The 115,343-nt window shown below is 69.2% G+C and carries 54 protein-coding genes (1 of these 54 running past the window's edge); 30 read left to right on the forward strand and 24 right to left on the reverse strand.

Going from position 1 to position 115,343, the window contains the following annotated elements:
- Positions 1-101: 101 nt before the first annotated feature.
- Positions 102-1,745, forward strand: coding sequence for a glucose-6-phosphate isomerase (pgi, locus tag ACFWUR_RS04155; protein ID WP_378901605.1), 1,644 nt, complete (start codon positions 102-104; stop codon positions 1,743-1,745).
- Here pgi and ACFWUR_RS04160 read toward each other — a convergent pair.
- The 4 genes from ACFWUR_RS04160 to ACFWUR_RS04175 are packed head-to-tail and all read right to left on the reverse strand — an operon-like array spanning position 1,714 to position 5,272.
- Positions 1,714-2,280 carry a potassium channel family protein gene (locus ACFWUR_RS04160; protein ID WP_378901608.1) on the reverse strand — a complete coding sequence of 189 codons (567 nt, stop codon included), beginning with the start codon at positions 2,278-2,280 and terminating at the stop codon, positions 1,714-1,716. The genes pgi and ACFWUR_RS04160 overlap by 32 nt on opposite strands.
- Entirely contained in the window at positions 2,280-2,999 is a 720-nt protein-coding gene (locus ACFWUR_RS04165) for a nucleoside triphosphate hydrolase (RefSeq protein WP_378901611.1), read from the reverse strand. Before ACFWUR_RS04165 ends, ACFWUR_RS04160 begins: the two co-directional genes overlap by 1 nt.
- 20 nt (positions 3,000-3,019) lie before the next feature.
- Positions 3,020-4,648, reverse strand: a complete 1,629-nt coding sequence (locus ACFWUR_RS04170; RefSeq protein ID WP_378901614.1) for an acyl-CoA dehydrogenase family protein — start codon at positions 4,646-4,648, stop codon at positions 3,020-3,022.
- A gap of 18 nt (positions 4,649-4,666) precedes the next feature.
- Positions 4,667-5,272 (reverse strand): TetR/AcrR family transcriptional regulator, encoded by a 606-nt coding sequence (locus ACFWUR_RS04175; RefSeq protein ID WP_378901617.1) that lies wholly within the window; start codon positions 5,270-5,272, stop codon positions 4,667-4,669.
- Positions 5,273-5,335: 63 nt separating this feature from the next.
- On the opposite strand from ACFWUR_RS04175, the gene ACFWUR_RS04180 reads away from it, so the two are divergent.
- Both ACFWUR_RS04180 and ACFWUR_RS04185 read left to right on the forward strand, forming a co-directional pair.
- A complete protein-coding gene (locus tag ACFWUR_RS04180) occupies positions 5,336-6,130 on the forward strand; it encodes a crotonase/enoyl-CoA hydratase family protein (RefSeq protein ID WP_378901620.1) in 795 nt (264 codons plus the stop codon).
- Entirely contained in the window at positions 6,130-7,461 is a 1,332-nt protein-coding gene (locus tag ACFWUR_RS04185) for a hypothetical protein (protein ID WP_378901623.1), read from the forward strand. The genes ACFWUR_RS04180 and ACFWUR_RS04185 overlap by 1 nt, the downstream gene beginning before the upstream one ends.
- Positions 7,462-7,465: 4 nt before the next feature.
- On the opposite strand, the gene ACFWUR_RS04190 is transcribed toward ACFWUR_RS04185, so the two are convergent.
- Entirely contained in the window at positions 7,466-8,167 is a 702-nt protein-coding gene (locus ACFWUR_RS04190; protein WP_378901626.1) for a TetR/AcrR family transcriptional regulator C-terminal domain-containing protein, read from the reverse strand.
- Between the two features lie 44 nt (positions 8,168-8,211).
- Positions 8,212-9,510 carry an alpha/beta hydrolase gene (locus tag ACFWUR_RS04195; RefSeq protein WP_378901629.1) on the reverse strand — a complete coding sequence of 433 codons (1,299 nt, stop codon included), beginning with the start codon at positions 9,508-9,510 and terminating at the stop codon, positions 8,212-8,214.
- 132 nt (positions 9,511-9,642) lie between these two features.
- Between ACFWUR_RS04195 and ACFWUR_RS04200 the strand changes: the two genes are divergently transcribed.
- Positions 9,643-11,745, forward strand: coding sequence for a bifunctional lysylphosphatidylglycerol flippase/synthetase MprF (locus tag ACFWUR_RS04200; protein ID WP_378901632.1), 2,103 nt, complete (start codon positions 9,643-9,645; stop codon positions 11,743-11,745).
- A 28-nt stretch (positions 11,746-11,773) separates the two neighbouring features.
- Here ACFWUR_RS04200 and ACFWUR_RS04205 read toward each other — a convergent pair whose 3' ends face one another.
- The gene (locus ACFWUR_RS04205) at positions 11,774-12,466 is read right to left on the reverse strand and encodes a pyridoxamine 5'-phosphate oxidase family protein (RefSeq protein ID WP_378901635.1); all 693 of its coding nucleotides are present in this window, start codon (positions 12,464-12,466) and stop codon (positions 11,774-11,776) included.
- A gap of 79 nt (positions 12,467-12,545) precedes the next feature.
- On the opposite strand from ACFWUR_RS04205, the gene ACFWUR_RS04210 reads away from it, so the two are divergent.
- The 3 genes from ACFWUR_RS04210 (at position 12,546) to ACFWUR_RS04220 (ending at position 15,749) form a co-directional block, all read left to right on the forward strand.
- The gene (locus tag ACFWUR_RS04210) at positions 12,546-13,925 is read left to right on the forward strand and encodes a PLP-dependent aminotransferase family protein (RefSeq protein WP_378901638.1); all 1,380 of its coding nucleotides are present in this window, start codon (positions 12,546-12,548) and stop codon (positions 13,923-13,925) included.
- Between the two features lie 136 nt (positions 13,926-14,061).
- Entirely contained in the window at positions 14,062-14,307 is a 246-nt protein-coding gene (locus ACFWUR_RS04215) for a DUF2630 family protein (protein WP_378901641.1), read from the forward strand.
- The gene (locus ACFWUR_RS04220; RefSeq protein WP_378901644.1) at positions 14,304-15,749 is read left to right on the forward strand and encodes a dihydrolipoyl dehydrogenase family protein; all 1,446 of its coding nucleotides are present in this window, start codon (positions 14,304-14,306) and stop codon (positions 15,747-15,749) included. Before ACFWUR_RS04215 ends, ACFWUR_RS04220 begins: the two co-directional genes overlap by 4 nt.
- On the opposite strand, the gene ACFWUR_RS04225 is transcribed toward ACFWUR_RS04220, so the two are convergent.
- Complete coding sequence (locus ACFWUR_RS04225; protein ID WP_378901647.1) at positions 15,742-16,611, reverse strand: Fpg/Nei family DNA glycosylase; 870 nt, start codon at positions 16,609-16,611, stop codon at positions 15,742-15,744. The genes ACFWUR_RS04220 and ACFWUR_RS04225 overlap by 8 nt on opposite strands.
- A 43-nt stretch (positions 16,612-16,654) precedes the next feature.
- On the reverse strand, positions 16,655-17,395 hold the full coding sequence (cobF, locus tag ACFWUR_RS04230; RefSeq protein WP_378901650.1) for a precorrin-6A synthase (deacetylating): 741 nt from the start codon (positions 17,393-17,395) through the stop codon (positions 16,655-16,657).
- A gap of 58 nt (positions 17,396-17,453) precedes the next feature.
- Here cobF and ACFWUR_RS04235 point away from each other — a divergent pair, with 58 nt between their 5' ends.
- The 6 genes from ACFWUR_RS04235 (at position 17,454) to ACFWUR_RS04260 (ending at position 21,677) form a co-directional block, all read left to right on the forward strand.
- Positions 17,454-18,257, forward strand: a complete 804-nt coding sequence (locus ACFWUR_RS04235; protein WP_378901653.1) for a thymidylate synthase — start codon at positions 17,454-17,456, stop codon at positions 18,255-18,257.
- Positions 18,254-18,742, forward strand: a complete 489-nt coding sequence (locus ACFWUR_RS04240) for a dihydrofolate reductase (RefSeq protein WP_378901656.1) — start codon at positions 18,254-18,256, stop codon at positions 18,740-18,742. The genes ACFWUR_RS04235 and ACFWUR_RS04240 overlap by 4 nt, the downstream gene beginning before the upstream one ends.
- A 106-nt stretch (positions 18,743-18,848) precedes the next feature.
- Positions 18,849-19,175, forward strand: coding sequence for a cupin domain-containing protein (locus tag ACFWUR_RS04245; RefSeq protein ID WP_378901659.1), 327 nt, complete (start codon positions 18,849-18,851; stop codon positions 19,173-19,175).
- Between the two features lie 77 nt (positions 19,176-19,252).
- Positions 19,253-20,305 (forward strand): Dyp-type peroxidase, encoded by a 1,053-nt coding sequence (locus tag ACFWUR_RS04250; RefSeq protein WP_378901662.1) that lies wholly within the window; start codon positions 19,253-19,255, stop codon positions 20,303-20,305.
- A complete protein-coding gene (locus tag ACFWUR_RS04255) occupies positions 20,306-21,103 on the forward strand; it encodes a family 1 encapsulin nanocompartment shell protein (protein ID WP_378901664.1) in 798 nt (265 codons plus the stop codon).
- Positions 21,104-21,149: 46 nt separating this feature from the next.
- Complete coding sequence (locus tag ACFWUR_RS04260; protein WP_378901667.1) at positions 21,150-21,677, forward strand: hypothetical protein; 528 nt, start codon at positions 21,150-21,152, stop codon at positions 21,675-21,677.
- 23 nt (positions 21,678-21,700) lie between these two features.
- Here the strand turns inward: ACFWUR_RS04260 and ACFWUR_RS04265 are convergent, their stop codons facing one another.
- Entirely contained in the window at positions 21,701-22,381 is a 681-nt protein-coding gene (locus ACFWUR_RS04265) for a TetR/AcrR family transcriptional regulator (RefSeq protein ID WP_378901670.1), read from the reverse strand.
- Between the two features lie 216 nt (positions 22,382-22,597).
- Between ACFWUR_RS04265 and ACFWUR_RS04270 the strand changes: the two genes are divergently transcribed.
- From ACFWUR_RS04270 to ACFWUR_RS04285, 4 genes are all read left to right on the forward strand, one after another.
- On the forward strand, positions 22,598-24,133 hold the full coding sequence (locus tag ACFWUR_RS04270) for an amino acid permease (protein ID WP_378901673.1): 1,536 nt from the start codon (positions 22,598-22,600) through the stop codon (positions 24,131-24,133).
- A 103-nt stretch (positions 24,134-24,236) separates the two neighbouring features.
- Positions 24,237-24,983 (forward strand): DUF1989 domain-containing protein, encoded by a 747-nt coding sequence (locus tag ACFWUR_RS04275; protein WP_378901676.1) that lies wholly within the window; start codon positions 24,237-24,239, stop codon positions 24,981-24,983.
- Positions 24,980-25,594, forward strand: a complete 615-nt coding sequence (locus ACFWUR_RS04280) for an urea amidolyase associated protein UAAP2 (protein WP_378901679.1) — start codon at positions 24,980-24,982, stop codon at positions 25,592-25,594. Before ACFWUR_RS04275 ends, ACFWUR_RS04280 begins: the two co-directional genes overlap by 4 nt.
- Positions 25,591-27,726, forward strand: coding sequence for a 5-oxoprolinase/urea amidolyase family protein (locus ACFWUR_RS04285; protein WP_378901682.1), 2,136 nt, complete (start codon positions 25,591-25,593; stop codon positions 27,724-27,726). Before ACFWUR_RS04280 ends, ACFWUR_RS04285 begins: the two co-directional genes overlap by 4 nt.
- Here the strand turns inward: ACFWUR_RS04285 and ACFWUR_RS04290 are convergent, their stop codons facing one another.
- Together ACFWUR_RS04290 and ACFWUR_RS04295 are read right to left on the reverse strand one after the other, a co-directional pair.
- The gene (locus ACFWUR_RS04290; protein ID WP_378901685.1) at positions 27,727-28,878 is read right to left on the reverse strand and encodes an epoxide hydrolase family protein; all 1,152 of its coding nucleotides are present in this window, start codon (positions 28,876-28,878) and stop codon (positions 27,727-27,729) included. It abuts the gene before it with no gap.
- Positions 28,879-28,952: 74 nt separating this feature from the next.
- A complete protein-coding gene (locus tag ACFWUR_RS04295; protein ID WP_378901687.1) occupies positions 28,953-29,948 on the reverse strand; it encodes an NAD(P)-dependent alcohol dehydrogenase in 996 nt (331 codons plus the stop codon).
- 96 nt (positions 29,949-30,044) lie between these two features.
- Here ACFWUR_RS04295 and ACFWUR_RS04300 point away from each other — a divergent pair, with 96 nt between their 5' ends.
- Positions 30,045-30,686 carry a TetR/AcrR family transcriptional regulator C-terminal domain-containing protein gene (locus tag ACFWUR_RS04300; protein ID WP_378901689.1) on the forward strand — a complete coding sequence of 214 codons (642 nt, stop codon included), beginning with the start codon at positions 30,045-30,047 and terminating at the stop codon, positions 30,684-30,686.
- 33 nt (positions 30,687-30,719) lie between these two features.
- Here ACFWUR_RS04300 and ACFWUR_RS04305 read toward each other — a convergent pair whose 3' ends face one another.
- From ACFWUR_RS04305 to cobM, 4 genes are all read right to left on the reverse strand, one after another.
- A complete protein-coding gene (locus ACFWUR_RS04305) occupies positions 30,720-30,887 on the reverse strand; it encodes a hypothetical protein (protein ID WP_378901692.1) in 168 nt (55 codons plus the stop codon).
- Between the two features lie 81 nt (positions 30,888-30,968).
- Positions 30,969-31,187 (reverse strand): hypothetical protein, encoded by a 219-nt coding sequence (locus ACFWUR_RS04310; protein WP_378901695.1) that lies wholly within the window; start codon positions 31,185-31,187, stop codon positions 30,969-30,971.
- Between the two features lie 235 nt (positions 31,188-31,422).
- The gene (locus tag ACFWUR_RS04315; protein ID WP_378901698.1) at positions 31,423-75,867 is read right to left on the reverse strand and encodes a non-ribosomal peptide synthase/polyketide synthase; all 44,445 of its coding nucleotides are present in this window, start codon (positions 75,865-75,867) and stop codon (positions 31,423-31,425) included.
- Between the two features lie 421 nt (positions 75,868-76,288).
- Positions 76,289-77,032 carry a precorrin-4 C(11)-methyltransferase gene (cobM, locus tag ACFWUR_RS04320; protein WP_378901701.1) on the reverse strand — a complete coding sequence of 248 codons (744 nt, stop codon included), beginning with the start codon at positions 77,030-77,032 and terminating at the stop codon, positions 76,289-76,291.
- 74 nt (positions 77,033-77,106) lie between these two features.
- Here cobM and ACFWUR_RS04325 point away from each other — a divergent pair, with 74 nt between their 5' ends.
- A complete protein-coding gene (locus tag ACFWUR_RS04325) occupies positions 77,107-77,811 on the forward strand; it encodes a DUF3105 domain-containing protein (protein ID WP_378901704.1) in 705 nt (234 codons plus the stop codon).
- Between the two features lie 24 nt (positions 77,812-77,835).
- Complete coding sequence (locus tag ACFWUR_RS04330) at positions 77,836-78,981, forward strand: TerD family protein (RefSeq protein ID WP_378901707.1); 1,146 nt, start codon at positions 77,836-77,838, stop codon at positions 78,979-78,981.
- Positions 78,982-78,988: 7 nt separating this feature from the next.
- On the opposite strand, the gene ACFWUR_RS04335 is transcribed toward ACFWUR_RS04330, so the two are convergent.
- The gene (locus ACFWUR_RS04335) at positions 78,989-79,414 is read right to left on the reverse strand and encodes a PPOX class F420-dependent oxidoreductase (RefSeq protein WP_378901710.1); all 426 of its coding nucleotides are present in this window, start codon (positions 79,412-79,414) and stop codon (positions 78,989-78,991) included.
- A gap of 235 nt (positions 79,415-79,649) precedes the next feature.
- On the opposite strand from ACFWUR_RS04335, the gene ACFWUR_RS04340 reads away from it, so the two are divergent.
- Positions 79,650-80,060, forward strand: a complete 411-nt coding sequence (locus ACFWUR_RS04340) for an NYN domain-containing protein (protein ID WP_378901713.1) — start codon at positions 79,650-79,652, stop codon at positions 80,058-80,060.
- On the opposite strand, the gene ACFWUR_RS04345 is transcribed toward ACFWUR_RS04340, so the two are convergent.
- On the reverse strand, positions 80,057-80,656 hold the full coding sequence (locus ACFWUR_RS04345) for a TetR/AcrR family transcriptional regulator (RefSeq protein WP_378901716.1): 600 nt from the start codon (positions 80,654-80,656) through the stop codon (positions 80,057-80,059). The two genes, ACFWUR_RS04340 and ACFWUR_RS04345, sit on opposite strands and share 4 nt — an antisense overlap.
- An 88-nt stretch (positions 80,657-80,744) precedes the next feature.
- On the opposite strand from ACFWUR_RS04345, the gene ACFWUR_RS04350 reads away from it, so the two are divergent.
- From ACFWUR_RS04350 to ACFWUR_RS04385, 8 genes are all read left to right on the forward strand, one after another.
- Positions 80,745-82,352 (forward strand): carboxyl transferase domain-containing protein, encoded by a 1,608-nt coding sequence (locus ACFWUR_RS04350; protein WP_378901720.1) that lies wholly within the window; start codon positions 80,745-80,747, stop codon positions 82,350-82,352.
- Positions 82,353-82,437: 85 nt separating this feature from the next.
- Positions 82,438-84,576 carry an acetyl/propionyl/methylcrotonyl-CoA carboxylase subunit alpha gene (locus tag ACFWUR_RS04355; protein WP_378901723.1) on the forward strand — a complete coding sequence of 713 codons (2,139 nt, stop codon included), beginning with the start codon at positions 82,438-82,440 and terminating at the stop codon, positions 84,574-84,576.
- Positions 84,573-85,733, forward strand: a complete 1,161-nt coding sequence (locus ACFWUR_RS04360; RefSeq protein WP_378901726.1) for an acyl-CoA dehydrogenase family protein — start codon at positions 84,573-84,575, stop codon at positions 85,731-85,733. The genes ACFWUR_RS04355 and ACFWUR_RS04360 overlap by 4 nt, the downstream gene beginning before the upstream one ends.
- Positions 85,734-85,807: 74 nt before the next feature.
- Positions 85,808-86,272, forward strand: a complete 465-nt coding sequence (locus tag ACFWUR_RS04365) for a MaoC family dehydratase (protein ID WP_378902482.1) — start codon at positions 85,808-85,810, stop codon at positions 86,270-86,272.
- Positions 86,273-86,306: 34 nt separating this feature from the next.
- Positions 86,307-87,122: an HpcH/HpaI aldolase/citrate lyase family protein gene (locus tag ACFWUR_RS04370; RefSeq protein ID WP_378901729.1), complete on the forward strand. Its 816-nt coding sequence runs from the start codon at positions 86,307-86,309 to the stop codon at positions 87,120-87,122.
- Positions 87,123-87,179: 57 nt separating this feature from the next.
- A complete protein-coding gene (locus ACFWUR_RS04375) occupies positions 87,180-89,123 on the forward strand; it encodes an acetoacetate--CoA ligase (protein ID WP_378901731.1) in 1,944 nt (647 codons plus the stop codon).
- A 12-nt stretch (positions 89,124-89,135) separates the two neighbouring features.
- Positions 89,136-90,350, forward strand: coding sequence for a TetR/AcrR family transcriptional regulator (locus ACFWUR_RS04380; protein WP_378901733.1), 1,215 nt, complete (start codon positions 89,136-89,138; stop codon positions 90,348-90,350).
- A gap of 80 nt (positions 90,351-90,430) precedes the next feature.
- A complete protein-coding gene (locus ACFWUR_RS04385; protein ID WP_378901734.1) occupies positions 90,431-91,846 on the forward strand; it encodes a DUF1254 domain-containing protein in 1,416 nt (471 codons plus the stop codon).
- Between the two features lie 140 nt (positions 91,847-91,986).
- Here the strand turns inward: ACFWUR_RS04385 and ACFWUR_RS04390 are convergent, their stop codons facing one another.
- A complete protein-coding gene (locus ACFWUR_RS04390) occupies positions 91,987-92,379 on the reverse strand; it encodes a hypothetical protein (protein WP_378901736.1) in 393 nt (130 codons plus the stop codon).
- 27 nt (positions 92,380-92,406) lie between these two features.
- Entirely contained in the window at positions 92,407-92,928 is a 522-nt protein-coding gene (locus ACFWUR_RS04395) for a DUF3558 domain-containing protein (RefSeq protein ID WP_378901739.1), read from the reverse strand.
- A 191-nt stretch (positions 92,929-93,119) separates the two neighbouring features.
- Between ACFWUR_RS04395 and ACFWUR_RS04400 the strand changes: the two genes are divergently transcribed.
- Positions 93,120-93,512 (forward strand): DUF6188 family protein, encoded by a 393-nt coding sequence (locus ACFWUR_RS04400; protein WP_378901742.1) that lies wholly within the window; start codon positions 93,120-93,122, stop codon positions 93,510-93,512.
- Between the two features lie 58 nt (positions 93,513-93,570).
- Here ACFWUR_RS04400 and ACFWUR_RS04405 read toward each other — a convergent pair whose 3' ends face one another.
- From ACFWUR_RS04405 to ACFWUR_RS04420, 4 genes are all read right to left on the reverse strand, one after another.
- Positions 93,571-93,786, reverse strand: a complete 216-nt coding sequence (locus ACFWUR_RS04405) for an MbtH family protein (RefSeq protein ID WP_266293539.1) — start codon at positions 93,784-93,786, stop codon at positions 93,571-93,573.
- Positions 93,783-95,909 (reverse strand): AMP-binding protein, encoded by a 2,127-nt coding sequence (locus tag ACFWUR_RS04410; RefSeq protein WP_378901746.1) that lies wholly within the window; start codon positions 95,907-95,909, stop codon positions 93,783-93,785. The genes ACFWUR_RS04405 and ACFWUR_RS04410 overlap by 4 nt, the downstream gene beginning before the upstream one ends.
- Positions 95,909-113,995 (reverse strand): non-ribosomal peptide synthase/polyketide synthase, encoded by an 18,087-nt coding sequence (locus tag ACFWUR_RS04415; RefSeq protein ID WP_378901750.1) that lies wholly within the window; start codon positions 113,993-113,995, stop codon positions 95,909-95,911. The genes ACFWUR_RS04410 and ACFWUR_RS04415 overlap by 1 nt, the downstream gene beginning before the upstream one ends.
- 422 nt (positions 113,996-114,417) lie before the next feature.
- Positions 114,418-115,343, reverse strand: the 3' portion of a protein-coding gene (locus ACFWUR_RS04420) for a GAF domain-containing protein (protein ID WP_378901753.1). Its footprint extends 439 nt past the window's final position; the window shows 926 of its 1,365 coding nt (coding positions 440-1,365); the start codon falls outside the window, past its right edge; its stop codon occupies positions 114,418-114,420.

Consider the following 115,343-nt stretch of genomic DNA (forward strand, 5'->3'; position numbering starts at 1 on the left):
GCGTAGGCGACGAAGGAGCAAGCAACGGCGCCTGACCGGTGGCCCCTCGGGGCCGCGGACACGCGCGCGCCAGCGCGCCAACAAAGCTGTACCCTCGGGGCGTGAGCAGCAGCGACATCACCGCGTCGGCGGCCTGGCAGGCACTGCGCAGCAACCATCGCACCGTTGCGCCGATGCATCTACGGCAGCTGTTCGCCGATGACCCGGCCCGCGGCCGCGAGCTGACGCTGCGGGTAGCGGACCTGCACATCGACTACAGCAAACATCGCGTAACTCGCGAAACCCTGCGCCTACTCATCGATCTCGCGCACACCGCGGGCGTGCCGCAGCGCCGCGACGCGATGTATTCGGGCCAGCACATCAACACCTCCGAGGACCGCGCGGTCGGCCATATCGCGCTGCGCCTGCCGGTCGGCGATCAGCTCTGTATCGATGGCACCGACGCCGACGCCGAGGTGCACGACGTCCTGCGACGGATGGGCGAGTTCGCCGATTCCGTGCGCTCGGGTGTGTGGCGCGGCGCGACCGGCGAACGTATCGAGACCATCGTCAATATCGGCATCGGCGGCTCGGATCTGGGCCCCGACATGGTGTATCGCGCGCTGCGCCACTATGTCGACGCGGGCATCGATGCCCGGTTCGTCTCGAATGTGGATCCCGCCGACCTGGTCGCCAAGCTCGCCGGCCTCGACCCGGCGACGACGCTGTTCATCGTTGCCTCCAAGACGTTCTCGACCCTGGAAACACTCACCAACGCGACCGCCGCCCGCCGCTGGCTGGTCGACGCGCTGGGCGAGGAGGCAGTCGCCAAGCATTTCGTCGCGGTGTCGACGAACGCGGAACGGGTGGCCGCCTTCGGCATCGACACCGCGCACATGTTCGGCTTCTGGGATTGGGTCGGCGGCCGCTACTCGGTGGATTCGGCCATCGGCCTCTCGGTGATGGTGACCATCGGCAAGGAGAAGTTCGCGGAGTTCCTCAGCGGAATGCACGCCATCGACAGGCATTTCGCGACCGCGCCGCTCGCGGAGAACGCGCCGGTGCTGCTGGCGATGCTCGGCGTCTGGTATTCGAATTTCTTCGGCGCGGAATCGCGTGTGGTGCTGCCCTATTCGAACGATATGGCCCGTTTCCCGGCGTATCTGCAGCAGTTGACGATGGAGTCCAACGGCAAGTCGGTGCGCGCCGACGGCACCCCGGTCACCTCGTCGACCGGCGAGATCTTCTGGGGCGAGCCGGGTACCAATGGTCAGCACGCTTTCTACCAACTTCTCCATCAGGGCACCCGGCTGATCCCCGCCGATTTCCTCGGCTTCGCCAGGTCCACCGACGACCTGCCGACCCGCGACGGCACCGGCAGCATGCAGGACATCCTGATCAGCAATCTGTTCGCGCAGTCGAAGGTGCTGGCATTCGGCAAGACCGCCGAGGAGATCCGGGCCGAGGGCACCGATCCGGAACTGGTGCCGCACAAGGTGATGCCGGGAAACCGCCCGAGCACCACCATTTTGGCCGAGGAGCTCACACCGTCGGCGCTGGGTCAGCTGATCGCGCTCTACGAGCACCAGGTGTTCGTCGAGGGCATCATCTGGGGCGTCGACAGTTTCGACCAGTGGGGTGTGGAGCTGGGCAAGCAGCAGGCCCTGGCCCTGATGCCGTTGTTGAGCGGCCCGGAAAAGCCGGTGTCGGTGGGTGATTCGTCGACCGACGAGCTCATCGAGTGGTATCGGGCGCGTCGGCGCTGACCTCGCGCGCGGCCAGGGTCGCCGCGTGGATCCGGCCGGTCACGCTCGAGGTGATGATGGTGAGCAGGGTGCCGAGCACCACCAGGTCGAACACGATCTGCACCATCGTCACCACGCGCGCCGCCTGGCCGACCGCGTGTACATCGCCGAAGCCGACGGTGCCGAGGGTGACCAGCGTGTAATACAGCGCGTCGGTGCGGGTCTCGAGTCCCACGAACTGATCCGGATGCAGGTGCTGCAACCGGTAGTAGAACAACGCGAACACCGTGCCGACGACACACACGATCAGTAGCAGCCCGTCGACCTGTCCGCCCGCGGCCGTGGGTTCGCGCAGGTAGCTCTGCACGCGCCGCCACACCAGCCAACCCAGTCCTACGACGCCGGCGAAGAATCCGACCACGCCGGCCACCCGCCCCGGCCACGCGTTGAGCTCGAACACCCAGCCCACCGGCACGCTGTAGTAGAACAGCAGTGCGCACAGAGCCGCCGCACCGTTGCGCATCACATGTCCGGGGACTCGCCGAGATCGCTTCATCACTCCATGATTGCCCCGGGTTCGCCGAATTCCGCGCCGTACGCGCCGGTGGATCGGTGCACGCGGTAGCCCTCGCGTGTCGCGGTCAGCACGTGGTCGGCGCGGATTCTGCTCGCGGCGACGAGGTCGGCGTTGCGCAGATCGCTGTCGGTGACCTTCTCCCGCGCCTGCTCCGGTGTCCGGCCACCGGTGGTGTGCCGGTCGAGCAATCGTCGGGTGAGCACCGGCCGCGGCGCGTCCAGGTACCAGCAGGCGTCGAGCAGTCCGCGTACCCGCGCCCAGCCGGGCGCCTCGGCGTCGGTCAACAGCAGGTAGTTGCCCTCGACGAGGACTACGCGCTCGTGGCACACGAGCACGCCGCCGACGGTGGGCTCGTCGATCGCCCGGTCGAACAGCGGCCACGGCACCGGGGTCCCCACCGGAGTTTCCCGCAGCAACCGCAGGTCGGCGACGAACGCGGCCGCGTCGAAGGTGTCCGGCTCGCCCTTGCGCGCCAGGGCATTGCGCGCGCGCAGCACCTCGTTGCGCAGGTGATAGCCGTCCATCGGCGCGACGACTGCGGGCCGCCCGGTACCGATCAGCTCGACGCGGAGCCGCTGTGCCAGTGTCGATTTGCCCGCACCAGGCGGACCGGCGATCCCGAGCAGGAACCGATCTTCGCGCACCGGCACCCGGTGCGCCAGTTCGCCAATCGACAGCACCTCGTCGGCCCAGGTCACGGCCCCACCCTACCGACGCGCTAGCGCACGTCGACGAATCCGCGTTCGAGGATCGCACCGGTGTCCACGCCGACGGGCAGGGTACCGAACGCGATTCCCCAGTCACCGCCAAGGCGCGTCGCGCAGAAGGCGTCCGCGACCGCGGGATGTCCGTGCCGCACCAACTGCGCGCCCTGCAGGACCAGTGCCATCAGCTCGACCACGCGGCGGGCGCGGTATTCGATATCGGACAGGTCGGTGAGTTCCTTGCCGACGCGATCGATCGCGTCGTCGAGACGCGTATCGGCACCGCGAGCGAGCCCGACCTCGGCGAAGTACGCCTCCACCGTCTCCGGCTGACGTCCCATGGCGCGCAACGCATCCAGGGCCGCGACGTTGCCCGAACCTTCCCAGATCGACATGAGCGGGGCTTCGCGGTACAGCCGCGGCATGCCCGATTCCTCGGCGTAACCGTTGCCGCCCAGGCATTCCAGCGCTTCGGCGGCATGAGCGGGAGCGCGTTTGCACACCCAGTACTTGGTGATGGCGAGGGCGATCCGGCGCAGGGCCGCCTCCGCGGGATCGCTGCCCGCGCGATCGGTGGCGCCGGCCAGTCGCATCATCACCGTGGTCGCCGCATCCGATTCGACCACCAGGTCGGCGAGCACATTGCGCATGGCGGGCTGGTCGATCAACTTGGCGCCGAACGCTTCTCGGTGCCTGGCGTGGTGGATCGCGGTGACCGCGCCGAGCCGCATGCCGGTGGCCGAACCGATCACACAGTCGAGGCGGGTCATGTTGACCATCTCGATGATCGTCTTGACGCCTGCCCCCTCTGCGCCGACGAGCCAGCCGGTGGCGTTCTCGTATTCGATTTCCGAGGACGCGTTGGACTTGTTGCCCAGCTTGTCTTTCAGTCGCTGGATGCGAAGGGGGTTGCGGGTGCCGTCGGGCAGCACGCGCGGCAGCAGGAAGCACGACAAGCCACCAGGGGCCTGGGCGAGGGTGAGGAACATGTCCGACATGGGCGCCGAGGTGAACCACTTGTGCCCGACGATGCGGTACGACCCGTCGGTGTGCGGGGTGGCGGTGGTGGTGTTGGCCCGTACGTCCGAGCCGCCCTGCTTCTCCGTCATCGACATGCCCGCGATGAGACCGGCCTTGCTCGACGGCTCGCGCAAGCCGAAATCGTAGGTGCGCGAGCCGAGCAACGGCTCGAATCGGGCGGCCAGTTCGGGATTGTGGCGCAGCGCGGGCACCACCGCGTAGGTCATCGAAATCGGGCACATGTGCCCGGCGTCGGCGACGCCCCAGGTGTAGAACTTGGCGGCGCGCGCGGTGTGCGCGCCGGGCCGCTCGTCCAGCCACGGCGAACCGTGCAGACCGTGTGTCACGGCGACATTCATCAGGTCGTGCCAGTGCGGGTGGAATTCCACCTCGTCGACACGGTTACCCCACCGGTCGTGGGTGCGCAGCACCGGCGGGTACTCGTTGGCCAGCCTGCCCCACTCCTGTGCCTCGGAACCGCCTGCCAGCGCACCGAGTTCGCGCACTTCCGCTTCGGCCCACCCCGCGCCTTCGCGGTGCAGGCCCTCGATCAGCGCGGGATTGCGCGCGCCGTCGAAGGGGATCAGTGGTGGCGCCTGGTTGAACACCTCGTGGGTCGGCATGTCCTGTAACTCCTTCGACTACGACGATTCCGGGCGCGCGCCCAGCGCGCGCACGGCGAAAGCGACCAATTCGGGGATGACGGTCTCGGCAGGGGGCGCGGCGACCAGCGGGCCGACCAGCACCTCACCGATCGCACCGACCAGGGCGGCCGCGCTGACGCTCGAATCCTGCGCGGGCAAGCGACCGTCGGCGACACCGTGGGCGATAGCGGTCTCGAACGAGGCGGCGAACGCGCGCCGGAACTCGAGCCGTTGCGCGTCGACGGCGGCATCGACGGGCTCGGCGAGCAGCACATAGGCGAGTTTCGGATTCTTGAGGGCGCGTCCCGCGAAGGTCTCCACCGCGGCGGTGACCCGCTGGAGCACATCGCCATCGGCTACCGCGGCTCGTACCGCGTCGACCTCGCGGGCGACCACCGTCTCGAACACCGCCGCGACCAGCTCGGCCTTGTTCTCGAACTGCTTGTACACGGTGCCGGTCGCGATACCCGCCTCGGCGGCGACCGCGGCCATCGACAACCCGGCGAAACCGGAACGCGAGAGCACACTGGTGGCGCCCTGCACGATCAGCGCCCGCTGCGCGTCGAGCCGGGCCTGTACGGCCGGGGTTCTCCGGTACACCATATGAAGAAGTGAACCACTGATTCACCTCTTCACACAAGGGCACCGTGGCCGTAAGGTCGAGGAATGCAACCGACCGGGCAGCCCACTTCCCACCCCGTGCGTGTCGAGCACGAAGGCCCGGTCACGACCGTGATCCTGAACCGCCCGCACGCCCGCAACGCCGTCGACGGCCCGACCGCTCGCGCGCTGGCGGAGGCCTTCCGCGCGTTCGACGCCGACCCCACCTCCTCGGTGGCCGTGCTGTGGGGCGAACACGGCACCTTCTGCTCCGGCGCCGACCTCAAAGCCCTCGGCACCGAGAACAGCAATCACGCCACCGAAGACGGTGACGGTCCGATGGGCCCGACCCGGCTGCGCCTGTCCAAGCCGGTGATCGCGGCGGTCTCCGGGTACGCCGTGGCGGGCGGGCTCGAACTGGCCCTGTGGTGCGATCTGCGAATCGCCGAGCAGGACGCCACGTTCGGGGTGTTCTGCCGACGCTGGGGTGTGCCGTTGATCGACGGGGGCACGGTGCGCCTGCCCCGCGTCGTCGGCGAAGGCCGCGCGCTCGACATGATCCTCACCGGCCGCCCGGTGAGCGCACCCGAGGCGCTGCAGATGGGCCTGGTCACCCGGGTCGTGCCCACCGGCGAGGCCCGCCGTGCCGCCGAGGAGCTGGCCCTCCAGCTGGCCGCGCTCCCCCAGACGTGTCTGCGCACCGACCGCGCCGCCCTGTACGACCAGTACGGCCACACCGAAGAGGAGGCGCTGCGCCTCGAATTCCGGCACGGCATGACAGCCCTGTCCGACGGCGCGCTCGACGGAGCCGCCCGCTTCGCCGCGGGCGCGGGCAGGCACGGTAGCGCCGGCCAGCACTGATGGACCACCTCACCGTCGTCGACGAGATCTTCCTGCGCACCCACCGCGGCATGGGAACCCCCATCGCCCTGCAGGGCCTGTGGCGCACCCGCGAGGCCATGGAACCCGCGCTGCTACGCGCGATTCACGACCGGCTGCGCCACGGCGACCTCGGCCGCAGAGTGGTCGACCCGAGGGTCCCCGGCGCTCGCCGCAGCTGGCACCCCACCACCAGAGCCCATCGCCTGGACCTGCTCCCGAACACCACCGGCGCCGACTGGCCGACGACTCCGCTCCGCCCCGCCACCCACGGCGATTCCGGGGCCGCCGTCGGCCCACTGTCCGAGAACGCGATCCTGGTGTGGGCCGACGCGCTCGGCACCGATCTGGACCCGGAGTTCGCGCCCGGCTGGCGTCTTTCCGCTGCCCGCCTCCAAGACGGCGGAACCGTTGTCGCCATCACCTGTTCGCATGCACTGGCCGACGCCCGTGGGCTGATCCACGCCGTCACCGCCGCCCTCCGATCCCTCGAACCCACCGATTCGGCGCCCGCCGGCGACATGCGCGCCCGGACGGCGTCGTCGGAGTGGGCAGACGCCGCGTCCCAATGGGTCACCATCTTCGGCGGCACGGCGCGTGCGCTGCGCCAACGGCTCGCACGACCGCTCGTCCGCCCCGCCGCGCGGCCCTGCGCCGACAAGCCCGAGCCGGTGTCGAACAGCGGCCGGCACCTGCGGCCGGTGCTGCTCACCTTCGACGCCACCCACTGGGACGCCACCGCGAGCGCGCTCGGCGCGACCCCGAACAGCCTGTTCATCCACCTGATCGCCACTGTCCTGTGGCAGAACGGCTTTCCGAATCCGACCATCACCGCGAGCCTGCCCGTGGACACTCGCGACGAACCCCGCGTCGACAACGACCTCGCGATGACCGAGATCGCCATCCAACGCACCGACACGCCCGCCACCATTCGCGACAGCGCCAAGGCGGCCTATCAGCGCCGAATCTCGAGCCCCGCGGGCCTTCCCGAGGAAATCCTGCAGGTACTCCCCGACCCCTTGGCCTACGCCCTCAGCAAGGGCGCGGGCGAGCGGGACATCCTGTGCTCCAACATCGGTGCGTTACCCGACGCTGTGCGAAATGTCGGCCCACACCAGTGCACCCGGGTGGCGGCCCGCGCGATCCACCCCGACATCACCACGTTCCCCCGCACCCAACTCGCGGGCTATTTCTCCCAGCTCGACAACACCTACACACTCGCCGTCGTCAGCCTCGCCGCCCACAACGATTCGCTGTCCACAGCCATCGACAACGCGTGCGCGTCGGCCGGATTGCGCCCCGCCCCCTGGTAAGCCGTCAGGTCGCCGTCATCCCGGTCAACAGCACGCGAAGCCCCCAGACGAACTGATCCACGGAAGTCCAGGCGGCGATCTCGGCCAGATGCGCGGCGGTGCGCGGCCACCGGGACGAATCCAGGCCTCGCAGGGCCGTACGGCGGGCCGCGATCCGCTCGGATTCCGCGGGGAGCGGCGGCTTTCCCTCGGTTTCGGCCACGTCGAGGGCGATCGATCCGAGCACGTACACCAGCACCGCGTACACCCCGTGCGCTCGAACGGGCGCCGGCAAGCCGCCGCGGGCCAGGCAGACGAACAGTGACTCGGTGATCTCGCGTGCCACCGGTCCGTCGGCCGACGGACTGTCCATGGGCCCCGACATGATCAACTCCGCGACCGCGGGATGGGCGAACAGCAGACCGCGCACGCGGAGCGCGAACTGGATCACGGCCGCGGTCCACTCCACGCCGCCGTCGGCGAGCGGCCCGAGCGCCACCGATGACAGCACGCGTTCGATCGCGACGCGTTCGAGGCCCGCCACGCTCCCGACGCGGGCCCGCACCGCGGCCGCGTCGACCCCGAGCCGCTGCGCCACCGCCTCGAAGGACAAGCTCCGCGCGCCGCCTGCGTCGAGGACGGCGAGCGCGGCGTCGGCAATCTGCTTCCCGGAGAGCGACGCCGACGCGCCATCGACGTCTGGACCTGGGGTTTCCGCCTCGGGCATGGGCCGAACTGTACTCCGCGAACCCTCGCGGAATCCGGTACCGATCAGGGTGTCAGCCCCAACCGGGTGGCCAGCCACGGCAGTTGGTCGCGCAACCCGGACGCCCACAGCTCGAAGTTGTGCCCGCCCGGCAGAATCCGCAACCGCACATCCATTCCCGCGTCTTTCGCCGCCTGATACATCCGCTCCACCTGCGGCCGATACATCTGGTCATCGGCGCCGACGACGAACGCGCCCGCGGAGTCCGGGTACACCCGCGTCCGCAACAGATCGAGCGGATTGACCCGCACCAGCGCCGCGGTATCGCCGCCGAACGCCGCGTCCACCGTGCGCTGCCGATCACCCAGCGTCGGTTCGTCCTGACCCGATATGTCGAGGAAGGTGGGATAGACCTCGGGATGGTTGGTGGCCAGTTGGAGTGCGCAGGTGCCGCCGTACGAGAGTCCACCCACCGCCCAGGAGCGCGGATCCGGATCGATCTGCAGATTCGCCCGTGTCCAGGCGGGCACGTCGACGGCCAGGTAGGTGGCGACCTTGCCGAGGTCGGAGTCCAGGCACAGCGGGTTCGCCAACTGGGAACCGGTCCCGTCGGCCACCACGACCACCGGCGCGAGCCCCTCGTGCGCGCGGGCGAAGGAGTCGGCGGTCTCGGCCAACTGCCCGCCGACGAACCAGTCCTGTGGCGCGCCCGGCTCACCGGCGAGCAACACCAGCACGGGCAGCAGCGGGCGGGGATCGGCGAAATAGGCAGGTGGCAAATAGATCTGGGCATCGCGAGCGGCGAAACCGGACGCCGTCGGCGGCACCGACGCGGTGAGTACGCGACCTCCCTCGGGCATTCCACCGGGCGGGTGCCAGGCGGGCTCGAGCGGACGCGCGCTGACCACCCGCTCGCGCCGGGTCAGCTCACCGGCTTCGATTCGCTGCACCTGCTCGACCCCGAGCGCCGCGCCCACCGTCGGATACGACGCGTACACCAGGTTGATCCTGACGCCCACCGCGATCAGCACGACCGTCGCCGCGAGCACTGTCGTCACCCCGGCTCCCACCGTCCGGCGCACCAGAATTCGCGGCACCACCAACAGCATCGCGGCTGTCGCGATGCCGATCAGCGCGTACACCGACACCGCGATCGGGTCGGGAAACGGCCGCCACACCTCCTCGACGAACAGGTACAGCGCCATGGTGAGCACCGTGGCGGTCAGCACCACGATCGGCATGGTCGTCGTGACGTAGCGCCGTACGCGGGGTAACAGCAACCACACGGCACCCACCGCGCCGAGCACGGCCGCCACCACCGGAAGCCATCCGGTGAGCAAAGACAGATCGGTGATTCGCGTCATCGCTGACCTCCACAGATGCCACCTCGACCGCCCTGGCACGCGCATCACGGTCCCGGTACGGCCGCGATGACATACGGTACACAGACGACGTCGCTGCGCCGGTGCGGCGCACTCGCAGCAAAGGGCGGTTCTATGGACGACAGCGCGGTTGCCACCGAACCGACTCCCTCGCGCGGCGTCACCCTGGCGCACACCGTGATCCGCCGGTTGCCGTTCACCGCCGGCTTCCTCGTCGTGGTCGCGCTTCTCGGCCTCGTCACGGGCGGCCTCTGGCGCAGGCTCGACGAGCGCTCCTGGTTCCCCGATATCGCCTACGGCTGGCTCGCGCTGACCGAGGGCAAGTGGTGGACGCCGCTGTCCGGTTGGTTCTTCGGGCTCACACCCTTCCAATACCTGTGCATGGCAGTGCTTTTCGCGGCCGGTGTCGGCTGGACGGAATGGCGTCTCGGCACCGTGCGCACCGCGCTGGTCTGCCTGTCGGGGCAGCTGATCGGCGTGCTCGGCGCGTCGGTGACGGTGGGACTGCTGGCCCACACCCATCTCGGTTGGGCGGACCGGCTTTCCGAGGTGCGCGATGTCGGGTTCACCACGGCGGCGTTCGCGGCGCTGGCCGCCGTCTCGGCGACGCTGCGTTCGCCCTGGCGCCTGCGGGTGCGCGCCGCGCTGATGGCGCACGTGGCGATCACGTTCCTGTTCGAATCGACTTTCGCCGATCTCATGCATCTCATCGCGCTCGCGGTGTGGCTGCCCGCGGGCGAGAAGCTGTTCAGCCGCACCGAACACGGCTTCTGGCCACGCACCCGACGTGAGGTGCGCATGCTCGCCTTCGTCGGCCTGCTGGTGATCGCGGCGGCCTCGGTGGCGGTGTACTTCTTCCCCGGCAACAGCCTGCTCGGCCCCACCGAGAACGAACGCGGCTCACTGTGGAGCACGATCCTGACGGTGGTGGTGATCACGGTGGTCGCCGATCAGCTGCGCACAGGCAGGCGCTGGGCGTGGTGGGCCGCCCTGGCCTACGGCCTGCTGCACGTGGTGTTCACGCTGGTGCTGCTCGGGGTCGCCATCGGCACCGACTACGAGACCACCGGCGCGGTGACCGCCGGAACCGGCCTGCTCTGGGCAGTCGAGGTGGCCTTGCTCTACGGCGGCCGCGGCGCGTTCCGGGTGCCCGCCCGGCGCAAGATCACCGACGGCGCGCTCACCGGCACCGAGCCCGGCGAGGCGGTGCGCGCGCTGCTCGCCCGCTACGGCGGCAGCACCATGTCGTGGATGACCACCTGGCCGGAGAACAAATACTGGTTCTCCGACGACGGCGAACGCTGCGTCGCCTACCAGCGCCACGCGGGCACCGTCATCGTGCTCACCGACCCGATCGGCCCGGCCGATCTCCTCGGCGACACCATCGCGGGATTCACCGATCGCTGCGAAGCCGACGGCCTGATCCCGTGCCTGTTCTCCACGACCGAGGCCGCCGCGCGCGTCGCGGGTGAACTCGGTTGGCGCAGTGTGCAGATCGCCGAGGACACCATCGTCGACCTGCCGGGCCTGGAGTTCAAAGGTAAAGCCTGGCAGGACATCCGGTCGGCCATCAACCGGGCGACCAAGGAGGGCATCGAGTTCCGCCTCGTCGAACTGGCCGACCAGCCGTTCGCGGTGATCGCCCAGGTGCGCTCGATCTCCGAGGAGTGGGTGGGCGAAAAGGGCCTGCCGGAAATGGGTTTCACGCTCGGCGGGGTGGAAGAAGCCCTGGATCCGGCCGTGCGGGTCGGGCTGGCGATCGACGAGAAGGGCGACGTGCACGGTGTCACGTCCTGGCTGCCCGTCTACGGCCCCGGCGACGATATCCGCGGCTGGACGCTGGACGTGATGCGCAGACGCCCCGGCGGTTTCCGGCCGGTCGTGGAGTTCCTCATCGCCTCGGCGTGTCGAGAGTTCGAAGCCGAAGGCGCCGAGATCGTTTCACTGTCGGGCGCTCCGCTGGCGCGCAGTACCGACACCGACGGCGGCGAACCGATCGATCGCCTGCTCGAAGGGCTCGGCGCCGCGATGGAACCGTATTACGGTTTCCGGTCCCTGCATTCGTTCAAAGCCAAGTTCCAGCCCCGGCACGAGCCGGTGTACCTGTGCTACCGCGACGAGGCGGACCTGCCCCGCATCGGCATCGCCCTGACGAAGGCCTATCTGCCCGAAGTCTCGGCCAAGGACCTGATGGCGCTCGGCGCCGCCGGGCGTTAGCACCCGGCGCGCACCGCCCTGGCCGGATTCACCTCTCCGGCAGCGCGCTCGGCGTCACCCGCACGGCGACGTCGACGGGTAGGTCGATGCCCGGTTCGAGGTTGTCGGCCGGGATCGGCTCCCCCCAGACCTGCCGCAGCGGCAGCACGCCGGCCCACACACCGCCGGCCGCGATGTCGCCCTCGTCATCGCTGGGCCCACCCGAGCGCACCTTCACCGATGCCTCGGTGAGGTCGAGCGCGAGCACCATCGTCGCGGCCATCTCCTTGCGGCTGGGTGAGCGCACCCGGTCCCACGCCCCGGGCGCGGAATGCTCCACGATCACCCGCAGGGCGTTGTCGCGCTCGGCCTCGTCGGTGACCAACACCGCCTTGCCCCGAATCACCGCGCAGCGGTAGTTCATCGAGAAGTGCATGGCCGAGCGGGCGTACACCAGCCCGTCGACGTGGGTCACGGTGAGCGAGATCTCGCTGTCGATCGCGGCGCGTAGATTGCCCGAACCGGTGGATCCGTGCAGGTAGACGGTGTCGCCGACGCGGCCGTAGATGGTCGGCAGCACCACCGGCGACCCGCCGAGCAGCACGCCGAGATGGCAGACGAGGCCGGCGTCGAGCACCGCGTCGAGTGCGGCGCGATCGGTGACGCCACGTTCCTTGGCCCGGGTCAGCGTGGTGCGCGGGGTCGGCGACAGGGGGTTGCGGTGGACATCGTACGTGCTCATAAGATGAGCTTCGCCGAAGAAGTGGACCGAGAATAGATCCAATTCGACCGAATTTCAACATGCCAATTCGAGGTGGACGATGCTCGACGACCTTCCGATACCGCTCGACCGAACCGCCCCCGAACCGCTTTCTGTGCAGGTGGCCGACGCCCTGCGCACCGCCGCGACCGCCCGAGTGCTGCGCGTCGGCGACCGTTTACCGTCCTCGCGCGCCCTGGCACAGCGACTCGGGGTGAGCCGGGCCGTGGTGGCGAGCGCCTACGACCAACTGCACGCGGAAGGCTGGCTGACCGGCCGACACGGCTCCGGCACCTATCTGAGCACCGCGCCCGCCACCGCGCCCCCGACCACCGGCGCGGGTCGCGGCGTCGATCCCGACGCGGGCCTGCTCGATCTCGGCCCCGGCGCACCGTGCGCCGAAGCGGTCGACTCCGCGGCGTGGCGCCGCGCCTGGCGCGCGGCGGGCGACCAGGCACCCGAGGCCCGCAAGAACCGCGCGGGCGAACCGGACTTCCGGGCGGCGGTCGCCGATCACCTCCTGCGCCACCGCGGCCTGGCCGCCGGGGCGGGGTCGATGGTCCTGGCCACCGCGGGCACCAGCGCGGCGGTCGGCGAACTGGCCACCGCACTGCTTCGTCCCGGCGATACCGTCGCCATCGAGGATCCCGGTTATCTGCGCGCCGCCGGCGCCTTCCGGGCCGCGGGCGTCGAGGTTGTCCCGGTTGCCGTCGATACCGACGGTGTGCGCGTCGACCGGATCCCGGCCGGTGTCCGCGCTGTCTATTGCACCCCGGCACACCAGTTTCCGCTCGGTGCGATGATGCCGGCGCCGCGACGGGTGGAGCTGATCGAATTCGCGCGAAGGACAGGCGCCTTGGTGATCGAGGACGACTACGACGGCGAATTGCGTTACGACACAGCACCGCTGCCGCTGCTGGCGGCGATGGCACCCGACGTCGTCGTCCATCTCGGCACCACCAGCAAGATCATCGCCACCACCCTCGGCGTCGGCTGGCTCGTCGCCCACCCCGACATCACCGACGCGGTACTCGCCCATCGAGCCCACATCGGCAGCTCCCCGAGCCCCGCCGGGCAGCGGATCCTCAGCGAATTCGCCCGCCACGGCGACCTGTCCCGGCACCTACGTCGGCTCCGCAGAGTCGTCCCGCCGCGACGTGCCCTGGTCGTCGACGAGCTCGCCCGCCGCGGCCTGCCCGTCGTCGGTGACGACGCGGGCTCCCACGTCGTGGTCGAACTCCCCGACCCCACCGCCGAACGCCACGCCGTCGACACCGCCCGCGCCCGCGGTGTCCTCCTCGACGGGCTGGCCCGCCACCACCTCGCCGAACCCCACCGTTTCGGCGTCGCCATCGGCTACACCGCCCTGACCGGTGCCGACCTCGCCCGCGCCGTGCCCATCGCGGCCGACTGCCTCGCCGACGCGTGCGCGCGAAGCTGACCAGCACCGATTGCTGCCGACAGCCGACCCGAAGCACGCCACAGCCCGCACCACGCAGAGCATGCCCCGCGATCGCCGACGGTCGTAGCATGGACCAGGACCCGGCACTACCTCCGACTATCGAAGTGGTGAGCACATGACCGATCAGGACATTCTGGCGCGGATCAAAGAGCTGGTCGACGACGAGCACGCCCTGCGAGCCAAGGCCACCGCGGGCGAGATCGACCCGGTAGCCGAACGCAAGCAGCTGGCCGAGCTGGAAGTGATGCTCGATCAGGCGTGGGATCTGCTGCGGCAGCGGCGCGCGCGCAGCGGCTCCGGCGAATCTCCCGAGGACGCCGGTATGCGTTCACCTCGTGAGGTCGAGGGCTATCTGCAGTGACCGAGCTCGAGTACGACGTCATCGTCATCGGCGCGGGCCCGGCCGGTGAGAACGCCGCCGCCTACGCCATCGCGGGCAGCGACCGCACCGCCGCGCTCGTCGAGCGAGAGCTGTTCGGCGGCGAGTGCAGCTACTGGGCGTGCATCCCCAGCAAGGCCCTGCTGCGCCCCGGCGCCGTGCTCGGACTCGGCGAGGCGATGCCGGGGGTGAGCGCGAGCGGTCCGCAGGTGGCCGACGTGCTGGCCCGTCGCGACAGCTTCGTGCACAACCTCGACGACAGTTCCCAGGCCGAGTGGGCCAAATCGGCCGATATCGATCCGATCCGCGACACCGGACGCCTGATCGGCGAACGGCTCGTGGAGGTCGACACCGAAGACGGCGTCAAGGTCTTGCGTGCCCGGCACGCGGTGGTGCTGGCCACCGGCACCACCGCCACCATCCCCGACATCCCCGGCGTGCGCGAGGCCCTGCCGTGGACCTCCCGAGACGCCACGAACCTGAAGGTCGTCCCGCGCCGGGTGGCCATCATCGGCGGCGGTGTCGTCGCCTGTGAGACGGCGACCTGGTTGGCCGAACTCGGCGCCGAGGAGGTGACGCTGCTGGTCCGGGGCGACCGCCTGCTCCCGCGCAGCGAGCCGTTCGCTTCGGAACTGGTCCTGCGGGGCCTGCGCGACACCCCAACTGTCACGGTGCGCTTCCACACCGAGCCGTTGCTGGCCTCGCGCCGCGATCCCGAGGACACCGGCGTCGGCCACCTCCACGGCGGTCCGGTCACGCTGGTACTCGACGACGGCGAGTTGGAGGTCGACGAACTCGTCGTCGCCACCGGACGCGCCCCCGCCACCTCGAATCTCGGCCTCGACGCCGTCGGACTGCCCTCGGGCTATCTCGCGGTCGACGACCAGCTGACCGTGCGCGACGTGCCGGGAAACTGGCTCTATGCCGTCGGCGACGTAAATCACCGTGCGGCACTGACGCACATGGGCAAATATCAGGCCAGGGTGTGCGGCGACGTGATCGCCGCCCGCGCCGAGGGTAGACCACTCGACGGCAGGCGATACACCGCGAGCGCCGACCACCAGCAGGTGCCCCAGGTCGTCTACACCGCCCCGGAACTCGCGTCGGTGGGCCTCACCGAACACGAGGCGCGCACCGCCGGACACGCGGTGGACACGGTGGAACTCGATATCGCCGTCGCGGGTTCCGCGCTCTCGCGCGACGACTTCCACGGCCGCGCGAAACTCGTCGTCGACACCGCCGCCGACCACCTTCTCGGGGCCACGTTCGTCGGCCCCGACATGGGCGAACAGTTGCACGCGGCCACCATCGCGGTGGTCGGACGAGTGTCCATGGACGCCCTGTGGAACGCGGTGCCCGCTTTCCCGACCGTCAGCGAATTCTGGCTCCGGCTGCTGGAAGCCTGGCGCGAGAAGACTATTTGAGCAGCCGCGACATCCGCCGGTCGGCGAGCACCTTGCCGCCGGTCTGGCAGGTGGCGCAGTACTGGAACGACCGCTCCGCGTAGGACACCTCGCGCACGGTGTCCCCGCACACCGGGCACGGCTGCCCGGTTCTGGCGTGCACCCGCATGCCCGAACGCTTCTCGCCCTTCAACCGGGCCGCGTTCTGTCCCACCGAACGATCGACCGCGTCGAGCAGAACGGTGCGCATCGCGGTGTAGAGCTGCGAAACCCTGTCCGCCGACATCGTTGCGGTGTTGGCGAACGGGGAGATCTTCGCGGTGTGCAAGATCTCGTCGGAGTAGGCGTTGCCGATTCCGGCGAGCAGGGTCTGATCCACGATCGCGGTCTTGATCCGCTGCGAGGTGCTTTTCAGCAGCGCGGCGAATTCGTCCTCGGTCAACCCGAGCGCGTCCGGCCCCAAGCGCGCGATTCCCGGCACCGTTGTCGGGTCCTCGACGATATAGACCGCCAACCGCTTCTTCGTCCCCGCCTCGGTCAGGTCGATCGCGGGCGTCGCGCCTTCGGGTGTGAAGAAATGCACGCGCAGCGCCAGCGGACTCTTCCCACCGGGTTTGGGCGGCAACGGATTCGGTTCATCGACCCAGCGCAGCCACCCACCGCGCGACAGATGGGTGATCAACCACAATCCGCCACAGTCCATTCCGAGGAATTTCCCCCACCGCCCGGCACCGGTGACATCACGACCCGACAACGCGGTGACCGGCGGATCGAAGGTCTTCACCGCGCTCAGGGCCGCCACGTCCACACGACCGACCACAGCGCCGACGGCATGATCCCGAAGGAACTGCGCCAACGCCTCTATTTCCGGCAGCTCGGGCACGGTGGCCAGTTTAGCGATCTATCGCCTACCGGTGCGGGATCCATCAGCCCGCGCGGAGCAGATAAACGTCCATGATCCAGCCCTTTTTCGCGCGTAATTCGGCTCGGCGGGCCAGAATCTCGCGTTCGACCTCGCGCAGGTTGCCTTCGATCAATATTTCGTCGGGCATGCCGAGATAAGCACCCCACCAGATATGGATGTCGTCGCCGCGAACTTCGGTGAACGAGCATTCGCCGTCGAGCATCACCACGGTCGACCCGGCACCGAGCCCTTCCTCGCGCAGTCGGCGTCCGGTCGTGACGTGGACGGGTTCGCCGATCCGGTGCAGCACCATGCGGTGCCGGGCGGCCAGCGCGGCGATGCTGGTCACCCCCGGAATCACCTCGTACTCGAAGCCGACGCGGCCCCGCGCCAGCACGTGCTCGACCATCCGCAGAGTGCTGTCGTAGAGCGCCGGATCACCCCACACGAGGATCGCGCCGACGCCGGCCACCTGGTCGAACGCGGCTTCGAGGAGTTCGGAGCGCCGTTCGTGCCAGTCGAGGACGACCCCGGCGTAGTCCGCGGGGGTGCGCTCGCGCGGCGGATCGGTGATCTCGATGACCCGGTACGGCGTGTCCACGTGCTCGGCCAGGATCGTGGTCCGCACGTCGACCAGTTCCTGTTTCTCGGCGCCCTTGCCGATCACGAAGAACGCCTCGGCCGTTCGCATGGCCTTGACCGCCTGCATCGTCACCTGGTCGGGGTCGCCCGCGCCGATGCCGATCACGTAGAGCTTGCGCATAGCCGAAGAGCTTGCCAGGTGCCGATCCGCACAGCCGACCCCCGTAGAATCGGCAAGCGTGGCCACCCCTGATACGCAGTACGAGGATCTGCTCCGGCACGTCCTGGAGCAAGGCACGCCCAAAGCCGATCGCACCGGCACCGGAACCCGCAGCATCTTCGGTCACCAGCTGCGCTACGACCTGGCCGAGTCCTTCCCGCTGATCACCACCAAGCGGGTCCACATGAAATCCATCGCCTATGAACTGCTGTGGTTCCTGCGCGGCGATTCCAATGTCTCCTGGCTGCGCGAACACGGCGTGACCATCTGGGACGAATGGGCCGACGCCAAGGGCGAGCTCGGCCCGGTCTACGGGGTGCAGTGGCGTTCGTGGCCCACCCCCGACGGCACCCACATCGACCAGATCGCCCAGGTATTGCACACCCTGCGCACCGACCCGGATTCGCGCCGGATGATCGTCTCGGCCTGGAACGTGGCCGACCTGGACAAGATGGCGCTGGCACCTTGCCATGCCTTCTTCCAGTTCTATGTCGCCGACGGCAAGCTGTCCTGCCAGCTGTACCAGCGCAGCGCCGACCTGTTCCTCGGCGTGCCGTTCAACATCGCCAGCTATGCCCTGCTCACCCTGATGGTCGCCCAGCAGACCGAGCTCGAGCCGGGCGAGTTCATCTGGACCGGCGGCGACGTGCACATCTACGACAACCATGTCGACCAGGTTCGCGAGCAGCTCACCCGCACGCCCTACCCCTTCCCGACGCTGCACCTTCGACCCGCGACGAGCCTGTTCGACTACGCCTACGCCGACATCGAACTGTCCGGCTACGAACATCACCCGGCCATCAAGGCGCCGGTGGCGGTGTGAGCCGCTTGATCGGCCTCATCTGGGCGCAGGCGAACAACGGGGTGATCGGTGTCGACAACACCATCCCGTGGCGGGTGCCCGAGGATATGGCCAGTTTCCGCGACACCACCATGGGTCATCCGGTGATCATGGGCAGGCGTACCTGGGACTCGCTGCCCGCGAGTTTCCGGCCGCTGTCCGGCCGCCGCAACATCGTGGTCTCCCGGCAGACTGATTGGGCCGGTGACGGCGCCGAGCGTGCCGCCTCGGTACCCGACGCGCTGACCATGACCGCCCCGGCCGATACCTGGGTCGCCGGTGGCGGCGAGATCTACCGCGCCGCGCTGCCGTTCGCGACGACACTGCTGGTCACCGAGGTCGACACCACCGTGGCGGGCGATGCCTTCGCCCCGGCCGTCGGCCCGGAATGGCAGGCCGACGACGCGCCGTGGCTGACCTCGAAAACCGGCCTGCGCTACCGCATTCGCCACTACACCCGAGGTTGAGGAACACCTCGGTGACGGTCGTGGCAAAACGCCCGAACGCGTGGGCGCCGTCGGGCATACTCCTTCCCAAGACCTGCCCGCGAGAAGCCTGCGAAAGGCCCGATCCATGGACAAGAAATCGCTGACAGCGGTGGCCCGCCAACAATTGAAGCTGGCGGCTACCTCGACGAGCGGCCGGAGCTCGCAAACCCTCATCGGTGGCCACACCCACGTGCTGCGCCAGACCGTTGTCGCCCTCGCGGAGGGCCAGAGCCTGGCCGAGCACGACAACGCCGGCGATGCCACCATCCAGGTGCTCACCGGCACCCTGGTGCTGATCGCGGGCACCGACGAGTGGAAGGGCTCGGCGGGCGACCTGATCGTCGTGCCACGCGCGCGCCACAGCGTGAAAGCGGTCGACGACGTCACATTTTTGCTGACCGTCGCGAAGTAGCAGGTCGATCGCCCGAAACGCGCTGACACCTCCAGGTGTCGGCGAACCTGTCGGTGCGGCGCCGTACTGTGGACGCCATGGGTGAGCCACAGCCGATCCTCGATCCACTCACGCCGTCCGCGATTTTCCTTGTCTTCACCATCGACTCCGGGGGCGAAGCCGCGGTCCGTGACCTCTTGGCGGATATCTCCGGGTTGCGCCGTTCGATCGGGTTCCGGGTGCCCGGCGAGGGTTTGACCTGCGTCACCTCGATCGGTTCGCTGGCCTGGGACCGTCTGTTCGTCGGCCCGAAACCGGCTGAGCTGCACGAGTTCTCCGGCTACAACGGCCCGATCCACAGCGCACCGGCCACCGCGGGTGACCTGTTCTTCCACATCAGGGGCGAAACCCAGGGCCCGTGCTTCGAACTGGCCATGGTGATCGGCGCCCGCCTCAAAGGCGCGGCGACCGTCGTCGACGAGACGGTCGGATTCCGCTATTTCGAACAGCGCGACCTGCTCGGCTTCGTCGACGGCACCGAGAACCCCGAGGGCCTCGGCGCGGCCTCGGCGGCGCTGATCGGCGACGAGGACCCCGAGTTCACCGGCGGTAGCTACGTGATCGTGCAGAAGTACACCCACCCCCTCGACCAGTGGAACGCGCTGTCGATCGAGGAACAGGAGCGGGTGATCGGGCGCACCAAGCTCGCCGACTACGAACTGCCCGACGACGTGAAACCCGCCGACTCGCACGTCGCGGTGAACACCATCATCGACGCCGACGGCACCGAACGTCAGATCGTGCGCGCCAACATGCCGTTCGGCACCATCGGCACCGGCGAGTTCGGCACCTACTACGTGGCCTACGCCGCCACCCCGAGCGTCACCGAGCGCATGCTCGAGCGGATGTTCCTCGGCACCGACGAGGCCGCCTACGACCGCATCCTCGATTTCTCCTTCGCGGTCACCGGCACGCTCTTCTTCACCCCCACCGTGGATTTCCTCGACGACCTGCCCGACGCACCCGACACGGCGGGCGCCGAGATCGAGCCGGCGACACTGCCGGAAGCAGCCCCGGTCGAACGGGCGAACGCGGCAGCGGATCGCTCGGACGGCTCCCTCGCAATCGGCACGATGAAAAGGAGTATCTGAATGAACAACCTGCATCGCGAACTCGCGCCGATCACCGGCGAAGCCTGGTCGCAGATCGAGGAGGAGGCGACCCGCACGTTCAAGCGCAATATCGCGGGCCGCCGAGTGGTCGACGTGTCGGGACCGCACGGTTTCGACTTCTCGGCCCGCAACCTCGGCCGGGTCACCTCGATCGCCTCGCCCGACGACGGTGTGCAGGCCCATCAGCGCGTGATCCAACCGGTCATCGAGTTGCGGGTGCCGTTCACCCTGCAACGCTCCGAACTCGACGACATCGAGCGCGGAGCGGGCGACGCCGACTTGGACAACCTCAAGGACGCGGCGCAGAAGATCGCCTTCGCCGAAGACCGCGCGATCTTCGAGAGCTACGCCGCCGCGGGCATCACCGGCATCCGCGATGCCGCCTCGAACTCCCCCGTCGCGCTGCCGGGCAATGTCGTCGACATCCCCGACGCCATCTCGCACGCCCTCACCGGCCTGCGCCTGGCAGGCGTGCAGGGCCCGTACTCGGTGGTGCTCAGCGCCGAGCTGTACACCCAGGTCAGCGAGACCTCCGACCACGGTCACCCGATCCGCACCCACATCGAGCGGCTGATCGACGGCGAGATCATCTGGGCGCCGGCGATCTCCGGCGGTTTCGCGCTCACCACCCGCGGCGGCGACTTCGAGCTGGCGCTCGGTCAGGATCTGTCGATCGGGTACCTCAGCCACGACGCCCAGACTGTGCAGCTGTACTTCCAGGAGACGTTCACCTTCCTCGTCGAGACCTCCGAAGCGGCGGTTTCGCTCGGTTCGTGAGCGCGCCCGCTAGGGTGGGCCACGAATCACGGAGAGGGAGGTCCGCATGGCGGTCGTGCGTGCCGGTGTCGTGTCCACCAGGCGGAGCCTGTTCTATTGCTTGATCGCGGTCCTGGTCACCACGGGCGTCGTCGGGTTGTTCCTGGCGATGTTCGGGGTGAACCGGGTGATCACCGGGTTGCTGGTCGGGGCGGTCGGCGGGTTCGCGGTGGGTGTGGCACTGTTCGTCCGTGACGTCATCGAACTGCACGAGCACGCGATCTACGTGCGCACCCCGTTCCGTTCGTCCACCGTGCCGTGGGATCGCGTGATCGCGGGCCGCTTCACGCTCGACGAGCACGCCCGCTGGGCACTGGCCCTCGACCTCGACGGCGAGTCCGCCGACGAGGTCGTGCTGCTGTCCATCCCGCCGGTGGTCCGTCCGGTCGCGGGTGCCTACGACATGCGCAAACGCGAGCAGGTGAGCGAGATCCGGGAGATGTTGCGCGCCAAGCAGATCCCGATCACCGTGCTGCCCGAGATCGCGGGCGCGCTCAACCAGCACTGGCAGATCGCCCCGCCGACCGCCCGCTGATCCCCTGCCGTGCGGCGGCGGGCTCAGGCGGGTGCGCTGGTGTCGATCTCGCCGAGCCTGGCCAGTAGGGCGGTGGCCGCCGCACGCACCTCGTCGACGTCACCGCGACAGCCGACGATCCGCACCACCCCGTCGGGGATGACCCGCTCGGCGTCCACACCCACGGCGCCCTCGTCGTACCTGATCGCGATCACCGTCTCGACCAGCCGGAAGGGCAGAATTCGCGCATCGTCGGGTTCACCGGCGGCCGTAGCCGATGCGGTGGCAAGCCGTTCGTAGTGGCCGCGCAGTTCATCGCGACGACGCCGGAACGCCACGAATCGTTCGGTACGCAACTCGGGCAGCAGATACAGCGCCCCGAGATTCCACCGCGCCGTGCGCAATTGGCGTACATCGAACAGTGCCAGCGCGTACAGCTGGGTCACCGCGTCGTCGGGTTCGACCATCATCCGCAGCGCCAATTCGACCGGCCCCGCCACTGTTTCGGCCAGTAGCGCGTCGAGGATGTCGTCCTTGGCGGCGAAGTGGTGATACAGCGAAGCCTGCCGGATGCCGACGGCGTCGGCCACCGCCCGCGTCGAGGTGTTGGCATATCCCTTGGTGGTGAACAGCTCCGCCGCCGCGTCGAGGATCTCCGCGCGTGGGGTAGTTCCCTGCCTGCGCCGCTGTTCCAGCCGGGGACGCCCGGGACCGAGGTTCGCCACGGGTCGATTCTGTCATCGGCCTCCCACCTGGGCCGCAGCGGGCTGCTCACCAGCGGCGATGCCGGTCGGTCAAATTCCTGTCATCCGACAGAAACCTGGGCAACGCAGAAGTTACCGCGGTACCCGCAGTCGATACACGCACGACACCGTTCGAGCGATCGCGCACGCAAAACTATCGACTGATAGATATTGGCCGAACCGCTGAAGGACACCGACATGGCCACGACCCTCGAATCCCCCGCCGCCCCACCCGAACTCGGCCGCGACAGCGCCGATCTGGCGGCTTTCGGATATCAGCCGGTCCTGCATCGCAAACTGGGGCGCTACGCGTCCTTCGCGGCAGGTTTCTCGTTCGTCTCCATCCTCACCACGATCTTCCAGTTCTTCGGCTTCGGCTATTCGTTCGGCGGCGCCGCCTTCTTCTGGACCTGGCCGCTGGTGTTCGCCGGCCAGTTCCTGGTCGCGCTGAACTTCGCCGAGCTCGCCGCCCGGTACCCGATCTCCGGCTGTATCTATCAGTGGTCGCGCCGCCTGGCGGGCGGGCTGATCGGCTGGTTCGCCGGCTGGATGATGGTGCTGGCCCAGGTTGTCACCGCCGCCGCGGCCGCTATCGCACTGCAGGTGGTGCTGCCCTCGATCTGGGGCGGATTCCAGCTCATCGGCACCGACACCGCCCTCACCTCCCGCGACGGCGCGATGAACGCCGTGCTGCTGGGCAGCGTATTGCTCGTGGTCACCACCACCATCAATGTGATCGGCATCGACCTGATGGCGAAGATCAATTCGATCGGTGTCACGGTCGAGATCGTGGGCGTGCTGGCGATCATCGCGCTGTTCTTCGCCGACACCGAGCGCGGCCCCGACGTGGTGTTGCGGACCGACCACGCCTCCCCCGGCCCCTACTGGGCCGCGTTCCTGGTCTCGGGCCTGATGGCCGCGTACGTGATGGTCGGATTCGATTCCGCCGGTGAGCTTTCCGAGGAAACCAAGAATCCGCGCAAGGTCGCCCCCCGCACCATCCTGCTCGCCCTGTCGGTATCGGCACTGGGCGGCGGTCTCATGCTGCTCGGCGCCCTGATGGCGGCGCCGAGCCTGTCCGACGGCGAATTGTCGGCGGGCGGAATGGCTTACGTCATCACCTCCAAGCTGAACAGCCCCGCCGGATCGGTACTTCTCAGCTGTGTAGCGGTCGCGGTCATCGTCTGCACCCTCGCCATCCAGACCGCGGGCTCGCGCCTGCTGTTCTCGATGGCCCGCGACGGCAAACTGCCGTTCGCGAAGGCTCTCTCGACCGTGCACCCGCGCTTCGGCACCCCCGTGTGGCCCGCCGTCGTGATCGGCGCCCTCGGCATCGGCCTGCTGGTACTGAACCTGGGTAACCCCGCGATCTTCGCCACCCTGGCCAGCGTCTGCATCGTCAGCCTGTACCTGGCCTATCTGCTGGTCACCGTGCCGCTGCTGGTCCGCAGGATCAAGGGCCTGCCCGCCCCCGACGACAAGACCCTGTTCCATCTGGGCCGCTGGGGCATCCCCGTCAACGCCCTCGCCGTGGTCTGGGGCATCGCCATGGTCATCAACCTCGCCTGGCCCCGCCCCGAGGTCTACACCCCGGCAGGCGGCAGCTGGTGGCAGCTCTGGGCGGGCCCGCTGTCGGTGGCGGTGATCCTCACCGTCGGCGCGATCGTCTACCGCGTCGTGGTCGCGACGGCTGCCAAGGGTGCCGAAACCGAAATGGCGCCTGCGACAGCGTGATCCGGCTTTGCGGTGGGTGCGCCGAGTACGCATCCACCGCGGGCCTCGCCACGCCGGCTCGCCGATCATCCCGTTCGTCCACCCACTCGCCGAGGAGTCACCGATGACGAGTACCCAGTCCACCGACGGTGCCCGCGCCCATGCGCGCGCCCAGGCCTCCACAGCCACGATCACCCGTCCCGAACCACCGCACGGCATCGACCCCGCCGCGGTCGTTGTCGCACAACGCATCCCCTCCGGCGGCTACGCCAACGTCGTGCTCGGCCGCGGCGTCCGAGTCCGGCTCGCCGACCCGTCCGGCACCACGTGCGCCCACCTGTTCCTCCTGCGCGCCGAGTCACCGTGGGAGCGGTTGAATGTCGCCGACACGGTGAAGGTGCCGTGGCAGGCATACCTGAGCGCGGGTCACCCGCTGCTCTCCGACCAGGGCAGGGTGCTGGCCACGGTGGTGGCCGACACCTCCGGCCACCACGACACCCTGTGCGGCCCCACCACCGACGGCCGCCACCAGCTCCACGTGGCCGCCGCCAAGCAGGGGCTGGAGCCCCGCGACATCGGCGCCTCGATCGGCTTGTTCCGTGAGGTCCGCGTGGAATCCGACGGTGCGCTGACACCCACCGGCAACGGCCCTGCCGACGCCGTCATCGACCTGATCATCCACCTTCCGGTAACGCTGCTGGTCGCCAACGCGCCCCACCCACTGGACGACCGCCCCACCGGCGACCTCGACCTCCTCGCCTGGTCCGCCCCCGCCGATCGCGCCACCAACGACGACCCCGAATATCGACGGGCCGTGGACAACACCGAAGCCGCCTGGACGGCCGCACTGAGCACGGAGGTTCCGGCATGACCACCACCCGCACCGTCGTCCTCGACGACACCGTTCCCGCCCGGGCGCCGTGGTCTGCCATCGTCCGCGCGGGTGATCACCTCGACATCATCGACCTGCACGGCAACCAGGCCGTCGACTGCCTGCTCTACTCCGCCGCCGACCGCACCGACCGCTACAGCGCCCAGGCCACCATCGCCGCCCAGCGCAACATCTTCCTCACCACCGGCAGCGTCCTGCTGACCGAAGGTGGGACCCCGTTGATGACGGTCGTCGCCGACGAGGTCGGCAACCACGACACCATCGCGGGCGCCTGTTCCCAGGAATCCAACACCCTGCGCTACGGCCACCACACCCGCCATCAGCACGCCTGCGTGGAGAACTTCCTCACCGCCGCCCTCGAATGGGGGCTGGGCAAACGCGACCTGGTCTCCAATATCAACTGGTTCATGAACGTCCCCGTCGAACCCGACGGAACACTGGGCATCGTCGACGGTCTCTCCGCCCCCGGCAAGAAGCTCACCCTCCGCGCCGAGATCGACACCCTCGTGCTGGTCTCCAACTGTCCCCAGATCAACAACCCTTGCAACGGTTTCGACCCCACCCCCGTCCGCATGGTGGTGACCCGATGAACCTCACCGACACCCGTGTCGAACCCGCTGCCGACCTCGCCTCGACGAGCATGGTCGAGGCGGAAGGCGCCGGCCTGGATGACACGACCGAGCCGACTTCGGACGCCCCGCCGGAGCCATCGCCGACTCAGCGACGCATCGATGTCGTCCGACCCGGTATGCAAACCACCGTGCAGGACTGGCCTGGCCGAATCGGATACTGGCACATCGGAGTTCCGCCGTCCGGGCCGATGGACGACCTTTCGCTCCGCCTCGGCAACCGAGTGCTCGGAAACCCCGAGGGTGCAGCAGGGTTGGAGTGCACGCTGGGCGGACCGGCGTTGCGGTTCTCCGAACCGACGTGGGTGTGCGTGACCGGCGCGGTCGCCGATGTTCGAGTGGACGGCATCCCGGTCGAGCAATGGCGAACCGTCGAAGTCGCGGCGGGCGGCGTGCTCGATGTCGGCGCGATTCGGGGGCCAGGCATGCGCACCTACATCATGATCTCGGGCGGCATCGACGTGGACGAATTCCTCGGCAGCGCTGCGACATTCACCCTCGGAAAATTCGGCGGCGGTACGGGCGCCGCATTGCGCGCCGACGAATCACTCGCACTGGGCGTCCCGTCGACCCGCCTCGCCCCCGCCGTTCCGATGGCCGACCAGCCGGCCTTCGCGCACCGCTGGGAACTCGCCGTCACCGAAGGCCCACACGGCGCACCGGAGTTCTTCACCCGCGACGACTTCGACACCATCCTCGGCACCGACTACGAGGTGCACTTCAATTCCGACCGCACCGGCGTGCGGCTCATCGGCCCGAAGCCGGAGTGGGCTCGCACCGACGGCGGCGAGGCGGGCCTGCATCCGTCGAACATCCACGACAACGCCTACACCGTCGGCGCCCTCGACTTCACCGGCGACACCCCGATCCTGCTCGGACCGGACGGCCCGAGCCTCGGCGGATTCGTCTGCCCGGTCACCGTAGTCGCCGCCGATCGCTGGAAACTCGGCCAACTCGCCCCCGGCGACAAGGTTCGCTTCGTTCCCATCCGCTCCGAACAAGCTGCTCCCGCAGCAGAACTCGGCGCTCGCCGACGCGCGTGCTTCGGTACCGTTCTCTCCGCGGGCCGTGACGGCGACGACGGCGTGCTCCGCCGCACCGAGGTCGACGACGAAACCGGCGTGACCTACCGCAGACAGGGCGACGACGGCGTTCTCGTCGAATACGGCACCCTCACCTTGGACCTGGGCCTCCGCGCCCGCGTCCACGCCCTGCACCAGCACCTCATCGCGGTCGGGTTGCGCGGTGTCATCGAGCTCACCCCCGGGATCCGCTCACTCCAGATCAGGGTCGACCCCACCGTCCTGCCGATCCCCCGCCTGCTCGACCTCCTCGCCGAAGCCGAAGCACAACTACCGAATTCCGATCAGCTTGTCGTCCCGAGTCGCACGGTCCACCTGCCGCTGTCCTGGGACGACCCCGCCACCAGGGAAGCGATCACCCGCTACATGCACGGCGTTCGCGCCGACGCCCCCTGGTGCCCGTGGAACATCGAATTCATCCGCCGCATGAACGGCCTGCCCTCCGTCGACGATGTCTATAAGACGGTCTTCGACGCCGAGTATCTGGTCCTCGGCCTGGGCGATGTCTACCTCGGCGCTCCCGTGGCCACCCCCACCGACCCCCGCCACCGTCTGGTCACCACCAAGTACAACCCGGCGCGCACGTGGACCCCCGAGAACGCCGTCGGCATCGGCGGCGCCTACCTCTGCATCTACGGCATGGAGGGTCCGGGCGGCTACCAGTTCGTCGGGCGCACGACCCAGGTGTGGAACCACCGCGCCCGACCTGCGGGGACGGCAGGACCCGGTGTCGACCGGTTCGCCACCGACGCCGAAACCCCGTGGCTGCTGCGCTATTTCGACCGGATCAAGTGGCATCCCGTCGAGGCCGACGAACTCCTCGATCTGCGTGCGGATTTCGCCGCGGGCAAGGTGGACATCACCGCCACCGACAGCGAGTTCCGGCTCGCGGACTACCGCGCGTTCCTCACCGACAACGCGCGTTCCATCGAGGAATTCCGCGCTGTCCAAGCCGAAGCGTTCGCCGCCGAACGCCAATCCTGGCGCTCGGCGGGCGAACTCGCGGACTGATCAGCGCAACGTACGGAAGAACTCGCGCACATCGATGGTGAGCAGTTCCGGTTCCTCCAGTGCCGCGAAGTGCCCGCCCCGGTCCACATCGGTCCAGCGCACGATCGTGTTCTCGGCCTCGTCGAAGCGCCGGATCGCCACATCGTGGGCCAGGACGAGCACACCGGTCGGCACACCCGAATTCGTCGGCACCGCACCCCATTGCACCGGCTGCGCGTAGCCGATGTAGGCCGCCGACCCCGCGGTGGCGGTGAGCCAGTAGATCATCACGTTGGTCAGCAGCCGATCGCGATCGATGATCTTGTCGGGCAAGGTCTCTCGTGGGTGCGTCCACTCCCGGAACTTGTCCAGGATCCACGCCAGCTGCCCGATCGGAGAGTCGACCAGCCCATAGGCCAGGGCCTGCGGACGGGTGGACTGCACGGCGATGTAGCCGAACTCCTCGTTCATGAACGCCTCGATCCGCGCGATGCGGTCTCGCTCGAGTTCGGTCAGGCTCGCCATGTCCGCCTCCGACAGCGGCAGCTGCGGGAACGAGCCCGCACCACCGTTGACGTGCACGCCGATCACCCGATCCGGCGCCACTCGCCCGACTTCCGGGCTCACCGCCGCCCCGAGGTCACCGCCCTGCACCCCGAACCGCTCGTACCCGAGCCTGGTCATCAGTTCGACCCAGGCCTGCGCGATCCGACGCACCGACCACCCCTCGGTGACCGGTCCCGAGAACCCGAACCCGGGCAGCGACGGGATCACCACGTGGAAGGCATCGGCCGGGTCGCCGCCGTGCGCGCGGGGGTCGGTCAGCGGACCGATCAGGTCGAGGAATTCCGCGATCGAGCCCGGCCAGCCGTGCGTCAGCAGCAGCGGCACCGCATCGGGTTCGGCCGAGCGGACGTGCAGGAAGTGGATGTTCTGCCCGTCGATCACGGTCGTGAACTGCTCGTGCGCATTGAGTTTCGCTTCCTCGGCCCGCCAGTCGTAGCCGGTGCGCCAGTGGTCGACGAGTTCGCGCAGGTACCCGGTCGGCACGCCGGTGTCCCAGTCGTCACCCGGCAGCGCGGCGGGCCAGCGCGCATTGTCGAGCCGGTTACGCAGGTCATCGAGCTGCTGCTGGGAGATGTCGATGCGGTAGGGCTGGATCTCGTTGCTCATGGGATCCACGGTATGAGCCACCTAGGACAGCTTCGGCCCTAGCTGCACGAGAGACCCGACATTCTTTCGGCGACTCACGCGATCAGGACGGTCTTCCCCGACGCGTGTCCTCGCTCGAACGCGGCGACGGCCAGTGCCGCGTCGGACAGCGGGAACCGCCGCTCGATCACCGGCCGCAGTTTCCCGTCGACGGCCAGTCCGGCCAGATGTTCCAGGTCGGCGGCTGCGGGCCGCATCAGCAGAGCCTTCAAAGTCTGGCGCGAGAACAGGTCGGCGAGTGCCACCTGAGCCAACCACCGGATCGGGCCGAACCAGTTGTCGCCGGGCGCGGCGGCGGAGGAGACGAAGACGCCGTTCGCGGCCAGGACGCGACGGATCTCCCGCAGTGTGCGGTTGCCTGCCAGGTCGAAGATCACGTCGTACGGCACCTGCGTGCGGGTGAAGTCGTCGACGGTGTAGTCGATGACGACATCCGCGCCGATGCTTCGCACCATCTCGACATGCCGGGAGCTGCACACGGCTGTCACGTGCGCGCCGAGCACCTTCGCGATCTGCACCGCGAAACTGCCGACCCCGCCGGACGCGCCGTTGATCAGCACTCGCTGCCCCGGCCCGACCTTGCCGATATCACGCAGCCCCTGCAACGCGGTCATTCCCGAATCCGGAATCGCCGCGGCATCTTCCATGCTCAACGCGGCAGGCACGAGGGCGAACGAGCCGACGCCGGCGCGGACGAATTCAGCGAACGCCCCACTGGGCACCTCACCGAAAACCCGGTCACCAGAGCGGAATTCGGTGACCTGCTCGCCGACCGCGACCACCTCGCCCGCCAGATTCTGCCCGATCGCTCGGTGCTTGGGCCTGCGCAACCCGAACCCGAGCCGCAGCAGATACGGCGTCCCGGTGAGCAGATGCAGATCTCCACTGCACAGCGATGCCGCCCGCACCCGGACCACCACATCCCGCCCTCCCGGCGTCGGCCGCGGCACGACCTCGCTCCGCAACACCTCACCCCCGCCGTATCGGGGCGCAATCCAGGCGGTCATCGAAGCCGTATCCACATCGGTCATGAGAACTGTCCCTCATCTCGCACTTACAGCGTAAGTCTGTACGGTGAAACGGTACGCTTACACCGTAAGTAGGTCAAGGAAACAGTCAGGAGCCCCATGTCGCCGCGCACCCCCCTCACCCGAGAACGAGTTCTGCGCGCGGCCATCGACCTCGCCGACCAGCAGGGCCTGGCCGCGCTGTCGATGCGCAACCTCGCCAAGACCGTCGGCGTGGAGGCGATGTCGCTCTACAACCACGTCGCGAACAAGGACGACCTCTACGACGGCATCGTCGACCTGGTGGTCGCCGAGATCCATGTCCCCCTCGCCGGCGGCGACTGGCGTGCGGAACTGCGCCACCGCGCCGTCTCGGCCCACGAGGTCCTGCTGAACCACCGCTGGGCGACCGGCCTACTCGGCTCCCGGGTCAACGTCGGACCCGCCATGCTGCGCTACGTGGACGCCACCCTGGGCTGCCTGATCACCGCGGGCTTCACCTACGAGCAGGCCGACCGCGCCTGGAACGCCCTCGACAGCCACATCTACGGCTTCACCCTCCAGGCCATCAATTTCCCCCTCGACCCGTCCGAATATGCCTCGGCCGCAGAACAGTTCCTCCCACTCATCCCCGCCGATACCCATCCGCACATGCACGCGCTGGCCGATCTCGTCATCACCGGAACGCACTCCGGCGCAGCCGATTTCACCTTCGGTCTCGACCTTCTCCTGGAAGGGCTGGCCAGGCTCCTTCCCCGCTGAACACGCGCCGTGTCCACCGATCGGTGGACCGCGTCAGAGTCCGTATTTGCGCACGAAATCCTCGGTGACATCGACCGCGGGCACGCCCTGCTCCGTCGCTCTGGTGTCGGTGGCGACTTCCTCGATCAGTTCCGTCGGCTCCGCGGGCAAGTGGCGCCACTGGGCCCGTGGATCGGATTCTTCATTGTGCTGACCGGTCATGATTTCCTCCCCAGTTCCACTGTCCAGAATAGCCTCGCCCTGACAGGTGGGCGCCCCGAAACAGCAGCTGGACGGGCCCGCCTAGCGCGGAAGCAATGCCCCGGGGTCGAAGGTGACCTCATAGGGCGAACGTAAAGTCACCGGATCACCCGCCGGCGCGCGGTGTGTCTGCTCGTACTCACCATCGGTGACGAGGGCGTAGGCGAACAGCACAGGCAACTCTTCGCCGGCGAGACAGCCTTTGAACGGGTTTATTTCGAATCGCCAATACGTCGGAATTCCGGCCTGCGCGTACAGCACCGGCTTTACCAGTCATCGGGCAGTTGATCCAGATCCGCGGCGGTCCACTCAGCCGAATGCGGCACCGGCATTGCCACGGAAACCACCTCCTGAACCCGTCACGTCAACGCATCAGCAATGCCGAGCCTAGCCCAATCGTCGTGTTGACCCAGCTCATCGCGTTAGTCCCGGCAACCACTGGCCCGGCTGGCAACAGAGCGCCCGCTGACCGCGTCCGCGGGCGCTCGGTCGCGGCTCACTCCGCGACGATCACCGTGACCTCGCCGTCGGCCGCATCGGTCGGATCGCCTGCCACTACGAACCAGTGGGTGACCTCGCCGTCGGCCAGGTCGTCTTCGACCGAGCCGGCCGGCAACACCGACAACGCACCCGCGGTGGACGAGGCCAGGAATTCCCTGATGGCGGCCGGGCCGGAGGCGTGGGTGGTGTAGGTGGTGCATTCGTAGTCGATGCCGTGCTCGTCGCGCAGGCTCTCGGCGAGGGTCACCGCGGCGCTCTGGGTGAGTGTCGAGGTGGTTTCCCCGGAGACCGAGACGAAGGCGGGGTGGTCTTCGGACAGCGGGCGGATTCGGTCGGCGTAGGAGACGGGGTGCGCCGCTGCTGCGGCGATCTCGTCTTCGACGTCGGCCAGGACCAACCATTGACCTGCCACGCCCGCGACCGGGTCAGCGCTGACACCGAAAGTAGCTCCGGCGGCGGCGATTTCGACACCGGCGAGTTCACCCGCGAACAGCACCGCAGCACCTGCCTTGTGCACAGCCCAGGCGGCCAGGACCGAATCCACGCTGCGCGGCAGCGAGATCGCGACCACGTCGCCGGGGCCCGCACCGCGGGCGATGAGCACCCGAGCCAGCTGCGAGGACTTGCGATCCAGTGCGCTGTAGGCGATTTCGCTGTCGCCACGCAGCAGAGCGGGGGCCTGCGGATCGGCTTCCACGACCTCGGCGAGCACCTTGGCCACCGTCTGCGCGCCGACACCGGAAGCAACCGGAGCCGAGACAGCGGCTGTCACACCGGAATCGGCGAGGAGCTGGGCCCGCTCGCTCGCGTCGAGGATGTCGATGTCGCCGACCAGACCGGCCGGGTTGTCGAGCAACTCGTCGAGCACGCGCAGCAGCCGCTGTGACAGGGTGTGCACCTCGTCGGCGGTGAAGGTGCTGGTCAGGTACTTCATCGTGATCTCGATGGTCGACTCGGCCATCACCACCAGCGTGAGCGGGTAGTGGGTGGCGTCGTCGAGGCCGACACCGGTGACCTGCATGCCGTCGATCGAACTCGCCGCGGTGACGGCGTCCTTGTCCATCGGGTAGGACTCGAACACCACCAGGGTGTCGAACTGCGAGCCGACGCCCGCCACCCGCTGGATGTCGGACAGGCCGACGAAGTGGTGGCTGAGCAGTTCTGCCTGCGCGGACTGCACCCGCTGGATCAGCTTCTCCGCCGACATCCGGTCGTCGATCTGGATGCGCACGGGCAGGGTGTTGATGAACAGGCCGACCATCGACTCGACGCCGGGCAGCTCCGCCGGGCGACCGGACACGGTCGCACCGAACACCACGTCGTCACGGCCGGTCAGGCGGCCGACGACGATGCCCCACGCGGTCTGCAACAGCGTGTTCACGGTGGCACCGAGTTCGCCGGCGAACTTGCCGAGCGCCCTGGTGCGGTCGTTGTCGATCTCGACGACCACCTTGTCGAGTTCGTAGCGTTCCTCGGTGCGCGGCGCGGGCGCGAGCTGGGTGGGGCCTTCGACCCCGGCCAGCGCGTCGGCCCATACCCGCAGCGACACTTCACGATCCCAACCCGAGAGCCAGGACAGGAAGTTGCGGTAGGAGGCCACCCGCGGCAGCGCGGTGAGGTCACCGTGCACCGCGTAGAGGACCAGCAGGTCGCGCATGAGCAGCGGCATGGACCAGCCGTCGACCAGGATGTGGTGAACAGTGATCGCCAGGTGCGCCCGACCCTCGCCGGTCGTGTACAGACCGAAGCGGATCAGCGGCGCGGTGGCCATGTCGAACTGGTTCGCGCGGTCGGCGAGCAGCAACTGCCGCATGTGCGGCATCCGCTCGTCTTCGGGCAGGTCGGTGAGGTCGACCTCGCGCCACGGCACCTCGAGCTCGGACAGCACCACCTGCACCGGCTGACCGGCCGAATCCGTGACGAACGCGGTTCGCAGGTTCGGGTACCGGTCGAGCACGGCCTGGGCCGCGCGGCGCAACCGCTCGCTGTCGAGGGTGCCGGTCAGGTCGAGCACGGCCTGCACGGTGTAGACGTCGACGGTCGCCGAGCTGATCATGGCGTGGAACATCAGGCCGGCCTGCAGCGGCGAGAGCGGCCACAGCTCGGCCATCGCCGGGTAGTCGCGCTCCCACAGCTCGATATCGGTCTGCGCGACCCGCACGAGCGGCATATCGGACGGAGTGAAACCACCCGCGTCGGCACGCCGCGCGTGCGTGGCGAGCGCGGTGAGCGCGGCCACGAACAGGTCGGCGAACTCCTGCGCCTGATCGGCGGTGAGCAGACCCTTCGGGAACGCGATGTTCGCGCCGAGCTGCGGGCCCTCGTCGCCGTCGTTGACGATGGCGTTGATGTCGAGGGTCGCGTTGGCGGGCATGTCGAGGTCCATCTCGGCATCGAGTTGGCCCAGATCCGCCACCGGTACCCAGCCGAGTTCGGCGAGCTCGGCGGGGATCTCGCCCGCGGTGGCGCGGCCGAGGTAGTTGAAGCTGATCTGGCCCACGCTCGGCAGATCCGCGCCCTCGTCGGTCAGGTACTTGAGCATGCCGTAGCCGATGCCCTTGTCGGGCACCGCGAGCATCTGCTCCTTGACCGACTTGATCACCTCGGCCAGCACGGCGCCACCGGCGAACGCGTCGTCGAGGTCGGCGCCCGCCAAGTCGAGTCGGACCGGGAAGGCCGTGGTGAACCAGCCGACGGTGCGCGAGAGGTCGGCACCGGCGACGATCTCTTCCTGGCGGCCGTGGCCCTCCAGTTTGATCAGCGCCGCGGTACCGGATTCGTCACCGCGCCATCGGGACACAGCCAACGCGAGCGCGCTGAGCAGACCGTCGTTGACGCCACCGTGGTAGAGACCGGGGATCGCGGTGAGCACCGCGTCGGTGACCTCCGGAGACAACGTCACCTGCACCCGATCGACGGTGGCGAAGGTGTCGACCCGCGGATCGAACGCCCGCGCACCCAGCTGCGGGTCGGCGGTGGCCGAGACCTCACGCCAGAACGGCAGTTCCGCGCGACGATCCGTCGACTGCTCGACCAGACTGTGCGCCCAGCGCCGCATCGAGGTGCCGTTGGCGGGCAGAGCCACCTGCTGACCTGCGGCGATCTGACCCCAGGCCATGCCGAGGTCCGGGATCAGGATGCGCCAGGAGACGCCGTCGATCACGAAGTGGTGGCCGACGATGAGCAGTGCGTCGCGACGGCGCGGGCCCTCGGCGGGCTCACCGAAGGTGAACCAGACGAACTGCACCATGGCGGCGTTCGCCGGGTCGAGACGGCCCATGGCCTCGTCGTATTCGACGCTGGCCAGCTTGGAGAGCTGGTCGTCGGCGATGTCGCCGGACACCTCGACGCGACGCACGAGCGTGGTCACGTCGACCTCACTCGGTGCCAACGCCGCGAATTCCCAACCGTTGTCGCTCTTGGCGACCCGCGAGCGCAACACATCGTGGTGATCGAAGACCGCGCCGATCGTGGCGTGCAGGACCTCGGCGGTGATGTTCTCGGGCAGGCGCAACACCATCGACTGGGAGAACCGGTCGTAGGTGGAGCCACCGGCCAGGATCTGGCGCATGATCGGCAGCATCGGGATGTCGCCGACACCGCCGCCCGGCAGTTCCTCGAGGACGATCTGTTCGGCATCACCCGCGAGCACGGCGATCTCGGCCAGCCCTGCCACGCTGCGCTTGTCGAACACATCGCGCGGCTTGAAGAGCACGCCGCGGTCCTTGGCCCGCGAGACCAACTGGATCGACAGGATCGAGTCGCCGCCGAGGGCGAAGAACGAATCGTCGAGGCCGACGGCGTCGACACCGAGCACCTCGGCGAAGACGGTCGCGATGATCGCCTCCACGTCGCTGGTCGGCGTGCGGAACTCGCGCGGCGCGAGGACCGGCTCGGGCAGGGCGCGACGGTCCAGCTTGCCCGCGGGGGTCAGTGGGATCTCGTCGAGGACCATCACCGCGGCGGGCACCATGTGCGCGGGCAGGTGCTGGGCCGCGTAGTCGACCAGGGCTGCCGGGTCGACATTGCCCCGCACGTAGGACACCAGGATCGTGGCGCCCGCGTCGGTCTTGCGGCCGATGGTGGCGGCGAACTCGACGTCGTCGTGCGCGGTGAGGACCGCGTCGATCTCGCCCAGTTCGATCCGGAAACCGCGGATCTTCACCTGGAAGTCGTTGCGGCCCACGTATTCCACGACGGGCTTGCCGTTCACCGAGCGCCAGGCGACGACGTCACCGGTGCGGTACAGGCGCTCGCCCACCGCGGGGCCCTCGGCTGCCCCGCCATCCGACACAGGGTATGGGTTGGCCACGAAACGCTCGGCGGTGAGACCGTGGCGCGCGTGGTAGCCGCGAGCGAGCGGGACGCCGCCGAGGTACAGCTCACCGGCCACGCCCTCGGGGACCGGGCGCAGGCGGTTGTCGAGCACGTACACGGTGGCACCCGCGATCGGGCCACCGATGTTCATGATGTCGCCCGGCAGCAGCGGATCGGACAGGTTCGTGGCGATGGTCGCCTCGGTCGGGCCGTAGGCGTTGTAGAACCGGTGGTGCGCCGGATCGGTACCCGCGCTGTGCCAGTTCGCGACCAGGTCGACGGGGGCCTTGTCGCCACCGACGATCAGGGCTTCGAGTCCGGCCAGCGCCGCGGGTTCCATCGACGCCGCGACCAGCGGAGTCAAGAACACATGGGTGAGCTGCTGGCCGGTGATGATGTCGGCCAGTTCCTCGCCGCCGACCACACCGACCGGCGTGATGACGAGGGTGCCCGCCGAACCGACCGCGAGCAGGAACTCGAGGATCGAGGCGTCGAACGACGGTGACGCGAAGGCCAGGGTCCGCGCGTTCTTGTCGAGTCCGAACCGCGCGACCTGGGCGGCGGCGAAGTTGGGCACACCGGCGTGGGTGACGACGACGCCCTTGGGCAGGCCCGTCGAACCCGAGGTGTAGATCATGTAGGCCGTGTTGCCGGGGCGAACCGCGCCACGGCGATCGGCGTCGGTGATCTCGGCGTCGGACTGCGCGGCGATCGCAGCCCGGGTGGCCGCGTCGTCGAGGGTCAGCCACTCGCCCAGCGCGGGCGTCGGCAGGTGGTCGACCTCAGTGGACACCGTAATGCCCAGTGCCGCACCGGAATCCGACATCATGTGCGCGATGCGCTCGGCCGGGTACTTCGGGTCGACCGGCAGGAACGCGGCGCCGGACTTGATGACGGCCCAGATGGCGAGGGTGGTGTCGAGCGAACGCTGCATGGCGATGGCGACGACCGTCTCGGGTGCCGCACCGCGCTCGACGAGCACTCGTGCCAGGCGCGAGGAGGCCGCGTCGAGCTCGGCGTAGGTCAACGACGAGACCGACTGCGCGACCGATTCCGATGCGGCCGTTGGCCCGCCGACCAGACCACTGTCAGCCGACTCGCCGGGAGCGACGATCGCTCGGCCGGTCGGGTTGGTCGCCACGGCCTGCGCAAGCAGCTCCGGCAGGGTGCTCACCGAAGCGGCGGGACCGCCGGTGCGAGTGAGCAGTTCGGTGCGCTCGATCTCGTCGAGGAGTTCGAGGTCACCGACCGGGGTGGTGGCGTCGGCGACGACCTCGGCGAGCAGTCGCTGGAAGCGCTGCGCGAACTTCTCCACCGTCGACTGGTCGAACAGCGCACTGGCGTAGGAGAACTCGGCGTAGGCGCCCGCGTCGTCTCCGGCCGACGCTTCACGCACGGTGAGCAGCAGGTCGAACTTGGCGGTGTCGACGTCGAAGTCGACGGCCGAGACCGAAAGACCCGGCAGCTCGAAGCCGGCGTCGGGCAGGTTCTCGAACGACAGCGCCACCTGGAACAGCGGGTGCCGCGCGGTGGAGCGCTCGGGGTTGAGCAGTTCCACCAGGCGTTCGAACGGGATGTCGGCGTGGGCGAAGGCGGCCAGATCGGCTTCCTTGGCCTGGGCCAGCAGCTCGGCGAAACTCGCCTGGCCCGCGACCTGCGTGCGCAGGGCGAGGGTGTTGACGAACATGCCGATCACGTTGTCGAGTTCGGCCTCGCCACGGCCCGCGATCGGGGTGCCGATGACGATGTCCTCGGTGCCCGACATGCGTGCCAGGAACACCGCGAGCGCGGTGTGCACAACCATGAACAGCGTCGCGTTCTGCTCGCGAGCGATCGCGGTGAGTCCGGCGTGGATGTCGCCGCCGATCGGGAACAGCACCCGGCCACCGGCGAAGGACTGCGTGCTCGGACGCGGCCGATCCAGCGGCAGGTTCAGCTCGTCGGGGACACCGGCGAGCGCGCGCTTCCAGTAGGCGCCCTGCTGGGCGACGAGGCTGGTCTCGTCGGTCTCCGCACCCAGCACCTCGCGCTGCCAGACGCTGAAGTCGGCGTACTGCACCGGCATCGGCGCCCAGCCCGGTGCCTCACCGGCCGCACGGGCGGCGTAGGCGATCATCACGTCGCGGGTCAGCGGGCCCATGGACCAGCCGTCGGCGCTGATGTGGTGGGCGACGAAGACCAGGACGAATTCGTCGTCCGCGACTCGCATCAGCTTCGCGCGCAACGGGACTTCGTCGACCACGTCGAAACCGGTGGTGATCAGTTCGGCGATCTTGTCGCGAACCTGGTCAGCGGCAACGGTTTCCGGCGTCAGATCGGGGACATTGCCCTCGACCGGCAGGATCACCTGGTGCGGTGTGCCGTTGGTCGACGGGTACACCGTGCGCAGGGTCTCGTGCCGCGCGAGCACATCGGCGACGGCCAGTTGCAGCGCCTCGACATCCAGCGCGCCCGACAGGCGGACGGCGACGGGGATGTTGTTCACCGAGGACGCGGTGTCGAACTGGTTCAGGAACCACATGCGCTGCTGGGCGAGCGACAACGGCACCTGGTCGGGACGCGGTCCGGCGACCAGCGCGCGACGGCCACCGGCACCCGCACCCTGCTCGACCTTCACCGCGAGACCGGCCACCGTCGATGCCTCGAACAGCAGGCGCACGGGCACCCGGCTGTCGAGCGCGGCACCGAGGCGGGCCGCGACCTGGGTGGCCAGCAGCGAGTTACCGCCGAGAGCGAAGAAGTCGTCGTCGGCACCGACCCGCTCGGCGCCGAGCACATCGGCGAACACGCCCGCCACGATCTCCTCGATCGGGGTCGACGGCGCGCGGAAGGCTTGCGCCTCGAACTCCGGCTCCGGCAGTGCCTTGCGGTCGAGCTTGCCGTTGACGTTGAGCGGCAGCGCGTCCAGCACCACGAACGCGGCGGGCACCATGTACGACGGCAGCCCGGCCGACAGCGTCGACTTGACCTGTGCCACGTCGATGTCCGTACCGACCAGGTAGGCGACCAGGCGGTCGCCGGTACGCGGGTCGGACTTGGCGATGACGGCCGTCTGGGCGATCTCGGGCAGCGCGAGCAGCGCGGCCTCGATTTCGCCGAGCTCGATACGGAAGCCGCGGATCTTCACCTGGAAGTCGGTGCGCCCGCGGTAGTCGAGCTTGCCGTTGTTCCAGGCCACCAGGTCACCGGTGCGGTACATGCGGGTGGCCGGGGTGAACGGGTTGGCGACGAAACGGTCGGCGGTGAGGTCGGGGCGACCGAAGTAGCCGCGAGCCAGCTGCGCGCCGGCCAGGTACAGCTCACCGGCGACACCGTCGGGCACCGGGCGCAGCCGCTCGTCGAGCACGTAGACCTGGCTGTTCCACTCGGGCGAACCGATGGAGACCGACAGCTGGTCGGCGGCGTTGACGCGGTGCGAGGTGATCGAGACCGCGGCCTCGGTCGGGCCGTACAGGTTGAACAACTCGGTGCGACTGAACTCGGCGCGGAAACGCTGGGCCAGCGAACCCGGCAGCGCCTCACCGATGGCCAGGACCCGCCACAGCGAATCGGGCATCCCTGTGCCCGACTGCGCCGCTCCCGAGGGCCCTACGTGGTCACGCTTCGCTACCGTCTCCGGGCCCGGTCGCGGCGCGGAAGCCAGCAGCGCGTCGAGCATCGACGGCACCACATGCAGGGTGGTGACCCATTCGCGCGACATCAGCTCGTTGAGGTAGGCCGGGTCACGATGACCGTCGGCCGAGGCGATCACCAGGCGACCACCGCAGACCGCTGCCGACCAGAACTCCCAGACCGAGAGGTCGAAGGTGGCGGCGGTCTTGAGCAGCACCGCGTCGGCGGCATCCATGCCGAACTCGATCAGCTTCCACTGCAGCTGGTTGGCGATGGCGCCGTGCGCAACCGCCACACCCTTGGGTCGGCCGGTGGAGCCGGAGGTGAAGATCACGTACGCGGTGTTCTCCGGACGCAGCGGCTCGGTGCGCTCGGCATCGGAAATCGTTGCGGCAGAGATCGATTCCAGCGCGAGCTCGTCGATGCGCACCACCGGGGCGGCATCGGTCGAGAACTCGGCGTTGGTCAGCACGCAGACCGGTGCCGCCGTCTCGAGGATGTAGTCGGTGCGCTCGGCCGCCTGATCGGGGTCGACCGGCACATACGCGCCACCGGACTTGGCCACCGCGTACATCGCGACGACCAGGTCCACCGAGCGGCGCATGGCCAGCGCGACACGCGACTCCGGGCCCACACCGAGCGAGATCAGGTGCCGCGCCAGGCGGTTCACCTTCGCGTCGAGTTCGGCGTAGGTCAGCTGGGCGCCGTCGTCGGTGACCAGAGCGGTCGACTTCGGGTCGGCGGCCACGGTCGCGTCGAGCAGGGAGACCAGGGTGGCCTCGGCATCGACGGCGTAGGTGGTGGCATTGCGGGCTTCGAGGATCTGGGTGCGTTCGGCCGGGGCCAGCAGCTCGATATCGCCGACCGCGGTGCGCGGGGTGGCGACGATCGCGCCGAGCAGACGGACGAACCGCTGCACGAAACCTTCGACCGTGGCGTGGTCGAACAGGTCGGTCGCGTAGGTGAACAGACCCGAGATGCCCTCGGGCTCACCGGCATCGCCGTAACGGTCGGTGGCGATCAGGTGCAGATCGAACTGCGACAGCTCGGAGTCGATGTCGAGGCCCGACACCGTCAGGCCCGGCAGTTCCAGGGTGGCGCGGCTGAGGTTCTGGAACGACAGACCGACCTGGAACAGCGGGTGCCGCGCGGTGGAGCGGACCGGGTTGAGTACCTCGACCAGTCGCTCGAACGGCACGTCGGCGTTGGCGAACGCCGCGATGTCGTCCTCGCGCTGGCGGGCCAGCAGATCGGTGAACGCTTCACCGCTGTCGACCTTGGTGCGGAAGACGAGGGTGTTGACGAACATGCCGATCATGTCGTCCAGGGCCGCTTCGCCACGACCGGCCATCGGGGTGCCGATGGCGATGTCGTCGGTGCCCGACAGGCGCGCGAGCAGCACGGCGAGGGCGGTGTGCACGACCATGAACAGCGTCGCACCCTCGGCGCGGGCCAGTTCGACCAGCGCGCGGTGGGTGTCGGCGTCGATCTGGAGGTCGACCTTGCTTCCGGCGAAGGTCTGCACCGCGGGGCGCGGACGGTCGGCGGGCAGGTCGAGCTGATCGGGCAGGTCCGCGAGGGCCTGCTTCCAGTGCGCGACCTGCTTGGACGCCATCGAGTCGGGGTCGTCCTCGCTGCCGAGGAGGTCGCGCTGCCAGATGCTGTAGTCGGCGTACTGCACGGCCAACGGCGACCACCCCGGTTCGGAGCCCATCGAGCGGGCCGCGTAGGCGGTCATCAGATCGCGGGTCAGCGGGGCCACCGAGGAACCGTCGCCGGAGATGTGGTGCACCACCAGGGCGAGCACGAATTCGTCGGTGCCGTCGACGCGGAACAGCGCGAGCTTCAGCGGCACCTCGACGGTGACATCGAAGCTCGTCGACATCAGTTCCGCGACCGCCGATTCCACTTCGCCTGCGGTGACGGTGCGTTCGATCAGTTCCGGCGCGGCCTGTGCGGGCGACAGGATCACCTGTGCCGCACCGGTGTCGGTCTGCGGGTAGACGGTGCGCAGGATCTCGTGGCGCGACACCAGGTCGGTGACCGCGGCCCGCAACGCGGCCACGTCGAGGTCGCCGGTGAGGCGTACCGCGACCGGCACGTTGTAGGCCGCCGACTGGGCGTCGAAGCGGTTGAGGAACCACATCCGCTGCTGCGCGAGCGAGAGCGGGATGTGCTCGGGACGCGGACCGGCGGTGAGCGCCTTGCGATCTCCGGTCTCGGCGTGCTGCTCGATCCGATGAGCCAGGGCGGCCACCGTGGACGCCTCGAACAGCAGGCGCACGGGGATACGGGTGTCGAGCGCCTCGCCGAGGCGGGCGGCGACCTGCGTGGCCAGCAGCGAGTTGCCGCCCCAGGCGAAGAAGTCGTCGTCGAGACCGAAGCGCTTGACAGTGCCGGCTTCCGCCGCGTCCTGGCCCGTCGGTCGCGGCTGGACGTCGAGGCGCAGGACCTCGGCGAAGGTGGCGGCCACGAGCTGTTCGCTCGGGCTCACCGGAGCGCGGAACACGGCCTTGTCGACCTCGGGCTCCGGGAGCGCCTTGCGGTCGAGCTTGCCGTTGGCGTTGAGCGGCAGCGCGTCGAGTTGCAGGAACACGGTGGGAACCATGTACGAGGGCAGCTCGGCGGCCAGTGCGGACCGCAGAGCCAGCTTGTCGAGCACCGAGTCGGCCACCACGTAGGCGACCAGGCGGTCACCGACCACCGGGTCGGTGTGGGCGAGAACCGCGGCGGAGGTGATGCCGGACCGACGCAGCAGCGCGGCTTCGATCTCGCCGAGTTCGATACGGAAACCACGAATCTTCACCTGGAAATCGGTACGACCCCGGTAATCGAGCTCACCCTCGGCATTCCACGCGACCAGGTCACCCGTGCGATACATGCGCTCACCGGTCTCCGAGAACGGATCAGCGACGAAACGATCGGCGGTCAGATCGGCGCGACCGTAATAGCCGCGGGCCAGCTGGGCACCGGCCAGATACAGCTCACCCGACACCCCGACCGGAACCGGGCGCAGACGCGAATCCAGCACATAGACCCGGCTGTTCCATTCCGGCGCACCGATCGAGACCGACACCGTGTCCGCGTCGGTAACCGAGTGACTGGTGATCGAGACCGCGGCCTCGGTCGGGCCGTACAGGTTGAACAGCTCGGCGGTGTTGGCCGTGCGGAAACGCTGCGCGGTCGCGGCGGGCAACGCCTCACCGATGGCGAGGACCCGACGCAACGTCCGAGGCAGTGCCGCACCGGATTCGGTCAACAGCGCATCCAGCACCGACGGCACCACGTGCAGCGTGGTGACAGCAGTCGCCCGCATCAGGTCGTTGAGATAGGCCGGGTCGCGATGACCGTCAGCGGTGGCGACCACCAGACGAGCACCGACCACAGCCGCGGTCCAGAACTCCCACACCGAGAGATCGAAGGTGGCAGCAGTCTTGAGCAGCACCGCATCATCGGCACCGAAACCGAATTCAGCCGTCTTCCACAGCAACTGGTTCACGATCGCACCGTGCGAGACCGCGACACCCTTGGGCTTGCCGGTGGAACCGGACGTGAAGATCACATACGCGGTATTCGCCGGAACCAGGGTGCCTCCGGTGATCGCGGCGTCGCTGACAGCACTCAGGTCGAGCTCGTCGAGAACGACCACGTCGGCTACCGCCGTGCTGAATTCGGCGTTCGAGGTGGTCAGCACGACAGCAGGTGCGGCCGTTTCCAGGATGTAATCGGTGCGCTCGGCAGGCTGATCCGGGTCGATCGGCACGTACGCCGCACCCGTACGCGCCACCGCGTACATCGCGATGACCAACTCGGCGGACCGACGAATGGCCAGCGCCACCCGGTCCTCGGTGCCGATACCGCGCGAGATCAGGTGCCGGGCAAGGCGGTTGACCTGCGCGTCGAGCTCTGCGTAGGTCAGTTCCCGACGCCCGCCGACGATACGGCCGACGCCCCGAGCCCGCGATGCGTCGGTGCCGTCGAGGCCCGCGGTCATCGCGTCGGATTCCGGTTCGTCGACGACCAACGCGATGGCGTCAGGCGTGGCCGCCACGGTCGCGTCGAGCAGCGACACCAGGGTGGCGTCGGTGTCGACCGCGTGCGCGGTGTCGTTCCACGCGGTGACGATCCGCGCGGATTCCGGCGTGGTGAGCAGGTCGATGTCGCCCACCGCGATGGTGGCGTCGGCGGCGACCGCGTCGAGCACCAGCAGGAACCGGTCGGCGAAGCTCTGCACCGTCGCCTCGTCGAACAGGTCGATGGCGTACTCGAATTCGGTGACCAGTTGGGCCGGTGCGCCGTCGTCGGTGTAGCGGTCGTAGAGGGTGACGTGCAGGTCGGTCTTGGCCAGCTGCGAGTCGTAGTCGACGGCGCTGACGGTCAGGCCGGGCAGTTCGAAGGTGGTGTCGGCCAGGTTCTGGAACGACAGGCCCACCTGGAACAGCGGATTGCGCGCGGTGGAGCGGACCGGGTTGAGCACCTCGACGAGACGCTCGAACGGCACGTCGGCGTTGGCGAAGGCTTCCAGGTCGCGGTTGCGCACGTCGGCGAGGAGTTCGGCGAAGGAGGCGCCGGGGTCGACGGCGGTGCGGAACACCAGGGTGTTGACGAACATGCCGATCAGGTCGTCGAGTTCGCGCTCACCACGGCCGGCGATCGGGGTACCCACGGCGATGTCGTCGGTACCGGACAGGCGCGCGAGCAGCACCGCGAGCGCGGCGTGCACGACCATGAACAGCGAGGCGTTGTTCGCCCTGGCGAGGTCGTGCAGGGCCGCGTGGCGGACCGGGTCGATCTCGAAGCGGATGGCCTGGCCCTGGAACGACTGCGCGGGCGGGCGCGGCCGGTCGGCGGGCAGTTCGAGCTGGTCGGGCAGCCCGGCGAGGGCTTCGGTCCAGTAGGCGACCTGCTTGGCGGCCAACGACTCGGGATCGGTCTCGTCGCCGAGGACCTCGCGCTGCCACAGCGCGTAATCGGCGTACTGCACGGGCAGCGGCGCCCACTGCGGGGCCTCGCCCTGCACGCGGGCCACATAGGCGGCCATGATGTCGCGGGCCAGCGGGCCCATCGACGAACCGTCGGCGGAGACGTGGTGCACGGTGAACGCGAGCACGTGGTCGCGCGCGGTGCGCCCGGAGGCGGTAGCGGAGCGTGACACCGCAGGGCCCTCGGACGTAGGGCCATCAGACGCGGCGTTCAGTTCGAACAGCGCGACCTTGAGCGGCACCTCGTGGGTGACGTCGAAGGTGGTCATCGCGAATTCGATGACGGCACCGAGCAATTCGTCCTCGGTGACCGCGATGTGGTGCACCACGGCACGGCTCTGCGAGACGGGCAGGATCACCTGGTGCGGGCCGTCGGGCGAGGCCGGGTACGTGGTGCGCAGGATCTCGTGGCGGGCGAACACGTCGCCGATGGCCTGTTCGAGCGCGGCCACCTCGAGCTCGCCGGTGAGACGCACCGCGAGGGGGATGTTGTCGACCGCGGAGGTGGACGTGTCGAACTGGTTGAGGAACCAGTAGCGCTGCTGGGCGGGCGAGAGCGGGACGACGGCGGGCCGCTCCCCCGCGGCCAGACGCGGACGGGTCCGGCCCGAGCCCGCGTTGTGCTCGGCGCGGGCCGCCAGCGCGGAGACGGTCGAGGCCTCGAACAGGTCGCGCACCGAGAGCTGGGTGTCCAGGGCGGCGCCGATGCGGGCGGTGACCTGGGTGGCCAGCAGCGAGTTGCCGCCGAGTTCGAAGAAGTCGTCGTCGGCGCCGACCCGGGTGACCCCGAGCACGTCGCCGAAGGTGCCTGCCACGATCTCCTCGATCGGCGTGGATGCCGCGCGGAACACCTTGGCCTCGAACGCGGGCGCGGGCAGCGCCTTGCGGTCGAGCTTGCCGGAAGCGTTGAGCGGGAAGGCGTCCAGGATGACGAAGGCGGCCGGGACCATGTAGGTGGGCAGTGCGCCGCCGAGTTCGGTGCGCACGGCATCGAGGTCGATGCTCGCGCCGGCCGACGGAATCAGGTAACCGACCAGCTGGTCGCCGAGGCGCTCGTCGGAGCGGACCACGACCACGGACTGGGCGATCGAGGGCAGTGCGGTCAACGCCGATTCGATCTCGCCGAGTTCGATGCGCAGACCACGCAGCTTGACCTGGAAGTCGGTGCGGCCCAGGTACTCCAGTTCGCCCTCGGTGGTCCAGGCGACCAGGTCACCCGTGCGGTACATGCGGGCGCCGGCGGCGGCATCGGCTGTCTGGCTGCTGGATACCACCGCGAACGGGTCGGCCACGAAGCGGTCGGCGGTGAGGTCCGGGCGGGCGACATAGCCGCGTGCCAGTTGGACACCGGCCAGGTACAGCTCGCCGGGAACGCCGACGGGCACCGGGTGCAGGCGCGAATCCAGCACGTACACCTGGGTGTTGAACACCGGGGCACCGATCGGCACCGAGGTGGTGTCGGCGTCGGTGACCTCGTGGAAGGTGACGTCGACCGCGGCCTCGGTGGGGCCGTACAGATTGTGCAGGGCCGCGCCGGTGAGCGCGCGCATCCGCTGCGCGGTCGGCGCGGGCAGGGCCTCACCCGAGGCGAACACCAGACGCAGGCTGCTCGCCGTTTCCCGACCGTCGGCCACGGCGGCCCGCTCGGTGAGTTCGGCGACGAACACCGACATCATCGAGGGCACGAAGTGCGTGGTGGTGACGCCCTCGGTGGCGATGATCTCGGCGAGGTACGCCGGGTCGCGATGGCCGTCGGGCTTCGCGACAACCAGGCGTGCGCCGATCTGCAAGGGCCAGAAGAACTCCCAGACCGACACGTCGAACGTGGCGGGCGTCTTCTGCAACACCACATCGGACCCGGTCAGGCCGTAGGCCTGCTGCATCCAGACCAGGCGGTTGACGATCGCGCCATGGCTGACCGCCACACCCTTCGGACGACCGGTCGAACCCGACGTGAAGATCACGTACGCCGTGTTGTCCGGACGCAGGGGCGCGATCCGCTCGACATCCGCGACCGGCGCATCCGAGTAGCCCGAGAGATCCAGGCGATCGATGTTCAGCGCGGCGGTCGCGCCGGCGTCGAATTCGTCACCGACAGTGGTCAATACGCACACCGGCTCGGCGATCTCGAGCACGTAGTGGGTGCGCTCGGCCGGGTGGTCGGGGTCCAGCGGCACGTAGGCGCCGCCGGCCACGCTCACCGCGTACATGCCGATCACCAGGTCGAGCGAACGGCGCATGCCGAGCGCGACCATGGTGTCCGGGCCGACGCCCTGGGCGATGAGGTGGCGGGCCAGCCGGTTCACCCTGGCGGCGAACCCGGCGTAGGACAGACTCGTCCCCTCGAAGGTGAGGGCGGTCGCGTTCGGGCTGGTCACGGCCTGCGCCTCGAACATCGACACGAGCGTGGCGGCGCGGTCGACCGGGTGCTCGGTGGCGTTCCAGCCGGTGACCACCTGGCGGTATTCGGCCGGGGCAAGCAGGTCGACCTCGCCGATCGCCTGATCGGGCGCGGCGACGACCGCGGTCAGCATCCGCACCAGGCGCTGCGCGAGGGCGGCGACGGTGTCGGCGTCGAACATGTCGGTGGCGTAGGCGAATTCGGCCGTCATGCCGTCGGCGGAACCGTCGGCACGGTGGCGGTCGGCCAGGTTCAGGTGCAGATCGAACTTGGCGGTGACGACGTCGAGCGGTACGCCCGCGACCTCGAGGCCGGGGAGTTCGAAGGAGGCCTCGCCGGTGTTCTGGAACGACAGCATCACCTGGAACAGCGGGTGACGCGCCTGCGAACGAGCCGGGTTGAGGATCTCGACGAGCCGCTCGAACGGGAGGTCGGCGTGGCCGAAGGCGGCGAGGTCGTTCTCCCTGGTCCGGTCGAGCAGCTCGGTGAACGGCTGGGCCGGGTCGACGGTGCTGCGCAGGACCAGGGTGTTGACGAACATGCCGATGGCGTCGTCGAGCACCGCTTCACCACGGCCCGCGACGGCGGTGCCGATGGCGATGTCGTCGCTGCCCGACAGGCGGGCCAGCAGCGCGGCGAACGCGGCATGCACGACCATGAACAGGCTGGCGCCGTGTTCACGCGCCAGCGCGTTGAGTCCGGCCGACAGCGCCGGGTCGATCGAGAACTCGTGCACGCCACCGCGATTGGACGCCACAGCGGGACGGGCACGATCGGCGGGCAGGTCGAGCTGGTCGGGCAGGCCGGCCAGGTTCTGCGACCAGTAGGCCACCTGCTGGGCGATCATCGACGCCGAATCCGTTTCGGAGCCGAGGGTTTCGCGCTGCCACAGCGCGAAGTCGGCGTACTGCACGGGCAGCGGCGCCCAACCGGGCGCTTCACCGCGTGAGCGGGCGGCGTAGGCGATCATCACGTCGCGGGCCAGCGGGCGCACCGACCAACCGTCACCGGAGATGTGGTGCACGACGAAGACCAACACGTGGGTATCGGGGTGCGAGCCGTCCATGGAGCCCGCGATGCGCAACAGTTCGGCGCGCACCGGAACCTCGGCGGTCACGTCGAAACCGGCGAGCACGAGTTCGCTGATGCGATCGCCGATCTCGTCCTCGCCGACGGTGATCGGATTCAGCGAGATCGGCATCTGCCCCACGGGCAGCACGACCTGTACGCCCTGGCCCTCGGCGGTTTCCGGGTAGACGGTGCGCAGCACCTCGTGCCGGTCGACCACGTCGGCGACGGCCTGGCGCAGGGCGTCGATGTCGAGGTCGCCGGTCAGGCGCACGGCCAGGGGGATGTTGTTGACGCCGGTCGCGCTGTCGAATCGGTTGAGGAACCACATCCGCTGCTGGGCCAGCGAGAGCGGGATCTGGTCCGGGCGCGCACCGGCGACGAGCTCGCGACGGCTGCCGCTTCCCGCGTGGACCTCGACCTTCGCGGCCAGCGCGGCGACCGACGGCGCCTCGAACAGCGCGCGCACCGGGACACGGGTGTCCAGCGCGGCGCCGAGGCGGGCGACCACCTGGGTGGCGATGAGCGAGTTGCCGCCCAGGTCGAAGAAGTCGTCGTCCATGCCGACCGCGCGATCACCGGCCAGGCCGAGCACCTCGGCGAAGGTGGCGGCGACGATCTCCTCGATCGGCGTGCGCGGCGCACGGAACTCGCGCGCCTCGAACACCGGCTCGGGCAGGGCACGACGGTCGAGCTTGCCGTTGGCGCTCAGCGGCATCTCGTCGATGACGACGAACGCGGCCGGAACCATGTAGGACGGCAACTGCGCCGCCAGATGCGCGCGCAGCACCTCGATGTCGGCGGTCTCGCCCGCGGCGGGTACGACGTAGCCGACGAGCTGGTCACCGGTGCGAGCATCCGAGCGCACGACCACGACCGCCTGGGTCACTGTGTTGTGCGCGGTGAGCGCGGCTTCGATCTCGCCGAGCTCGATGCGCAGACCACGCAGCTTCACCTGGAAGTCGGTGCGGCCGAGGTAGGTGATGACACCGTCGCCGTCGCGGCGCACGAGGTCACCGGTGCGATACATCCGGTCACCGCCATCGCCGAACGGGTCGGCCACGAAGCGATCGGCGGTGAGGTCGGCGCGGCCGAAGTAGCCGCGGGCCAGCTGAGCCCCGGCCAGATACAGCTCACCGGCCACACCGGCGGCGACCGGGTGCAGACGTGAATCCAGCACGTAGGCGCGGGAGTTCCAGACCGGCGCGCCGATCGGGACGGCGCCGTCGACCTGGTCGGCGACCGGGCCGTGCGTCGCGTGGACGGTGAACTCGGTGGGGCCGTACAGGTTGAACAGGGCCGCGTCGCTCACCTTGCGCAGCGCCACGACCGCGTCGGCGGTGAACGCCTCACCCGCGATCAGCAGGGCACGCAGCGAGGACAGAGCTCCGCCCTCGACGGCAGCGGCATCGATACTGCCCGCGAAGACACTGAGCATCGACGGCACGAACGAGGTCATCGTGACCTGTTGCGCGGCGATGACATCCGCGAGGTACTGCGGGTCGCGGTGGCCATCGGGGCTCGCCACGACGATCCGGCCGCCGGTGCTCAGCGGGCCGAACAGCTCCCACACCGACACATCGAAGGTAGCGGGCGTCTTGAACAGCACCACGTCGTCGGCACCGATGCCGTATTCGCCGGTGATCCAGCGGATCTGGTTCACCACGGCCGAGTGCGGCACGGCCACGCCCTTCGGGCGGCCGGTCGAACCGGAGGTGAAGATGACATACGCCGGGTGCTGCGGGAGCAACGGCGCGATTCGCTCGGCATCGGTGACCGGGGTGGCCGGGTATGCCGAGAGATCGAGCGCGTCGATGACGAGCGTCAGCGGCTCGCCCGCGATCTCGGTCGGGCTGGTCGCATCGCCGGAACCGGCGGCACGATCAGCAGCACTGCCACCGATCCCGAAACCGTCGCGGGTGGTGGTGAGGACGACGACCGGGGCGGCCGTCTCCAAGACGTAGGCGATGCGGTCGGCGGGCTGGTCCAGGTCGAGTGGCACGTAGCCACCGCCTGCTTCCTGCACCGCGTAGGCGGCGACGACCAGGTCGATGCTGCGGCGCAGGCCGAGCGCGACCAGGGTCTCCGGGCCGACCCCGGCTTCGATCAAGCGGTGCGCCACACGGTGCACGCGCGAAGCGAATTCGGCGTAGGTCAGGGTTTCGCCGGTAGCGGGATCGACCATCGCGACCGCGTCCGGGGTGGCTAGGGCCTGGCGGGCGAACTCGTCCACCAGCGTGCCCGCATCGGGCAGCTCGCGGGCGGTGTCGTTCCAACCGTGCACGGCCAGTGCGGTTTCGGTCGGGTCAAGCAGCGCGATATCGCCGACAGCGCGGTGCGGGGTCGCCGCGATTCCGGCGAGCAGGCGAGTGAAGCGGTCGCCGAAGCGGTCCATGGTCGCCGCGTCGAACAGGTCGGTCGCGTAGATCAGCTCGGCGACGATGCCGGACGCGTCACCGGGCTTGGCTGTGTTGAATCGATCCGCTCCCGAGGCCCCTGCGTGGTCACGCTCCGCTACCGCCTCCGGGCCCGCCGGTCGCTTCTCGGTGAGCACCACCTGCAGGTCGAACTTGGCCACGTCGATCGGCAGGTCTACCCCGCTCACGGTGAGGCCGGGCAGTTCCAGGCTGGTCTGGCCGGTGTTCTGGAAGGCCAGCATGACCTGGAACAGCGGGTGGCGGGCCTGGGAGCGGGCCGGGTTGATGATCTCGACGAGACGCTCGAACGGCAGGTCGGCGTGGCCGAACGCGGCGATGTCGCTCGCGCGGACCTCGCCGAGCAGGTCGGTGAAGCTGGCGTCGCTGTCGACCTCGGTGCGCAACACCAGGGTGTTGACGAACATGCCGATCAGGTCGTCGAGGGCGCGCTCGCCACGGCCGGCGATCGGGGTGCCGATGGCGATGTCGTTCTCACCGGACAGGCGCGAGAGCAGCAGGGCCAGGGCAGCGTGGGCGACCATGAACAGCGTCGCGCCCCGGGTGCGGGCCAGTTCTGCCAGGGCCGCATGGGTTTTCGCGTCGATCTCGAAGGTGTGGGTGGCACCGCGACCACTGGCGACCGCGGGGCGCGGCCGGTCGGCGGGCAGGTCGAGCTGCTCGGGCAGGCCGCGCAGGTTCGCACCCCAGAACGAGATCTGCTGGGCGATCACCGATTTCGCGTCGTCCTCGTCCCCGAGCACGGCACGCTGCCACAGGGCGAAGTCGGCGTACTGGACTTCCAGCGGACGCCAGGCCGGTTCGGCGCCTTCGACGCGGGCGCTGTAGGCGGTCATCACGTCCCGGGTCAGCGGGCCCATGGAGAAACCGTCGGCCGAGATGTGGTGCACGACAAGGGCGAGCACGTGTTCGGTGGGACTCACCTCGAACAGCGCGGCGCGGAACGGCACCTCGGTGGTGACGTCGAACGCCGTGAGCACCAGCTCCGAAAGCCGTTGCGGCAGTTCGGCGGCGGTGGTCTCGATCGGCGCCAGGTCGGGGATGACCTTGCCGGTCGGCACGATCACCTGGTAACCGGCGCCCGCGGCCACCGTGCCGGGCCCGGTGGCGGTAGCCGAACGCGACGACGCGGAGCCATCGAGCGCGGCGCCGTCGGACACGGGGTAGTAGCTGCGCAGCGACTCGTGGCGGGCGAGTACGTCGGCCACGGCCACCTGCAGCGCCTGGCGGTCGAGCAGGCCCGAGAGCCGGACGGCGGCGGGGATGTTGTCCACGGCCGACTCGGGGTCGAACCGGTTGAGGAACCACATGCGCTGCTGGGCCAGCGACAGCGGCACCCGCTCGGGGCGCTGCTGCGGCACCAGCGGTGCGCGGCGTTCGGCACCGGAGTGCGTCTCGGCCCGCGCGGCCAGCCCGGCGACGGTGGAGGCCTCGAACAGCTCGCGCACACCGATGTCGGTTTCCAGCGCGGCCGACAGGCGGGCGGCGACCTGCGTGGCGGTCAGCGAGTTGCCGCCGAGTGCGAAGAAGTCGTCGTCGAGACCGACCCGGTCCAGGCCGAGCACGTCGGCGAAGGTGGCGGCGACGATCTCCTCGACCGGGGTGGTCGGGGCGCGGAACACCGCGGCCTCGAACACCGGCGCGGGCAGCGCCTTACGGTCGAGCTTGCCGGAGGCGTTGAGCGGGAACTCGTCGAGCACGATGATCACCGCGGGCACCATGTAGGCGGGCAGGTTGCTGCCCAGTTCCTCGCGGGCGTCCTCGATGTCGACGGTGCGGCCGGTGGCCGGGATGACGTAGGCGACGAGCTGGTCGCCGGTGTGCTGATCGCCACGGACGACGACCACCGATTGGGCCACCTCGTCGAGGCCGGTCAGCGCCGACTCGATCTCGCCGAGCTCGATGCGCAGGCCACGCAGCTTCACCTGGAAGTCGGTGCGGCCCAGGTATTCCAGCTCGCCCTGTTCGGTCCAGGCGACGAGGTCACCGGTGCGGTACATGCGCTCGCCGTCGGTCCCGAAGGGGTCGGCGACGAAGCGATCGGCGGTGAGGTCGGGACGGGCGACGTAGCCGCGCGCCAGCTGGACACCCGCGAGGTAGAGCTCACCCGCGACACCGACCGGAACGGGACGCAGACGCGCGTCGAGGACGTAGACCTGGGTGTTGAAGACCGGGGCGCCGATCGGGACCGTGTCCACATCGGTGTCGACGACCTCGTGGAAGGTGACGTCGACCGCGGCTTCGGTGGGGCCGTACAGGTTGTGCAGCGCCGCGCCGGTCAGCTCGCGCAAGCGGTGCGCGGGTTTGGGCGGCAGCGCCTCACCGGAGGCGAACACCATCCGCAGCGACTCGCACTGCGCGGCCGCGGCATCGGCGACGAACACCGCGAGCATCGACGGCACGAAGTGCGTGACGGTGACGCCCTCGATGCGAATGATCTCGGCGAGGTAGGCGGGATCGCGGTGACCGTCGGGCTTGGCGACCACCAGTCGCGCACCGACCTGCAAGGGCCAGAAGAACTCCCACACCGACACGTCGAAGGTCGCCGGCGTCTTCTGCAGCACCACATCGGCCTCGGTGAGGCCGTAAGCCTGCTGCATCCACACCAAACGGTTGACGATCGCACCGTGGCTGACCGCCACACCCTTCGGACGACCCGTCGAACCCGACGTGAAGATCACATACGCGGTGTTCGCCGGGCGCAGCGGGGCGATCCGCTCGGCATCGGTGACACGGGTGTCGGTGTAGCCGTCCAGGTCGAGCAGGTCGATGCGGACCTGCGCGGTATCGATCTCCAGATCGGTGCCCGAGGTGAGCACGCACACCGGATCCGCCGTCGCCAGAATGTATTCGGTGCGCTCGGCCGGGTGATCGGGATCGAGCGGCACGTAGGCGCCGCCGGCCACACTCACCGCGTACATGCCGACGACCAGGTCGATCGAGCGGCGCATGCCCAGCGCCACAAAGGTTTCCGGGCCGACACCGCGGTCGGTCAGCCAGCGCGACAGGCGGTAGACCCGCTGGGCGAACTCGGCGTAGGAAAGACTTGCGCCCTCGTAGGAGACAGCGGTGGCCTGCGGCGTGCGGGCAACCTGAGCCTCGAACATCGAGACGAGGGTGGCGCGCTGGTCGACCTCGTGCGCGGTGGCGTTCCACTCCCGCACGACGAGTTCGCGCTCGGCGGCGTCGAGCAGCTCGATATCGCCCACGGCGACAGTGGGTTCGGTGGTGATCGCGGTGAGCACCCGGATCAGGCGCTCGGCGATGCGGTGCACGGTGGCCGCGTCGAACAGCTCGCTCAGGTAGCCGGCGCGGATGCGCAGCTGGGTGTCGAGCTGGGCGATCAGCGACAGCGGGTAGTGGGTGGCGTCGGCGGCGTCGAGTCCGGTGACGGCCATGCCGTCGATATCGGCGGCCTGGGCCTTGATGCCCTCGGCGTCGACCGGGTAGGACTCGAAGACCACCAGGGAGTCGAACAGGCCACCGATGCCGGCCGCCGACTGGATCTCGGCGAGGCCGATGTAGTGGTGGTCGAGCAGGTCCGCCTGCTCGCCCTGGGTGCGGGTGAGCACCTCGCGCACCGATTCGGCGGCGTCGAACCGCACCCGCACCGGGACCGTGTTGATGAACAGACCGACCATCGACTCCACGCCGGACAGCTGGGCCGGGCGACCCGAGACGGTGGTGCCGAAGAGCACGTCGTCGCGACCGGTCATGCGGCCGAGCACGATCGACCAGGCCACCTGCAGCACCGTGTTCGCGGTGACGCCGAGGTCGGCGGCCAGCGCGACCAGGCGGGCGGTGGTCGGCTCGTCGAGGTCGAAGAAGTACTCGTCGGACAGGGCGGCAATCTCGCGGCTCGCGTCGGGGCGGGCCAGCATGGTCGGCTCGGTGACCCCACGCAGTGCGTGCGACCACGCCTCGACCGAGACCGCGTGATCCTGGCGGCCGACCCATTCCAGGAAGTGCCGGTAGGAGCGGACGGCGGGCAGCGCGCTCGCGTCGCCGTGCAGGGCGTAGAGGGCGAGCAGGTCGCGCATGACCAGCGGCGTCGACCACCCGTCGAGCAGGATGTGGTGGTTGGACACCACGAAGCGCCACTCGTGCTCGGCGATCTGGATCAGCGAGAAGCGGATGAGCGGCGGGGCGGCCAGGTCGAATCGTGCGGTGCGGTCGGCCTCGACGAGGTCGGCGAACTCACCGGTCTCGGTGCGGTTGTGTTCGGTCCAGGCGACGCGGGTGGTGTCGAGGACGACCTGCACGGCATTGCCGTCGTGGTCGGTGACGAACGCGGTGCGCAGGGTTTCGTGGCGATCCAGCAGCGCCTGGGCGGCGGCGCGCAGACGGGTGGCGTCGACGCGACCGGTCAGCGTGAGCACAGCCTGGGCCGTGTAGACGTCGACCGAGGTGGCGGCGAGACGGGCGTGGAAGAACAGGCCCGCCTGCAGCGCTGCCAGCGGCCACACCTGGGTGAGCTCGGGGTAGCGCTTCTCCCAGCTGTCGATATCGCGCTGGGTGGAGCGCACGAGGGCGAAATCGGACGGCGTGTGGCCGCCCGCATCGGCCGAATTGGCGTGCCGGGCAACGGCTTCCAGTGCGGTGATCCACAGGTCGGCGAACTCGCGGACCTCGGCTTCGGCGAGCAGGGTGCTCGGGTAGCCGATATTGGCGCTGAGCTTGTCGCCGACGACGATCGCGTTGACGTCCAGCGGCGCCATCGCGGGCATGTCGGCGTCGTAGGCGCCGCCCAGCGCGGCCAGCTCGGCCGCGGGGATCCAGCCGAAGCCGCGCAGCGCGTCGGGCACGTCGCTGTCGGCGACGCGGCCGAGGTAGTTGAAGCTGATCTGGCCGGGGAGCTGCGTGGGCAGTTCGGCGGCGGTCTCGGCGTTCATGTACCGCAGCAGGCCGTAACCGATGCCCTTGTCGGGCACCGAGAGCAGCTGTTCCTTGACCGCCTTGACGGCCTGGCCCAGCGCCGGACCACCCGCGAGGGCGGCGTCGATGTCGATGCCCGCCAGGTCGAGGCGGACCGGGAAGATGGCGGTGAACCAGCCGACGGTGCGCGAAAGATCGGCGCCGGGGGCGACCTCTTCCTCGCGGCCGTGGCCTTCCAGGCGCACCAGCAGCGCGTCGTTGTCCGACGGCACCGTGGCGCCCGCACGACGGCCGATCGATGCGGCGCTGTCACCGTTGCGCGAGACGTCCGTGCCGGTCGAAAGGGCGCGGGTCGAGCGCCATTTCGCGGCGGCCAGTGCCAGCGCGGTGAGCAGACCGTCGTTGACGCCGCCGTGGAACAGCGCGGGGACGGTGGTGAGCAGGGCCTTGGTGACCTCGGCGGACACCTCGACCGGCAGCTTCTCGACAACACCGGAGACATCGACCGCGGGGTCCATCGGCCGCTCGGTGAGCAGCGGGTCCGGGGTGGCGACGACCTCGCGCCAGAAGTCGAGCTCGGCGGCGCGGTCGGCGGTGCGCGCCTCGTCGGCCAGCGCGTGCGCCCACGCCCGCATCGAAGTGGCCGGGGCGACGAGTTCGGGCTGCTGGCCTGCGGAGAGCTGGCCCCATGCCGCGACGAAGTCGGGCACGAGGATGCGCCAGGAGACACCGTCAACGACCAAGTGGTGGGCCACGACGATCAGTCGACCCGCGCGCACAGCGTTCGACGAACCGCCTTCGGCCATGTCAGCGGTCTCCGCGTGCGCGGTACTGCCGACGCTGGTGTCGGGCTCGAGCCAGACGAATCGCACGACGACGCCGTTGGCCGGGTCGAGGCGGTCGAGCGCGGCGTCGAGCGCGGCGGCGGCGATGTCGACGAGTTCGGCGTCCGAGACGTGCGGGTCGAAAGCCGTGTGGTCGATGAGCGAGCTCGCCTCGACCGTGCCCGCGGGGGCGGTGGTGACGACCCAGCGGCCGTCGACCTGGTGCAGCCGCGAGCGCAGCATGTCGTGGCGGTCGATGACCGCGCCGACGGTGGCGGCGATGCCCGCGCGGTCGATGCCGACCGGCAGTTCCAGGGCCATGGTCTGGTTGAACCGGTTGAACGAGCCGGGGCGTTCCGCCATGAACCGCACGACCGGGGTCAGCGGCATCTCGCCGACGCCGCCACCGGGCAGCTCGGCGAGGGTGATCGCCGACGCCGCGGCGACATCGGCGGTTTCGGCGACCGCGGCCAGCCCTGCCACGGTGCGCTGTTCGAAGACGTTGCGCGGGGAGAACAGCACGCCGCGCGCCTTGGCGCGGGAGACGAGCTGAATGGAGACGATCGAGTCGCCGCCGAGGGCGAAGAACGAATCGTCCACGCCGACGCGCTCCACGCCGAGCACCTCGGCGAAGACCTCGGCGATGGTCTGCTCGATCGGGTCGCGCGCGGCCCGGAAGGTGACCTCGGTGGCGAACACCGGCTCCGGCAACGCTTTTCGGTCGAGCTTGCCGACCGGGGTCAGCGGCACGTGGTCGATCACCATGATCGACGAGGGCACCATGTACGCGGGCAGGCGATCCTCGACCTGCGCGGTCAGCGCGGCGACATCGATCGAATGGCCCGGTGCGGCAACCACATAGGCGACCAGCGAGACGGCGCCCGCGGCGCTCTTGTGGCCGATGGTGGTCGCGAAATCGACGGTCTCGTGCGCGGCGAGGGCGGAGTCGATCTCGCCCAGTTCGATGCGGAAGCCACGGATCTTGACCTGGAAGTCGGAGCGGCCGACGTACTCGACGGTGTGGGGCGCGGGGCGCCCGGCGAGGCCGGAGCGTGACCGCGCAGGCCCCTCGGAAACCCCGCCGTCAGACACAGCGGTCCAGCGGACGACGTCGCCGGTGCGGTACATCCGCTCCCCTGGCACGAACGGGTCGGCGACGAACCGGTCGGCGGTGAGTCCGGCGCGGGCGTGGTAGCCGCGGGCCAGTTGGATGCCCGACAGGTAGAGCTCACCCGCGACACCCACCGGAACAGGCTGGAGCTGGGCGTCCAGGATCAGCGAACGCATGCCGCGAGTCGGACCACCGATGGTGACCAGCTCGCCCGGAGCCAGCGCGGCGCTGATGTTGGTCATGATCGTGGTCTCGGTGGGGCCGTAACCGTTGTGGAAGGCACGGGTTGTGCCGTCCGCCAACGGGACCGCCCACTTGCTCACCAGATCGGCGGGCACCGCCTCGCCACCGGCGACCAGTACGCGCAGCGAGTCGAGGCCGCTGGGGTCGAAGGTCGCCAGGGCGGCCGGCGTGATGAAGGCGTGGGTGACCCGCTCGGTGCGGATGAGCTCGGACAGCTCGTCGCCGCCGTAGACGCCCGGCGGGACCACGACCAGCGTGCCGCCGCGGGCCAGGGCCAGCAGCAGTTCGAGGATCGAGGCGTCGAACGAGGGCGAGGCGAAATGCAGTGCGCGCGTCTCGGAATCGAGGGCGTAGCGCTCGGCCTGCTCCTCACCGAAGTTGGCCAGACCGGCGTGGGTGACGACGACGCCCTTGGGCACACCGGTGGAGCCGGAGGTGTAGATGACGTAGGCGGGCTGCTCGGGCGTGGTTGCCCGGACCAGCTCGGAATCCGCGATCGGGCCCGCGTCGACGGCGGCCAGGTCCAGCTCGTCGAGCACCAGCCAGCGCGCCGCGCCCGCCGACGACTCGGCGGGGTCGACGACCCGGTCGGCAGCCGCGTCGGCCGGTCTCGCCGCGATCTCGGGAAGTCCGTCGCGCACCGACGACACGGTGAGGCCGAACGGCGAACCGGAGTCGGTGACCATGTGGGCGATGCGGTCGGCCGGGTAGGTCGGGTCGACCGGCACGAACGCGGCACCGGCCTTGGCGACCGCCCAGGCAGCCAGCACCGAGTCCGCCGAGCGCGGGACCGCGACGGCGACGAGGTCCTCGGCACCGATGCCCTCGGCGATGAGCAAGCGCGCCAACCGGTTCGAGCGCTCGTCGAGCTCGGCGTAGGACACGCTCGTCCCCTGGAACACGACGGCGGGGCCGGTCGGGTTCTGGGCGACGGCGTCGGCGAGGAGGCTGCGCAGAGTGCGTGCGGGCACCGGCGGTTCGCCGACACGCAACACCAGATCGGACCGCTCGGCGGCGTCGAGGACGTCGATCGCGCCGACCGTGATCGCCGCATCGGCGGCGATCGCCTCTAGCACGCGCTGCCAGCGCACCGCGATGCCGGCGACGGTGTTTTCGTCGAACAGTTCGGTGGCGTAGTTCAGTGCCAGCGCCATCCCGCCGTGGCCGGGTTCGCCCAGCTCGGAGAGCGTGAACTGCAGGTCGAAGCGGGCCACGCTCTCGTCGAGGTCGAGCGCGGAGACCGCGAGGCCGGGCAGTTCGAGGGTGGTGCGGTCCAGGTTCTGGAAGGCCAGCATCACCTGGAACAGCGGGTTGCGCGACTGTGAGCGCTCCGGGGCGAGCAGTTCGACCAGGCGCTCGAACGGCACGTCGGCATTGCCGAAGGCGTCGAGGTCGGTGGTGCGTGCTTGTTCCAGCAGATCGGTGAAGGACTCGGCCGGGCGCACGCCGGTGCGCAGCACCAGGGTGTTGACGAACATGCCGACCAGGTCGTCGAGTGCCTGCTCACCACGGCCCGCGATGGGGGTGCCGATCGCGATGTCGTCGGAGCCCGACAGCCGGGCCAGCAGCACCGCGAGGGCGGTGTGCATCACCATGAACAGCGACGCGCCCTGGCGGCGGGCGACCTCGTCGAGCGCGGCGATCAGCTCGGGCGAGAGTTCACGGTGCACGGTGGCGCCGTGGTGCGAGGCGATCGCCGGGCGGGCCCGGTCGAACGGCAGGGTGAGCTCGTCGGGGATCCCCGCGAGCTGCTGCTGCCAATAGCCGACCTGGCTCGACATCAGCGAGTCGGCGTCGTCCTCGGTGCCGAGCACGGCGCGCTGCCAGATCGCGAAGTCGGCGTACTGCACCGGCAGCGGTGCCCAACCGGGCGCGGTGCCCTGGGCGCGAGCGGTGTAGGCGCGCATCACGTCGCGGGTCAGCGGCGCGATGGAGAAACCGTCGGCGGCGATGTGGTGGACCACCACGACCAGCACGTGCTCGTCGGCTCCGCTCACCGCGAACAGCCGCGCCCGCATCGGAACCTCTTCGGCCACATCGAAACCGGTGGAGACGAATTCGGTGACGGTCTCGAACAGTTCGTCCTGCGCGATCGCGACCGGACGCAGATCCAGCGACATGCGTTCCGCGGCGACGATCTGCTGCACCGGGGTACCACCGTGCTCGGGGTAGCGGGTGCGCAGCGACTCGTGCCTGCGGACCAGGTCGGCCAACGCCAGCGACAACGCCTCGACGTCGAGCTCGCCGGTGAGGCGGATCGCGACGGGCAGGTTGTAGGCGGCCGAGGTGGTGTCGTACTTGTTGAGGAACCACATGCGCTGCTGCGCGAACGACAGCGGAACCAGCTCGCCGTCGGCGCGCTCGCGGGCGACCAGCGCCGCGCGGGCGGTGCCGCCGGTGTGCGATTCCACCCGTGCCGCGAGGGCTTCCACGGTGGAGGCCTCGAACAGCGCACGGACCGGCACCGTCGCGCCGAGCGCCGCGCCGATGCGGGCGACGACGCGGGTCGCGATCAGCGAGTTGCCGCCGAGATCGAAGAAGTCGTCGTCGACGCCGACCCGGTCGAGGCCGAGCACATCGGCGAAGACCGCGGCGACGGCTTCCTGCACCGGTGTGACCGGCGCGCGGAAGGCCCGCGACTGCACCGCGGGGGCAGGCAGCGCGCGGCGGTCCAGCTTGCCGTTGACGGTCAGCGGGATCCACTCGAGGCGCACGAGGGCCGCCGGAACCATGTAGGCGGGCAGCTGTTCGGCCGCACCGCTGCGGATGGTCTCGAGGTCGGGTTCGAGGTCGCCCTCGGCCACCACATAGGCGACGATCCGCTGGTCGCCCGGCTGATCCTCGCGCACGATGACCGCGGCCTGGGCGATGCCCGGCTGCGCGAGCACGGCGGCCTCGATCTCACCGAGTTCGATCCGGAATCCGCGCACCTTCACCTGGTCGTCGGCGCGGCCGAGGTATTCGAGCTCGCCGAAGCGGTTCCAGCGCGCGAGGTCGCCGGAGCGGTACAGGCGTGAGCCGCCCTGGTTCGGACCCGCCAGCGGGTTGGCGACGAAGCGGGTGGCGGTCAGATCGGGGCGACCCAGGTAGCCGCGCGCCAACTGCGGACCGGCGACGTACATTTCGCCCGCGACACCCACCGGCACCGGACGCAACCGGTCGTCCAGGACGTACACGCCCAGACCCGCGATGGCCCGGCCCACGACCGAACCGGCAGCGGCGGCAATGGTTTTCGCGTCGAGCGCACGGAACGACACGTGCACCGTGGTCTCGGTGATGCCGTACATGTTGACCAGCGTCGGCGAGCTGTCACCGTGGCGGGCGACCCAATCCGAGAGGCGGCGCAGTTCCAGCGCCTCGCCGCCGAAGACGACGTAGCGCAGCGCGAGGGGTTCCAGGTTCGGTCCGGCGTTGCGGTCGGCCTCGGCCAACTGGTAGAACGCCGACGGCGTCTGGTTGAGCACCGTCACCTGCTCCACGCGCAGCAGTTCGAGGAACTGTTCGGGCGAACGCGAGGTGTAGTAGTCGACGACGATCAGCGAGCCGCCGAACAGCAGCGGGCCCCACAGTTCCCACACCGAGAAGTCGAAGGCGTAGGAGTGGAACAGCGTCCACACATCGCGCGGGCCGAAACCGAAGTCGCGATCGGTATTGGCGAACAGGCGCACCACATTGCGGTGCGCGACCGCGACGCCCTTGGGTCGGCCGGTGGAGCCGGAGGTGTAGATGACGTAGGCGACATTGTCCGGCGAGAGCGGAGCCAGCCGGTCGGCGTCGGTGATCGTGGCATCGTCGGCGTCTTCGATATTGCCGGTCTCCACGGCGAAACCGTCGAGCACCACCGAGGGCAGGTGCTCGGGCACCGTCACCTGGACGGTGGAATCGAGGACGACGCTGGTGGGTCGCGAATCCTCGAGCACGTAGGCGATGCGCTCGGCCGGGTAGGTCGGGTCGACCGGCACGTAACCCGCACCGGTCTTGACCACGGCGAGCAGCGCGACGACGAGGTCGAGCGAGCGCGGCAGGATCACCGCGACCAGCGATTCCGGGCCCGCGCCGTCGTCGATCAGCCTGCGCGCCAACACGTTCGCGCGCCGGTCGAGTTCGGCATAGGTCAGCGATTCGACGCCGAACTTGGCGGCGATGCGGTCGGGGTAGGCGGCGGCCGCGGCGTCGAACAGGTCGACCAGGGTCGTGTGCTTGTTGCCGAACAGGCCGCGCCGGTAGCCGGCGGGGGTACTGGCGTCGTGGATGACCGGCAGGCCGATGGCGTCGACGCCCGAGGACACCCAGCGCTGGGCGACGTCGCGCTGTTCGGCCTCGCCGAGCAGGTCGATGTCGCCGACGATCACATCGGGGTTCTCGGCGACGCTGCGCAGGATGCGCACCAAGCGGTCACCGAAGGCGACGACGGTCTCGGCGTCGAACAGATCGGTGGCGTAGTTCCACGACAGCGCCAGGGAGCCGTCGGCGGCTTCGCCCACGGTCAGCTGCACGTCGAATTTCGCTGTGCCCGGGTCGAAATCGACGACATCGAGGTCGAGACCGGGCAGGGCGACGGTGCCGGTGTCGGCGGCCGTGGCCGCTTCGAAGGTCAGCGCCACCTGGAACAGCGGGTGGTGCGCCTGCGAACGCGTGGGGCTGAGCACGTCGACGAGGCGCTCGAACGGCACATCGGCGTTGGCGAAGGCGGACAGGTCGACCTTGCGGATCTGATCGAGCAGGTCGCTGAAGCTCGCGCTGGAGTCGACCTCGCTGCGCAGCACCAGGGTGTTGACGAACATGCCGACCAGGTCGTCGAGCGTGCGCTCGCCACGACCGGCGATGGGAGTGCCGATGGCGATGTCGGTGCTGTTGGACAGGCGCGCGGCCCAGGTGGCCAGCGCCGCGTGCATCACCATGAACAGGGTGACCCCGCGGGCGCGGGCGATCTCGGTGAGCGCCTGGTGCAGGCGCGCGTCGACCGAGAAGCGGTGCAGGTCACCGGCATTGGTGGCGATCTCGGGCCGAGGCCGGTCGGCGGGCAGTTCGAGCTGATCCGGCAGGTCACGCAGTTGCTCGGTCCAGTAGGCGAGCTGGCTCGCGGCGATCGAGTCGGGATCGGACTCCTCGCCGAGGACCTCGCGCTGCCACAGCGTGTAGTCGGCGTACTGGACCTCGAGCGGCGCCCAGGCGGGGATCTCGCCGCGGGTGCGCTCGCTGTAGGCGATCACGACATCGCGCAGCAGCGGACGCAGCGAGAAGCCGTCACCACTGATGTGGTGCATGACCAGCACGGCCACGTGGCTTCGGTCGTCGACGCGCAGAAGGCTCGCGCGGAAGGGAACCTCGCGGGTGACGTCGAAGTGCACGCTCGCCAGTTCGATGACGCGCGCGACCACATCGCTCGCGGCGACCGGCACAGCGGGCAGCGCGAAACGGACCTCGTCGGCGGGCAGGATCTGCTGGTAGCCCGCGCCTTCGGCCACGACGGCGGAGTCGTGGGACGGCGCCGCGGATCCGGGGCGCCTGCGCTCACCGACGACACCGTCGAACGCCGGGTAGAAGGTGCGCAGGGATTCGTGCCTGGCCACCACGTCGGCGATCGCCGCCTCGAGCGCGACGACGTCGAGGTCGCCGGTGAGCCGGATCGCGACGGGGATGTTGTTGACCGCGGTGCGGTTGTCGAAGCGGTTGAGGAACCACATCCGCTGCTGGGCCTGCGACAGCGGCACCAGTTCGGGACGCGGGCGCGGGGCCAGCGGGATGCGTCCGCCCCGGCCGGTGTGCGTTTCGACGCGCGTTGCCAGCGCGGCGACGGTCGAGGCCTCGAACAGCGCGCGCAGCGGCACCTGGGTGTCGAGCGCCTCGGACAGGCGCGCCGCGACCCGGGTGGCGATCAGCGAGTTGCCGCCGAGTTCGAAGAAGTCGTCGTCGAGGCCGACCTGGCCGGCGCCGAGCACCTCGGCGAAGGTGGCGGCGACGATCTGCTGCACCGGCGTGACCGGGGCCTGGAAGGTCCGCGCGGCGAAGACCGGCGCGGGCAGCGCCTTGCGATCGAGCTTGCCGGAGGCGTTGAGCGGGAACGCGTTGAGCACCACGTACGCGGCGGGCACCATGTAGGCGGGCAGCGCGGCGCCGAGGTCGTTCTTGACCGCGTCGGTGTCGATGGTGGCGTCGGCCTGCGGGATGACGTAGGCGACCAGCTGATCGCCGGTGTGCTCGTCGGAGCGGACCACGACCACCGACTGGGCGATCTCGGGCAGCGCGGTGAGCGCGGACTCGATCTCGCCGAGCTCGATGCGCAGACCACGCAGCTTCACCTGGAAGTCGGTGCGGCCCAGGTATTCCAGCTCGCCCTGTTCGGTCCAGGTGACCAGGTCACCGGTGCGGTACATGCGCTCGCCGCCCGCGAACGGGTCGGCGACGAAGCGGTCCATCGTCAGGTCGGCGCGGCCGACATAGCCGTGGGCCAGCTGCACACCCGCGAGATAGAGCTCACCCGCGACACCGACCGGGACGGGGCGCAGACGCGAATCCAGCACGTACAGACGGGTGTTGAACACCGGCGCGCCGATCGGCACCGTCTCGGTGTCGGCATCGGTGACCTCGTGATAGGTCACGTCGACCGCGGCTTCGGTGGGGCCGTAGAGGTTGTGCAGCGCGGCGCCGGTCAATTCGCGCAGACGCTGTGCGGTCGGCGCGGGCAGGCCCTCGCCGGAGGCGAACACATTGCGCAGCGAGACGCACTCGGCGGCCAGCGGTTCGGTGACGAACACGGCCATCATCGACGGCACGAAGTGCACCGTGGTGACCTGCTCGGCCACGATCAGCCGCGCCAGGTAGGCCGGGTCGCGATGCCCGTCCGGCTTGGCGACGACCAGTCGCGCACCGACCTGCAAGGGCCAGAAGAACTCCCACACCGACACGTCGAAGGTGGCGGGGGTCTTCTGCAGCACCACGTCGTCGGCGGCGAGGCCGTAGGCGGCGTGCATCCACACCAGGCGGTTGACGATCGCCGCGTGGCTGACCGCGACACCCTTGGGACGCCCGGTGGAGCCGGAGGTGAAGATGACGTAGGCGGTGTTGTCCGAGCGCAGCGGGCGGTGACGATCGGCATCGGTGACCGGCGCGGTGGAGTGGCCGGACAGGTCGAGCTGGTCGATGCGCACCTCGCGACCGGCGGCCGCGGGCAGGCTTTCGCCGGAGGTGAGCACGCAGACCGGTTGCGCGGTCTCGAGGATGTGCTCGATGCGCTCGGCCGGGTGGTCGGGATCCAGCGGCACGTACGCACCACCGGCGGCGGACACGGCGTACATGCCGACCAGCAGGTCGATCGAGCGCCGCATGCCCAGTGCCACATACGATTCCGGGCCGACCCCGGCGTCCTTGAGCCAGCGCGCCAGCTGACGCACCCGCTCGGCGAACTCGGCGTAGGACAGACTCGTCCCCTCGAACGTGAGCGCGGTCGCGTCGGGAGTCCGCGCGACCTGGGCCTCGAACAGGGCGTTGAGGGTGGCCGGGTCGTCGTCGCTCGGGGTGCTCAGCGCGGCGTCGACGGCGAATTCGGTGTCGTTCCAGCGATCGAGCACCAGGGCGCGCTCGGCGGAGTCGAGAAGTTCGATGTCACCGACAGGCGCCGCGGGGTCGACCACGACGGCGGTGAGCACGCGCAGCAGCCGGGCGCCGAAGGTCGCGGCGAACCCCGCGTCGAAGAGGTCGGTCGCGTAGACGAGTTCGGCGTCCATGTGGCTGTCGTCGTCGGCCGGTACCTCGCTCAACGCGAGCTGCAGGTCGAACTTGGCCATGTGCTGGTCGATGCCGAGCTCGGAGACCGTGAGGCCGGGCAGCTCCAGCGTGGTGCGGCCCAGGTTCTGGAACGAGAGCATCACCTGGAACAGCGGGTGCCGCGACTGCGAGCGCGCCGGGTTGAGCACCTCCACGAGGCGCTCGAACGGCACATCGGCGTGCGCGAAGGCAGCCAGGTCGTGTTCGCGAACCTGACCGAGCAGTTCGGTGAAGGTGGCGCCTTGGTCGACTTGGGCGCGCAACACCAGGGTGTTGACGAACATGCCGACCAGATCGTCGAGCGCCTGCTGACCACGGCCGGCGACCGGGGTGCCGATGGCGATGTCGGAGGTGCCCGACAGGCGCGAGAGCAGGACCGCGAAAGCGCTGTGCACCACCATGAACAGGGTCGTGCTGTGCTCGTGGGCGACCCGGTTCAGTGCGTCGACGAGCTCGCCCGGCACCTCGAAGCGGTGCGTGCCCGCCTGGTAGCTGGCCTGCGCGGGCCGCGACTTGTGGCCGAGGCGCAGTTCGTCGGGCAGGTCGGCGAGCGCGCCGCGCCAGTGCTCGAGCTGCTCGGAGATCAGTGCGGTGGGATCGGTCTCGTCACCCAAGATCTCGCGCTGCCACAGCGCGTAGTCGACGTACTGCACGGCCAGCGGCGGCCAGCCGGGTTCGGTGCCGGCGGTGCGGGCGACATACGCCGTCATCAGGTCACGCACCAGCGGACGCAGCGAGAAACCGTCGGCGGCGATGTGGTGGACCACCATCACCAACACGTGCTCGCGCTCGCTGAGCTCGTAGACCCGAAGGCGCACAGGCGCGTTCGCGGTGACATCGAAGCCGCGTCGGGCGAACTCGTAGAGCGAGGTCGCCATGTCGGTCTCGTCGGCCTCGATCAGCTCGACGTCGGGGATCGAGCCCGCGGCGGCGAGGACCTTCTGGTACGCGGTGCCGTCGGCCATGGTGGCGCGCCCCGACTCGGGGGCCACGTACACGGGGTAGACCGTGCGCAAAGTTTCGTGGCGGGCGATCACGTCGGCGACCGCGCCGCGCAGGGCGGGCAGGTCGAGCAGGCCCTGCAGGCGGACCGCGACCGGGATGTTGTAGGTGCCGGTGTCGGCCACGTCGAAACGGTTCAGGAACCACATGCGCTGCTGCGCGAGCGACAGCGGCGGGTGCTCCGGGCGCTGGCGGGCCGTGAGTTCGGCGCGCAGACCGGTGCCCGCGTGCGATTCCACGCGCGCGGCCAGCGCGCCGACGGTGGGCGCTTCGAACAGCGTGCGGACGCCGACCTCGGCGTCGAGCGCCTTGCTCAGCCGTGCGGCGACCTGGGTGGCCACCAGGGAGTTGCCGCCGAGGGCGAAGAAATCGTCGTCCACGCCGACGCGTTCGGCGCCGAGCAGGTCGGCGAAGATCTCGGCGACGATCTCCTCGATCGGGGTCGAGGGCGCACGGAACACCTTGGCCTCGAACACGGGCGCGGGCAATGCCTTGCGGTCGAGCTTGCCGGAAGCGTTGAGCGGGAACGCATTCAGCACGACCAGCGCCGAGGGCACCATGTAGGTGGGCAGTTCGGCGGTGAGGCCTGCCTTCACCGCGGCCACGTCGACGGTCGTCTCGGCTTCGGGCACCACGTAACCGACCAGCTGGTCACCGGCGTGCGCGTCGGAGCGCACGACGACGACCGACTGCGCGACACCGGGCTGACCGAGCAGGGTCGCCTCGATCTCGCCGAGTTCGATGCGCAGACCGCGCAGCTTCACCTGGAAGTCGGTGCGGCCCAGGTAGTTCAGTTCGCCGTAGGAGAGACCGTTCTCGCCGGACACCCCGGTCCAGGTGACGAGGTCGCCGGTGCGGTACATCCGCGAACCGGCCGCGCCGTACGGGTTGGCGACGAATCGGTCGGCGGTGAGGTCGGCCCGGTTGAGGTAGCCGACCGCCAGCTGGTCGCCCGCGAGATAGAGCTCTCCCGCGACACCGGGAGCCACCGGGTGCAGCCGCGAATCCAGCACGAACACCCTGGTGTTCCACACCGGACGCCCGATCGGCACCGACTCCACATCGGTGTCGACGACCTCGTGATAGGTGACGTCGACCGCGGCCTCGGTGGGGCCGTAGAGATTGTGCAGGCGCGCGCCGGTGAGCTCGCGCAGGCGCTGCGCGGTGGGTGCGGGCAGCGCCTCACCGGAGGCGAACACCTGACGCAGGCGCACCGCGTTGCCGTTGCCGTTGCTGCCGAGGGTCGAGACGAACACCGACAGCATCGACGGCACGAAGTGGGCGGTGGTGATGCCGCGTTCGGCGATGATCTGGGCCAGGTACACCGGGTCGCGGTGGCCGTCGGGCTTGGCGACGACCAGGCGGGCGCCGGTCTGCAAGGGCCAGAAGAACTCCCACACCGACACGTCGAACGTGGACGGGGTCTTCTGCAGCACCGCGTCGGCGACGTCGATCGGGTACTCGTGCTGCATCCACAGCAGGCGGTTGACGATCGCGGCGTGATCGACCGCGACACCCTTCGGGCGGCCGGTGGAGCCGGAGGTGAAGATCACGTAGGCGGTGTTGGTGGCCCGAAGTGGGCGCACGCGTTCGGCGTCGGTGATCGGTGCGCCGCTGAAATCGGCGGGCGAGCAGATGCTCTCGACCGCGGCCACGGTGACGCCGTCGGCCTCGAACGCGTCGCGACGGCTGGTGAGCACCAGTCGCGGCTGCGCGGTCTCGATGATGTGGCCGATGCGGTCGGCGGGCTGATCCGGGTCGAGCGGCACGTAGGCGGCACCGGCCTGCAGCACCGCGTACATGGCGACGACCAGCTCGGTGGAGCGCCGGATCGCCAGCGCCACATGGGAACCGGGGCCGATGCCGTCGGCGATCAAGCGGCGGGCGATGCGGTTGGCCCGTTCCTGCAGCTCGCGGTAGGACAGTTCTTCCTGGTCGAAGACCAGGGCGACGGCGTCCGGGGTCCGCTCGACCTGTGCGTCGAACAGCGACACCAGGGTGGCGTGCGGGACGGCGTGGGCGGTGTCGTTCCAGTCGACGAGGACCTGCGCGTGCTCCTCGGGCGCGAGCAGATCGATGTCGCCGACGAACACCTCGGGATCGGCGACGATCGCGGCGAAGATGTTGTCGAGCCTGCGGGCGAACGCGGCGACCGTGGATTCCTCGAAAAGGTCGAGCGCGTAGGAGAACTCGGCCGCCATGCCGCCGGCGCGGCCGTCGGCGTCCTGTACCTCGGTGAGCGTGAGCTGCAGGTCGAACTTGGCCAGCTGGGCGTCGTAGTCGATGCCGCTGACCGAAAGGCCGGGCAGCTGCAGCGAAGCCTGCTTGTTGTTCTGGAACGACAGCATCACCTGGAACAGCGGGTGACGCGCCTGCGACCGGGCCGGGTTGAGGACCTCGACGAGCCGCTCGAACGGTACGTCGGCATGCGCGAACGCCTGCAGGTCGGTCTCACGGGCCTGATCGAGCAGGGTCGCGAACGGAGTGGCGCCGTCGACCTGCGAGCGCAGCACCAGGGTGTTGACGAACATGCCGACCAGGTCGTCGAGCGCCTGGTCACCACGGCCCGCGACGGGGGTGCCGATCGCGATGTCGCTGGTGCCGCTGGCACGGGCCAGCAGCACGGCCAGCGCGCTGTGCATGACCATGAACAGCGAGGCGTTGTAGCGGCGACCCAATTCGACCAGGGCGCGCTGGGTTTCGCTCGCGATGACGAAGCTGTACGTGCCACCCCGGTAGGAGGCGGCGGGCGGACGCGGGTGGTCGGCCGGGAGCACCAGCTCATCGGGCAGGTCGGCGAGTTCGTTTGCCCAGTAGGCGATCTCGGAGGAGATCAGCGACTGCGGGTCGTCCTCGGAGCCGAGGACCTCACGCTGCCAGAGTGCGTAATCGGCGTACTGGACCGGCAATTCGGCCCAGGTCGGCGCTTCCCAGGAGGTGCGGGCCGCGTACGCCATGATCACATCGCGCGACAGCGGCGCCATCGACCAGCCGTCGGCGGAGATGTGGTGCACCACCATGCCGAGCACGTACTCGGACTCCGACACCTCGAAAAGCCGCGCGTGCAGCGGCACTTCGCTGGTCACGTCGAACGCCATCGACGCCAGGTCGATCAGATGATCGATCAGGTTGTCCTCGGTGACCCGGTACGGGGTGAGGTCGGGCACGATCTGCGCGGCGTCCAGGACCACCTGCACGGGGCCGCTGCCGGAGTCGGGGAACACCGTGCGCAGCGACTCGTGCCGGTCGATGACGTCGATGACCGCGACCTGCAGCGCGGCCACATCGAGGTCACCGGAGAGCCGGATCGCGACGGGGATGTTGTTGACCGCCGACGCGGTGTCGAAGCGGTTGAGGAACCACATGCGCTGCTGAGCCAGCGACAGCGGCACCCGCTCGGGCCGTTCGCGGGCCACGAGGGCCTTCCGGGCGCCGTCACCGGCCTGCGACTCCACCCGGGTGGCCAGCGCCGCGACGGTGGGTGCCTCGAACAGCATCCGGACCGGAACACGGGTGTCGAGGGCGATCCCGATGCGGGAGGCGACCTGGGTCGCGATCAGCGAGTTACCGCCCAGCTCGAAGAAGTCGTCCTCGACACCGACCCGCGACAGCTCGAGCACGTCGGCGAAGATCTGCGCGACGATCTGCTCGATCGGGGTGGTGGGCGCGCGGAACTCGCGCACCTCGAACACCGGCGCGGGCAACGCGCGACGGTCGAGCTTGCCGTTGACGGTCAGCGGGATCGCCGCGAGGACCATGATCGAGGAGGGCACCATGTACGCGGGCAGACGCTGCGCCACGTGGTCGGTCAGCTCGGCGACATCGATCGAACCACCGGGCACCGCGACGACATAGGACACCAGCGACGTGCTGCCGCCCTTGTTCTTGTGGCCGATGCTGACAGCGAAGTCGACGCTCTCGTGCGAGGCGAGCGCGGAGTCGATCTCACCCAGTTCGATCCGGAAACCGCGGACCTTCACCTGGAAGTCGGAGCGGCCGACGTATTCCACATTGCGGTCGGCGGTCCAGCGCACCACGTCACCGGTGCGGTACATCCGCTCGCCGGGCGCGTAGGGATTGGCGACGAATCGGTCGGCGGTCAGCGAGGCACGCGCGTGGTAACCGCGAGCCATACCGACGCCACCGATGTAGAGCTCACCCGCGACACCCACCGGCACGGGGCGAAGGCGGTCGTCGAGGATCAGGGTGTGCACGCCGCGGATGGGGCCACCGATGACGACCCGCTCCCCCGGGATCAACCCCTCGCTGAGGTTGGACGCGATGGTGGTTTCGGTGGGGCCGTAGACATTGCCGAGCATGCGCCGCGAACCGTCGGGCAGGCGCACAGCCCACTTGGCGACCAGCTCGGGCGGAACCGCTTCACCACCGGCGGCGAGCACCCGCAGGTGATCGAGGCCGCGCGCGTCGAAGGTGGCCAGCGCGGCGGGGGTCACGAACGCGTGGGTGACCTGTTCGGTGATGAGGATGTCGCGCAGCTCCTCACCGCCGTAGACGCCAGGCGGGACGACCACGAGCGTGCCGCCGCGACCGAGCGCGAGGAGCAGTTCCAGCACCGACGCGTCGAACGAGGGCGAGGCGAAATGCAGTGCGCGGGTGTCGGAGTCGAGCGAGTAGAGGTCGATCTGCTCGGCGCAGAAGTTGGCGACGCTGGCGTGGGTGACCACCACGCCCTTGGGCACACCGGTGGATCCGGAGGTGTAGATCAGGTACGCGGGCTGCGCGGGATCGGTCTGGCGGACCAGTTCGCGCGGGGCCAGCGGCGCATCGGAGATGTGGTCGAGGTCGAGGTCGTCGACCACCACCCAGCTCACCGAACCAGGCAGTTCACCGGCTTCACCGGTGACCGTGATACCCACGGACACACCGGCATCGGCGATCATGTGGGCGATGCGGTCGGCCGGATAGTTCGGGTCCACGGGCACGAACGCGGCGCCGGTCTTGGCGACCGACCACACCGCGAGCACCGACTCCAGTGAACGCGGCACGGCGACGGCGACGAAGTCCTCGGCGCCGAGGCCCTGCTGGATCAGCAAGCGCGCCAGCTGATTCGAGCGACGATCGAGTTCGCCGTAGGAGACAGCTGTCCCCTCGAACACCACGGCGGTGGCCTCGGTGTCGCGTGCGGCCTGGGCGATCAGCTGCGGCAACGTGCGCGCCACCGCGGCGGGAGCGCCGAAGCGGGTGACCAGGTCGGTGCGTTCGGCATCGTCGAGCACGTCGATCGCGCCGACGGTGACGGCCGGATCGGCCAGGATCGCGTCGAGCACGCGCCGCCAGCGCAGCAGCAACTCCTCGACGGTCGACTGATCGAACAGGTCGATGGCGTAGGTGAGCACGCCGGTCATGCCCGACAGCGAACCGGTGCCGGAGTGCTCCTCGGTGAGGGTCCACTGCAGGTCGAACTTGGCCATGTCGACCTCGACCTCGTCGGCGGTGACCGTGAGACCGGGCAGCTCCAGGGTGCCGTGCGACATCTCCTGGAACGACAGCACCACCTGGAACAGCGGATGCCGCGCCTGCGAGCGCGACGGGTTGAGCACGTCGACGAGCCGCTCGAACGGCACATCCGCGTTGGCGAACGCGCTCAGGTCGGTTTCGCGTGTGCTGGTGAGGAATTCACTGAACGGCTGGGTGGGGTCGACATCGGAACGCAGCACCAGGGTGTTGACGAACATGCCGATCAGGTCGTCGAGTGCCTGCTCACCGCGGCCGGCGATCGGGGTGCCGACAGCGATGTCGGTGGTGCCCGACAGCCGCGCGAGCAGCACCGCGAGGGAGGCGTGCACCACCATGAACAGGGTGACCCCGTTGGCACGGGCCACGGCGGCGAGCTGTTCGTGGGTGTCGGCGTCGATCTCGAAACCGACGCGCGCGCCGCGGAAGCTCTGCTGCTGCGGGCGCGGACGGTCGCTGGGCAGGTCGAGCTGGTCGGGCAGCCCCTCGAGGGCGCGCTGCCAGTAGTCGAGCTGACGCGCGGCCATCGAGGTCGGGTCGGATTCGGCGCCGAGCAGTTCGTGCTGCCACAGGGTGTAGTCGCGGTACTGGACCGGCAGCGGCATCCACGCCGGCGCCTCGCCCGCGGCACGGGCGAGATAGGCGGTGGCGACGTCGCGGGCCAGCGGGCCGAAGGAGAAACCGTCGGCCGCGATGTGGTGCACGACGAAGGCGACCGCGTATTCCTGCGTGCCCGCGCCGTTGGACTCGGCCGTCGCGCCGACCACCTTGAAGATCTGCACGCGAATCGGCAGTTCCAAGGTGACGTCGAAGCCGGTGGAGGCGAAGTCGATCAGTTCCTCGCGCAACCGCGACCGGTCGATCGGGGTCACCGCGATACCGAGGTCGAATTCGTCGGCGCCCAGTACCTGCTGGAAACCGCCGTCGGCGTCGGGGAAGATCGTGCGCAGCGATTCCTGGCGCACCACGACATCATTGAGCGCGGCGATCAGCGCGTCGACGTCGACGCGGCCCTTCATCTGCACCACGAAGGGCAGGTTGTAGGTGGGCGCGGTGGGGTCGAACTGGTTGATGAACCACATCCGCTGCTGGGCCAGCGACAGCGGCACCTGGTCCGGATGCGGCTGCGCGACGAGCGCCGGACGCGTGGAAACCTCGGCGGGCGTGGCGGATTCGGCGCGCGAGGCGAGTCCGGCCACGGTCGGCGTCTCGAACAGCGCGCGCACACCCAACTGGATGCCGAAGGCGGCGCCGATGCGGGCGACGACCTGCGTGGCGACCAGGGAGTTGCCGCCGAGTTCGAAGAAGTTGTCGTCGGCGCCGACGCGTTCCTGGCTCAGCACGTCGGCGAAGATGCCGGCCACGATCTGCTCGGCCGGGGTGCGCGGCGCGCGGAAATCGCCCGCGGCAGCGGTGAAGGCAGGCTCGGGCAGCGCCTTGCGATCGAGCTTGCCGGAGGTGTTGAGCGGGAACGCGTCGAGCACCATGATCGACGCGGGCACCATGTAGGCGGGCAGCTTCTCGGCGACGAAGCGGGTCAGCGTCGCCGGGTCGGCGGACTGGCCCGGCGCGGGCACGACATAGGCGACGAGCTGCTGGCCGGTCGCGGTATCGACCACGAGGACCGCGGCCTGGCTGACGGTCGGGTGCGCGAGCAGGTCGGTCTCGATCTCGCCGAGCTCGATGCGCTGACCACGGAACTTGACCTGGAAGTCGGTGCGGCCGATGTATTCCAGGACGCCGTCGCCGTTCCAGCGCACGAGGTCGCCGGTGCGGTACATGCGTTCGCCGGGGGCGCCGACCGGGTTGGCGACGAAGCGGTCCGAGGTCAGATCGGGGCGGCCTCGGTAGCAACGGGCCAGCTGTCGACCGGCCAGATACAGCTCACCGGGCGCACCGATCGCGGCCGGGCGCAGGCGCGAATCCAGTACGTAGACTTCGACATTCCACTCGGGGATACCGATCGGCACCTGCGTGGTGTCGGCTTCGGTGGCCTCCCAGTAGGTGACCGAGACCGCGGCCTCGGTGGGGCCGTAGAGGTTGTGCAGGCCCGCGTCGGAGATCGCGCGCAGACCTGCGGCGGTCTCGGGAGGCAATGCCTCACCGATGACGAAAACCGCACGCAGCGAGGCACATTGAGCTTGCGTCGCGTGGGAGACGAACACCGTGAGCATCGAGGGCACGAAGTCCGTCACGGTGACGCCGTGGCGCGCGATCATGTCCGCGACATACAGCGGGTCGCGGTGACCGTCGGGACTCGCGACGACCAGCTTCGCACCGACCATCAGCGGCAGGAAGTAGCCCCACAGCGACACGTCGAAGGTGGTGGCGGTCTTCTGCAGGTAGATGTCATCTGCGGTCAACCGGTACTCGTCGAGCATCCACAGCTCTTGGTTGACGATCGCGTGATGGGTGACCGCGACGCCCTTGGGTCGACCGGTCGAACCGGAGGTGTAGATGACATACGCCGTGTTGTCCGGGCGCAGCGGGGCGAGCCGGTCGGCATCGGTCACAGGGGTGGCGTCGAAACCGGTGGTGTCGAGTCGATCGATCTCGACGCGGGCGACGGTCTCGGGCAGATCGAGGTCGTCGCCGACGGTCGTCAGGACGCAGACCGGTGCCGCGGACTCGAGGATGTAGGCGGTGCGGTCGGCCGGATGATCAGGGTCGATCGGCACGTAGGCGCCACCGGCCCTGAGCACCGCGTGCATGCCGATGACGAGATCGAGCGAGCGGCGCATACCGAGCGCGACCAGGGATTCCGGGCCGACGCCGTCGGCGATCAGGAAGCGGGCGAGGCGGTTCACCTTCGCACCGAATTCGGCGTAGGTGAGGGTCTCACCCTCGAAATCCAGGGCGATGTTGTCCGGGGTCAGCGCGATCTGCGCGTCGAGCAGCGTGGGCAGCGTGGTCGCGGGGACCTCGTGTGCCGCGTCGTTCCACTCGGTCAGCGAGCGTTCCAGCTCGGCGGCGCCGGTAACCGGCAGGTTCCACACCGGCAACTCGGCGTCGGCGGCCAGGAACCGGTCGAAGAACTCGAGGAACCGGCTGTGATGGGTCTGCGCCTCGGCCGCGGAGTACAGGTTCGGGTTGGTCTCGAAGTCGATGTGGGAGCGGGTGCCACCGTGGGACTGATAGAAGTTGACGCCCAGGTCCTCGATGCTGCCGGTGGACAGCACGTTGAGCGTGCCCTCCATGTCACCGAAGCTCAGGTGGTTGTCGAAGAGCATGATGTTGACCCACGGGCCGAAGAACTCCGTGGAGACCATGCCATCGCCCGCCGAGTCGCGGCGGATGTCCTCGTGGCGGTAGCGCTGGTGGCGCAGGGCGCCGGAGACCTCGGTGGTCACCGAACGCAGCAGCTGCGCGACGGTGGTGTCGTGGCCAACACGCAGGCGCAGCGGCACGATGTTCGACGTCGCGCCGCCGGAGCGACGCATCACCGCGGTGGTGCGGGCGGTGACCGGAAGGCTGAGTATGACGTCCTCGGTGCCGGTGATCTGGGCCAGGTAGGCGGCGAAACCGGCGATCAGCAACGGTGCGGCGGTGCTGTCGTGGCGGGCGATCGCCGCGGTGAGCAGCTCGTCCTGGGACGCGCTCAGCGCCGCGCTGGTGACGTCGTTGACCGGCGAGGGCGGGGCCGAGCGACCGGTGAGGCTGCTGCCCTCTTCCAGGCCCGCGACGCGCTGGGCCCAGTGCTCCTTGTCGGACTGGAAACGGGTGCTGTCGCGGTAAACGAGCTCGGACTCGTAGAGCGCGCGCAGATCGGTGGCTTTGTTCGGCGGGGCCGGGGTGCCGGTGACCTCGGCGGTATAGAGCTGTGCCGTGCGGTTGACGAAGTTGTTGGCGCCGAAACCGTCGAGCACGATGTGGTGGACGCGGGCATACCAGTACCAGCGGTCGTCGCTGAGCTGCAGTGCGGCGGCCTGAACCAGGCGGTCACGCACGATATCGAGCGGGCGGCTGTACTCGGCGCGCATCCAGGCGGCGGCCGCCGCTTCGGGGTCGGCCTCGCCACGTAGGTCGACATAGATCAGCGTCGCGTCCTGGGTGGGATCGACGGTCTGCATCGGCTCACCGTCGACCTCGACGATGCGCAACCAGCCCGATTCGAGGTCGGTGGCCGCGTCGGCGCTCGCGCGCTCGAGCACGGCGACATCGAGGCGTCCGCGCAGGTCGACGTACTGGGCGATGTTGATCGGCACCTGTGGGTCGACGTGCTGCGCGTACCAGATACCCAGCTGTGCGGGCGAGAGCGGGAAGTACTCCGAGGAGCCTCCACGTCCGTCACCAGTTTCGCCGTTTCCGCCGAAATCCAGCCGGTCCAACCCAAACCTCGCTTCCGGAACACCCTGTCAGGCGCTCCCCGACGACACCGGAACGCGAGCGCCCACCTAACTACCAGCGTGGCGCCCGCGTCTCGGGTTCAGTTCTCGAATCAATCAGGCAAAAAACGTCCATTGGCACTATCTGTCGCCCGTGCCGGTCTCGTTACACAGCCGAGACCATGCACCTGACCGTCCGGCCGCCAGCGCCGGTCTACTCGTCGCAAACCATCGCACCAATCTACCGGTGCGCCCGCCCCGCAACCAACCACCTCCATAGCTGGCGCACATCGTCCCAGGTGGAGGTCCCGCCCCGCGTTTGCTGACGCCTGTTCGCGTTCTCACATCCTGGTCGGATGACCTGTGTACCGTGGTAACTGAGTGATGGATCACACCGCCCGGTCTGCTGTCGCGAGGGCGAGAACTACCGGGTTCTGGCGGGGTCGTAGAGGTGGGACTGAGCGCAGTCCACAGGCGCGGACAGGGCACGGCCGACCAGGATCACCGCGGCTTGCCGCAGGCCTGCCGCCTCCACCTGGTCGGCGATATCGGCCAGGGTGCCGCGCAAGACGAGTTGTTCGGGTTGGCTGGCGCGATAGACGACGGCGACCGGGCAGGCCGAGCCGTATTCGGCGACCAGTTCCTCGGCCAACACCCTGATTCGGGTGATCGCGAGATGCAGGACCAGGGTCGCGCCCGTGGCGGCGAAGTTCGCCATGGCCTCACCTTCGGGCATCGCGGTGGAGCGTGCCTGCGTCCGGGTGAGAACTACCGACTGGACGACTTCGGGCACGGTCAGCTCGGTGCCCAGCGCTGCCGCCGCGGCCGCGTAGGCGGGCACGCCAGGGGTGATGTCCCAAGCGACGTCGGCGGCGTCGAGCCGGCGAGTCTGCTCGGTCAGCGCCGAATAGAGCGAGGGGTCCCCCGAACACAGCCGCGCCACGTCCTGACCCGCCCGGTCGGCCCGGACGAGGCGGTCGATGATCTGGTCCAGGTTCAGGTGCTGGGTGTCGACCAGTTCGGTGCCGGGCGCGCAGTGCGCGAGCACCTCGGGGTCGAGGTAGGTGCCCGCGTACAGGCAGACCGGGCTCTCGCGCAGGAGGGTGACTGCCCGCACCGTGAGCAGGTCGGCGGCGCCGGGGCCTGCCCCGATGAAATGCACGGTCATGCACGGGAGTCTAGGAGTGTCCCCGGAACGGGCGGACAAGTAGGTTCTGTGTGGGACGGCAGGGGCAGTCGACGATGAAACGGGGTTCCGCGATGCGGGTGTCGGACAACAGCGGTGGGGTGCGCAGAGCGGGTGCTTGCGCGGTGGCGGTCGTGGCCGCGACGCTGGCAGGGTGCTCGGCCGACACGATCGTGGGTAAGGCCACCGCTACCGCGGACAGTTTCGCCCCGTCCGCGGACAACCGTGACCCGTCGCTGCAGATCCGCGGCGTCGTCGTCACCGAGATCGCGCCGGGACAGCCGCATGTGCTGCCGACCCAGCGGGTCGCCTACCCGTCGATCCCCCCGGTGGGCGGACCGCACGACGCCCAATGGGCCGCCTGCACCGGCGTCGTCTACCCGAAGGCCCTGCGCACCGAGAACGCGGTGCACTCGATGGAGCACGGCGCGGTCTGGATCGCCTACGACCCCGCGAAGGTGAGCGCGCAGGATCAGGCGACGCTGCGCGCGAAGGTGACCGACCGGCAGTACACCCTGATGTCGCCCATCCCCGACATGGACCACCCGATCATGGTGCAGTCGTGGGGCCACCAACTCGCCCTCGACACCGCCTCCGACGAACGCATCGACCAGTTCGTCGTCGCCCTCCGCGAAAACCCTTACACCACCCCGGAAGTAGGCGCGACCTGTTCGTCGCCGCTCTTCGACCGCACCGACCCACCCCCGTACGACCCGACCCCGCCGGGCCCCGACGCGGTACCGATGTCGGGGACCAGGTAGTCGAACCAGAAGCTGAGGACGACCATGGAGTTGACCAAGGGCGCGAACACCTCGATCCCCGCGAACGAGGTGCGGGTGACGGTGATCGCCGCGACATCGGTGGACATCGCCGCACTGCTGCTCACCACCACCGGAAAAGTGCGCTCCGACAGCGATTTCGTCTTCTACAACCAACCGGTCGCGCCTGGTGTCGAGGTCGTGACGCCCGAGGCGATTCGCGTCGTCTTCGACGACGTACCCCGTGATATCGACAAGATCGTCCTCACCGCCAGTCTCGACGGCACCGGGCCGCCCGATTGGGGGCAGGCGGGCCCGCCGCGAATCACGGTGACCGACACGTCGACCGACACACTGCTGGCTTCTTTCACCCCGACCGGACTCGGACCCGAGACCGCGCTGATCGCCTGCGAGATCTACCGGCGCGACGGCGCATGGAAAATCCGCGCGGTCGGTCAGGGGTACGCGCAGGGGTTGGCCGGTATCGCAGGCGATTTCGGCATCACCATCGACGAGGAGCCGGCGCCGCAACAATCTCCGACGCCGTCGCAGGCCCCTCCCGCTGATCCGCCACCGTTCGGGCGAGCGACGGTCGACCTGTCCAAGGGTCACGTCTCGCTGCGCAAGAACGAAACGGTCTCGCTCACCAAGCAAGGGGAACCGCCGCTCACGCGGGTGCGTATGGGGCTGGGGTGGGACCCGGCCACCCACGGCAGCCGGGTCGACCTCGACGCCTCCGTCATCGCCTACGACGACCGGGCCAAGAAGCTGATCAACGTCTGGTTCCTGCGGCGGGAGGCCTTCGGCGGCGCCATCACGCACTCCGGCGACAACCTGACCGGGCACGGGGACGGCGACGACGAGGCCATCACCGTCGACCTCACCGCGCTTCCGCCGGAGGTCCACGCCCTGGTCTTCACCGTGAACTCCTTCGCGGGCCACAAGTTCGACCAGGTCGGCCGCGCGCATTGCCGTCTCCTCGACGAACACACCGGCACCGAGTTGGTGCGCTTCGAACTGTCGCGGGGCGAACCGACCACGGGAGTGTTCCTGGCGATGCTCACCCGCGCCGCGCACGGATGGAACATGACGGCCCTGGGCGAGTACTCCAAAGGCGCTACCGTGCGCAAAATGGTCGACCCGGGCAAACAGTTCGTGCTGTCGAGTCGCTGATCAGGGCCTAGCCGGTCATATCGAACTGCGCGATGACCTTCGTCGGCCGCACTCGCACCACGAGTTCCCCGGCCACCCCGTTGCGCTTACCGAACTCCTCCGCCTTGTCCTGCCCCATGTAGCGGCCTGCGATGGCGGTCGCGGTCCGCACGAGCTCATCGAGGTCTTCGGACAGCGTGACCGTCCCCTGCACCTCGACCAGCCCGTACGGCGGCTCTTCGAGGTCGACGCACACCGCGACGCGCGGATCCCGCGCGAACGCCCGCCCCTTGGCCGAGTTCTTCCCCGTATTGAAAACCAGCTCGTCACCTTCGACGATGAACCACACCGGCGTCACCAGCGGACGCCCATCCGCCGCAGCGAACGCCACCTTGCCCGTTCGCGTTCCGTGGGAGAGAAATGCGAGCACCTTGGGATCAGACAGAGAGGCCATGCGACCCAGGGTAAGTCACCACAACGGCCTCCCGCAGGACCTGCGGGCGGCCTGTCAGCGCAGTGCCGAGCGAGGTCAGCCGACTGTGCCCGGCGGCGCGATCCATCGGGTGGACTGACCGGTCGTTCGGCAGCGGTCTCGAAATCGTGGTCGTAGCGCAGGATCGTGATGCGATTCGCTTGCGCGGTCGCCGCGATCACCAGATCCGCGGCAGCAGGCGAGGCAGACTAAGCCGATGAGCGATCCCGAGCATCTCATCGTGGTGGATGCGGCCAATGTCGTCGGGTCGCGCGCCAACGGGTGGTGGAAGGATCGCGCGGGTGCGGCGCGCAGGCTGCTCTCCGATGTGGCGGACCTGACGACCCGCCTCCCGGAGACCACCGAGATCACGGTTGTCCTCGAAGGCGCGGCCAAGGCGGCTGCCGACGGCGCAGAACCCCGCGCGCCACGCATAACGGTGGTTCTCGCCGAACGCTCGGGCGACGACACGATCGTCGACGTGGTCGCCGAGACCGACACCCACACACAGATCACCGTCGTCACCGCCGACCGTGAGCTGCGCACCCGAGTGGAAACGCACGGCGCCGAGACTGTCGGGCCCAGCTGGTTCTGGAGCCGGATCGACCGACCCGCGGCTGGAAACTAGTCGGCCGACAACGCCGCCAAGGCCATCTGGCGCAGTACCGGGCGGGCCCTCGACGCACTCGCCGCCGACGCGCTGTGCGGGGTGGAGTTGATCAGGCCGAAGGCGGCGTGAGCTTGGATGCGGGCAGTTTCTTCGGGGAGCCCGGGAGCCAGTTCGCGCAGGACACCCACCCAGATCTCGACGTACTGGCGCTGCGTGCGACGCAGGACGCGGCGGTCGTTGGCGGGGACGTTGTCAAGGTCGCGGTCCTGGATGCGGATGAGTTCGGGGTTGCCGAAGGCGAAGTCGAGGTGGAAGTCGACCAGGGCGGTCAGCGCTGTCGCGGCCGAGGGTGATTCGTCGACGACGGCGCGACCGCCCGCGAGCAGGCGCTCACTGATGCCGACGAGGAGTTCGACCAGCAGCGCCTCCTTGTTCGCGAAGTGGCGGTAGACGGCGGGGCCGCTGATGCCGACCGCCGCGCCGAGGTCGTCCAGACGTACACCGAAGAAGCCGCGGTCGGCGATGAGTCGGGCGCCGGCGGCGAGCAACTGTTCGCGACGCTGGGCTTTGAGCTGCTCGCGGCGGGTGACCTGAACAGGCTCGGTAGACGACATCGTGGAAGCCCCCTCTGGACAACTTGGTTAGTCAAGATTAACCTGAATTTCAGTTATTAGCGATTAACCGAATGGGAAGAGTGGCGTGATGACGGTGACGCACGAGACCGAAGACACCACCGTGGCCGCGACGAGCAACCGGGACGCGCACGCCGCCCTGGTCGCGGATCTGCGGAAGCGGCTGGCCACGGCCGCCCTCGGTGGTCCGCAGAAGTCCCGCGAACGGCACGTGGCCAGGGGCAAGCTGCTCCCCCGCGAGCGCGTCGACCAGCTGCTCGACCCCGGCAGTCCGTTCCTCGAACTGTCCCCACTGGCGGCCGGCGGCATCTACGGCGACGAGTGTCCCGGCGCAGGCGTGATCGCGGGCATCGGCCGCATCGCGGGCCGCGAGTGCCTGATCCTGGCCAACGACGCGACGGTCAAGGGCGGCACCTACTACCCGATCTCGGTGAAGAAGCACCTGCGCGCGCAGGAGGTGGCCGCGCAGAACAACCTGCCGTGCGTGTACCTGGTGGACTCCGGCGGCGCCTTCCTGCCGCACCAGGACGAGGTGTTCCCCGACCGCGAGCACTTCGGCCGCATCTTCTACAACCAAGCGAACATGAGCGCCAAGGGCATCGCCCAGATCGCGGCGGTGATGGGCTCGTGCACCGCCGGTGGCGCGTACGTGCCCGCGATGGCCGACGAAGCGGTGATCGTGCGCGACCAGGGCACCATCTTCCTCGGCGGCCCGCCGCTGGTGAAGGCGGCGACCGGCGAGATCGTCACCGCCGAGGACCTCGGCGGCGGCCTGCTGCATTCGCGCACCTCCGGCGTCACCGACCACCTGGCCGCCGACGACCGCGACGCACTGCGCATCGTCCGCAATATCGTCGCCACGCTGGGCCCGCGCCCCGAAGCGCCGTGGGAGGTTCTGCCGAGCACCCCGCCCGCCAAGGCCGAGGACGAGCTCTACGACGTGGTCCCTGTCGACCCGCGCACACCCTACGACGTGCACGAGGTCATCGACCGGATCATCGACGGCGAGAGCGGATTCCAGGAGTTCAAGGCCGAGTACGGCAAGACCCTGGTCACCGGGTTCGCCCGTATCCACGGCCATCCCGTCGGCATCGTCGCCAACAACGGCGTGCTGTTCGCCGAATCCGCCATGAAGGGCGCGCATTTCATCGAACTGTGCGACAAGCGCAAGATCCCCCTGCTGTTCCTGCAGAACATCACCGGCTTCATGGTGGGGCGCGACTACGAGGCGGGTGGCATCGCCAAGCACGGCGCGAAGATGGTCACCGCCGTCGCGTGCGCGCGGGTGCCGAAGCTCACCGTCGTGATCGGCGGCTCCTACGGCGCGGGCAACTACTCCATGTGCGGGCGCGCGTATTCGCCTCGCTTCCTGTGGATGTGGCCCAACGCGCGCATCTCGGTGATGGGTGGCGAGCAGGCCGCGTCGGTGCTGGCGACCGTGCGCGGCGATCAGCTCGACAATGCGGGCAAGCCCTGGTCCGAAGCGGACCAGGAGGCGTTCAAGGCCCCGATCCGCGAGCAGTACGAGACCCAGGGCAACCCCTACTACGCGACCGCGCGCATCTGGGACGACGGCGTGATCGCACCGGCCGACACCAGAACCGTGCTCGGCCTCGCCCTTTCGGTGTGCGCGCAAGCACCGCTCGAACCCGTGTCCTACGGCGTGTTCCGGATGTGAAGCAGCGTCAGCGAGTGAACCGAAAACACCGTGCGCAGTCGCGCACGACGGAGCCGAGCGCCGGCGAGACGCAGGAGTGAGCGACATGCTGAACAAGAACCACCCCGTCGAATTCGACACCGTCCTGGTCGCCAACCGCGGCGAGATCGCGGTGCGAGTGATCAAGACCTTGCGCGCCATGGGCATCCGCTCGGTCGCGGTGTACAGCGACGCCGACACCGACGCACGCCATGTGCGCGAGGCCGATACCGCGGTGCGGCTCGGACCGGCGCCCGCGCGCGAGAGCTACCTGTCGATCGAGAAGGTCGTCGACGCTGCCGTTCGTTCGGGCGCACAGGCTGTGCATCCGGGTTATGGCTTCCTGTCGGAGAATTCGTCCTTCGCGGCAGCGCTGGCCGAGGCGGGCATCGTGTTCCTCGGGCCGCCCGCGAAGGCCATCGAGGTGATGGGTGACAAGATCACCGCGAAGAAGACGGTGACAGCCTTCGGGGTGCCGGTGGTGCCCGGCATCGCCGAACCGGGCCTGACCGATGACCAATTGATCGCCGCCGCCGCGGAAATCGGCTACCCGGTGCTCGTGAAGCCCTCCGCCGGTGGTGGCGGCAAGGGTATGCGCAGGGTCACCGACCCCGCCGAGCTCCCTGCCGCGCTGATCAGCGCTCGCCGCGAAGCCGGTGCGGCGTTCGGCGACGACACCCTGTTCCTGGAGCGGTTCGTCAACCGACCCCGGCACATCGAGGTTCAGATCCTGGCCGACAAGTTCGGCAACGTGGTGCACCTGGGTGAGCGTGAGTGCAGCTTGCAGCGCAGGCATCAGAAGGTGATCGAGGAAGCGCCCTCACCGCTGCTCGATCCCCAGACCAGGGCCCGGATCGGCGCCGCGGCCTGCAACACCGCCCGCAGCGTGGACTACGTGGGTGCGGGCACCGTGGAGTTCATCGTCTCGGCCGACCAGCCCGACGAGTTCTTCTTCATGGAGATGAACACCCGTCTGCAGGTGGAACATCCGGTGACCGAGATGGTCACCGGTGTCGACCTGGTGGAATCGCAGGTGCGGGTGGCCGCGGGGCAGAAGCTGGCACGGACCCAGGACGAGATCCACCTCGTCGGGCACGCCATCGAAGCGCGCGTCTACGCGGAGGACCCGGCCCGCGGGTTCCTGCCCACCGGTGGCACCGTGCTCGCGCTGTCGGAACCTGAAGGCCCCGACGTCCGCGTCGATTCGGGAATCTCGGTGGGCACCGTGGTCGGCAGCGACTACGACCCGATGCTGTCGAAGGTGATCGCGCGTGGCGATACTCGTGCCGACGCGCTCGCCGCGCTGGACCGCGCGCTGAAACAGACTGTGCTGCTGGGCGTGACGAGCAATATCGAGTTCCTGCGGTTTCTGCTCGCCGACGACGACGTGCAGGCGGGCCGCCTCGACACGGCGCTGCTCGATCGGCGGGTGTCCGATTTCGTGCCCGCCGTGCCCTCCGATGACGAATTCATCGCCGCCGCGACCTATCACTGGCTGCGGCGCTGGCAGACTCGCAGTGGAGATCTGTGGTCGACGCCCTCGGGATGGCGACTGGGGGCACCGGCGCCGACCGCCGTCCGACTGTCCTCGGGCGAGCTCCTGCGCCACGTCTTCGTCACCGGCACACCGGAATCCGCGTCGGTGTGGCTCGACAACGGCGACTCGGTCGACGACCCGCAACCGGCCGGCCCGAACACCGGCTCGACAGCGGCGCGCTCAGCCCACGCCGAGGCCAGACCGCTGTCGGCGGCTCTGCTCGACGACGGACTGACCGTCACCGTCGACGGACTGCGGCGCAGGCTTCGGGTCGCCGAGGCCGACGGGCAGCTGTGGGTGAGCGGCGATGGTCACGTGGCTGTCTTGCGCGAGGTCGCCGAAGCGAGTGTGCGTGGCGACACCGCCCACGTCGGGGATGCCGAAATTCGCAGCCCCATGCCGGGTTCGGTGATCGCCACACCGGTCGCCGACGGCGCGACGGTTGCCATCGGTGATCCGGTGATCGTGATCGAGGCCATGAAGATGGAGCACGCGCTCACCGCCCCGGTGGCGGGCACCGTGGAGGTGCTCGCCGCGCCGGGCGCCCAGGTGAAGCTGGACCAGGTGCTGGTGCGCGTCCTCGCCCATCCCCTGGAAACGACCGGTGCGGACACTGCCACCGACACCGAACCCGACGTCGACACAGAGCGTGAAGGAACCCCGGCATGACCGACTACTTGTCCACAGGCTCGCTACCCGAGGAGTATCGCCAACTCGCACTGACCGTGCGCGACTTCGCCGACCAGGTCGTCGCGCCGGTGTCGGCGAAACACGATGCCGAACACAGCTTTCCGTACGAAGTCGTGGCCGGGATGGCCGAGATGGGACTGTTCGGCCTACCGTTTCCCGAGGAGTTCGGCGGTATGGGCGGCGACTACTTCGCCCTGTGCCTGGCGCTCGAGGAACTCGGCAAGGTCGACCAGAGCGTGGCCATCACCCTCGAGGCGGGTGTCTCGCTCGGCGCCATGCCGATCTACCGCTTCGGCAACGACGAGCAGCGCGCCGAATGGCTGCCCCAGCTCACCAGCGGTCGAGCGCTGGCGGGCTTCGGACTCACCGAACCCGACGCGGGCAGCGACGCGGGCGGCACCAGGACCACCGCGGTGCACGACGGCGAGAGCTGGGTGATCAACGGCAGCAAGCAGTTCATCACCAACTCCGGCACCGACATCACGCGGCTGGTCACGGTCACCGCGGTCACCGGGCACAGCGGCGGCAAGAAGGAGATCTCCACCATCCTGGTGCCCACGGATACGCCCGGTTTCGTCGCCGAACCCGCCTACAACAAGGTCGGGTGGAACGCCTCCGACACCCACCCGCTGAGCTTCACCGACGTGCGCGTGCCGCAGGAGAACCTGCTCGGCGAGCGCGGTCGCGGGTACGCCAACTTCTTGCGCATCCTCGACGAGGGACGCATCGCCATCGCCGCGCTGGCCGTCGGCGCCGCGCAGGGCTGTGTCGACGAGAGCGTGCGCTACGCGGGCGAACGCCAGGCATTCGGGCAGGCCATCGGCCGCAATCAGGCCATCGCGTTCAAGATCGCCCGGATGGAGGCGCGCGCCCACGTGGCCCGCACCGCCTACTACGACGCCGCCGCGCTGATGCTGGCGGGCAAGCCGTTCAAGAAGGCCGCCTCGATCGCGAAGATGGTCGGCAGCGAGGCCGCGATGGACAACGCCCGCGATGCCACCCAGATCTTCGGTGGCAACGGATTCATGAACGAATACCCGGTGTCCAGGCACTACCGTGACAGCAAGATCCTGGAAATCGGTGAGGGCACCACGGAGGTACAGCTGATGCTGATCGCACGGGAGCTGGGTCTGTGAGCGCGCCCGAGCACGGCGACCCGGAGGCGAGGGCGCAGGGTAGCGAGCAGGGATCGACGAACACCGCTCGCCGGGTGGTGCAGCGTGGTCTGTGGTTCGAGGAGTTCGAGATCGGCACGATCTACGAGCACCGGCCCGGGCGCACCATCACCGAGGCCGACAACGTCTTGTTCACCACATTGACGATGAACACCCAGGCCCTGCACCTGGACGCGGCCTTCGCCGACGCCCAGCCGCCGTTCAACCAGCGCCTGGTGAACTCGATGTTCACCCTCTCCACCCTGGTCGGGCTCTCCGTCGCCCAGCTCACGCAGGGCACCCTGGTCGCCAACCTCGGCTTCTCCGAGATGACCACACCCGCACCACTGTTCCACGGCGACACCATCTACGCCGAGACGCTGGTCACCGACAAGCGCGAATCCAACAGCCGCCCCGGTGAGGGCATCGTCAGCCTGGCCCACACCGCCCGCAACCAGCACGGCGTGATCGTGGCGACCGCGGTGCGCAAGACCTTGATCCGCAAGGCCCCGACAGCATGACGGCGCCGCGGCGCGCCCGTCGAGAGGACGCAGTATGAGCTGGCAGCCCAGTGGTCCCGCGTGGCTGTTCTGCCCCGCCGACCGGCCCGAACGCTTCGCCAAGGCCGCGTCGGTGGCCGATGTGGTGATCCTGGACCTGGAGGACGGTGTCGCCGTCGGCGACAAGGCCGCCGCCCGGCAGGCGCTGATCGACACTGCACTTGACCCGCGGCACACCGTGGTCCGCGTCAACGCGGCCGACACCGACGAGTACGCGGCCGATCTGGCGGTGCTGGCGCAGACCGCCTACCGCCGGGTGATGCTGCCCAAGTGCGAGTCGGCCGAACAGGTGCGCAGCGTCGCGGGTTATGAGGTGATCGTGCTGGTCGAATCGCCGCTCGGCGCGGTGCGGGTCACCGAGTCGGTGCAGGCAGACAATGCCATCGGCGTGATGTGGGGTGCCGAGGACCTGGTCGCCGGGCTCGGCGGCACCGCCAGCAGGCACGCCGACGGTGGCTACCGCGAGGTCGCCCGCCATGTGCGCTCGTCGACCCTGCTGGCAGCCAAGGCGTTCGGTCGCTTCGCCCTGGACTCGGTGTACCTGAACATCGAGGATCTCGCCGGTCTCGCCACGGAGACCGCCGACGCGGTCGCCGTCGGTTTCGACGCCAAGGTCGCCATCCACCCGAGCCAGGTCGCCGTGATCCGCGACGGTTACGCGCCCGACCCCGCCGAACTCGACTGGGCGCACCGGGTGCTGGCGCAGGTGCCCAACCACCGCGGGGTGTTCGCGTTCGAGGGTCGTATGGTCGACGCACCGGTACTTCGGCACGCCGAACAGATCGTTCGGCGCGGGGGCGTGCCCGGCTGACCATCGGGTACCCCTCTCCCGATACACGAGTAGTCCAGTTCGAGGAGGACATCGCCAGTGCTACCGCAATGGGTACCGAGCGCGCACGACATCGCATCGGCCCGCATCACCGACTTCGCCGCCTTCGTCACCGCGCGAACCGGCGACGAATACCCCGACTACCGGGCGCTGTGGCAATGGTCGGTAGATGACATCGCAGGCTTCTGGCAGGCCCTGTGGGACTACTTCGAGCTCGGTGAGACCGCCGGTGAGGTGCTCGGCTCGCGGGAGATGCCGGGCGCGCAGTGGTTTCCCGGCACTCGGCTCAACTACGTCGACCAGGTCGTCCGGATGGCCCAGTTCAGCCGCCCGGCGGTGATCGCCCTGCACGAGGATGCCGAGCCGCGGGAGCTTTCCTGGGCCGAATTGATCGAGCAGGTCACAGTTTTCGCGCGCACATTGCGTGAGCAGGGCGTCGAGGCGGGCGACCGGGTGGTCGGCTACCTGCCCAACATCCCGGAAGCGATCGTCGCCTTCCTCGCGACCGCCAGCATCGGCGCGGTGTGGAGTGCGTGCGGTCAGGACTACTCGGCCAAGGCCGCGCTGGACCGGCTCGGCCAACTCGACCCGACGGTCCTGGTCACCGCCGACGGCTACCGCTTCGGTGGCAAGGAACACGACAAGCGCGCCGACATCGCGGCCTTGCGCGACGGTCTGTCCGACTTGCGCGCCACCGTCGTCGTCTCGCAGCTCGGCCTCGACGTGCCCGACACCCTGTCCTGGGCCGACTCGGTCGCCTACGCCGGACTCGGGGTGATCGAGACTGCCCCTGTCGATTTCGATCATCCGTTGTGGATCGTGTTCTCCTCCGGCACCACCGGACTGCCCAAAGGCATCGTCCACGGCCACGGCGGGGTGCTGCTCGAGCATCTGAAAGCCGTGACGCTGCAATCGAACATGGGCTCGGAGGACACGTTCTTCTGGTACACCAGCCCGAGCTGGATGATGTGGAACTTCCAGATCGCCGGCCTGCTGACCGGCGCCACCGTCGTCACCTACGACGGCAGCCCGACCGCGGGCGGACCGGATGGCTTGTGGCGCATTGCCGCTCAGGTAGGCGCCACCGTGTTCGGTACCAGTCCCGGCTATGTTCTCGGCTGCGTCAAAGCGGGCTCCGTGCCGCGCACCGATCACGACCTGTCGGCCCTGCGCTCGGTCGGCATCACGGGATCGTCGCTGCCGGTGTCGAGCGCGCTGTGGTTGAACGAGAATGCCGGTGAACACGTTCAGGTGAACTCGATCAGTGGTGGCACCGACGTGGTGTCGGCGTTCGCCGGCGGGGCGCCGACCGTGCCGGTATGGCCGGGTGAGCTGTCGGCGCCGTATCTCGGTGTCGCCCTGGAAGCCTTCGACGAGCAGGGCGTGCCCGTGCGCGGCGAGGTCGGCGAACTGGTGGTCACCGCACCCATGCCGTCGATGCCGGTCAGCTTCTGGCGCGACGACGACGGAAAGCGCTACCACGCGGCCTATTTCGACACCTATCCCGGCGTGTGGCGCCACGGCGACTGGATCACCCTGACCGAACACGGCAGCGTCGTCGTGCACGGCCGCTCCGATTCCACCCTCAACCGCCACGGCATCCGCATGGGCAGCGCCGACATCTACCAGGTCGTGGAACAGTTCCCCGAGATCGCCGAGGCTCTGGTGATCGGCGCCGAGCAACCCGACGGCGGCTACTGGATGCCACTGTTCGTGGTCCTTGCCCCCGACACGGAACTCACCGAGGACCTGAAAACCCGTCTCGCCGCGGCGATCCGCACCGAGGTCTCGCCCCGCCACGTCCCCGACGAAATCCGCGAAGCCCCCGGCATCCCCCACACCCGAACCGGCAAGAAGCTGGAAGTGCCCATCAAGAAGCTGTTCCAGGGCGCCGACCCCGCCCGCGTGGTCGAACGCAGCGCCGTCGACGACCCCGCCCTGCTCGACTGGTATGCCCGGATCACCCCGCCCGACAAGGGCTAATACACTTCCCGCATGAATGTCAGCGAGACTCGTGGGGCACGTGGGGTAGCTGGGTCCGAAGTGCGGCGGCGGCCGAAGAATCGTCGAGCGCAGATCGCGGCGTCGTCGGCGGTGGCGTTCGGGGCCGCCGGGTATCACGGAGTGAGCATGGAGGACATCGCGTCCGGGCTGGGTATCAGTTCGGCCGCGTTGTATCGCCACTATCCCAGCAAGTACGCGTTGTTCCGGGAGGAGTTACTTCGGGTGGGGCAGTCCTTCACCGCGTCGATCGTGGTGCCGGCCGAGGACACGCTGCCCGCGGCGCACACGTTGCGCCACATGCTGACCGGGCTGATCGGGGCGACCGTGGAGAATCGGGCCACGGTGCGCCTGGTGCGGTGGGAGGGCCGCTATCTCGAACCGGCGGATCGGATGATCCTCGACGAGCAGCAGACTTCGGTGCTGCTCGCGCTCGATGGTCAACTGGCGTTCTTGCGCCCCGAATTGACCGCGGCCGAGCTGCGCATGGTCTCCACCGCGATTCTCGGTGTGATCACCAGCATCGCCGATCACCACGCGGCACTGCCCGTTCGCACGCTGCACAAATTGCTCGGCTCGGCGTGCATGGCACTGACCGCCACCGAATTGCCTCCCGCCGCGGCTTTTTCGGAGCAGGGCGCTCGCGCCGAGATCCCGGATTCGTTCAAACACGAACTGCTGCTGCGCAAAGCGGTGGAGCTGTTCCACAAACGCGGTTACCCGAATGTGAGCGTGGAGGACATCGCCTCGGCAGCGGGGTTGTCGGCGGCGTCGGCGGTGTACCGGTTCTATCGCGGCAAGAGCGACATCCTCGCCGCCGCGTTCCGGCGCGCGGCGGATCGGGTGTCCGGGGCGATCGGGCCCGCGGTCGCGAGCACGCCCGACAGCGGCGCGGCGTTGGGGGTGCTGATCGAGCAGTTCGTCGCCGACACCTTCGACGAGCGGGCGCTCGCCGTCGTCTACTACGCCGAGTTCGGGCACGTGCCCGCCGAGGAACGTGCCGTCCTGCGCAATATTCAACGGTTGAGCGTGCAGGAATGGGCGCGGCTGGTACGCGACCAGCGACCGGAGCTCTCCGCGGCCGAGGCGCGATTCCTGGTACACGCGGCGTTCGCGATGGTCATCGACCTCGGTCAGGGCTACGGCGACGACCCGATCGCGGGCCGGGCCAGGGTGGGATTCTTGATGCGGCGGGTGCTGCTCGGCTGATCATTTCACCCATTGCGTATGAGGCGGACCGTTCTCGACCCCGCATACGCTCGGCGATCAGGCCGTCGAACGGAGCGTGAATGGATCCTCGCACGGGTGCGCTGACCAGGCGAACGCTGCTCGGGCTCGGTGCCGCGGCGGCCGCCTCGGCAGCGTTGCCCGGGTGCGGGGACGAGTCGACGCCCTCCTCGACACACACCACCGGCAAGCCGGACGTGCTCGCCCTGGCGATCGACGCCTACGTCTTCGGCTATCCGATGATCATGCTGGACCTGATGCGCGCGGCGAGCGGGCCCACCAACTCCATCGATCACAGCGTCCTGCCCGATCCCGACGATCGCGGGGTGGCCCGGCTCAGCCACGACATGGTGTATTCGCAAGCCTGGCTCGACCTCACCGAAGAGCCGATGGTGCTCCAGATCCCGGGGATGGAACCCGACCGGTTCTGGCTGTTCCAGCTCGTCGACGGCTGGGCCAACACCGTGCACGACCTGACCAGCAGAGACCCACGGACCACCGTCGGCGCCGACGGACCGCCCTTCACCTACGTCGTCACCGGGCCGCAGTGGAGCGGTGAGCTGCCCTCGGGGACGACCCGGCTGCACATGCCCTCGACGCTGTGCACGATCGTCGGACGGATCCAGATCAACGGCGTCCAGGACGCGCCGACGGTCAACCAGTGGCAGCAGCGACTGAAGCTGATCGCGCTGAGCGCGTGGAACCGCGGGGAACTCGACCGCACGGTCAGCCGCGTGCACCCGATCGATCGCGGATCGGAGCCGCCGACGAAACGGATCACCGCCCTGGACGGCCGCACCTACCTCAACCGTTTGTGTCGGATGATGCTGGCCGATCCCCCCGCCGCCGCCGACGCGCCCCTGATGAGCGAACTGGCTTCGATCGGCGTACAGCCCGGCGGAGTGGTCGACGACCAACCCGCCGAAGTCCTCGACGAAGCGGTTCGCCGGGCCCAACGCCGCATCGCCGAGTGGACCGACCCGACCGCCCGCCACGCCAACGGCTGGGAGATCCCCGTCGACCTGGGCACCTTCGGCACCGACTACCTGCGCCGCGCGGCCACCACCAAACGCTCCCCCGCCCTGGCCCCCATCCGCGACATCCTCTACGCGAACCTGGACGCCCCGAGCACCGACGACCGTGGCCGCCCCCTCCGCTACCGAATCCGCTTCGAACCAGGCCAGTGGCCCCCCGTCGAAGCTTTCACCTCGATCACCGCTTACGACCCCCAGGGCTTCCTGGTCCCCAACCCCGACGCGATCTACTCGGTAGGCCACTACCCCGCCGCCGTCCGCGCCCCCGACGGCAGCGTGGAACTGGCTGTCCAACACCAGGACCCACGCCCCACCGTTCCCACCGGCAACTGGCTCCCCATCCCCCCGACCGGCGACTTCTCCCTCACCCTCCGCCTCTACGCACCCCGCGAGGAAGCACTCGAGGGCAAGTGGGAACCACCACCCCTGACCTGCATCGACTGAGCTGGGTCGCGCCCTGCGAGGACTGGCCGAGGAAAAGCGTGACGTACGAGGCGTTCTTCAGTCCCCCACGCTCGGTGGCGATTTGCGGGGAGGGCTAGCTCAATCCGTGCCGTGCCGCCGATCCTCTGACCTGGCACAGCTCAGTCGAGCTTGTTGGTCTGCTGCTTGATGGCCAACTGAGTGGCTTCGTCGCAATTCTTGTATGCGGCACCGGCTTTGCGGTACATGTCGGCCATCTGGGTGAGGATCTCGATGTGCTGGCGAGCCGCGTCCGAGTACGAGCCGGTACCCGGTCCCCCCTCGGCAAGGTCTGCGAACTTTTTGCCAAGTGCCTTGGCGGAGTTCAGATTTCCGAAAGAGTCGATTGTGACCATGCGCTGGGTACGCCGCGCGAGGTTGTTGAGGTCATCGATGTAATCGTCGCACCACTTGGCGCAGCGTTCAGCAGCGTCATATTCAATGACGAGGCGGCCGGCGGCAGCCTCGCCGGCGAGGGTCTGGAATTTGTTGGCTAATTCGTTCACATCTGCCATCGGAAGATTCCTTACTGACCTACGAAGTTATCGCGGCAAGAACTCGACAAAGTGTGGAGCAGCAGCAGTCGCCCACTGGCAAGGGTCAATCGTCGACTTGCTACTCAAGAACCTCATAGCCGATACCGAAACCAGGCCTTGGCTCGTGTCGAATGTGATCTGACATTCATTCGGTGGTGACTGTGAGCCGACGTAGTGCTGCACCGCGCTTCGGCCATCTACCGTGACATCACGAAAGCCGCTGAAACGATCGTTCGTACGAAACTCATCGAGGGTATGCGTGGTGGAGATGAGCCCGATGAAGTAGTCGTCTGCCTCCCAGTCACACCCCTTCCAATCTTCGCGCCCCACCGAGAATGGATTGTCGTCCTTCGACGCAGGATCAGCCCCCGCCGCAACCAGCGCACTCTCCGGCACCCCACACGGATCGAACAACTGCTCCTTGGTCAACGGAGCCCCACTAGCCTCCGCTTGCCCGTCCACCCCCTTCGAGCACCCCGCGAGCGCCAGCACAGCGCATCCCCCAACCACCAACCCGACCAGCCGCATGATCTCTCCCTGTTCCGCACAACACCGCTCGATGTCTTAGACGCAAGCCAACCCCGTTCGGTTCCCCAAGCTCCGTACCCGTCGCGACGTAGACGTCCGCACCCTAGCCGATCCAGAGTGGGCGCACCCTCCTGAGCATGGCGGCACCACCATCTCGAGCAACGAGTCGTTGCCAGATACGGTTGGTGATCATGGAACTGCAATTAGAAGCAATAGGGCAGCGCGTCTCTGCGGTTGAACTGGGATATACCGCGACAATCCGAATGGGTTCGCCGACCGCATTCGAATTGCAGATCGAGGGTAAGCTTACTTTTCGCACCCCAAACGGGATTCTCTTGGGTGCACCGCCCAACGACTACGCCGGTCTGAGCTCAGAGCTACGGTCCATTATCGACTCATCTGTAGTACGAGCCGATGCCAGTGAAGTCGATGGCTTGATTATGGAGTTCGATTCCGGCGCGGCGATAATCGTTCCCATAGACGAAAAATATGAATCCTGGGGCATCGTCGGATCGAATGGATATCGGGTGATCAGCACACCGGGGGGAGAATTTGCCATCTGGTCGTCCCGCGAAGGCACGTGATCGAGCTACAGCAGATCCTCCTCGACTACGGGGCCAGCCCTCTGTGGGCGAGGTCGGATCAGGGTTTGTTGGACATGGCGGCGATCAAAGAGTTGGGGCGCATGTCGAGCCAGTGGGATTCGACGTAGTGGAGGCACGAGGTTCGGGGGGCGGCGCCGAAGGCTACTGTCCAGCCGCCGGGGACGGCGGCGAAGGTGGGCCAGAGAGAGTGTTCGCCTTCGGTGTTGACCAGGACGTAGAACTGGGCGTTGTCGTCGTCGAACGGATTGGTCATGGGGTGGCCTTTCTGATCAGCGTGCCGAGGTGGGCCAATGTCGCTGGGGTGCCGTCGATTTCCCGCTGGGCGAGGTCGCTGGTGCGGAACAGCCGGTCGCGGTGGGTGGGGTCGACGGCCACGAAATGAGGGGTGAAGTCCGTGGTGGTGATGCCGTAGGCGGTGATGAGGGCGGCTAACCGGGTCGGATCGGGCGGTTCGGTGAGGACCACGGTCGCGCCGACGCGCAAGGGGAGCAGGAAGCCGTGCCAGGCGGTGGCGTCGCCGGAGTCGGCTTGGTTCAGGTAGACGTCGCGGGTGGTGAGGTTGTGACGGGCCTGCATGGCGGTGACCCGGTGGACCGCTGCGGCGTGGCTGATGGTGACGCTGTGCGTCGTGCCGGGCGGGAACAGCACGAAGGCGGGGTGTTGGGGCAGGATCGGGGCGCGATGTTCACCTCGGGCGATCGGTTCGCTGGAGTAGGTCGACAGGTCCACCCCGTCGACCGTGACGGTCGGGATGTCGTAGGCACCGAGGTGTTCGCGAGCGACGACGGTCAGTGCCAGTGCCGGGTTGACGACCGGTGGGGGCAGCGGGTTCGCGGTGTCGATCGGCACCACGGCGCCACCGGCTTTGAGGACCGCGTAGGTGGCGACCATGAGCTCGACGGAGCGTGGAACATCGACGAGGACAGTCGATTCCGGTCCGATGCCCAGCGCGGTGAGGTATCTGGCCAGTTGGTTGGTGCGCCGGTCGAGGTCACCGTAGGTGATGATCGACGTCGGGCCGTCGCTCGGCGCATGGACGACGGCCGGGTCGAAAGGGGTCGCGGCGGCTTGGGCTTCGAACTCGTCGAGCAGCAGTTCGCCGGGAAGTCCCGCCGAGGGGGCAAAGGGTCCGTCGTCGATGCGGCCGACGAATTCGATCTCCGCGGTCCAGGCGTCGCCCGGCGGCCTGCGACGCACCAGGTCGCCGGTCGCGAACATCCGGTCGTCCACCGGACCGATCGGGTTGGCGAGGAAGGTCGCGGCGGTGGCCTGCCTGCCGATGTAACCGCGCGCCAACTGCACGCCGGAGACGTAGAGTTCGCCGATCTCGCCGTCCTCGACAGGGCACAGGTGTTCGTCGAGGATCAGCAGTTCGACATCGTCGGCGGCCGAACCGAACGGGACGACCTCCAGGTCGGCGCCGGTCACCTCGTGGGCGACGAACTCGCCTGCGGTCTCGGGCCTGCCGTAGACGTGCCACAGGGTCGCTCCGCTCACCGAGCGCAGGGCCGCGGCGGTTTTCGCCAGGAGCGACCCTCCGGATCCGAGCACCACGCGCAGCGAATCCAGGCGTTCCTCGGCATCGGGCAACGCCGCCAGTTCGGCGAGCTCGGCATGGTCGAAACAGCCTGCGGTCACACCGGTTTCGGCGATCGCGTCGGCCAGCACCGCCGACGGCGAGACCACCAGCGTGGCGCCGTTCTGCAGCGCGAGCAGCATCTCCCCCACCGCGGCCTGTCCGGTCAACGGCGCGTGCCACAGCACCGAGTCACCGTTGCCGATGCCGCACAGCCGCTGACGCCAGCTCGAATTCGCTTGTGCGGCGCGGTGTCCGACGACGACGGCGGTCGAGGCGACGACATCGACCACCAGGTAGGCCGGGTTGTCCGCACCAGGCCCGGGTAGCTCATCGGGGGCGACCTCGACGGTGGCGTCGGTGCGCAGCACCGGGAAACCGGTGGGATGCGGCGTTCCGTCGGCGGTGAGGATCAATGTCGGCGCGGCCAGGTCGGCGGCGCGTCGCTGGTGGTCGTGGGGGCCGGCCGGGTCGAGCAGGACGAACGCGCCGCCCGCGACGAGTACCGCGTGCACGGCGACAACGAGTTCCGCCGAGCGTGGCAGCGACACCGCGACAGTGGTTTCGGGGCCGACACCGTGTTCGACGAGGGAAGCGGCCAACGCGTCCACTCGCTCGGCCAATTCGCCGTAGGTGAGCTCGATTTCGCCGTCGCGCACCGCGAGCGTGTCGGGCTCGCGTTCGGCGTAGGTGGAGAAGGCGGCGAGCAGGGTCGCCGGGTCACGTGGTCGATCGCCGTCCAGGTCACGCAGCAGCGCGGCGAGGGTGGCGGCGGTCGTGACCGAATCCGTGTGCGACATCAGAGTTGTCCTTCCGAGTCGTCAGCCGACCCTGCCTCGGCGATTACCGCGGCAGCATCGGTCACCAGTGTTTGCAGAGTGGAAGTGAGACCCGCGGCGCCGAGTGCGGCGAGCACGCCGGGCACGAGGCCGGCCAGCGCGACGTTCACCAGCGCCTCGGGTTTCATCTTCGCGCCCATCGCCCTGCTCACCGCGGCGAGTTTGGCGTCGAGTGCTCCGTAGGAGATGGCGTGCTCGCCGTGGGTGAATGCCACGGTCGCCGGCGCGAGCCGAGCTGCCGAACCGACGAGGCCCGGAAGGTCGGCGATTGTGTAGGTGGTCGGGGTCTTTTCGGCGTCGGTGCGCAGGTCGATCGCGCGCACCGCGACGGTGGGATCGGTGGCGACGGCGGTGAGGACTTTGCGGAATCGTTCGGCCAGGCCTCGCACGGTCGCTGCGTCGAAAAGATCTGTGGCGTAACCGAAGTGGCAATCGAGGTTGCTCAGGGAGCCGTCGTCGGCGTAGCGCTGTAGCGCGGTGAGGTGCAGGTCGTATTTGGCTTCGGTGAGGCCGGGATCCATGGTCTGGACGTGGAGCCCGGGTAGGTCGATACCGGCCGGTGGCATGTTCTGGAAGGTGAGCATCACCTGGAACAGCGGAGTGTAGGCGCCGGTGCGGGCGCGGCCCATGGCGTCGACGACCTGCTCGAACGGGACGTCGGCGTGGGAGAGGGCGGCCAGGTCGCGGCGCTTGGCTTGGGCCAGCAGGTCGGTGAACGCGGCGCGCGAGTCGATCTCGGTGCGCAGGGCGACGGTGTTGACGAACATGCCGACCAGGTCGTCGAGTTCGCGGGCGCCGCGACCCGATACCGGGGCGCCGATGGTGATGTCGGCGCTGCCCGATTGCTTGGCCAGCAGCACCGCCAGCGCGCTGTGCACCAGGGTGAACAGCGTGGTTCCGTGGGCGCGTGCCACGGCGTCGAGGCTTCGGGTGAGTGTGGTGTCGAGCTCGAATTCGATCGTCGCACCGCGCATTTCGCGTCGAGCCGCGCGGGGGCGGTCTGTCGGCAGGGTCAGCAGTTCGGGCGCACCGGCGAGTTCGCGGGTCCAGTAGGCGAGCTGCTGGGTGAGCACACTGTCGGGGTCGGTGTCGTTGCCGAGCAGGTCGCGCTGCCAGGCGCTGAAGTCGCCGTACTGGATGTCCAATGGCGCCCAGCCTGGTTCGAGTCCTCGACTGCGATCCACGTAGGCGCGCACGAGGTCTCGGGTGAGGGGGTCCATCGAGTAGCCGTCGGCGCTGATGTGGTGCACCACGACGACGAGGACGTGATCGTTGTCGCCGAGGCGGTAGAGGGCGACCCGGATCGGGGGCGCGGCGGTGATGTCGAAGGGTTGGGCGACGAGCGCCGCGATCCGGGCTTCGACATCGGTGGGGGCGACCGGGATGGGAGCGAGGTCGACGGCGGCGGACCAGGCGGGCATCACCTGTTGGACCGGTCCCTCGGCGGTGTCGGGGTACCGCGTGCGCAGGGTGTCGTGGCGGGCCAGGACGTCGGCGACGGCCGCTTGCAGTGCGGGTAGGTCGAGGTCGCCGGTGAGGCGCAGCGCGGCCGGAATGTGATAGGCCGAGGACTGTGGCGCGAGCTGGTGCAGCACCCACATGCGCTGCTGCGCGGGCGAGAGGACCGCGGGGCCCGCACCGGTGCGCTTGGTCAGCGGGGGGCGAGCCCCCGCGTGGTCGGAGGTGGCGAGGTGCTCGGCCAGCGCGGCCACCGTCGGCGCGTCGAAGACCGCGGCTACCGCCACATGGGCGCCGAGTGCGGCGCCGAGGCGGGCCGTCAGGCGGGTTGCCATCAGCGAGTTGCCGCCGAGAGCGAAGAAGTCGTCGTCGAGCCCGACGGTCGAGCAACCGATCACCTCGGTGAAGGTCTGGGCGACGAGCTGTTCGACCGCCGTGACCGGGGCGCGGAAGGCGGCCTCGACGAATTCGGGCGCGGGCAGGGCGGTGCGGTCCACCTTGCCGTTGGCGTTGAGGGGCAGCGCGTCGAGCACCACCAGGGCGGCGGGGACCATATAGGCGGGCAGCTCGGCGGCGAGTTCGCCGCGCAGTCGGGCCGCGATGGTCTGTTCCTCGCCGGGGGTCAGGTCGGTGACCGCCGCGTAGGCGATCAGGCGAGCGCCCGCTCGCTCGTCGGTCTCGGCCACGGCGACCGCGGCGCGAACGCCGGCGCAGCGAAGCAGCGCTGTCTCGACCTCACCGAGCTCGATGCGGAAGCCGCCGATCTTGACTTGGAAGTCGGCGCGTTCGAGGTATTCGAGGGTGCCGTCGGCGCGCCAGCGCACGATGTCGCCGGTGCGGTACATCCGCGATCCGAGCGAGCGGGTGACCGCCACATCCGTCGCGGTGGTGCGGGCCGTCGCGAAAGGATCAGCGACGAAGCGGTCGGCGGTGAGAGCCTGGCGGCCGTGATAGCCACGGGCGAGTTGGTCGCCGGCCAGGTAGAGCTCGCCGGCTACGCCGACCGGGACCGGCCGCAGGCGCGCGTCGAGGACGTAGACAGCGCTGTTCCAGGCCGGGGCACCGATCGGAACCACATGCGACAGGTCTTGGGCGACTTCGTATTCGGTGATCGAGACCGCGGCCTCGGTCGGGCCGTACAGGTTGTGCAACGCGGCGGTGGTGCCACTGGCACGGAACTGGGCGGCCGTGGCGACGGGCAGCGCTTCGCCGATGGCGAGGACCGCGCGTAGCGAATCGTGCAGTGCGGGAGCGGTTTCAGTGGTCAGCAGCATGCCGACGAGCGAGGGCACCGCGTGCAGGACGGTGACGCCGTGCCGGGTGATGGTGGCGCGCAACCGGTCCGGGTCGCGCTCGTCGCCGGGGCGGGTGACGATCAGGGCGCCGCCGGAGGTCAAGGGGGACCAGAACTCCCAGACCGACAGGTCGAAGGTGGCGGGGGTTTTCAGAAGAACGCGGTCGGTGGTGGTCATGGTGAAGCGGTCGTGCAGCCACGCGAGCTGGTTGACGATCGCGGCATGCGCGACGGTGACGCCCTTGGGGCGGCCGGTGGAGCCGGAGGTGAAGATGATGTACGCGGGGTGCTCGGGGCGCAGTGCGGTGATGCGCTCGACATCGGTAACCGGCTCGGTCGACAGCTCCTGGAGCGCCCGATGATCCAGTTCGAAAACGGGAACGTCCACCGACAGCGGTAGGCCGTCGGCGGCGGTGGTGAGCACGCACAACGGTGCCGCGGTGGCGACGATGTAGGCGATGCGGTCGACGGGATGGTCGGGGTCGATCGGCACATACGCCCCGCCCGCCCGCACGACGGCGTGCATGGCGATCACGAGATCGATGCCGCGGCGCATGGCCAGCACGACGGTGCGTTCCGGGCCGACACCCTCGGAGATCAGGAGCCGGGCCACGCGGTTGACCTGGGCGTCGAAGGTGGCGTAGTCCAGGGACTCACCGGTTTCGTCGTCCACCAGCGCGAGCGCACCAGGGGTTCGCCGCGCCTGGCGGGCGACCAGTTCGGCGAGCGTGGTCGGCTCGACCGGGTGCGTGGTGTCGTTCCAGGTCTCGAGCAGCAGGGTGCGATCGGCGCCGAGCAGGTCGAGATCACCGACGGCGGTACCCGGTGCCGCGATGACGGCGTCGAGGATCCGGCGCAGCGCGGCGGCGAAACGCTCGGCTGTCTCGGCGTCGAACAGCTCGGTGGCGTAGCCGAGTGCCATCTCGATTCCCGCCGGAGCGCCCTCGTCGGTGTAGTTGTCCAGGGCGAACAGGTGCAGGTCGAACTGCGCTACGCCGGAGTCGAATTCGATAGCCGACACGGTGAGGCCGGGAAGTTCCAGGTCGGCGCGCTCGTGGTTCTGGAACGAATAGCCGACCTGGAACAGCGGGTGCCGCGCGGTGGAACGGGCCGGATTGAGCACCTCGACCAACCGCTCGAAGGGCACATCGGCGTGGGAGAACGCGGCGATGTCGGCGGTGCGGGCGGCGACGAGCAGATCGGTGAACGGCGCGTCGCCCCTGACGGGGGTGCGCAGGACGAGGGTGTTGACGAACATGCCGATCACCTCGTCGAGCTCGGCTTCGCCACGGCCCGCGTTCGGAGTGCCGATGGCGATGTCGGCGGTACCGGAGACCCGCGCCAGCAGGGCCGCGAAGGCCGCGTGCACCACCATGAACAGGGTGGCGCCGTGACCGCGCCCGAGGGCGAGCAGCGCGGCGTGCAGGTCGGCGTCGACGGTGAAGCTCACCTTGTCGCCGCGCAGGCTCTGGCGAGCTGGGCGGGGCCGGTCGGTCGGCAGCGCCAACTGATCGGGCAGTCCGGCCAGCTGCGTACGCCAGTAGCTGACCTGTTGGGCGGCAAGGGATTGCGCGTCGGCCTCGTCGCCGAGCAGGTCGTGCTGCCACAGCGCGTAGTCGGCGAACTGTACGGCCGGCGGTGCCCACCCGGGTGCGGTGTCGGCCAGCCGGGCGGTGTAGGCGCGCATCAGGTCGGCGACGAAGGGGGCGATCGAGGAGCCGTCGGCGGCGATGTGGTGCAGGACGGCGGCGAGCACGAACTCGGTGTCGGCCGCCTGGAACAGGCGCATGCGCACCGGGACCTCGGTGGTGACGTCGAAGGTGGTCTCGGCCAGTTCGCGAATCGCCGAGGGCAGGTCGGCGTCGGTCACCTCGATCGGCGCCAGCGTGGGAGCGGCGTCGGCGGCAGCCATGATCATCTGTGTCGGGGTGCCGTCGAGGTCGGCACCCGCGCCACGCGACACCGGGTACACCGTGCGCAGTGACTCGTGCCGGGCGACCACGTCGGCCATCGCGGCCTGCAACGCACCGGTATCGAGCGCACCGCTCAGGCGCAGCGCGAACGGAATGTTGTACGCCACCGACGCGCGGTCGAAGCGGTTGAGGAACCACATGCGCTGCTGTGCCGGCGACAGCGGAAGGATCTCGGGGCGGGCCCGGCCGACGAGCGCGGGCCGGTCGACGCGCGACTGAGCCTCGACGGCCGCGGCCAGTTCGGTGACGCGCGGCGCCTCGAACAGGGTGCGCACACCGACGCGCCGATCCAGGGCCGCACCGATGCGGGCGACAGCCTTGGCTGCCAGCAGCGAGCTGCCGCCGAGGGCGAAGAAGTCGTCGTCGGCGCCGATCGGCTGGTCGTCGGCACGACCGAGTACTTCGGTGTAGACGTCGGCGATGATCTGCTCGGTGACGGTGGCAGGCCTGCGGTAGGCGCTGGTCTCGAAGACGGGGACGGGAAGGGCGGCGCGGTCGAGTTTGCCGTTGACCGTGAGCGGGATGCGGTCCACCGGCACGACGGCGGCCGGGAGCATGTGCTCGGGCAGGGTCCGCGCCAGCTCCTTGCGCAGGGCCGCGGTGTCGAGGTCGGCGGACTCCGCGACCAGGTAGGCCACGATCCGCGGCTCGTCGACCAGATCGGTCCGAACGAGCACCGCGACCTCGCGCGGGGCGACCGAGCTGCGCAGCAGTGCCGCCTCGATCTCGCCGAGTTCCACGCGGAAACCACGCAGGTTCACCTGCTGGTCGGCGCGACCCAGGTATTCGAGATCGACTTCGGGTACCGCGCCCGCACCATCGGACACCACCGTCCAGCGGGCGAGGTCGCCCGATCGGTAGGCGATGGATCCGGGCGGACCATAGGGGTCGGCCACGAACCGGCTCGCCGTCAGTTCCGGGCGACCCGCGTAGCCGCGCGCCAACTGCGGTCCGGAGACATAGATTTCGCCGGGCACGCCGACCGGAACGGGACGTAGGCGAGAATCGAGCACGCGCACCGCGAGTCCCGCGATGGCACTGCCGATCACGCTGGCCGGGCCGAGGTCGGGGGTGATCTCGCGGTAGGAGACGTGGACGGTGGTCTCGGTGATGCCGTACATGTTCACCATGCGGGGCGAGTCCGGGTAGCGGGCGAACCAGCCGGCCAGGCGTTGGGGCTCGAGCGCCTCGCCGCCGAAGATGACTGTGCGCAGGGCATATTCGGTGGGCACGGGGTCGGCCGACTCCGCGGCGATGAGCTGGTAGAACGCGGACGGCGTCTGATTGAGGACGGTGACGCCTTCGGTGCGCAGCAGTTCGCGGAACTGTTCGGGCGAGCGGGATGTGAAGTAGTCGACCAGTACGACCGAGCCGCCGTGGAGCAGGGCGCCCCACAGTTCCCACACCGAGAAGTCGAAGGCGTAGGAGTGGAACATCGTCCACACGTCCGAGGGACCGAAGCCGAATCGCCGTGCGGTGTTGTCCAGCAGGGCGACGACATTCCCGTGCGCGACGACGACGCCCTTGGGGCGGCCGGTCGAGCCGGAGGTGTAGATGACGTAGGCGGCGTTGGCCGGTGACAGCGGTGCCCGCCGGTCGGCGTCGGTCAGGGGTCCGGCGTCGTAGTCGGACAGGTTGTCGGCGGCGGGGTCGATGACCGGGCCGCCGAACCAGTCGCGCGCCAGGCCCGAGTCGTGGTTGGTGATGGCGCAGTGCGGGCGGGCGTCGTCCAGAATGTATTCGATGCGATCGGCGGGGTAATGGGGGTCGATCGGCAGGTAACCGCCGCCTGCCTTCAGCACGGCGAGCAATGCGGCGGGCAACTCCACCGAGCGCGGGAGTGCCACCGCCACCAGAGATTCCGGTCCGACGCCTGCGGCGACGAGACGTCGGGCGAGGCGGTTGGACCAGGCATCGAGCTCGGCGTAGGTGAGGGCTGTCTCGCCCGCCTTCACGGCGACGGCGTTCGGGCCGAGGGCCGCGGCGCGAGCGAACCGGTCGACCATGGTGTCTGCGGCAGCCACCGAAGCCCCGGTGGACGCCCACTCGTGCAGGGTGCGTTGCTGTTCCTCGGCGCTGAGCAGTTGGATGTCGCCGACCACCACGGTCGGGTCGGCGACGACGGCGGCCAGCACCTGGGCGAAGCGCCGGGCCAGCACGGCGACGCTGTCGGCGTCGAAGAGATCGGTGGCGTAGGCGATTTCGATGGACATGCCGTTCGCGCGGCCGTCGATGTCGTCGGACTCCCCGACGGTGAACTGCAGGTCGAACTTCGCCACCGCGGCGTCGACGTCGATGGGCTCGACTCGCAGGTCGGCGGCCGCCAGCGCGGGAACCGTGAAGTTCTGCAGCACCAGTGCCACCTGGAACAGGGGGTGGCGGTTGCGGGCCCGCGCCGGGTCGAGGGCATCGACGACCTGCTCGAACGGGATGTCGGCGTGCGAGAGCGCATCGAGGTCGCCCGCGCGGACGGCGTCGAGGGCGGTCTCGAACTCGGCGCGCGGATCGATCTGGGTGCGCAGGACGAGGGTGTTGACGAACATGCCGATCAGGCCGTCGAGGGCGGCCTCGCCACGGCCAGCGACCGGGGTGCCGATGGCGATGTCGCCACTGCCGGACAGCCGGGCCAGGAGCACGGCGAGTGCCGCGTGCACGGTGCTGAACAGGGTGGCCTCGTGCTTGCGCGCCAGTTCGCGCAGTTCGCTGTGCAGATCGGAGTCGATCTGGAAGCGGTGCACGGCGCCGCGATAGGTGGAGACAGCGGGGCGGGGCCGGTCGGTCGGCAGCTCGAGCTGCTCGGGAAGACCGGCGAGGCCGCGACGCCAGAAGGCCAGCTGCGTGTGGGCGAGCGAGGCGGGATCGGTGGCCGCACCGAGGTTTTCGTGCTGCCACAGGGCGAAGTCGGCGTACTGGATCGGCAGCGGCGACCACGCGGGGGTGGCGCCGGTGCGCCGCGCCGCGTAGGCGACCATCAGGTCGGCGGCGAGTGGACCGAGCGAGAAGCCGTCCGCGGCGATGTGGTGGACCACCAGCACCAGCACGTGCTCGCCGTTCACCGCGAACAGGGCCGCGCGCAACGGAATTTCGGTGGTGAGATCGAATCGGACCGCAGCGCAGGACAAGAGGCGTGCGGGCAGTTGGGCCTGGGTGATCGCCTCGGGCCGCAGGGTGAGTTCAGTGGTGTCGCAGATGAGCTGTTCGGCGCCCTCCGGCCCGTCGGGGTAGCTGGTGCGCAGGGTTTCGTGCCGGGTGATCACATCGGCGAGTGCGGCTTCGAGGGCAGCGACATCCAGGTCGCCGGTGAGGCGCAACGCGACGGGGATGTTGTCGACGGCGTCGCCGATACCGTCGACGTCGGCGAGATAGCGGTTGAGGAACCACATCCGGCGCTGCGCCGCCGACAGTGGAATACGTTGTGGGCGTTCGCGCGTGGTGAGTTCGAGGCGCCCACCGGTACCGCGCAGTGCGGTGCACCGCTCGGCCAGCTCGGCCACGGTCGGTGCGTCGAACAGCAGTCGAACCGGGATCTGGGTATCGAGGGCGGCGCCGAGGCGGGCCGCGACCTGGGTGGCGTTGAGCGAGTTGCCGCCGAGGGCGAAGAAGTCGTCGTCGAGGCCGACTTCGCGGTCGGCGGGGAAGCCGAGCACCGCGGCGAAGGTCGCGGCGACGATGTGTTGCACCTGGGTGGACGGGGCGCGGAACCGCGCTGTCTCGAAACTCGGCGCGGGCAGCGACTTCCGGTCGAGCTTGCCCGAGCTGTTGAGCGGGAACCCGTCGAGCACGACGAAGGCCGCGGGGACCATGTAGGCGGGCAGTGTGCGGAGCAGGGCGGACTTCACCGCGTCCACGTCGAGGTGCTGTGCCGTGACGAGATACGCGACCAGCACCTCGTCGCGGACGACGACCGCGGCCTGGCTGACCTCGGCGAGCCCGGACAGTACGGCCTCGATCTCGCCGAGTTCGATCCGCAGACCGCGCAACTTCACCTGGAAGTCGGTGCGGCCCAGGTATTCCAGTTCTCCGCTCGGCGTCCAGGTGACGAGGTCGCCGGTGCGGTACATGCGCTCGGCGCGAGTGAACGGGTTGGCGACGAAGCGGTCCGCCGTCAGATCGACGCGCCCGGCGTAGCCTCGCGCGAGTTGCGCGCCTGCCAGATACAGCTCGCCGGGAACGCCGACGGGGACCGGGCGCAGGCGACCGTCGAGGACGTACACCTGGGTGTTGTGCACAGGTGCGCCGATCGGGACGGAGACGGTGTCGGCGTCGATCACCTCGTGGAAGGTGACGTCGACCGCGGCCTCGGTCGGGCCGTACAAGTTGTGCACAGCCGTACCGGTGCGCTCACGCAACAGATGTGCCGGAGCGGGCGCCAGTGCCTCGCCCGAGGCGAACACCAGGCGCAGCGAGGCGCAGCTTCCGGCGCCGGACTCGGTGGTCGCGGCCTGCGCGATCGCCGCGTCGCCGCGGGAATCCGCCTCGTCGAGCGCGGCGACGAAGACCGCGAGCATCGACGGGACGAAGTGGGCGACGGTGACCTGCTCGGCGTCGATCAGCCGGGCCAGGTAGGCCGGGTCGCGGTGGCCGTCGGGCAGGGCCAGCACGAGGCGGGCGCCGATCTGCAGGGGCCAGAGGAACTCCCAGACCGACACGTCGAAGGTGGCGGGGGTCTTCTGCACGACGACGTCGGCGGGGGTGAGGCGGTAGGCGTCCTGCATCCACACCATGCGGTTGACGATCGCGGCGTGGGTGACGACGACGCCCTTGGGCTTGCCGGTGGAGCCGGAGGTGAAGATCAGGTACGCGGCGTTGCCGGGAGCGAGGGTGGCCAGCCGGTCGGCGTCGGTGATCGGTGTCGACGAGTAGTCCGCCGTATCGACTTGTTCGAGATCGAGGATCGCGGGGCGCGCGGCGGCCGACTCCACAGCGCCGAAGTCGATGTCGTCGATCGCGCGGGTCAGTACGCACACCGGGTCGGCGGCCGCGATCACCTGGGCGATGCGTTCGGCCGGGTGGTCCGGGTCGAGCGGCACGTAGGCGCCGCCCGCGGCGAGGACCGCGTACATGGCCACGACCAGGTCGGTCGAGCGCCGTATGCCGAGGGCCACGGTGCGGTCGGGGCGCACGCCGATCGAGATCAGCAGTCGAGCGAGGCGATTCACCTCGGCCGCGAACTCGGAGTAGGTTGACGACATCCCGTCGAAGGTCACCGCGGTCGCATCCGGGGTGCGCTGGGCCTGCGCGCAGAACAGCGAGGACAGTGTCATGCGCTCGTCGACGGGGTACGCGGTGGCGTTCCAGGTGTCGAGCAGTCGGGTGCGCTCGGCGGTGTCGAGCAGGTCGATGTCGCCGATCACGACGTCGGGATCGGCGGTCACCGTCTCCAGCATCCGCAGCAAGCGGGTGCCGAAATCTGTGATGGTCTGCGCGTCGAACAGGTCGGTGGCGTACTCGAAGCGGGCGAGCAGGCCGTCGGCGGTTTCGCGCAACGTCAGGTGCAGATCGAACTTTGCTGTCCGGGTGTCGATCTCGAGTTCCGAGGCGGTCAGGCCCGCGAGTTCGAGTTCGGTCCGGGAGTTGTTCTGGAAGTCCAGCATCACCTGGAACAGCGGGTGCCTGGCGGTCGAGCGCTCGGGGTTGAGCACCTCGACGAGGCGGTCGAAGGTGACGTCGGCGTTGGCGAGGGCCCGCAGGTCGCTGTCGCGAACCGTGCCGAGCAGTTCGGCGAAGGTCGCGTCGGAGCGGATCGGGGTGCGCAACACGAGGGTGTTGACGAACATGCCGACCAGATCGTCGAGCGCCTGGTCGCCGCGACCGGCGACCGGGGTGCCGATCGCGATGTCCTGCTGGCCGGACAGTGCGGCGAGAGTAGCGGCGAATGCGGTGTGCAGCACCATGAACAGCGAGGAGTTGGCTCGGGTGCCGATATCGCGCAGTCGTTCGGTGATCGCGGCGGGGACCGTGAAGGCATGGCGCGCACCGCGCCCCGAGGTCACAGCAGGGCGGGGACGGTCGGTGGGAAGCGACAGCAGGTCGGGTAGGTCTGCCAGTTCTGTTGTCCAGAAAGCGATCTGCCGTGACAGCGACGAATCGGCGTCGTCCTCGGCGCCGAGCGCCTCGCGCTGCCAGAGCGCGAAGTCGGCGTACTGCACCGGCAGCGGCGTCCACTGGGGCGCGGTGCCGACCAGGTGGGCCGCGTAGGCGACCATCACGTCACGGGTCAGCGGGGCGACGGACCAGCCGTCGGCGGCGATGTGGTGCAGGACGAGGACGAGTACGTGCTCGTCGGGGGCGGTGTGCAGCAGGTGCAGACGAACCGGGGGTTGCTGGTCGACCGCGAACGGGACGGCGGCCAGCGCGCGAATACGGTTGTCGAGGTCGACCGGCGCGACCGCGTGCGGTTCGAGGGTGATCCTCAGCTGATCAGCGGCGAGCACCTGTTGGAACGCCACGCCGTCGACCGCGGGGTAGCGGGTTCGCAGCGCCTCGTGCCTGGCGAAGACCGCGGCGACGGCCGCGTTCATCGCGGCGTAGTCGATGGCACCGCTCAGGCGAATGGCCGCGGCGATATTGTCGGCGACCGATTTGGCGTCGAACTGGTTCAGGAACCACATGCGCTGCTGGGCGTAGGACAACGGAATCCGGTGCGGCCGTTCGCCTGCCACCAGCGCGGGCCGGGGTGCGACCGCTGCCGTGGAGCCGAGCAGCGCGGCCAGGTCGGTGACGGTCGGCGCTTCGAACAGCGCTTTCAACGACACCGAGCGACCGAGCGCGGTGCCGAGACGGGACACCACCTGGGTGGCGACGAGGGAGTTGCCGCCCAGCGCGAAGAAGTCGTCGTCGGCGCCGATCTGCTCCACTCCGAGGACCTCGCCGAACACCTGGGCCACCACGGACTCGGTGCCGACGGCGGGCGCCCGGAAAGCGCGCGCGGCGAACACCGGCTCCGGGAGGGCCTTGCGGTCCAGCTTGCCGTTGGGCGTGAGTGGCAGCTCGTCGAGCACGACGAACGCGGACGGCACCATGTGCGCGGCCAGAGTCCCGCGCAGGGCCGCGGCGATCGCGTCGAGATCGACCAGCTCGCCGGGCCCGTCGGCATCGAGAGCGTCGGCTGTTTCCGCCGCGCGTCCGGCACGCGCCGCGTCGACGGCGGCGGGCACGAGGTAAGCGACGAGTTGGTCGCCGCGATGCGCGTCGGCCCGGACGAGCACGACAGCCCGGCGAATCGACGGCAGGGCGAGCAGAGCGCTCTCGACCTCGCCGAGTTCGATGCGAAAGCCCCGGAGTTTGACCTGGTCATCGTTGCGGCCGAGATATTCGAGGGTGCCTTCGCCGGTCCAGCGGACCAGGTCACCGGTGCGGTACATCCGCTCGGACGGCGCCCAGGGGCAGGCGATGAAGCGGGCCGCGGTGAGCGCCGCGCGGGAGCGGTAACCGCGAGCCACCTGGGCGCCGGCGACATAGAGCTCGCCCGCGACACCGACCGGGACCGGCTGCAGCCGCGAGTCGAGGACCCACTGGGTGATGCCGCGAAGTGGCGTACCGAGGGTCAGCGGGGAGTCGGCGGCCAGCGGTGCGCTGATGTTGGTGGCGACGGTGGTTTCGGAAGGGCCGTAGGCATTGACGAACGCGCGCGGCACTTCTCCGGCGGTCCAGCGGGCGATGAGGTCGGGCGGGCAGGCTTCGCCGCCGACCATCACCATGCGAAGGGCCTCGAGTCGGGCGGGGTCGAGCACGGCCAGGCCGGACGGGGTCATCAGGGCATGGGTGACACGCTGATCCGAGAGCAACTGGGCCAGTTCGTCTCCCACGTGGCGGCCGGGCACAGCGATCACCAGGGTCGCGGCGGAGTTCACCGCGAGCAGCAGTTCCATCACCGAGATGTCGAACGACGGGGAACCGACCTGCAGGACACGGGCGTCGGCGGTGCCGAACATCCGGGCGGTCTCCTCGGCGGCGAAACCGGCGATGCCCGCCTGGGTGACCAGCACGCCCTTGGGCAGGCCGGTGGAGCCGGAAGTGTAGATGACGTAGGCGAGGTGCTGAGCGCGCAGGGGGCGGACGCGGTCGACGTCGGTGACGGGATCACTGGAGCGGCAGGCGCATTCGGCCATCAGCTTCAGTTCGTCGAGCACCAGCCAGTCGATCGGGCCGGGGAGCGCGCAGTGGCACTGCGACACCGTAAGGCCCAGTCGCGCACCGGAATCGGTCACCATATGGGTGATCCGATCGAGCGGGTAGCTCGGGTCGACGGGCAGCCAGGCCGCACCGGACTTGGCGATCGCCCACACCGCGAGGACCGACTCGACGGAGCGGGGGATGCCGACGGCGATCACGTCGTCGGGGCCGATGCCGCTGTCGACGAGGACCCGGGCAAGGCGCGAGGACGCCCGGTCGAGTTCGCGATAGGTGAGGGTGCGCTCGCCATCGGTGACCGCTTCACGATCCGGGTCGGCGTCGACGGCCGTTGCCAGGAGGTCGGGGAGCAGACCGGTGGCGGTGACAGGCGCTCCGCGCATGCCGGTGAGCTGGGAATGTTCCGGCGCCGACAGCAGCGGCAGGTCACCGACCGCGGTGTTCGGGTTGGAGACCGCCGCGGCCAGCAGTCGAACGAAACGCGCACCGAGAGTGTGGATCTCGGGCTCGTCGAACAGGTCTGTGGCGTAGAGGGCGAGGGCTTCTATGCCCGCGGGTTCGCCCGCCGCGCCGCGGCGTTCGGCGAGGGTGATCTGTAGGTCGAACTTGGTGATGTCGAGCTCGATCTCGCGCACCGTGACCGGCGAGCCCGCGAGGTCGAAGGTGGTGTCGAGGACGGCCTGGAAGTTCAGGGCCACCTGGAAGAGCGGGTGCCGCGACTGCGAGCGGGCCGGGTTGACGACGTCGACCAGACGATCGAAGGGGACGGTGGCGTGCGCGAAGGCGGCCAGGTCGGTTTCGCGGGTGTGCTCGAGCGCCGCGGTGAAGCCCGCGGCGAGGTCGACCTCGGTGCGCAACACGAGGGTGTTGACGAACATGCCGATCAGGTCGTCGATGGCGCGGTCGCCGCGGCCCGCGACACCGGTACCGATGGCGATGTCGGTGGTTCCGGACAGTCGCGCGAGCAGCACGGCCAGCGCGGTGTGCAGGACCATGAACAGCGAGGCACCCGCCTGCTGGGCCAGCTCGGCGAGCCGCCGATGCAGGTCGGCGTCGATGGTGAAGGCGGTGCGCGCGCCCCGCATGCTCGGCTCGATCGGACGCTGACGGGCCGAGGGAAGCTCGAGCTGGTCGGGCAGGCCCGCGAGAGTCCGTTCCCAGAAGGCGATTTCGCGCGATGCCAGCGACTGCGGATCACCTTCGGCGCCGAGGAGCTCGCGCTGCCAGAGCGCGTAATCGGCGTAGTGCACCCGCAGTGGCGACCACTGTGGATCGGCACCGTCGGCGGCGCCCCGATAGGCGGTGAGCACGTCGCGCACCAGCACCTGCAGCGAGACACCGTCTGCCGCGATGTGATGCAGCACGACAGCGAGCACGTACTCCCCCACCGGGCCCGGCGCGTCCGCCGAGAAGACCACACCGTCGCCACCGAGGGGCTCGGCGGCTCGTCGCGCCGCGGAGTTGTCCACAGCCGTGTCGGTGGTCTGCGCGACGACGAAGATACGCGCGCGGAATGGAGCTTCGCGTTCGAGATCGAACCCGGCGCGGGCGAATCGCGCCAGCTGGGCGTCGATGTCGGCGGCCGACACCTCGATGGGATCGCCGATGCGGCTCGGTCCGGGCTCGAGAACGACCTGTTCGGCGACCTCACCGCCGGTGGCGTCCACCGCGGGAAACACGGTGCGCAGGGCCTCGTGGCGATCGACTACCGCATTCAGGGCCGCGACCAGGGCTGGAAGGTCGGCGGTGCCGCGCAGGTGGATGGCGAACGGCATGTTGTAGCCGGGGGCCGAGGGGTCGAAGCGGTTGAGGAACCAGATTCGTTGCTGTGCGGGGGAAAGCGGGATCAGGGCCGGGCGGGGGCGCGCGGTGAGCACCGGGAGTTGGGCCGAGACGCCGGTGTCGGCGCGCTCGGCGATGGCGGCGGCCAGTCGGGCGACGGTGGTCGCGCCGAACAGGTCGCGCACGCCGAGGCGGCAGCCGAGATCGGCGCCGAGGCGCGCCGCCACCTGGGTGGCGACCAGACTGTTGCCGCCAAGGGCGAAGAAGTCGTCGTCGCGGCCGATGCGGTCGAGGCCGAGCACCTCGCCGAACACCCGGGCCACCGTCTGCTCCACCGGGCCGACGGGCTCGGCGTAGGTGACGACGGTGCGGGCGGGGGCGGGCAGGGCCTTACGATCCAGCTTGCCCGACGCGTTCACGGGGAGGGCATCGAGCAGCACGAACGCGGCGGGCACCATGTAGGCCGGCAGCGCGCGCAGCGCGGTCTCGCGCAGATCGGCGATCGCGACCGCGCCCGGTTCGGCTTCCACGACGTAGGCGACCAACTGCTCGCCGACACCGGCGTCGTCACGGACCGTCACCACCGCGCGTGCCGTGGAGTCGACGCTCTCCAACACGGCTTCGATCTCGCCGAGTTCGATCCGCAGCCCACGCAGCTTCACCTGGAAGTCGGTGCGCCCCAAGTATTCCAGCTCACCGTTGGTGGTCCAGCGAACCAGGTCGCCGGTGCGGTACATCCGATCACCCGGCAGCGGGTGCGCGGCGGAACCGTACCCGCCGCCGGACACCGCGGGCGCGGCGACGAAACGTCCGGCCGTGAGCTCGGGACGTCCGACATAACCCCGGGCGAGCTGTACCCCCGACAGATACAGCTCACCCGGAGCCCCGACTGGAACAGGCCGCAGCCGTGAGTCGAGAACATGGAGCCGGGTGTTGAACACCGGCGCGCCGATCGGCACCGTGACCCGGTCGCCGTCGTTCACCTCGTGGAAGGTGACGTCGACGGCGGCCTCGGTCGGGCCGTAGAGATTGTGCAGCCGGGCACCGGTCAGCAGCCGCAGCCGCTGCGCGGGCGCGGCGGGCAGTGCCTCGCCGGATGCGAAGACGAGCCGTAGCGACGTGCGCTCGGCGATTTCCTGTTGGGACAGAAAGACTTCGAGCATCGATGGCACGAAATGCGCGACAGTGACGCCGTGTTCGGCGATCACCCGGCGCAGGTACGCGGGATCGCGGTGCCCGTCCGGCTCGGCCAGCAGCAGCGTCGCACCGATCTGCAAGGGCCAGAAGAACTCCCACACCGAGACGTCGAACGTCATCGGGGTCTTCTGGAGCACCACGTCGACACCGTGCAACCGGTAGGTCTGCTGCATCCACACCAACCGATTCACGATCGCGGCGTGCTCCACCGCGACCCCCTTGGGCAGGCCGGTGGAACCGGAGGTGAAGATGACGTAGGCGGGGTGAGCGGGGCGCAGCGGCGCGGTGCGGTCGGCGTCGGTCAGCGGGGCGTCGTCGTAGTCGCTCAGGTCGAGGGCGTCCACGGCCAGCACCGGCAGCCCGTCGACGTGCGCACCGTCGCGGGTGGTTGTGAGCACGGCGGCCGGGGCGGCGGTGGCGAGGATGTGCGCGATGCGATCGGCCGGGTGATCCGGATCGATGGGCACGTAGGCGGCGCCCGCCGCGAGCACCGCGTACATCGCGACGACGAGGTCCGGCGATCGCCGGATGCTCAGTGCCACCAGGGATTCCGGGCCGATGTTGTCCGCACGCAGGCGCCGGGCCAGCTGGTTGACTCGTTGAGCCAGCGCGCGATATGTCAGCGCCGCGTCATCGGCAGGCGTGCCGTCGGCATGCCGGGCGGCATCGGTTCGCGATGTCGTCGCCATCCGCACGGCCACGTCGTCGGGGGTGCGCGCGACCTGGGCTTCGAACATCGCGGGCAGCGTCGCCACGGGCACCGAACGCTCGGCGAGCGCGGCATCGACGTCGAACCGGGTGGAGTTCCAGATCCGGGTGCTGACCTGCAGTTCCAGCTCGGTCGCCACCTCGATCGCGCTCAGCGCGGTGTCCAGGTCGGCAGCGGCCAAGCGCTCGAGGAAACCGAGGAAGCGGGCGTGGTGCCTGGCCAGGGTGTCGGCGTCGTAGAGGTGCGGGTTGGCCTCGAAGTCGACGTGCACGCGGTCGCGGTCGCCGTAGTAGACGTTGAGGCTCAGATCTTCGATCGGGCCGGTGGACAGCACCCGGTAGCGGCCGGTGGTGGTGCCGAGGGTGAGGTCGCTGCGGAAGAGCATGAAGTTGGCGAGCGGGCCGAACAGCGCGCGCCGGGCGGGGCGGCCGTCGTCTTCGGCGTCGCGACGGATGTCCTCGGCCCGGTAGCGCTGATGACGCAGCGCACCCGCCACCTCGACCCGCGCGGCGCGCAGCAGTTCCCCCCAGGTGGCGGCCGAACCCGCCGCGCCGGTGGGCAGACGCAGCGGCACGATGTTGGACAGCATGCCCGCCGAGCGGCGCATGACGGCGGTGGTGCGGGCGGTGACGGGCAGGCTCAGCACCGCGTCGGGGCGGTCGGTGAGGCGGCCGAGATAGGCCGCGAAGGCGGCGAGGAGTACAGCGGAGATGGTCGAATCATCGCTGGCGGCAATGGTTTCCAGCCGCTCGACCAGCTTCTCCGACAGGCGCCCGCCGGTGACCAGGTTGATCGCCGAACGCGGCGCGGTGCGGCCGTCGAGCGCGGTGGGGCTGTCCAGGCCCGCGATGCGTTGGGCCCAGTGCTCACGGTCGCCGACGAAACGGGTGCTCTCGCGGTAGCGCTGCTCACCTTCGACCAGCACCGACAGCTCACCCGGCACCACCTCGCGCGCCGAGGTACCCAGCATCCGCGCGGTATAGAGCTCGGCGATGCGCTGGGAGTTGGTGAACGCGCCGTACCCGTCGAGCACGATGTGATGACCGCGCAGATACCAGAACCAGCGCTCCTGCCCGACCCGCAGCACCGCGCCCGCCACCAGCCGGTCGGCGAGCAGGTCGATGGGGGCGCCGAACTCCGCGCGCATCCATTCCTGCGCGGCGGCGACGGGGTCGTCGTGGTGACGCAGATCGATCAGCGGCAGCTCTTGTTCGACCGCGATGGTGTGGTCGACGTACTGGTACGGCACACCGTCGGACTCGCCGATTCGCACCAGCGGCGAGCCGTAGGCATGCGCGGCTTCGGCCGTAACCTGCTGCAGCACAGCGGCATCCAGTTCACCGTCGATGTCGACGTACTGGGCGATGGTGATCGGGACGTCGGGGTCGAGCAGCTGCGCGTACCAGACACCCAGCTGGGCGGGAGTCAGCGGAAACGGCAGACCTGCGACCTGCGCTTCCTGTGGTCGCGCGCTGTACCCACCCAACTCCGTACCGTGCACCAGAGCCTCCTCGTATCGCGAAAGAACAGCAGATCGAACGTTTTCGGGCAGCACGAATACACCTCGTGAACCGGAAGATTCGATGTGAACGCGGTGGGCGTAACGCCACACTCGCGCAAGATCCCCGACAGATCATGTGGACGAGATCGACGACGACGGTCGCCGAAGCGACGGACGATGCGTCCGTCGCGGGTGCCTAGCTAGTGATCATTCCTCCAACGGCTGTGTCGTTTACATCACATGGCTGCCTGTCCATGCAGTGCCGACAGTAGGCGCTCAGTTAATAAAAAGAAACTTTTTCCGCTAAAAAAATGGGTCAATCGTCCAGTCTGTACCGGAGGGTAGCCACGACCTGGGCATGAGTGCGGGCTCTGATACATCGGTCATCCAGATGTGAGCCACCACACCTTCAGACCGGGACACTAGGAGCCGAAACGTTGCATCTGCGTTGCATCGGCGCCGATACGCCGGTCGAGTACCCGGATCTTGGCTTCTATCTGCGCATACAGCGGCGAATCACGATCGACGGTCGACCGGTACGCGGCCCACGCCGCAGCGTCGTCACGGCCCTCCGGACAAGACGTCCAGCGGCGCAGCACGGTGGCGTCCGGGGCGGCGAGCACGGCGGTACGCAATCGGACCCGGAGCTCGTCGCGGATATCGCAGATGCCGGGAGCCGAGGAGCGTGGCAGCACCGGACCCGCGTACAAGCGCAATGCGGTTTCGATATCACCGGAGTCGAGTGCGGCCCGCAGGGCCTCCACATCGGTTGCGACATGCACGCGCAGACGGTAAGGGCGCGAACCGACGACCGAGGCGCCGATCACAGACCGCAGCCGCGACATCGCCGCGCGGATGGTGCCGTTGTCCAGATCGGTGTCGTCGAGCAGCAGCGCCAAATGGTCGGCGCCGAGGCCTTCGGGATGTTCGGTGAGTAAGAGCAGGATCTCGGCATGACGTTGCGAAAGCGGCACCCGCTCCCCCGCGACACTCAACTGCGGTTGACCGAGACCCAGGACATCGAGACCGAGCTTGGCCTGTTCGGTGTCGTCGCGGTCGGCCTGCACCGGTGCCGCGATGCCGTGACTGGCGCGCATCGCCCGCAGCACCAGGTCCATCTCGGCGGCGGTCGCGGCGGCTTTGACCAAAGCGAGGATTTCCGGCTTGGCCACCCGCATCCCGCCAGCAATCATCAGCACGCCGATCAGGCGGCCGTCGGGCTCGTGAACAGGGGCAGCGGCGCCGGTGATCTGGTGCATGCGATGCAGAAAATGTTCGGGTCCGTGGATCCAGGTGGCGCGGCCGGTGCGCACGACGAGGCCCACAGCATTGGTGCCGATGCGCCGTT

Source organism: Nocardia sp. NPDC058633, assembly GCF_042717045.1.
GTDB lineage: Bacteria > Actinomycetota > Actinomycetes > Mycobacteriales > Mycobacteriaceae > Nocardia.

What these genes read in the sequence shown, in the direction of transcription:
- ACFWUR_RS04360 (WP_378901726.1), top strand. Translation starts at nt 84,573, where the DNA reads ATGACCGACTACTTGTCCACAGGCTCGCTACCCGAGGAGTATCGCCAA.
- ACFWUR_RS04305 (WP_378901692.1), bottom strand. Translation starts at nt 30,887, where the DNA reads ATGACCGGTCAGCACAATGAAGAATCCGATCCACGGGCCCAGTGGCGC.
- ACFWUR_RS04245 (WP_378901659.1), top strand. Translation starts at nt 18,849, where the DNA reads ATGGACAAGAAATCGCTGACAGCGGTGGCCCGCCAACAATTGAAGCTG.
- ACFWUR_RS04215 (WP_378901641.1), top strand. Translation starts at nt 14,062, where the DNA reads ATGACCGATCAGGACATTCTGGCGCGGATCAAAGAGCTGGTCGACGAC.
- ACFWUR_RS04345 (WP_378901716.1), bottom strand. Translation starts at nt 80,656, where the DNA reads ATGTCGTCTACCGAGCCTGTTCAGGTCACCCGCCGCGAGCAGCTCAAA.
- ACFWUR_RS04340 (WP_378901713.1), top strand. Translation starts at nt 79,650, where the DNA reads ATGAGCGATCCCGAGCATCTCATCGTGGTGGATGCGGCCAATGTCGTC.
- ACFWUR_RS04300 (WP_378901689.1), top strand. Translation starts at nt 30,045, where the DNA reads ATGTCGCCGCGCACCCCCCTCACCCGAGAACGAGTTCTGCGCGCGGCC.
- ACFWUR_RS04185 (WP_378901623.1), top strand. Translation starts at nt 6,130, where the DNA reads ATGGACCACCTCACCGTCGTCGACGAGATCTTCCTGCGCACCCACCGC.
- ACFWUR_RS04400 (WP_378901742.1), top strand. Translation starts at nt 93,120, where the DNA reads ATGGAACTGCAATTAGAAGCAATAGGGCAGCGCGTCTCTGCGGTTGAA.
- ACFWUR_RS04195 (WP_378901629.1), bottom strand. Translation starts at nt 9,510, where the DNA reads ATGACGCGAATCACCGATCTGTCTTTGCTCACCGGATGGCTTCCGGTG.
- ACFWUR_RS04380 (WP_378901733.1), top strand. Translation starts at nt 89,136, where the DNA reads ATGAATGTCAGCGAGACTCGTGGGGCACGTGGGGTAGCTGGGTCCGAA.
- ACFWUR_RS04260 (WP_378901667.1), top strand. Translation starts at nt 21,150, where the DNA reads ATGGCGGTCGTGCGTGCCGGTGTCGTGTCCACCAGGCGGAGCCTGTTC.
- ACFWUR_RS04285 (WP_378901682.1), top strand. Translation starts at nt 25,591, where the DNA reads ATGAACCTCACCGACACCCGTGTCGAACCCGCTGCCGACCTCGCCTCG.
- ACFWUR_RS04190 (WP_378901626.1), bottom strand. Translation starts at nt 8,167, where the DNA reads ATGCCCGAGGCGGAAACCCCAGGTCCAGACGTCGATGGCGCGTCGGCG.
- ACFWUR_RS04205 (WP_378901635.1), bottom strand. Translation starts at nt 12,466, where the DNA reads ATGAGCACGTACGATGTCCACCGCAACCCCCTGTCGCCGACCCCGCGC.
- ACFWUR_RS04390 (WP_378901736.1), bottom strand. Translation starts at nt 92,379, where the DNA reads ATGGCAGATGTGAACGAATTAGCCAACAAATTCCAGACCCTCGCCGGC.
- ACFWUR_RS04355 (WP_378901723.1), top strand. Translation starts at nt 82,438, where the DNA reads ATGCTGAACAAGAACCACCCCGTCGAATTCGACACCGTCCTGGTCGCC.
- ACFWUR_RS04330 (WP_378901707.1), top strand. Translation starts at nt 77,836, where the DNA reads ATGGAGTTGACCAAGGGCGCGAACACCTCGATCCCCGCGAACGAGGTG.
- cobM (WP_378901701.1), bottom strand. Translation starts at nt 77,032, where the DNA reads ATGACCGTGCATTTCATCGGGGCAGGCCCCGGCGCCGCCGACCTGCTC.
- ACFWUR_RS04270 (WP_378901673.1), top strand. Translation starts at nt 22,598, where the DNA reads ATGGCCACGACCCTCGAATCCCCCGCCGCCCCACCCGAACTCGGCCGC.
- ACFWUR_RS04160 (WP_378901608.1), bottom strand. Translation starts at nt 2,280, where the DNA reads ATGAAGCGATCTCGGCGAGTCCCCGGACATGTGATGCGCAACGGTGCG.
- ACFWUR_RS04370 (WP_378901729.1), top strand. Translation starts at nt 86,307, where the DNA reads ATGAGCTGGCAGCCCAGTGGTCCCGCGTGGCTGTTCTGCCCCGCCGAC.
- ACFWUR_RS04170 (WP_378901614.1), bottom strand. Translation starts at nt 4,648, where the DNA reads ATGCCGACCCACGAGGTGTTCAACCAGGCGCCACCACTGATCCCCTTC.
- ACFWUR_RS04255 (WP_378901664.1), top strand. Translation starts at nt 20,306, where the DNA reads ATGAACAACCTGCATCGCGAACTCGCGCCGATCACCGGCGAAGCCTGG.
- ACFWUR_RS04295 (WP_378901687.1), bottom strand. Translation starts at nt 29,948, where the DNA reads ATGACCGATGTGGATACGGCTTCGATGACCGCCTGGATTGCGCCCCGA.
- ACFWUR_RS04335 (WP_378901710.1), bottom strand. Translation starts at nt 79,414, where the DNA reads ATGGCCTCTCTGTCTGATCCCAAGGTGCTCGCATTTCTCTCCCACGGA.
- ACFWUR_RS04350 (WP_378901720.1), top strand. Translation starts at nt 80,745, where the DNA reads ATGACGGTGACGCACGAGACCGAAGACACCACCGTGGCCGCGACGAGC.
- ACFWUR_RS04180 (WP_378901620.1), top strand. Translation starts at nt 5,336, where the DNA reads ATGCAACCGACCGGGCAGCCCACTTCCCACCCCGTGCGTGTCGAGCAC.
- cobF (WP_378901650.1), bottom strand. Translation starts at nt 17,395, where the DNA reads ATGCGCAAGCTCTACGTGATCGGCATCGGCGCGGGCGACCCCGACCAG.
- ACFWUR_RS04275 (WP_378901676.1), top strand. Translation starts at nt 24,237, where the DNA reads ATGACGAGTACCCAGTCCACCGACGGTGCCCGCGCCCATGCGCGCGCC.
- ACFWUR_RS04210 (WP_378901638.1), top strand. Translation starts at nt 12,546, where the DNA reads ATGCTCGACGACCTTCCGATACCGCTCGACCGAACCGCCCCCGAACCG.
- ACFWUR_RS04385 (WP_378901734.1), top strand. Translation starts at nt 90,431, where the DNA reads ATGGATCCTCGCACGGGTGCGCTGACCAGGCGAACGCTGCTCGGGCTC.
- ACFWUR_RS04250 (WP_378901662.1), top strand. Translation starts at nt 19,253, where the DNA reads ATGGGTGAGCCACAGCCGATCCTCGATCCACTCACGCCGTCCGCGATT.
- ACFWUR_RS04290 (WP_378901685.1), bottom strand. Translation starts at nt 28,878, where the DNA reads ATGAGCAACGAGATCCAGCCCTACCGCATCGACATCTCCCAGCAGCAG.
- ACFWUR_RS04280 (WP_378901679.1), top strand. Translation starts at nt 24,980, where the DNA reads ATGACCACCACCCGCACCGTCGTCCTCGACGACACCGTTCCCGCCCGG.
- ACFWUR_RS04200 (WP_378901632.1), top strand. Translation starts at nt 9,643, where the DNA reads ATGGACGACAGCGCGGTTGCCACCGAACCGACTCCCTCGCGCGGCGTC.
- ACFWUR_RS04325 (WP_378901704.1), top strand. Translation starts at nt 77,107, where the DNA reads ATGAAACGGGGTTCCGCGATGCGGGTGTCGGACAACAGCGGTGGGGTG.
- ACFWUR_RS04410 (WP_378901746.1), bottom strand. Translation starts at nt 95,909, where the DNA reads ATGTCGCACACGGATTCGGTCACGACCGCCGCCACCCTCGCCGCGCTG.
- ACFWUR_RS04405 (WP_266293539.1), bottom strand. Translation starts at nt 93,786, where the DNA reads ATGACCAATCCGTTCGACGACGACAACGCCCAGTTCTACGTCCTGGTC.
- ACFWUR_RS04395 (WP_378901739.1), bottom strand. Translation starts at nt 92,928, where the DNA reads ATGCGGCTGGTCGGGTTGGTGGTTGGGGGATGCGCTGTGCTGGCGCTC.
- ACFWUR_RS04175 (WP_378901617.1), bottom strand. Translation starts at nt 5,272, where the DNA reads ATGGTGTACCGGAGAACCCCGGCCGTACAGGCCCGGCTCGACGCGCAG.